The sequence below is a fragment of the Synechococcus sp. YX-04-1 genome (assembly GCF_030546365.1).
In the GTDB taxonomy this organism is placed as follows: Bacteria; Cyanobacteriota; Cyanobacteriia; order PCC-6307; family Cyanobiaceae; genus Parasynechococcus.
This window is the reverse complement of sequence record NZ_JAUONZ010000003.1, coordinates 1-105,981: the sequence shown is the minus strand read 5'-3', so window position 1 is coordinate 105,981 and position 105,981 is coordinate 1. Positions and strand designations below refer to the sequence as shown.

Sequence of the window (105,981 nt, the reverse complement as noted above, 5' to 3'; positions counted from 1 at the left end):
GTTGATCGGCATTCACACTGCGTCCGAGCGGGTGAACATGCTCACGCAGCCAAGCCAGCAAGGGCGTGACATCGCCACGCTCCACATGCTCTTCCGGAGACCCGATGGCCTCCGCCATCGCTTCGCTCAACTGCGCACTAATCAAGTGCCCCAACAGATACGAGGGGAAATAGCCAAACAGACCTTCACTCCAGTGCACATCCTGAAGGCATCCCTCGGCATCGTTCATCGGCCGCACCCCCAGAAGCTCCTGATAGCGCTGGTTCCATTCGCCAGGGAGATCCTTCACCGCCAAACCCTTCTCCAGCAGAGCAATCTCGAGATCCGTGCGGATCAGGATGTGCAAGCCATAGCTGAGTTCATCGGCCTCAACCCGGTTCAAACCAGGCGCCATCGGATTCATCGCCTGCCACATGTCCTGGGCGCCGCTGAAGGGAGCCCCGAGCTGTGCGAAACGCTTCCACCACTGCTCCGCGAAAGGACGGCTCCGGGCAACACGGTTCTCCCAGAACAGCGACTGACTTTCATGCACCGCCATCGAGGTTGCCTGTCCTAAGGGCCAGGCAAACCATTGGTGGCTCTGGTCCGGCAAACCCTGTTCGTAAAGGGAATGCCCCCATTCATGGGCAGTGGCAAGGAAACACGACAACGGCTGCCCTGGCACCACGCGCGTGGTGATGCGGTAATCCGCCGGCCCCAGCGTGATCGAGAAGGGGTGGGGCGAGCGCGCCATGCAGGTGATGGCGGGATTGCGGCCCCAAGCACCGAGCAGCTGATCACAAAGATCTTGCTGGCTGGACTCTTCGAGATCCCAGTCAGCTGATCGGGGGCGAGGCCGGGTGGATGCCTGAGCAACCAGCTGCGGCAACCGTTGCCGTAACGGAGCAAACAAGGCCTCGAGACGCTCCAGACGCAAATCCGGCTCGAAAGGTTGCGCCAGGGTCTCCCAACAGGAGCGAGGCTCATCCAGCTGTTTGGCCTGCTCCTGACGCAAGTCAATCAAGGTCTGAAGCGCCGGTGCGAAGAGGCTGAAATCAGAGGCCGATCGAGCCTGCTGCCAACGGTTGTAGCCATCGGCCTTGGCCTTGGCTAAGGCGGCGACGAGAGCTGAATCGAGGGACTGCTGCCGCTGCAGATCCTGTTCCAACAAATCCAGATTGCGGCCCTCCTCCGGGCATCGCTCACCGGAGGTCCAGTGCTGACGTGCTGCGGCCAGCAGATCCGCATAAGCCTCTGAGCTCTGACGGGCATGAAGCTGGGTCGCCAGCAGCGTGAGCTGTTCACCCCGCCAAAACGCCCCGGCAGAGGGCATGCGGGTGTTCTGATCCCAGTACAGGGTGCTTTGGATCGAACCAAGCAGCTGCGTCTCTTTCAGATGGGCTCCCAGCTGCCCCCAAGCCGTTGCGGCAGAAGCCATCTCACTCTGTTTTTGCCACCCTAACGAGTCTTGGAGTGGCATCGAACCACCGATGCAGGCCATGGTGAAGCGGTTGAGACGTCCTGCACCGATGCGCCGACTGATACTTTCGGTGGCCCTTGGGATCGCCCTCCCCATGGCGCTCTGGCCGCTCAAGCTCATCTACCGGCAGCCATCGCCCTATCAGTAGGACGGTTCATTTCAAATCGCAGCGTCCTTGGCAGAGGGTCTCAAGGTCGGCACGCCCGGTGAGCTGGAGCCGGCGGGCCGCCCAGATCCCGTAGACCCAATCGACCACACCGCCGATCAGGGGCCAACGGGTCGGTGCGTAGAGCCACCCCAGACCAATCAGGCGGTACGCCTCGCGAAAGACGGCCACATCCCGCAGAACCTCACCGGAGCCTGCAATGGCGTGAATGCGGCCCATGGCAGCGCGGTAGCTGATTCCGGCATGAGCCTCTGCGTCGTAATCAGTGGCATCAATGTCGACAAAAGCCAGCCGGCCCTGACGGTCACGCCGCTGCAGAAAGCGAACTTCCCGCACACACAACGGACAGCCCCCGTCGAAAAGCAGGGTCAGTTCGGGGGCAGAGGGACTGGCCATGGACTCAGGCGGTGCTGCAACACGCAAAGTAAGGAGAGAACGCTCGAGAGTGGTGGGAGTGCAGCAGATCCTGCATCAGATTTCGGTCCAAACCCCTGGGAAAGGATTCACCCGTCTGGACGGTCGGTTGAATGCCTGGATCCGCAGCACGGGCCTGGACCAAGCCGTTCTGCACCTCACCTGTCTGCACACCAGCGCAAGCCTCACGATCAACGAGAACGCTGATCCACGGGTGCTGCAAGACCTCGATGCATGGATGGCGGATGCCGTTCCAGAACACCGCCGCTATCTCCATGACGACGAAGGAGCGGATGACATGCCGGCCCATATCCGCACAGCACTCACCAGCCAGACCCTCAGCCTGAGCGTCAGTAGAGGACAGCTGCTGCTGGGCACCTGGCAAGCCGTTTACCTCTGGGAGCACCGCAGCGCTGCTCACACCAGAACAATCGCCTGCCACCTGTTCGGTGAACCATCGAGCTGCCCCACCCCGGAGAGCAACACGCAAACCAGCTCAGCAACGCCTCAAACTCTGTTGAGCCTGCGCAATGGAGAACGGATCAATCAAGCCATTCAGGCCCGCCACGACCCCAATGCCTGGGAAACCGACGACGGCATCGATACAGACACCGATCTGATGATTGATCGATTGCATGAACTGAGCGATTGACGACCGACGCCAGCCACGATGTGGTCGTGATTTAGGGCTCCCATGCCAGTTGAACGCCTCGACGCCGCCCAGAAGTCGGCACTCACCACAGCCTTGCCCAATTGGGTTGTGGACGGAGACAGGCTGCACCGCGATCTGCAGTTCAACAGCTTCGTGGAGGCCTTTGGATTCATGGCACAGGTGGCCTTGCTGGCCGAATCCAAAAATCATCATCCGAACTGGAGCAACGTCTACAACCGCGTCTCGATCGACCTAACCACCCATGATCTCGGCGGCCTCAGCAGCCTGGATGTGGAGTTGGCCAGCGCCATTGACGCCCTGCTGCCAGCATGAGTTGAGAGGGTCCTTGCGCATGACCACTGCACCAGCCACCGCCAACGTCCCCGTCACCATTCTCAGCGGCTTCCTCGGAGCGGGGAAAACCACTCTGCTGAATCACATCTTGAGCAATCAGCAGGGGGTGAAGACCGCGGTGCTGGTGAACGAGTTCGGTGAAATCGGCATCGACAACGATCTGGTCGTCACCACCGATGAAGACATGGTGGAGCTGAGCAATGGTTGCATCTGCTGCTCAATCAACGGCGAGCTGATGGAGGCGGTGGAACGGGTGATTGAACGCCCAGAGCCACTCGATTACATCGTCGTCGAAACCACAGGTCTGGCCGATCCCCTGCCGGTAGCCATGACCTTTCTTGGTAGTGAGCTGCGGGATCAAACCCGCCTGGATTCGATCATCACGTTGATCGATGCAGAAAACTTCGACAACGTCGTGCTGGACACGGAAGTTGGCCGGGCCCAGGTGATTTACGGCGACATCCTGTTGCTGAACAAGTGCGACCTCGTCTCCGAGGAGCGGCTTGAGGCCGTCGAACAGCAACTCAGAGACGTCAAGAACGATGCGCGGATCCTGCGGTCGGTGAAAGGAGACGTGCCCCTGGCCCTGCTGCTCAGCGTTGGCCTGTTCGAATCCGACAAGGTGAGTTCCCCCGCCGACGATCCGAGCCTGGATCACAGCGACTGCGACCACGACCATGGCCAATGCAGCCATGACCATGACCACGGTCATGACGACCATGGTCATAACAGCCATGGGCACGGACACCATCACCACGGCCACAGCCACGGTGAGCATCAGGACATCGAGGGATTCACCTCCATGTCCTTCCAAAGTGATGGCCCCTTCTCCCTGCGCAAGTTCCAGAACTTCCTGGACAATCAAATGCCCCAGGAGGTGTTCCGGGCTAAGGGAATCCTCTGGTTCAACGAAAGCGAACGCCGCCATGTGTTCCACCTAGCAGGCAAACGCTTTTCCATTGACGACACCGATTGGAACGGAGATCGCAAGAATCAATTGGTGCTGATCGGCCGCAACATCGACCACAACACGCTGCGGAAGCAACTCAAGGCCTGTGTGGCACCGGATGCAGGAAAAGGTTTCAGCTGATTCAGCAGAACCCAGGAATGCTGCTTATTGTGCGTGCCATGGGAGAAACCTCGATGGTCGAACCACTGCTGCTCGGAACAGTCTTTGTTCTCGCCAGCCTGCTGCTCTGGCTTCTGGCTGATTCCGACGACGACAACGGTGGAGGTGGCTTACGCCAACCGGCTCTTGTGCCCATCCCCGTGCGCCATCAGCAACGCTGAAGAAATCAACATCCACTTCTTCAATCCTCTGCTGCAGCGGGGGATTTTTTTATGCCAACGCGTGGCCAAGCGGAAGCAGCGTGACTCTGGCCCCTTCCCTGAACGTGAGGCGGCAACGGGTGTGGGGAGGATGCTCCTGATCGATCGGACAGTGGGCCCGCACCAGCACATCAGAGACACGGATTCGGTATTCCCATGCATCCCCCAGAAATTCACGTCCCAAGATGCTTGCCTCACCTTCGCCATCGGCGACGACATTGATGTCGTGCGGATCCACCAGCACACAACAGTCATCGGAGGCTCTGCCGTCAGCCTGGACCCATGGGGCGGATGCATCCAGTTCTCCCAGCAGACAGGACAACTGGCCTTGGCCATGGGCCTGAACCGGAATCAAATTGCGCTGGAGCACAAAGGATCCAACAAAAGGCGTCGCAGGTGATCTCACGATCTCGGGGGGCGATGCACATTGATGCAGCACTCCATCCCGCATCACTGCAACGCGATCGCAAATCGCCAGGGCTTCTCCGGGGTCATGGGTGACGATCACGCCGCTCGCACCACAGGCGTCGAGCACGGAGGCGAGCTCACTACGCAGGCGGAGCCTTACCTCCACATCAAGACTTGAAAAAGGCTCATCAAGCAGGACAACCCTTGGCGCTGGGGCCAAAGCGCGGGCCAACGCCAACCGTTGCCGCTGGCCACCGGAGAGCTGGTGTGGGTAGCGCTGCTCGAGCCCCTTCAGCCCCAGCAACTCAAACAACCAGGCCACGCGCTCATGGTTGGGGTTCCGCCGGGGCAAACCGAAACTGGCGTTCTGCCAAGCGTTCAGGTGAGGGAATAGGGCGTAGTCCTGGAACACCATGCCAACGCCCCTGCGTTCTGGTTCCATCCAGACCCCATCTCCAGCCACCATTCGCTGATCCAGCTGAACCGTGCCGCGTCGGGGGCGTTCGAAGCCAGCAATCAAGCGAAGCAGGGTGGTTTTGCCACAGCCGGAGGGTCCCAGCAAGCCCAACAACTCCCCTGACGCCACCTGAAGATCGACCCCTTTTAGGGTCCAGCCGTCAGACGCATCGCCGTAGCTATGCCAGACCCCGTTTAAAGCAACCGTTGGCTCCATCGGGAGCAGCTGTTCCACAGATCAGTTGAAGCTTGGGAAGCGACCGAGCTTATGAGTGTGACAAATGATCGAAGCCGGTGTGCGGTTTGCACGCCCTGAATCAGATCCCCATCGTTCATCGCCAGACTCATTCCATGGCAATGTCGCAATGCCATGTCGCGACAACGGTGTCCGGCCCATCGCTGAAGTGAAGTTGCTGCCCAACCGGATTGTTGTTCCAAGCCCAACCCGGCTGGCCCTCATCCTGATCGCCTCCATCACTGGCCTGATTGCCATCTGGCCTGTGCTGACGCTGGTCAAGGAAGCCCTGACGTCCTTACACAGCGGCTTCAGCGATCTTGGCCCCGATGGCATGCGACAGATCGTTGGCACAATCCAGCTGCTGCTCGGCACAGCAACGCTTGGCACCGTGCTCGGCACAGCCAATGGTTGGTTGCTGTGCAACTGCCGTTTTCCCGGTCGGCAATGGCTCCGCATTGCCCAGCTGATTCCTCTGGCAACGCCGGCCTATCTCCTCTCGGCCACCCTTGTCGATCTGGGAAGTCGCCACAGCTGGACCATTCACGGCATGGGATGGGGCATCGCTGTGATGGCCCTGACGACCTACCCCTACGTATTCCTCCTGAGCACCGAAAGTTTCTCCGTCAGCGGCCAGCGTCAGCTGGAGGCATGTCGCAGCCTGGGTGTCGGTCCCTGGTCAGCCTTCCGGCGTGTGGCCTTACCCATTGCATTACCCGCGATCGGAGCCGGTGTCGCACTCATGGGGATGGAAGTGGTCAATGAGCTGGGTGCCGTTCAGCTCCTCAGCATTCCGAGTCTCTCCGCAGGCATCTTGGAAACCTGGCAGTCCAACGGCGATCCCGCAGGCGCCATCAGCTTGGCCTTGATCACGCTGGTGATCGTGTTGACGTTGGTGGTGTGTGAACGCAGCCTGCGCAGGCGCAGTCGACGCTGGAGTGATGGCGTGGCCGGCGGGGACGCAACCGCTTGGCACCTGCAGGGATTCCGTGCTGGTGTGGCGCAACTGCTCTCCGTCATCCCTCCGATCGTGAGCCTGGGGACCCCGCTGCTGTGGGCCGCCAGCAACTTGGATCAGCTCCAAAACAGCTGGAACGACGATCTGATCAGCCTGAGCGGCCGCAGTCTTTTGCTGGCCCTTGTCGCTGCCGTTTTGGCGGTAACGGCAGCGCTCGTGCTGGCTATCGCCAAACGCTGGTCCAGCGCCCCATGGCTGAAAAGCCTCACCTTCCTGGCCGGAACGGGCTACGCCATCCCCGGCACCGTCCTGGCTCTGGCCTTGTTGCTCACTGGCGCCCCCTGGCAGGTCGCCCCCTTGCTCCTGCTGCTGTGGGGTTACAGCGATCGATTTCTGGCGGTGGCGAAAGGGGGCCTGGACGCAGCCCTGGAGCGAATCAGCCCGAGCCTCGATGAGGCAGCTACGGGGATGGGATCGCCATGGCAACGCGTGCTCCAACGCGTGCATCTGCCCCTCTTGCGCGGACCGATCACCGTCGGGCTGCTGCTGGTGTTTGTCGATACGGTGAAGGAGCTTCCCCTCACCTTCGCTCTGCGGCCTTTCGACTTCGACACGCTCTCGGTGCGCGTGTTCCAGTACGCCGGCGATGAACGACTGGCCGAAGCGATGTTGCCGGCCCTGATGATCCTCGTTCTGGGTTTGGTCGCCGCCATGGCCTTGGTCCCGACGCTGGATCAAGCCTCCAGACGAGAGAGCTCGTCACCCCCTCAGCGACCGCTCTGATGCATTGCGCTGGAGAACACCAGCACGGGTGTTGAGACGTAGAGGGAGTGTTGACCAGGACAGCGGCCGTTCTGTGGAAACGGCGTAGGTGGTCTCCAGAAGGGTGCCCCTTCCCCCATCGATCTCCAGCAAGGTGAAGGTCTGCTGTGCTGGCGCTCCACCGTCCAGCAGGCGCCGGGGGCCACTGCCCAAGGCGCCGAGCTGAATCAGATCGAGCTGACCACTTCGGCTGGAGAACCAGGCGTGGTGATGACCACTGATATAAGCCTGCACGCCGGCGGCGTCCATCAAGGCCTCAAGCGCACGTCCCCGCTCCAACACCTCACCGGGGCGATCCTTGCCCAGACCAACACCGGCCAGGGGGAGATGACCCACAACAAACCGAGCACAAGCCGCTTGTGCCTTGGGACTGGCCAACTGCTGTTGTGCCCAGGCCAACTGATCCTCAGGAACACGGGCTGAGCTGGCATCCCAGACCAACCAGAAGATCCCGTCCTGCAGCACCGTGTAGCGAAACGGGAACTGCGAGGCATCCACAAACGCCAATCCCATCCGTGAACGGATCGGGGTCCAGAACCGACGCACAGCGGCACGATCCGCGTGGAAGCCCGGTGAACCGTCATGGTTCCCGATCGCTGGCAGCAGTGGGATGTCCGCCGCCTGAAACCGCTGCAGAACGGACCGTTCAAAGCCCCGCCACATTGCATCCAGCTGCTGGCCACTGAGGCCTGGCATCTGAGCAGCGACCATGTCGCCAGCACACACCACCAGATCCGGCTTCAGGCCAATGAGCTGATTCAACCCCTGATCAACGGCAGGGATGTAGCTGGTGGCGCCATAGCTGCTGTTGAGGTCGCTGATCAGCCCAACGCGGTGAACAGCCCCCCTTGCGGCGTTCAAGGGCAGGGCCGCTGCAGTGAGACCGGTGCCAAGCACCAACTGCAGCATCTGACGACGATTTAGCAGCACAACAGCACGGGGGTCAGCGGGGACGTTTCAAACCTTGGACCACCATCCGATCAGCCACCAGTGCCCCGCTGGCAACAACATCGGCCAGGGTGGAGAGGAGTCGGTAGCTGAGAACCACTGCGAGCAACTGTGCCTCTGGCACGGCAGCACCCAAACGCAGCAGCAGGGTGGCCTCAAACACCCCCAGCCCCCCAGGTGCACCAGGCACCACCAGCCCAACGGCGTAGGCCAGTCCAAAGGCCGCGAGCCAGGTGAATGGCGCCGGACTTTGAATGCCGAAGGCCTGGACGCTGCACCAGAACCCGGCAAAGCGGCAGAGCACGAACAGCAGCTGAAGGCTGAGGGGCCGCCAGGGATAGCCGCCGCGGCCGCTTCCCTCACTTTCCAAGGGCCCACTGCCAGCTGACTGCAATTGCGCCGCCTTGGAACGTTCCAGTCGACGCAGAAGGGGCTCGCGCCAGCGGGGAATCATCAACAGTGCAGGCCAGGGTGCCAGCAGAGCAAGGCCCTGCTGCCATCCACCAGCAACCACAACCAGAACGGACGCCGCCACGATCAGGAGTGGATCCAGGATCACCCCGGCCAGGGCAGGGCCGCCGCCAATCGCCGGACGTAGCACCCGGACCCGCTCCACCAGGTGCCAAATCCCTCCCGGCAGGTACTTGAGCAGATTGCTGCGCACAAACAGCGGCACCACAGCGAGGCCCTGGGGAGGATGTTTCAACCAAACCAGCAGATCCCGCCAGGCCACACCATTGATCAGGATGCTGAGCCAGGTCAGTCCAAGCCCCAGCACCAGCCACCACCAACCGTTGGCCACCAAGCTCAGCTGGCGAAGTTGGCCCCCCTGCTGGGCCAGAGCCACAGCGATGAAGAGCAGGCTGGCCAGCGTGATCCAGAGCTTGGGTTGACGGAGAAACTTGCTCATCAAGCCCAATCTTCCGTGCTGACAAACGGTGCTGAAGCGACAGCAGCCCGCAGCTCATCAAGGGAACACCCAGTGCTGGCCTGAAGGGCCTCGAGGGCATCCGCTTCGGCTTTAACGGTGCAACGACCATCGGGGCGACGCACCTGTTTGGCGGCGACAGGCCCCCAGGGGGTTTCGAGCATGCCCTGCCGCCGCGGCAACACCCAGCGTCCCTGACACCGCTCTCGCAGGCCAATGCTGCTACCAGCACTGAGCCAGAGGCTGCGGATCTGATCGGCATCCTCATCCCGCACGAGTGCCGTCAACAACTGGCCACTGCGGCCCTTTTTCATCAGCAACGGCTGCACCGCCACATCGATCGCTCCCGCCTCACGCAAGCGATTGGTCAAGACCGCAACCTCTTCTGGGGTGGCGTCATCGATCCAGGCTTCCTGCACGACCAACGACTCCCAACGGGGACCTTCCACCGCATTCGCCGCTGGGCTGTGCAGCACCAAGCGCACCAGGTTGGGGCGGTCCAGTTGGCGATGACCGAGACCAACACCAACCTTCTCGGCCACCAAACGATCAGGAGCGACAAACTGATCCGCCAGAACCGAAACCAGGGCGAGGCCCGTTGGCGTCACCAACTCTCCCGTGGGCAGGTCTCCGCCCTGAAGCAAAGGAATGCGGTGACGTCGCGCCAGTTCGAGCACGGCAGGAACGGGCACCGGCAACAGGCCATGAGCGGTTGCCACCGTTCCGCTCCCCGCAGGCAACGGAGAACAGACGATCCTGGCTGGATTGAGATCGTCAATCGCCGCACAGACACCCACCACATCCACGAGAGCATCGATAGCTCCGACCTCATGGAAGTGAACGGCCTCCACCGGAGTTCCATGCACGGTGGCTTCGGCTTCCGCCAAACGGGTGAACACGGCCAGTACCCGTTGCTTCAGCGATGGCGCTAATGCAGCTGCATTGATCTGATCACGGATCCCCGACCAGTGGCGGTGGGGCGGCTGATCTTCAAGACCCTGCACATCAACGCGGACCCCCCGGAGACCTCCACTGCGCGCCTCCTGCTTGGTAATCCGATAGCTCCCTGCCAAACCGAGGGCCGCCAGCGGCGACTCCACCACGGCCTGGTCCACGCCCAAATCCAACAGTGCGGCCAGGAGCATGTCCCCTGCCAACCCGGTTGGGGCATCAATCCAAAGAGCACTCATCGCCCCAGACGCGGGGCTGTCTCCAACAGAACACCAGCCTGCTGGTCAAGCGCCTCACGCTGCTGACGCAACTGCTGCTCAATCTCCCGGCGGGCGCGACGCTGCTCCCGCTGGGCCGTGGCCACGTCATGGCCCGACAGTCCCCACAGCCGTCCCAACAAAGCACGGTCATCAGCACCACCACGGGCTTTGCCAAAGACCACGGTCTCAGCGGCGATGCCGGCCTGAAGCACCCGGCTCCAACGCCGTAGATCCTCAAGGGGCATGCGGACGCTGTCCGGCACAGCGAACTCAGTTGCGCCGCTGCTACGCAGTCCTGCACGCACACAGGCCAGGGTTCCCACCAGCACCTGCTGAACCGGAAGTTGCTCCTCTTCCGCGATCAGCACATGGCCCGCCTCATGCACCGCAATTCGACGCAAACGCTCCTGCCCACCGGGCAAAGCTTCGGCAAGGATGTGTCCGCCCATGCCTTCCCAGGTGGCGGCATCAACGCTGAGGGTGACCAGGGCACCGCCAACCGCCACCACGATCCAGGCAGCAGAGAGACCCAGGGCAGGGCCGAAAGCGCCGAGGGCGGTAATGCCTGCAACGGCAACGCCAGCCCGAAGTGCCCCCGTGGAGCCCTGCCCCGCCTCTGCCATCAGCTGCGAGCGCGGGAGGTGGCACGCCCACGACCTCCCTTGGATTTGCCGCCACGCGTCGGCATGGGAGCAATCACCTCATGATTTTCGAGGTGCAGTTCCTGTCCCTGGCGGCGCAGGTCAAGGCTGACGAAGTGACGCAGGTGTTCGAGGGGAAGCTCTCCCTTGATCTGGATTTTGAAGGGAAGCGGACGGTGGCCGTCGGCACGGGCCTGCTGCCTCACCTTCACCACCATTTCGCCAGTTTCAGGCTTGGTGAAGATCAACTCCCCTCGAATGGAGAAGAAATCGTCACCCTCCGGCAGGGTGTCGGAGGCATCGGCTTGGTCCGGAGCCAGGGTGCTGGGTTCCCATACCCCAGCGATCTGCAGATGCAGATGATCACTTTCACGGCTTCTGGGATAGACGACCCAGAGGTGGGGTTGATCCAGGGGGAGATGCCGCCGAATCAGGGTGAGCACACGACCGAGCACAACAGTTTCAAGAGGGACCCCATTGGCATCGGTCAAGGTGCCACGGGTGAGTTGCTCGGGATCGGTTGGGGCGTAAGTGCCGCGCACAAGCCCGATGGCCCGGTACTGCAACGGCTCTGTGACCGGGGGAATCGGATGGGCGCGCATTGATGCTGATCCGGGCGGAGTCAAAAGCCCTTGTAAAGACTGTAGCCAGCCCACTGCAATCTCCTCAGACTGAAGTGGCTAATTCGAGATCGGATGCCAAGCCCGCGCCGGATTCTGTTGCTGCTGGCATCCATCGTTGGGGCTGCAATGGTCGGTTGGATCGTCGCTGCCTCCATGGCCCCGGAAACGCGGGCGCGCGGGCATCGCCAGGCTGAAGATCAACAGGTTGAGCTGCTGATAAAGCAACTCCAGGATCAGCAAGATCTCAGTCAGGCAGAACGGGTCCTGCTGCTGGACCGCCTGGTGGCACTGGAGCGCCTGCAAGAGGCCGAAGTGGTGCTGCAACCCTGGCTATCTGGCCGCTCCACGCCGCGCGAAATCTCCCTGTTCAAAGCGGAACTGCAACGTCGCAATGGCCAGCCAGAGGCAGCCCGGCGCGACCTCCAACTCCTGCTGCGGCTGCATCCGAATGATCTGCAGGCTCTGCAACTGTTGGTGCTGCTGGATCAAGAGCAAGGACGCCATCGTCAAGCCACAGCGGAGCTCACCACCCGGTTCAAGGGCCTGGAGCCTGGCCAGCGTTTAGAGATCGGCTTGCTTCTGGCTGATCTGCTGAGACAAGGCGGATCCGATCAGGTCGCCATAAAGCTGTATGGCCAACTGGCCAAAGAGAACATGAATGATGCAAGGCCCCTTTTGGCCCTAGCGCTGTTGCGGCAAGAAAGGGGCGATGCAGAGGCTGTCCACACCCTGCTGAAGCAGGCCGGGGAACGGCGGGACGCAAACGGGGTGATCAATCCCCTGATCGATTTGGTGGCAGGAAAATTCGGATTAAGCGCAGCCCGTAACACCGCTTCTGAACAACCCAGCGCTACGGCGTTTCAGGAGGGTTCTGATAGGCCTTGAGGGCCGCGTCTATGGCATCGGAGGGTGGCGTGGCGTCATCCATGGCCGTCGCCCGCCGAATCTGATTCAACAGATCCATGGGGTTCGCGGAATCCAGAATTGAGCCACTGCTATCGGTGTCGCCGTAGATCTCGCGTTCCTCGCGGTTCTGAAAAGGCGCTTCAACCTGGGCATGCCCACCCACCGGGATGGCTGTCATCACCAGGGAAGACAGCGCCAGTTGCGCGACAGCCGCAAGACGGCGAGACATCAACGAATTTCAGAATTAGCTGATGCTAAGGGTCTTGGACGCCACTGGATCAACCGTGCAGATCGCCACCTGGAACGTGAACTCGGTTCGCACGCGATTGGATCAGGTGCTCAGCTGGCTGAAGAGCGAGCAACCGGATCTGCTCTGTCTGCAGGAAACCAAGGTGGATGACCCTCTGTTTCCCCTTGAAGCCTTCAAATCTGCTGGCTGGCACGTGCACATCCATGGCCAAAAGGCCTACAACGGCGTCGCCCTGATCAGCCGCGAGCCCTTGGAGGATGTGCGCTGCGGCTTCATTGGGGAGCTCCCGGATGACGCAGAAGCGGACGATCTCGGCGACCAGAAGCGCGTGATCAGCGCACTGCTGAATGGCGTTCGCGTGCTCAACCTTTATGTACCGAATGGATCGAGCCTGAAGTCGGAGAAATACCCCTACAAATTGGCCTGGCTCGGCTGCCTCAAGCGTTATCTCGATGCTCAACAGCAACGCGGCGAGCCGCTGTGCATGGTCGGCGACTTCAACATCGGCCTCGAAGCACGCGATCTTCCTGACCCCGACCGCCAGACCGGCGGAATCATGGCGAGCGATGCCGAACGCCAGGCCCTTCGTGACGCCCTAGGTGAACGGCTTCAGGACGTGTTCCGGGTGTTCGAACCGGACTCCGGTCACTGGAGCTGGTGGGACTACCGCAGCGGTGCCTGGGACCGGGACCGCGGCTGGCGCATCGACCACATCTACCTATGTGACGAGCTGCTGGGACTCGCGCGCAGCTGCATCATCCACAAAGGCATTCGCGGCAACCAACAACCCAGCGACCATGCCCCCGTCAGCGTTGACCTCGACTGGCCTCCAGCCGACGACGACGACGATGAACCGTTGTTCTGATTCAGTTCAGTAGAGCTCAACTCCGGCGGGCAGCGTCACCATCCGTTTGGCTGATTCCCCGCAGGTGCGCGGCGTAGGCAGCACCTTGCCCGGATTGGCCCGGTTGTCCGGATCGAAGGCGGACCGCAACAGCCCCATCGTTTCCAGGTCGTCGGGGGTGAACATCCAGTCGAGGTAGCAACGCTTGTCGGCGCCGACGCCATGCTCTCCGCTGATGCTGCCGCCAGCATCAAGACACACTCGCAGGATGGCGGCACCGAGCTCCTTGACGCTCCTCTCCACGTTGGGCTGGTCCAAGGAATACAGGATCAATGGATGAAGGTTGCCATCGCCGGCATGGAAAACATTGGCCACGGGCAGGCCGTGCTCCTGGCTGAGCCGTTCAATTGCCGCAAGCACCGACGGAAGGCTGCTGCGGGGAACAACACCGTCTTGCACGTAATAGGTCGGCGTGATTTTGCCCACTGCGGAAAACGCGGATTTACGGCCTTTCCAGAGGACCGCGCACTCCGTGGGGTCTTGGGCCCGCCGCAGCCCACGGGCCCCTGCCGCTCGACAAAGCGCTTCGGCACGTTCAGAAGAGGCCTGAACCTCAGCCTCCTGCCCATCGAGCTCAATCAGCAGAACGGCCGCAGCATCACGGGGGTACTCGTCGTACCCGAAGAAATCATTGACGGCGTTGATGGTGACGTTGTCCATGATTTCCATCCCCGCCGGCAAGAGGCCGCTCGCGGTCACCGATCGCACCGCTTCCCCTGCCGCTTCCATCGTGGCGAAATCCGCCAACAGCACGTTCACGCACTCCGGCGACCTAAGCAGGCGCAGGGTGATGGCCGTTGCAATGCCCAGCGTTCCTTCGCTGCCGATGAACGCACCACGTAGATCCAGTTCGCAGGATTCGGCCAGCCCATTGCCCAACTGCGTGATGGTTCCATCGGGCAGCACCACCTCAAGCCCCATCACGTGGTTGCTGGTCACGCCGTATTTGAGGCAGTGCACCCCTCCCGAATTTTCCGCCACATTGCCGCCGATGCTGCAAACCACCTGGCTGGACGGATCCGGGGCGTAATAAAACCCATCGCCTGCGACAGCGCGCGTCACCCAGCTGTTGATGACCCCGGGCTGCACCGTGACTCGCTGATTGGCCAGATCAAGGTCGAGCACCCGACGCATGCGACTGGTCACCACCAGAAGCGCCTGCTGATCCACCAACGCTCCCCCAGAGAGGCCAGTACCGCTGCCGCGAGCCACAAACGGCACACCGTGTCGATGGCAGCACTGCAACACCGCGGCGACCTGTTCGGTGGTCTCCGGCAGCACCGCCAAAGGCGGACAGTGGCGCTCAAGCGTCAGTCCGTCACAGTCGTAACTGAGCAGTTCCTGACGCTTCGCCACGATGGCCCGAGGGGGCAGACATCGGCGCAGATCCCTCTCCAGTACTGACCAGTCGTGGGCCACATCGATCTCGATCTGACTAAAGACTACGCATCAAAATGCGTGCGAAGTGGGCAATTAAGAAACACAGCAAACAGAACCGGACGTTCCTGAGTCAGGATGTTGCACGGTTTGCATCAGCCCTTTGGCGTCGGTTCCAGTGACAGCTCCCGCGTTGAACACCAGCCACTCCCAGGCCATCTTCGGCGCAGCACAGGCCCTGATGCCTGGAGGTGTCAGCTCCCCTGTGCGGGCGTTCAAGTCGGTTGGCGGTCAGCCGATCGTGTTCGATCGGGTGAAGGGTCCCTATGCCTGGGACGTGGATGGAAATAAATACATCGACTACATCGGCAGCTGGGGACCGGCCATCTGCGGCCACGCCCACCCAGAGGTGATCGCAGCATTGCAGGAGGCGATCGAAAAGGGCACCAGCTTCGGAGCACCTTGTGCCCTGGAGAACACGCTGGCCGAAATGGTGATCGATGCTGTGCCCAGCGTTGAAATGGTGCGCTTCGTCAACAGCGGCACCGAGGCCTGCATGGCTGTGTTGCGGCTGATCCGTGCCTACACCGGCCGGGACAAGGTGATCAAGTTCGAGGGCTGTTACCACGGCCATGCGGACATGTTCCTGGTGAAGGCTGGTTCTGGCGTAGCCACCCTTGGCCTGCCCGATTCCCCTGGGGTGCCCCGCAGCACCACCGCCAATACCCTTACCGCGCCTTACAACGATCTCGAGGCCGTCAAGGCTCTGTTTGCTGAGAACCCCGACGCCATCTCCGGCGTGATCCTCGAGCCCATTGTTGGCAACGCTGGCTTCATTCAGCCGGAACCCGGCTTCCTCGAAGGTCTGCGGGAACTCACCAAAGAGAACGGTGCCCTGCTCGTCTTCGACGAAGTGATGACCGGATTCCGGATCAGTTACGGCGGTGCCCAGGCGCATTTCGGTGTCACTCCAGACCTCACGACCATGGGCAAGGTGATCGGTGGCGGACTTCCCGTGGGCGCCTACGGCGGCCGCGCCGACATCATGGGAATGGTGGCTCCGGCAGGCCCCATGTATCAGGCGGGAACCCTCAGTGGAAACCCCCTGGCGATGACCGCCGGCATCAAGACCCTGGAACTGCTCAAGCAGCCCGGCACCTACGAGAAGCTGACGGCCACAACCCAGAAGCTCGTGGCCGGCATCAAGGACGCAGCCCAATCCGCTGGCATGCCGATCACAGCTGCCAGTGTCAGCGCCATGTTCGGCTTCTTCCTATGCGAGGGCCCGGTGCGCAACTTTGAAGAAGCCAAGAGCACGGATTCTGAACGTTTCGGCAAGCTGCATCGCTCCATGCTCGAGCGGGGCATCTACCTCGCACCGTCGGCCTTCGAAGCCGGTTTCACGTCCCTGGCGCACTCCGACGCCGACATCGAAGCGACGATCAACGCCTTCCGCGAAAGCTTCGCGGCCGTGGCCTGATCGTTCCGTGCTGGCCCCAGTACCTCCTCTGCCTCCACTGGTCTGCACGATCCAGACCGTGGAGAGCCGGTGGTCTGGCCAACCGATCCCAGGCATTCGACAGCTTGAGCAGCAGCAATTCCGGGTTGACCGGGGTGAAAACCCTGGAATTCAACCGAAGACAGTGATCGACAGCAGGCTCACCTCCCTGGTGGAACGCTTCAGCAGTTCCGGTGTTGAGCAGATGGAAGGGGATCGCATGACCTATCACTGGTCTTACGAAGCCTCATTAGGAGCACTGAAATTCAACGACTCCGGCGTCTCCAGCAGACCTGCCCAGGAGAGTCATGTTGCAGTGAGCGGAGATCTGGTCATTAATCCCCAAAAGGGATTCGAACTCAGCCAGCAATCCCGGCTGACCCAATCGGCTGGGACGCAAACCCTGAGCAGCCTTTTTGAAACGGCCCATGGCTCCTGCCGAGAACAACGCTGAGTCTTTACTGGTGCGCGCTCGACAAGCCGCCAAACGTGCCCATTGCCCTTACTCGAACTTCCACGTGGGGGCTGCCGTGCGATGTGATGACGGCAGTGTGATCGACGGCTGCAATGTGGAAAATGCCAGTTATGGGCTGAGCATCTGTGCCGAGCGGGTCGCCCTTTTTACGGCGATCAGCCAGGGCAAACAACCGATTGAACTGGCCGTGAGCTGCATCGATGCCAAAAGCGATGCAGCCCCAGGATCCCGCATGCCGTGCGGCGCCTGCCGTCAGGTGATGCAGGAACTGCTGCCAAGCAAGGCCGAGGTGAGCATTGATGGTGTGGGAACAAGGCAACTTGAGCAACTTCTTCCCGCGCCCTTTGAACTGAGACAACCAAAAATCAACTGATCATCACCATCACAACCCAGTAGCACTCATCCAAAAGCGAGCAGCATCAACAGACCACGATTCACCAGAGAATCAAGATCGTGCCCAACAGGCCAAGGCTTTCTGGGGATCATTGATTTCAGAAACGTCGCTGTAGACGTACTTCTGCCATTCCAGTTCGGGAAGACCGGCAAACAACATCAAGTTGAGCGGATACTGCTCGGAATCGGTGCACCTGCGGAAATCATCCCGAAACAAGAAGGTGGGTTTACCAAGGGCAATGGCAGCACCAAGTTCCACCATGACCCCTTCATCGGGTGGCGTTCCGTTCACGATGGCGAACAGGGCATCAGCATCACGCACATCCTGCAGGTCCCGCTGCGCGACGCGATAGGCCCATCCCGGTTCCGCCAGATTCACCTGACCATTGCGCGCAAAGGGCTCCCATACCTCCAACCCCAGGGCTTCCAATGCCCCGATGAACTCCGGCAACAGCAGCCGCTTCCACTGCGCCGAAAAGCCATAGGGAGACGCCAAATAAATCGTGCGCGCGGTGTTGTTCATCACAAGCCACGGGAGGCGCGATAGGCCTGCTCGTCCGCACGGGCCTGTTCAAGGTTTTCCCAAGGGAACACCAGCCATTCCGACGACTCGGCAATCACAGCTGCCGTCCACCAATCAGGACAACCCTTGCTGACCCAAACAGCGAAGGATGCCTGCGGCACCTGAACTTTCAACGACTGCAAGGTGCGTCCGGTTTCATAGACATCATCCACGATGAGGGCTGATTGCTCGGGTGCTGAGAGCAAGGGGCGATCGATCGCATGGCTGAGCGCGACGGCAAGGCACAGCCCTCCCCGGGGGACCCCATAAACGCCAGTCAACGCAGAATCGGCAAAGCGTGAAGCCAACTGCTGCACCGCCTGATCGAATTGGGCCCAGCTCAGTACCTGCATGGCCGGAGAATGACACATCCACGCTGTTATGCCCCTTGAGCCGAGACATCCCGCCCCAAGAACAAAATCGCAAATGGTTTCGCAGCCATCTGCTCAACCGGGAACTGGAATTACAAGAGCTCTATGACCTACCGCAGGGAGAGCTGGATCTAGTGATGGCAGAGACCGCTGAAATCCGTTCGGACCCTGAAAACCGATCCCGCAGTCATGGGCGCTGGTGCACCGCAGGCTATGTGCTGGAACTGGCGAAGATCATCGATGCTCGACGGGCCCGGGACCAGAGCGATTAGACGTCACCCCTCACCCATGCAGCTCAAGTCCAATGCATCAACAAGGAGTCACGAGTGTGTTCCAGACGTCCCAACCATGAGCGACGAAACTGAAAATCCTGCCGGAGCAATTTCAAGACCCTTTTTTGGTAACTCACCTTGCACGGATCTGCAGCAAGCAGCTGCTGCGTGGCTCTAATTTCCCGACGAATTGTGCGGTTCCGGTAAACCTTTTGAATCTTCACAACACTGTCATGCAGCTCTTGCTTAGCAGCTTCTGGATCACCCTCAACATTGTCCCGGAGATGATCCAACATGGAACGATCTAACGACATGCTGTAGGGGTCAGGCTGGTCAGGCATGGACTTGAGCACGTTCAAAAGGAAGGCCACACGAGCATGACGGCTGGGGAAATCAATCGAATTCGCATCAGCGTTCAGATTCACCTCCTTCCGTCCTGAACTCTGCGCCAAGGTTCGCTTCACAACACCACCCTCTTTCAGCAGGAGGTCATCGAGACCGCGAAGGTAATAATGCTGCACAGGGAATTGCTGACCTTCTGCAATCCCCAGGCAACGCCCCGACCCGGTCGTGGCAGAAGCATGAAGGCGAAGCCGATGAAGTGCAGATGTTTTGACGATCGACTTGATCTGAGGAAAAACAAAAAATCTCTTTTGCGGAGCTTCAAAAAACCCATCATTCATCGATGCCGTCAGCCTCCAAGGCATCAGAAGCGATTCCACCTTCTCCTGATCGAGGAAAGAGAATAGATCAGGATGCAAGTATTCATCAGCATCAATAACGGCGACATAATCCTCACGAATCAGATCCTGAACAGAACTAATTCTCTGACCATCCGACTCATGGAAAGCAATTCCATTTCGCGCAAAAATTTCGCGACACAGTGGCGCAGCCCCAGGGGCCACCACCGGGTAAAAAGAATCAACACCTAGGCGGCGATGGTGATCAATGAAAGACTGAAGGTAGGGAGCTTCGCCATCAAAAACACGAACCGCGATAGCGAAGCTGCTCACTAAAACCAAAAATTTTGATCAAATTACCACAAACACCAGCACAAAACATGTTGAGCCATGGGTTTGTGGCAGGAACTCACATTTTTGAGGACACCATCAAGACTACTTTTGGACTTGCATCACCTCAAAGCAAAACCTTGCAATCTCCTCATCAGCGATAGTTCTCAAACTGCAAAGGAACATCAAGCTCATCTTCCTTACTCTTGACGAGCTGAATCGCGACTTGTAAATCATCTTTGCTCTTGCCCGTGATCCGCACACTTTCACCCTGGATTGCCACCGTCACCTTTTTGAGCTCATCACGCACCATCTTGCTCAGCTTCTTAGCGATCTCCTGACTCAGGCCTTTACGCAGCTTCACCACCTGCTTCACCCGATTGCCTCCTGCTGTTTCAGGTGTTTGAAAATCGAAAATCTTGAGAGACAGGTTGCGTTTGGTCGCTTTTGTTCGCAGCACATCCTCCACAGCCTGAAGCGTCATATCACTGGCCGTGGTGATCACCAGCTCGGTTTCCTCCAGGTCAATCTCGGTACCTGAATCTTTGAGGTCATAACGGTTGCCAACATCGCGACGCACCTGATCCAGGGTGTTCACCAGCTCCTGACGATCAAAGTCGGAGACCACATCGAAGGAATAAGTGCTGGCCATGTCGCAAACCTGTCGATCCTCCAGCTTAGAAACCCGCCGATCTCCAGCAGGTTGCGGTCCACCTGTGCCCGTTAGGGTCCCCCAGGATTGATCGAATGCCATGTCTCCTGCGTTTGCCTGGGCCCTCTGCCTGATGGGAGCCGTCGTGATGGTGAGCATCGTGCTCACCGGTGCCGGACGGGCCAAAGCCGACTTCACCATGGCTGATCTTCAGGCACCTCGGGCAATGTTTGAACGGCTGCCCGCCTTCGGGCAGCGCGCCGTGTGGGCACAGGAGAACAGCTGGGAAGCACTGACCCTGGGGGCACCGGCAATGCTGTTGTGTCTGATCAGCGGAGTCAACAGCCCAACGGCCGTCACGGCAGCTTGGATCTGGCCAGGCATCCGTTTCGTTTATCTGTTCGCCTACGTCGGCAACGTCCCACCTCTGAGGGGACTCTGCTGGGCCACGGGGGTGACTGCCGTTGGCCTCTGCTACGTGGAGGGACTTCGGGCCGTGATCAGCGCTGCCGGCTGATCAGTCGAAGTAGAGAAGGCTCACCACCTTCCCCATATCCTCCGCAGTTCGTGCACTCGCCAGCAGCGTTTCACTGTCGTGAAATGCGAGACAGATCAACTGATCACAACGGTTGATGATCTCTTGATTGCACAAACTGCTGGCCATCGGCAGAGGCAGGTCGTCCTGCTCGGGCTTGTCCACAAGGTGCAACACCCGATCCAGGAGATCTCGGATTTCAGGCACCTGTCGATCGAGGCTCTGGGGCAAGAGCACGGTGAGTTTGGAGGGATCCACCTCAAGACACCCGCGAATCACCGCAGCATTCACTCCCTGAGATCCTGATGTGATCAGGGAATGGCCTTCCTGCACCAGTGAGCGGGCCACCAATTCGATCAGGTGAACCGCCACAACGGGCACATGACGGCTACCGAGAATGGCGATCCTTCGTTGGCTTTTGTCCTGCAGAAGAGCGAGTTCCTGCGCAAGGGTGTCAACCCGATCAAGAGCTGGCAGATCCAGTGACTGACCCAATGAAAACCCGCCGCCTGATTTCATCGGAAGTTAGCAACCATCAGGCGTGCTGAACCGTCAGATTCAATGCATTGAAGAGCTGATCGAGCTTGCAGTGCTCTTCCACAAGACGGAAGGCGTAGGTGGCCTTCACCGCTTCATGCAAGCGCACATGACCGAACGCCTGCTCAATCACGCCCACCGTGGCCAGGGTGTCGTGCTCCACCTTGAGCAAGGGCACGTCCAATTCTTCAGCGCGATTGATCAATTGAGGAAGAGGTTCCCCTGCCCCAGTAAGGATCAAACATTGGGTTGATGCCTCTAGAGCAGCCAACTGGATGTCCGTGCGATCAGCCCCCGTCACCACAGCCATGTTGCGTCGTTTTCGGAAGAACTCCATGGCGGAATTCACATTCATCGCCCCGATGCTCAGGGTTTCCACCAACAGTTCCTGCCGTTCCTGACAGCAAATCACCCGGGCATTCAGCCGCCGCACCAACTCACCAACCGTGACGCTGCGCAGCAACGGGGAACGGGGCATAACGCCGAACACCTGCAGGCCCAGACCCTGCAAGGCAGGAACCACCTGGCGCTCCAAGCTTTCGACCTCCTCTGGCGTGACAGCGTTGAGCACCACTCCAACCAGACGGTCACCCAGGGTCTGTTTGGCCGCCAGCAGCGCATCCACGCTGCGGCTGTCCTGCCAGAGGTGCACCAACACGACCTTGGCATCCAGACCTATCGCCAGCTGCGGAAGGCTGAGGCCGTACAGCAATCCCTCCTGGAGACTTCCCGCACATTCCAAGAGGGTGAGTCCTTCGTCAGCCTGAATGCGCTGACGAAGCTCCGCGAAACCTTGGCCTGCATCCAACTGGCCCTGGCCAAGGCGCTGGGCAGCTGTTGTCGGCGACAGCAGATGCATCGAAGGAATCAGACGTTCAGGCGGCAGATTCAGCGTTTCACCAACAAAGCGAACGTCGTCGTCGATGAGAGGTTGAGGCAACGGGCCCTGGTTCGGATCCCAATCCAGGCTTGTGGCCAAGGGCTTTCCGAACCTGATCTGCTGTCCGGCGCGAGCAAGCTGCTGGGCAATTCCAAGAACGAGGGCCGACTTCCCACTGAACGGCTCACACGATCCGATCAACAGTGTCGTTCCCATGGAGGTGATGCCTGACATCATTGAATCTAGGCCTGTTCAGGCGCATCTCCGCGCTCCATCAACAACCACTGCCAGAACCCATCGGGCAGATCCGGCTCCGATGGCTGCAGATGGGAACGATCCATCAGCCAGGCCACCAGCTGATGGGTGGTGACGGCGAAATCAACAGCCCCCTCGGGATGACCGGGAAAACGAAGTTGGCAGTCCAGCCTCTCCATCGGCGCAGCGACCCCATTCCAGCGGAGTTCAAATCGGTAACCATCAATTCCGGCAACTGGACGCCGCCCCTTCAGCTCCCCGCAGCTCAGGATCTGCAGGGCTGCGGAGAGATCCTGCTCGCGACTGACACCACCGCAGTAAGGAGCAAACAAAACCAGTTGGGCGGCATCTGACACAGCTGATGCTTGATTCTTGCTCCGCTCGTTTCAAGGATGCCCCAAGCTGGCCCCATGGCCCAGTCCCCCTTCCACGGAAAACGGATCGGCATCACAGGCGCTCGTGGAGCCCTTGGAGCAGCCCTAACCCGATGCTTCCGTGCCGCAGGCGCCCAGGTGATCGGTTTCACCCACGGTTCCACACCTCCAGAGCAAGCGGATGGTCCAGACCGTTGGGTGAGCTGGAGCTGCGGAGACGAAGCCAGCTTGGATGCCGATCTAGTGGAGATCGATGTTCTGGTCCTGAACCATGGGATCAATCCTCAAGGCGACCAAAGCCCCGAGGTGATCAATCAGGCGCTGGAGATCAACACCTTGAGCAGCTGGAGGCTGATGCAGCGATTTGAGGACATCAGCAGAGCATCGCCGCAGGGCAGTGCGAGGGAGGTCTGGATCAACACCTCGGAGGCTGAAATCCAGCCTGCCGTAAGTCCTGTGTATGAACTCACCAAGCGGATGCTTGGACAGCTCGTAAGCATCCGCGGTGCGGTACTCGATGCCTCAGGCCGCGAAGCCCTGATCCTTCGAAAGCTGGTGCTCGGACCCTTTCGTTCATCACTCAATCCGATTGGGGTGATGGGCGCCGATTTCGTCGCAACCCAAGTGCTGCGCCAGGCGAGCTGGGGCTTTCGCCTTGTGATCGTGACGCCAAACCCACTGACCTATGTGTTGATGCCCCTGACCGAGCTTGGACGGCGGGCCTATAGCCGGATCCTCAGTCGCCCCGATCCGTGAGGATTTCGCATCCATCACTGGTCACGAGCACGGTGTGCTCCCACTGAGCCGAGAGAGAGCCATCGCGGGTCACAACCGTCCATTGATCCCGCAGCGTGCGGCAGGCCTTGCTGCCAGCATTGAGGATGGGCTCAATCGCCAGGGTCATGCCAGGACGCAAGGTGACGTTGGGAAGCTCATCGGTGCGGAAATTGAACACGGAAGGTTCTTCGTGCAGGTTCCGACCGACACCGTGGCCGGTGTAATCCTCCACGACACTGAAACCGTTGGCCTTGACGTGATCTTCAACGGCTCCAGCGATGTCCAGCAGGGTGTTGCCTGCTTTGACCTGGCTTAGACCAGCCATCAAGGCTTCCTTGGCAACACGGCTCAAGGTCTGTGCTTCCTTAGGCGCATCTCCAACGCAGATCGTGATGCAGCTGTCGCCGTGATACCCCTCGAAGTAGGCGCCGGTATCCACCTTCAGCAGATCGCCCTGGCGGATCACACGCTTCGAACTAGGGATGCCGTGCACCACTTCGTTGTTGATGCTGGCGCAAATGCTCGCAGGAAAGCCGTGATATCCCTTGAAACTGGGAGTAGCTCCCATTTCTCGAATGCGTTTTTCGGCATAAGCGTCGATATCTCCCGTTGTCTGGCCGGGCTCCACCATTCCCATCACCTCCCTGAGCACAGTGGCGACGATATGGCTGGCCTGACGCATGATCTTCACTTCACGGGCTGATTTGATCTCAACACCGCGACGCTTCTGGATGCGCGGGCCTGTCGCCGTCACCTGCCCCTGCGCTGCCTGGGTGGATGCCAGAAGATCAGCAAAGAGATTCATGGCTCAACCCAATATCCGTCACGCTATCAAGAGCAACCGAATTGATGCCGGTCATGTCGCTGCTTGTGCGCTTGCGCGAACTGCATCGAAGCGTTGCACCTGTCGTTCTGGCGCCTTTGCTGGTGACGGTGTTCTCCGGTGTCAGTTACCGCCTGGCCCGGGACTGGTTCGGAGCCAGCCGGGAACAGGTTCACTGGTTAATGGTGGTGCACGAAGGGGAATGGCTCGGTTCCACACTGGAACCGGTCGTCGTTCTTCTCAATGCCATCGGCCTGCTGTGGATGCTGATCACAGGGATTGGACTCCTGATGGAGCAATGGCGTCGAAAGGTACACTCATAGTTTGGCGATTCAACGCGGAGCTGGGATGGCAGCCGATTCGAAGGACACAGCGGTGACCGACGACAACACCGAAACGGCTGTGGAAACAGCACCTGAGGCCACAGCAGCGAAGCCCAGCAAGGCTTCCAGTGCTCCTGCCAAAAAATTGAGCCCCGAAGCTCTGATTCGTTCCTTTGAGTCGTCTCAGCAGAAAGATGATCTTCCTGAGATCTACGTGGGCGACACCGTGCGCGTTGGTGTTCGCATCAGCGAGGGCAACAAGGAGCGTGTTCAGCCCTACGAGGGCGTGGTGATTTCCAAGCGCCATGGCGGTCTCAACCAGACCATCACCGTGCGCCGGATTTTCCAGGGCATCGGCGTTGAGCGGGTGTTCATGCTGCATAGTCCCCAGGTGGCTTCCATCAAGGTGGAACGGCGCGGTAAAGTGCGCAGGGCGAAGCTTTTTTATCTGCGGGAACGGGTGGGCAAGGCCACCCGCGTGAAGCAGCGCTTCGATCGCTGAGGTTTCGACCTCGTTCAATCAGTTGCCAACTTCAACGTTGGCTGAGGGGCACATCGCCTTGCGCCGTTAGTTCAGTTGGTAGAACGCAGGTCTCCAAAACCTGATGTCGGGGGTTCGAGTCCTCCACGGCGCGTCCGATGTTCCCCTCGTGCAGTTTCCCGGTTCTGAGCATGGAGTTGGATCTTCAACCTGGTGATGTTGTGAAGGTGTTGGAATCAGCCGCCCTCGGCTGGGTCCGTGCCCGAGTGATACGCGTCAAGTCCGGCGGCCGTGTGGTCGTTCAAAGTGATCAAGGACGTGAATTCACCGCCCGCGGCAATCAGGTTCGGCTCATCGAACCTGCAGGATTCCGTCCCTGACTCATTGAGCACTCGGTCATGAACCGATGCTTCCCTCAGTTCCCGGCGACATTGTCGTCGGGGATTTTTTATGACAGCACTCGGAAGACAAAACAAGGCTGATCCGGCGATCAGTTGTTGACGGAGGGCAGGGCAACAGTTGATACTGATCAGGTCGCGCAGGCGACACAGATCAGATTCTTCGGAGCGCGTCTCGCGAGTTCTGAATCAGATCTGGGACCGTAGTTCAACCGGTTAGAGCACCGCCCTGTCACGGCGGAAGTTGCGGGTTCGAATCCCGTCGGTCCCGTTCTCACCACCAAAACCCACGATGGTGCGCGTTCGATTGGCCCCCAGCCCAACGGGCACGCTTCATATTGGAACGGCGCGAACCGCTGTTTTCAATTGGCTGTATGCCAAGCACGAGCAAGGAGCGTTCGTGCTCCGCATTGAAGACACCGACAAGGAGCGCTCCAAGCCCGAGTACACCCAAAACATTCTCGAAGGCTTGCAGTGGCTGGGGATCAACTGGGACGAGGAACCCGTCATCCAGAGCGAACGGGTGACGCAGCATCGTGAAGCGATACAGACCCTGCTCGATCGGGGATTGGCCTACCGCTGCTACGCCAGCGAAACGGAACTCACGGCCATGCGCGATGCCCAGAAAGCGGCCAATCAAGCTCCGCGCTACGACAACCGCCACAGGACTCTGACGCCCGAGCAGGAGCAGGCATTTCAGGCAGAAGGCCGTGAAGCGGTGATCCGCTTTCGCATTGATGACGCTGCCGAAATTCGCTGGAATGATCTGGTGCGTGGGGCCATGAGCTGGCGAGGCTCTGACCTTGGCGGAGACATGGTGATTGCCCGTCGTGCTCCGGCCGATCAAATCGGCGATCCCTTATACAACCTTGTTGTGGTGGTCGATGACGCCGCGATGGAGATCACCCATGTGATCCGCGGTGAAGATCACATTGCCAACACCGCCAAGCAACTGCTCCTCTACGAAGCGCTTGGCCTGACCTTGCCCACCTTTGCCCACGCTCCTCTCATCCTCAATGCCGAGGGACGCAAGCTCTCCAAACGGGATGGGGTGACCTCCATCAACGACTTCCGCGCCATGGGCTACACCCCTGACGCCATCGCCAACTACATGACCTTGCTGGGGTGGTCCGTGCCGGAGGGCATGGAGGAACGATTCAGCTTGAGTGAGGCCGCAGCCGTCTTTGGTTTCGACCGCGTCAACAAAGCCGGTGCGCGTTTCGACTGGGACAAGCTCAACTGGCTGAATGCCCAGGTTCTGCATGGCTGGACCGCAGGAAAGCTCCTGGAAGAACTGACGCCTCTTTGGGCCGAGCGCGGTTGGACCACTCCCAGCGACACCAGCTGGTGCCTCGACCTCTGTGCCTTGCTGGGGCCATCCCTCACCTTGCTCAAAGATGGCGTCGACCAAGCGGAACCATTCTTTGATTGTCCTGACCTCCAGGAGGATGCTGTCGAGCAACTGGCCGTCGAGGGAGCTCAAACAGCCCTTGCCGACCTGATACAGCGGCTCGAAAACAACCCTTGGGATGGCAGTGACATCGATCAAGCCAAGGCTTGGCTGGGGGATGCCGCCAAAGCAGCCGGTGTGAAGAAAGGGGTTGTGATGAAATCCCTGCGCGCCGCTCTGCTTGGGCGTCTTCAAGGCCCCGATCTAATTACCACATGGTCACTGCTGGCCCGAATCGGTGAGGACCTGCCGCGTCTGCGCCGCTGCCTCGGCTGAGGCAGGTTCGTCATCGTCGGTCTTAACCAGGCCAAGAGCCCGAGCCAAGGGCTGGGCTGTGAGGCCCTGGAGGCCAACCGTCATCAGGATGGTCAGGAACACCAACCCCTGAAGGCGTCCAGCCCCAAGGATTCCGGCCTGCTCCAAACGGATAGCGAAAAGAGAGGCCACCGCAGCGGTAACGATGCCTCGAGGAGCTAGCCAACCCAGAAACAGCCGTTGCTCAAGCTTGAAGGGCAGCCCGATGGTGGCCAAACCCACGCCAATCGGACGCACCACGAGCATCAACGACAGCACGCAGAGGATTCCGCCCCAACCCAGCGGGCTGAGTTCAGCCCAGGACACGTCAGCGGCCAGCAGTGGAAACAGCATGGTGATCGCCAACTGCGCCAGTTCCTGAATCAAGCCATCCAATTCAGCGGTGTGAGGTCCTGGACGTCGACCGACGACGATGCCCGCCGCCACCGAAGCAGGCAGGGCGGATTCCGGCAGCAGCCACTCACTGACGCCATACATCAGAAACAGCAAACCCAGACTGAGCTGAAGTGGGAGCCCTTTCAACTGATCGGGGTTGAGCCGTCGCAGCAGCTCAGACAGCAGCCAGCCGACGCTTGCGCCAATCAGCACACCGCCGCCCAATCGATACAGCAGGCCGAGCATCACCTCACGCCAGCCGTGCAGGTTGCCAAGGGCAAGCTCCAACAGCAGCAGGGCTAAAACAGCGCCGATAGGCTCCAGCAGCAGCCCCTCAGCCTCCAGGACTTCACCCAGAGGAGGGGCGAGCCGAATCTGACGCACCAGAGGGGTGACCACCGTTGGCCCCGTGGCCAGCACGATGGCACTGAATACAGCGGCGAGCGACCAGCTGAGGCCGGCAAGCCAATGGGCTGCCAACAGACCGCCGCCCAGGGAGATCAACAAACGCAGGGCTGCAATCCGCTGCACCGTGGCCTTTATCGTGTCTCCAGGCAGACGCAGATTCAGTCCGCCGTCGAAAAGCACCAGGCTGACGAGAAGACCCACCACGGTTCCAAGCCCGGAGCCGAGGTCGAGGGGTTCCACCCAACCCAGACCAGAGCGACCGATCAGCAACCCAGACAAGAGCAGCAACACCACCCCAGGAAATTCCGACTTGGCCGCCAGAAAACGGGCCGCAGCACCCGAGGAAACCGTGACGCCCCAGAGGAGGCCCAGACGCTCAGGCGTCATCGACAGAGGAGAACTGAGGTTCCACGCGCACGCCGATCACGGCTTGGGGACGTACGACCAGATACTCGCCTTCCAGATCGCTGAGGGGAACGTTGACGAAACCGCCCTGGTTCTCGGCATTGACCACCCCTTGATACCACTCTTGAAAGGTCTCGAGTTTCGGAAAAAACACCCGTTCGGTTTGGCCTCCCACAAGGTGGAGATGGACGGCGTAGCGGCGGGGCGTACGGGACATCAGCGCAGAAAGACATCCATCACGGTCCCCACAGGATGACGGATCAGTTCCGGGTCTGCCCAGAGAAAAGGGCGAAGACAGGCGTTGCGCGGGGCGTACAGCGGATGACGCGGTTGCCCCGAGGCCGTCTGACCCAACATCAGAGGATGCGGCGAGTCGGGAACCGAGCGTCGGCGTTGTGGCAACAAACGCTGAATGTCTCCAAGAACCAGTTGAGCCCGGTCCCATCGCACCCCATTCGCCCCCCATCCACACCAGAGATCGACCCCAGATGTTTGGGACCAGTGGTTGAACCAGCAGTTCAATATCGCGTCATTCTGCTCACCGATGGGGTCCTTCACCCGCAGCAGCGCCGCCGGAGAGGGCGACATCCGGGCAAACAAATTCAGCACCAGCAACTCCCGATATCCCCATGTCCTGGCGAAGCCGATCAAACGGCGCAGGGTCGGATCATCACGCTGGCCATCGGCTCTTGAGGGATTCAGACCCAGGAAGAGGAGGCACCCTTCGCCCGTACCCAGGCAGCGCCGCAGCCACCAGCGGTAACAGCCATCGCTGCTGAGGGACGCTTCAGATCCCGAGCTGTCGGCGGCAACGCTCAAGGATGCGTTCACTGGCATGACCATCGCCGAAGGGGTTAACGGCGCGGGACATCTCTTGATAGGCCTTGGCATCCCCAAGCAGCCGCGAGGTCTCTTCCAGGATCACATCGGGATCGGTGCCCACCAGCCGGGCTGTCCCTGCATCAACGGCCTCGGGCCGCTCCGTGGTGCGCCGCAGAACCAGCACGGGTTTGCCGAGCGCAGGGGCCTCCTCCTGAAGGCCACCGGAATCGGTGAGCAAAAGGCAGCAGCCTTTCATCGCTGCGACGAGACGGTCGTAGTCCAAAGGTTCGGTCAGAACGACACGGGGATGGCTTCCAAGCAGGGCCTGCAGCGGTTCACGCACCGTCGGGTTGCGGTGCATGGGCAGCAGAAGCGCCGTGTCGGGGTAGCGCTCAAGCACCTTCAGCATTCCTGCAGCGATGTCATGCAGACGCTCACCCCAGTTTTCACGCCGATGGACCGTGGCGAGAATCACCCTCTGTTGGTCCCAATCGAGGCCATCAAACCGAACATCCGGCGCCGATTCCGCCATCAACAACAACGCATCGATCACGGTGTTGCCGGTCACGGAGATCTCCCCGACCACACCGGATGCCTTCAGGTTGGATTCCGCCTTAGCCGTCGGCGCGAAATGAAGGGTCGCGATCTGGGAGAGGAGCCGACGGTTGGCTTCTTCTGGGAAGGGATCCAAAAGATCGTCGGTGCGCAGACCGGCCTCCACATGACCAATCGGGATCTGCTCGTAAAACGCAGCCAAACCAGCGGCAAACGCCGTGGTGGTGTCGCCCTGCACCAGGACCAACTGCGGGGGGTAGGCCTGAAAGTCTTCCCGTAGCCCTTGCAGAGCAGCACAGGTGACATGCGTCAGGGTCTGACGAGGTGCCATCAGATTGAGATCCTGATCCGCCTGGAGATGGAACAGATCCATCACCTGGCCCACCATTTCACGGTGCTGACCGGTCAAGACGACACGGGTCTGCAATGCATCACAGGCTTGGAACGTCCGGATGACCGGAGCCAGCTTGATCGCCTCGGGACGCGTTCCCAGAACGATCGTGACGCGGGGCTGTTCAGCCATTCCATCCAGACGGACCGCCGGAGTTTACGGGCGTCAACCCGGAGAGAACAGTGAGAAATCCTTGCCAGTCCGAGCATCGAGACGATCCTGATGAAAGATCCCTCGCCATCAACGTGGCTCAGCCGGTTTCCCCCCCCAGCTTCCCGCCGCGCCCAACCTCGGTTCGTACCTCAGAACGATCTCTGGAGGTTCAAACCCCGGCGCGCAGATCAGCTGCAGATGGCTCTCCAAGCCTCGAGGAGATCGTTCGCATCGCCCATGAGGCCGGCCATTCCGACGTCCACCTGGGTGTTGGAGAAGTACCGCGCTACCGCGCACGGGGAGACATGCAAGGCACGGAATGGCCCTTGACCCAGGCCGATGTCTTTCAGGGATGGCTCCAGGAAATCCTGACGCCACAACAGATCGATGGCTTCAACCGCGACAAGGAATTCGACGGCTCCCATGCCTTCCCCTTCGTGCGCGTGCGCATCAACCTGATGGATTCACTGCGCGGCCCGGCCATGGTGCTGCGCCTGATTCCGCAGACGATCCTGAGCATGGAGCAGCTGCATCTCCCCAACGTGCTGCAGAGCCTCGCGGCCCGTCGGAAGGGACTGATCCTGGTGACCGGACCGACAGGGTCCGGCAAAAGCACAACCCTCGCGGCCATGATCGACTGGATCAACCGCAACGAGGCACGGCACATCCTCACGATCGAGGATCCCGTCGAGTTCGTGCACGAGAGCCGCAAGTCCCTCATCCGGCACCGGGAAGTGGGATTGCACACCCTCAAATTTCACAACGCCCTGAGGGCCGCCCTGCGGGAAGACCCTGATGTGATTTTGGTGGGCGAAATCCGGGATCAGGAAACCCTCTCCACGGCCCTCGAAGCTGCCCAGACCGGCCACCTGGTGTTCGGGACGCTGCACACCAATTCAGCGGTGAAAACCGTGGAACGGGTCCTCGGCATGTATTCACCTGAGGAACAGGAGAGTGTGCGCCGTTCGTTGTCCGAGTCGCTGCTGGGGGTGATCGCCCAGGGATTGATCAAGACGAAAGACGGAAAACGGGCGGCGTATCACGACATTCTGATCAACACCGATGCCTGCAAGGACTACATCCAGCGGGGGGCGCTCGATGAGGTGGAGGAAATCATGGAACGCAGCGGATTTGATGGGATGGTGACAACCAATCAATCGCTGCTGGCCCTGGTGGAGGCAGATCGCATTGACGCCACAGAGGCTGTAGCTGTCAGCCTCAAACCCAACGAGCTGGCTCAAGCCCTGCGGGGCCGAAGCTAATCAGCCACCGCTGAACACACGCACCAAAAGGACTACTGCGATCCCTGCGGACAGGCCGATCATCGCCAGACGGCCGTTCCAGATTTCGGCTTGCGGAGTAAACCCACGCTTCCAGGCGTTCAGCTCTTCTGCCTCCACGGGCTCCGGAGCATCTGATCTGGTTTCCGGTTGATCCACGACGCAGAGACCGAAGAGTGCGTTTAAGCCTAAAAGGCTTCTTTAAAAGGGTGGGTCTGATGTGTATAAAGCATTGGCTTGATCCAAGGGCCAGCGGGCCGCAACTCCCGATTCAAGAGAGGTGGAAGCCGTGTTCTGGCCCAGACGCATCAAGGCCGCAGCTCCGATCATTGCAGCGTTGTCGGTGCAGAAGGCCAGAGGAGCGATGGAGACTGCTATGCCCCGCTGTTTCCCCTGTTCGAGCATGCATTGGCGCAAACGACGGTTCGCAGCGACACCACCGACCATCACCAGTTGCTGAACACCATGGTCTTCAGCACAGCGGAGGCTGCGTTCCACCAGAACATCAGCCACTACCTGTTCGAAACTGGCGGCCAGATCGGCAAGAGGCAGCGGATCGCTGGTCTGCCGCAGTGTTTCCACGGTGCGGAGCATGGCTGTCTTCAGACCACTGAAGGAAAAGTCGTAGGGGTGAAACCCACCGCCCGGCAATGAAATTCGCCCCTTGGGCAGGCGGAAGCGCGTTGCCTCACCCGTTTCGGCAACAGCCTGGATGGCAGGGCCTCCGGGGTATCCCAGACCGAGCAGGCGCGCCACCTTGTCGAAAGCTTCTCCAGCGGCATCGTCATGGCTTCGGCCTAGACGCGTCATCGCCCCGTCGTCAGCCACCAGGATCAGCTCGGTGTGGCCCCCACTCACCAGCAGCACCAAATAAGGCGCTTGCGGTTGAGCATCTCCAAGCATCACCGAGGCCAGATGGCCTTCCAGATGATGGATGCCGAGGAAGGGGCGCTGATGCAGCGCGGCAAGGGTGCGGCCGGTCACCGAGGCCACCATCAGAGCCCCGGCCAGGCCTGGAGTGATCGTTGCCGCTATGGCATCCAGCTGCCCCAAAGCGACACCCGCCTTATTGACAACGGCCTCCACCAGCCCAGGCACGGCCTCGACGTGACGACGCGAGGCGATTTCAGGCACCACACCACCCCAACGGGCATGCTCCTCGACCTGGGACGCAATCCGCGACGCCAGAACGTCGATTCGTCCATCAGCGTGACGGAGTAGGACCGCAGCCGCAGACTCGTCACAACTTGTTTCGAGGGCAAGCACTGCATGCATCGGAGCGATGCGCCTCTCCTACTCTCCTGCTTGTGACATCTTGCCCTTTCGGGGCACCGTTCAGAGGAATCGTTCCGATGCGTCGTCTCTTCGCCGTCGTGCTTTCAGCACTCCTGGTGTTCGGCTTCGCCCCCGTCGCCAAGGCGGATGTGGCTGGCCTCACACCCTGCTCTGAAAGCGCCCGTTTCCAGCAGCGTGCCGCTGCCGCTACAACGCCTCAGGCCAAAGCCCGCTTCGAGATGTACAGCCAGGCCTCTTGTGGTGAGGATGGCCTTCCCCACCTGATCGTGGACGGCCGCTGGAGTCATGCCGGAGATTTTGTCTATCCCGGGATCATGTTCCTGTACATCACCGGTTGCATCGGCTGGGCCGGTCGTGAGTACCTGAAAGCAACCCGCGGCAAGAATGCTGCCCAGTACGAAATTTTCATCGATCGCAGCATTGCCTTCAAGAGCCTTCTGGCTGCCGCCACCTGGCCGCTCGCTGCATTCGGTGAATTCACCAGCGGCAAGCTGCTCGAAGACGACAGCAAGGTGACTGTTTCACCGCGCTGATTCATACGACTTCAACCATTGCTCCCTCAACAATGAACAAGTTTCTGACCGCAGCTCCAGTGGTTGCAGCCATCTGGTTCACCGCCACCGCCGGCATTCTGATCGAGTGGAACCGCTTCTTCCCCGATCTTCTCTTCCACCCGATGTGAACCACGGGTTGATCAATTTCAGATAAGGGAACCTTCGGGTTCCCTTTTTTTGTGCCTGCACCGCGTTGCCAAGATCAGCTCCGCGTTATCCCAGCCCCATCAGCATCTCCACCTGGTTCAACGCTGATTCGAGATCGTCGTTGATCACGACGGCATCGAATTCATCTTGAGCCTCGAGTTCCTCACGAGCGCGAGTCAAGCGGCGCTGAATGGCGTCCTCGGAATCGGTACCGCGCCCCCGGATCCGGCGCTCCAATTCCTCAAAGCTTGGGGGAGCCAGAAAAATCTGAAACCCATCCGGGAAACTGCGACGCACTTGGCGGGAACCTTCCAACTCAATCTCCAAAAGCACGGGGCGCCCCGCCGCCATTTGTTGCTCAGCAGGACCGCGGGGAGTGCCGTAGCAATTCCCTGCGAATTCCGCCCACTCCAGAAAACCTCCCTGCTCCACCAAGGCCTCAAACCCCGCACGGCTGTGAAAGAAGTAGTTGATGCCGTCCTGCTCCCCCTGGCGCGGAGAACGGGTGGTGGCAGACACCGACAGCCAAATCTGGGGATGGCGCTCCAGCAGCTGGTTCACCAGGGTTCCCTTGCCGACTCCACTGGGACCGGTGATCAAGGTGAGCTTTCCACTGGTGGACATCGCGGCGTCTGCGTGGGTCAGCAGAGTAGGAAGCCCCAACGCTCCGCCCGGTGCTCCAGGTGATCGCCTCCACCAGCCTGCAGCCAATGGATCTCACTACGCTTCGCGCGGTGCTCTGGAATCTGCGTCCAAAGCTGGTGCCAAGCCGTTTCGAAAAGGCACAACAACCGGACCCAGCAACGATTCAACTGGGATGCCGCAGCCTCAAGGGGATGGTGTGGCTGGAACTGAGTTGGCAAGCCGAAGCACCTCGACTGGTGGAGGTCAACCCTCCCCCGCGCAGCGGCAGCGGCAGCACCTTCGCGCAACAGTTGCAACACAGCCTCCGCCAGCTGGCTCTTGTGGAGCTTCACCAGAGCGGCTTTGAACGGGTGGTGGAATTCCGGTTTGCCCAACGCCCTGGGGAACCGATCCAGCGGGTGCTCGTGTTGGAGCTGATGGGACGGCACAGCAACCTCCTGCTCCTCGATGAGCAGCGCCGCATCATTGCTCTGGGGCGCCAGGTCCGGGACCATCAGTCCCGCGTGCGCCCTCTCTCCACCGGTGATTCCTACAGCCAACCCCCGATGCTTCAGGGGTTGGCACCGGATCGAACGGAGGGCTTTGAACGCTGGAAGGAGCGGCTCTCTCTCGTCCCGATCCCGCTGCGCAAGGCCTTTCAGCAGACCTATCAGGGGATCAGCCCAGCCCTCGCTGGACAGCTCGCCGGAGACCATGTGAACACCCCGGTGGACAGCCTGGATGCCAGCCAGTGGAGCCACCTCTTTGAGCGATGGTCTCTCTGGTTGGACCAACTCGAGAGCGAACAGTTCGCCCTCGTGGTGGAGAACGACGGTCGTTACCGGGTCTGGGGATCTCCCCGTAATGAAGTGCATCCACAACCCTCTCTGGCGCTCACGCTGGGATCCCTGCACCAGCAATGCCAAGAGCAACGGGCCCTGGCACGGGTCAACCATGACCTGCGTCAACGCCTGGAGCGTTGGCGCAGCAAAGAACAGGCCGCCCAGGAGGACCAACGTCAGCGCCTGAACGCCACCGACGGGCACGGGGCCCTTCAACGCCAGGCGGATGCTCTCCTTTGCATTGGCAACCCAAGCCGCGACCAGGTCGATGAAGCCCAGTCGCTCTATCGCCGGGCCAAAAAACTACGGAGATCGCGCCCGATCCTCGAGCAGCGGCTGAAGCACCATCAGCGACGTCTTGAGCTGATCAACGAGAGCGAAACCTTCATCGAGGATCAACTGAGCGCAACCTGGCAGGACTGCCCAGCACGCCTCTCCGCCCTCAATGATCTGCGGGAGGAACTCGATGAGCTGCTGCAGCCAAAAGAACGCCGTCGCAGCACAAGACAGCAGCGTCAAAGGGACCAGCCCAATCCGCTGGAACTGAACACTCCGGGAGGTCTCAAGGTTCAGGTGGGGCGGAACCACCGCCAGAACGACTGGATCTCGCTGCGCCAGGCCCGCAGTGGTGACCTCTGGTTTCACGCCCAGGAATGCCCAGGGAGTCATGTGGTGTTGAAGAGCTCCAATGGGCTGGCCGAGGAATCCGACCTGGCAATGGCAACAGACCTGGCGGCCTATTTCAGTCGCGCTCGGGGCAACACGCGGGTGGCAGTGGTGATGGTGCCCACCGATCAGCTGCAGCGAATTCCCGGTGCAGGACCGGGCACCGTGCGCCATGGACCAGCTGAAATCCGCTGGGGGGATCCCCAGGGCGCGGAAGAGCGGCTGCTTGCCCCTAGCCTGAACCCACACTCGGGCTGACCTGTTGCGCCGCCCGACCTGCGTCCGTGTCTGAGCGCCCCGAAGGTCCCCCAGCTCTGCAACCACCACCACCCATTCGCATTGGGCGGGCACCTGGCGATGCCGATTTACCCAATGAGGTGGAGATGCCTCTGGTGGATCACCTTGAGGAATTGCGCCAACGGGTTCTGCGCAGCTTGCTGGCCGTTGTCATTGCAGCGCTGACCTGTCTGCTGGGAGTCAAACCGCTGGTGCGCCTGCTGGAAGCGCCAGCCAGTGGCATTCATTTCCTTCAACTCGCGCCGGGCGAGTTTTTATTCGTCTCGCTGAAGGTTGCCGGCTACGCCGGACTCACCCTGGCCCTGCCCTATGTGCTGTTTCAGATCCTGGCCTTCGTGCTGCCGGGCCTGACGATCCGCGAACGACGCCTGATTGCCCCTGCCGTCGCCGGCTCCGCGGTCCTGTTCATGGTGGGCCTGGCCTTTGCCTGGTGGGCCCTAGTGCCAGCCGCCCTGCGTTTTCTGGTGAGCTACGGCGCCGATGTGGTGGAGCCGCTTTGGTCGATCGAGCGCTATCTGGATTTTGTTCTGCTGCTGATGCTGGCCACCGGGCTGGCGTTTCAGCTTCCTGTGCTGCAGCTGCTCCTCGGGGCTCTGGGGCTTGTGCGCTGGAGGCCGATGCTGGGAGCCTGGCGCTGGGTTGTGCTGGGTTCAGCCCTGGCTGGAGCCGTGCTGACGCCATCCACCGATCCGATCACAATGCTGCTGCTGGCTGGAGCCATCACGGCACTGTTTTTAATTGGCGTCGGCCTGGTGGCTCTGACCGAATCGTTCAGACCAGAAACTCCTTGATCAGCGTTTCCGCCTCCGGCCCCGTCGCTTCCAGCGGAAGACTCAACGCCTTGCCCAGACGCGGTTTGTCACGGGTGGAACCAAGCCATTGGCGCACCTGACCCGCCAAACCAAGACGATTCACAACATCCAGCACCTCACCGAGATGCTGCCGATAGGCCTCAAGGTCCATCGGAAACGACTGTTGCTCGAGATAGGCCCACATCACCTGGAGGTACAAACGACGGCGTCGCACCACCAGCTGAAGGTCGTAAGTCGCCCGCCAGCGCTGGCGTAGACAGGCAATCACCTCGTCGACGCTGAGCGGCGGCTCGGGCACGGCGTTGGCGATTTCAAGCACAGAAGCAGTAGCGGCAGGAGCAGGAAGACGCCTGTCGTTGCAAAGCTTGACAGGCACTTAAGCATCCATAATGGTCGCCAATCCGAGCTGGATGAACGTCCGCCATGACACAACTCTCCTCGAGCGATGTGCCCGGAATGGGTCGTCGGCAGTTCATGAATCTGCTGACGTTCGGCTCCGTCACTGGTGTGGCCCTGGGAGCCCTCTACCCGGTGGCGAATTACTTCATCCCCCCCAAGGCAGCCGGCAGCGGCGGTGGCACCAGTGCCAAGGATGAGCTGGGCAACCCGATCACAGCCAGCGGTTGGCTCTCCAGCCACCCCGAGGGCGATCGCAGCCTGGTGCAGGGCCTCAAGGGTGATCCCACCTATCTGATCGTTGAAGGCGAAGACGCCATTGGCAGCTACGGCATCAACGCCATCTGCACCCACCTCGGTTGCGTCGTTCCCTGGAACAGCGGTGCCAACAAGTTCATGTGCCCTTGCCATGGCAGTCAGTACGACGCCACCGGCAAGGTGGTCCGTGGACCTGCCCCTCTCTCCCTGGCCCTGGCCAACGTCAGCGTGGAGAACGACAACGTGTTCATGAGCCAGTGGACCGAGACCGACTTCAGAACTGGTGATAAGCCCTGGTGGGCCTGATCTTTCCCTTCCCTACGCCTGAATTCCCTCACCGTCCCATGCGTCGTCACCTCTCCCTCCTCCTTGGATCGCTAGTCATTGGACTGGCTCTGCTGATTGCCCCGGCTGCCAGCTGGGCCTACCCCTTCTGGGCTCAACAGAACTACGACAGCCCCCGGGAAGCCACAGGCAAGATTGTTTGTGCGAACTGCCACCTGGCCAAAAAGCTGACCCAGGCTGAAGTTCCCCAATCGGTGCTCCCCGACAGCGTCTTCACCGCCAGCGTCAAGGTTCCCTACGAGAAGGGTCTTCAGGAGATCGGAGCTGACGGCAGCGACGTGGGTATGCAGGTGGGCGCTGTCGTGATGCTTCCCGATGGCTTCACCCTGGCTCCTCAGGACCGCTGGACCGAGGAGATCAAGGAAGAGACGGAAGGCGTCTACTTCACCCAGTACAGCGACGACCAGCCGAACATCCTGCTGGTGGGACCGATTCCTGGTGACGAACACCAAGAGATCGTCTTCCCTGTTCTGTCCCCTGATCCCGCCAACGACAGCAACATCCACTTCGGCAAGTACCAGATCCACGTGGGTGGCAATCGCGGCCGTGGCCAGGTGTATCCCACCGGTGAGAAGAGCAACAACACCGTCTACACGGCTCCGGCCAGCGGAACCATTGCCTCCATCGAGCCCGGTGACAACGGCGCCAGCGTGGTCAGCATCAAAGCTGCTGACGGCAACAGCGTGACTGAGACCATTCCAGTTGGTCCTGAAGTGCTGGTCAGTGTTGGTGACAGCATCGAAGCCGGTGCTGCCCTGACCAACGACCCCAACGTGGGTGGCTTCGGCCAGGTGGACGCGGAAATTGTTCTGCAGAACCCCGTTCGTATCTATGGCTTGCTCGCCTTCTTCGCTGCCGTGGCTCTGGCTCAGATCATGTTGGTGTTGAAGAAGAGGCAGATCGAAAAAGTTCAGGCAGCTGAGGGCGTCTGATCGCTATGGCTGTTGAAGCCCTGTTTCCCCTGGCGACCTTCCAGTCGCCAGGGGAATTTTTGCCTCTTACCGAAAGCTGGTTCCTTCCCCTGCGTTGGTACGGGCTGCTGATTGCAACAGCCGTCTTGATTGGACTGAACCTCTCCAGCCGCCTGGCCAAGCTTCGACAGCTGGAGAACGGCCTGATCAGCGATCTGCTGCCCTTGCTGGTGCTGTTTGCCGTCATCGGAGCACGGATCTACTACGTGGCCTTCGAGTGGCACAACTACGCCTCAAACCCGCTCAAGGCCCTGGCCATCTGGGAAGGAGGGATCGCTATCCACGGTGCTTTGCTGGCGGGAACAATCACCCTGATCCTGTTCTGCCGCTGGCGTCGGCAACCCTTCTGGGATGTTCTGGACGTTCTGGTTCCTTCCGTGGCCTTGGGACAGGCCATCGGTCGCTGGGGGAATTTCTTCAATTCAGAGGCCTTTGGGGTTCCGACTGATCTGCCGTGGAAGCTGTTCATCCCGGCGCAGAGCCGGCCGGTGGTTTACAGCACGTCGGAGTTTTTCCACCCGACGTTTCTGTATGAATCCATTTGGAACCTGCTGCTCTTCGCAGTTCTGCTGCTGCTCTTTCGCCGCGGGCTGAAAGCTCCTGGGAAGCTCCCATCGGGCGTCATGAGTTGCGTGTATCTGGTGGGGTACAGCCTCGGCCGTGTCTGGATCGAAGGTCTGCGCATTGATCCTCTCTGCATCGGTTCGCTTCCACCGGCTTGCGAAGGGGGAATCCGCATCGCCCAATTGATGAGTTGCACCTTGGTCGCGCTGGGCATGATCGGGCTTTGGTGGCTATACGGACGAAAGCGACCCTTGCCTGATCCATCAGGCCAACGCAGTTGAGTCAAGTTGTCAGTTTCGTCGGCGCAGGCCCGGGTGCCCCAGACCTGCTCACCCTTCGCGCAGCTGAACGTCTTAAAAAGGCCGATGTGCTGATCTGGACGGATTCCCTGGTCTGTCCAGCCATCGCAGATCTGGCTCCGGCTGATTGCGAACGGATCCGCACCAGCACGACCACGCTCGAAGACCTGATCCCGTTGCTGATCGATCGACACCGCCAGGGCAAACGGGTGGTGCGACTCCACGACGGAGACACGGCGCTCTACAGCGCCATCAACGAACAGATCTGCGCCTTAAACGACGCCAAAATCCCCGTGGAAGTAATCCCCGGGATCAGCGCTTACCAAGCGGCAGCCGCCGGACTGGCCAGCGAACTCACCCTTCCAGGCGTGGTGCAGACCATTGTTCTCAGTCGCGCTGGAGGTCGCACCGGCGTGCCGGAACGGGAACAGCTGGATCGGCTGGCCGCCCTGCGCGCCAGCCTTTGCATCTATTTGAGTGCACGACACGTTGAAGAGGTGCAAACCACCCTTCTGGAGCACTATCCCGCCGACACGCCAGTAGCCATCGGACATCGGGTGAGCTGGCCCGATCAGATGCTCACAGTGGTTCCTCTCAAGGAGATGGCTGCGGTCAGTCGGGAACGGAATCTGATTCGAACAACGCTCTACGTAGTCAGTCCGGCCCTCGCCGGTGGTCCTCAACGCTCACGCCTTTACTCGCCTGACCACGACCACCTGTTCCGTCCGAAAGCCCAATAGGCAGTGGTTTAGGATCGACTTGTGCGGGCGATTAGCACAGTGGTAGCGCACTTCCTTCACACGGAAGGGGTCACTGGTTCGAATCCAGTATCGCCCATATTTTTTGGTGGCACTTAATCCTTCGGCGTTCATCAAGGGCTGACTGCACTGTGGAATGGGCCTAGGTTCAGCCCTGAGCTAGGTCGACTTACTCATTGATGAACGAGCGGAGTCTTGCGGACGACCAAGGCAAAGCCACGGGCCTTGTAGAGGCAGGGCGACAGTTGGCCGAGGCACGGGCTGCAGCGGGCCTGACCCAGAACCAGCTCGCCGGCCAGATGCACATGGGCGAGGAGCAACTCGCAGCACTGGAACGCGGCGATCAAGCCGAACTTCCTGAACCCGTGTTCATCAAGGCCATGGTGCGCCGGCTCAGCTCCCATCTGGGTTTGGATGCTGACGCCATGGTTCAGACCCTCGGTCCCCTCACCACCAACCAGCCCAAACGGGCGACTCCCGGGGCAACAACGCGGGGCATCACCCCTCAGAAACAAAGAACAGTTCATCCGCTTCCCCTTTTGGCCCTAGCCGGGCTTGCTGGGCTTGGCTTTTTTGTGTGGAACAACTCCTCCGAGTTGACGCGCTTCGCACAAGGGTTGAGGCCTACCAATCAAACCCTTGAACCAAGCGAGGCAGACCTCGAGGTGGCCGAGGTTGTAGAGGAGCTCGATGCTCTCATCGCTCCAGCTCCACCCACCGCAGAGCTGGGACTCACGATCAGCAGCAGCGAACCCAGCTGGATCGCCTTGCGGCGTGAGGGAATTGTGGAATTCGAAGGGCTCCTGAATGGTGAGCGCAGGATCGAAAATCCCGATCTGGTGGAGATCTACGCAGGCCGGCCTGATCTGGTCCAGCTGAGTTACCCCGACGCAGAGACACGAACCCTTGGCGCCGTGAACGACATCCGCTGGATCCCTCTCAACCCTGAACGCTGACGCGCAGATCCACCCCGACAGCCTCCTTCACCACCTCAGCGCAGCTTTCCAAGCTCCATTGCTCAAGGCTGACGTTCTGGTTGACCCGCTCAGGGACGATTTCCAGCTCAAGAGTTCCCTTCACCGCATGAATGCGGAGTGCTGAAATCACCGGTTCAGGCCTGCGATCCAGGGCCGCGGCCAAGCGCAGCAGCAGGGCCATCTGATGAACGCAACGACGGTTTTCTCGGGTGGCCACAAGCTGCCAAGACTCATGGCGTTTCTTCGGCAAGCTGCGGCGGTGATAGCGAGCAATCGCCGCCACCATCAGATGCTCCGCTTCGGAATAGCCCAGAAGCTCACCATGACGAATCAAGTACCAAGTGTGCTTGTGGTAAGCGCTGATGTTGATGTGCTGGCCAGAGGAATGGAGCATGGCGGCAGCCCAAAGCAGTTCGCGACCTTCGCCGCTGTCGTCATGCATCACTCCTCGCGTTGCGTCGTAGAGGCTTAGGGCATGGCTGGCGACCCGTTCAGCCCTGATCTGATTCACCGCAAAACGCTGAACCTGATGAATCACGGTGCGTTGCCTGATGCTGCTCTGAAAGCTGAAGCGGTCTTCCAGAAGCCCCTGGCGAAGCATCCAATCAACAATCAGACCTTCCCTGAGCGCACGCTCACTCAGCACCAAGTCCTCGACTCCCAGCATCTTCATGGTGGTTTGCAGGATCAGCGCGCCGGGAACAATGATTTCGGCCCGACGGTCATTGATCGGAGCCAACTCCCTCCGCTGAGCAGGGGTCATCGTGATCAGACGATCGACCACCTGGTCCAGGCGCTGCCGGGTGACGCGGTACCCATGCAATTTGCGGGGTGGACGCTCCTCTTCACTCGCAGCCAGTGAGCCAATCGCCATGGCCGTGCCGCTGGTGGCCACCAACACAGGAGTTTCACCGGGTTTGATCCTGCGACGCACTTTGTCGACCGCAGGTTCAAGCGACCCCTGAATGAAAGCCTGCAGAAACGATCGCCGTTGGGGGGGCATCGGATCATCCCGAACAAAGTCCCGCTGGAGGCGCACGGCCCCCACACGGGTGCTGGTGAGGGCGCGGGCATCACGACCATCGGCAAGGATCAGCTCCGTGGAGCCACCGCCGATGTCGAGCAGAAGATGAGGACGATCTCCAAACGGCATTCCTGAGAGGACACCCAGGTAGATCAGCCGGGCCTCCTCGGGGCCGCTGACCAAATCCACCTCCATCCCCAGATCGTCGAGAATGGTCTGGAGGAAATCGCGACCATTGGGCGCTTCACGAACGGCACTCGTCGCGGCCGTCACGATCTGCTCAACCCGATGACTGGCGGCAATATCTCTGAACTGGCGGAGAGTTTCCAGCCCCCGTTGCATCGCTGCCGATGTCAGCTCACCGGTCTCGGGATCACGCTCCCCAAGACGCGTGGTGGCCTTTTCGGCCTGGATGATCCGAAACGTGCGCAGCTTCGGATCAACGGCTGCCACCAGAAGATGAAAGGAATTGGTGCCGATGTCGATGGCGGCGATCCGGCGCAGATCAGGATTCGCTGCCTGAGGCACGCCGTTTTTCTGTTCCGTTGGCTGGGCTGGGGCCTTGGCATCCAGCATCAACGTCAGAGCGGCAATGGAATCCACTCTGCCACTGACAGCCGAGGCCATCAGGCCCTGACTAGGGTTCTTCAAATCCCGTTGATTGTGATCAGCAGCTCTGCACGTCTTCAGCCCTGGATCGAACTGCTCCGCTGGAACAAACCCACCGGCCGGCTGATTCTGCTGATCCCAGCAGGCTGGGCCCTCTGGCTGAATCCAACCGCTCCTCCAAGTGTTGTGCTGATCCTGCAGATCCTGCTGGGGGGCATGGCAGTAAGCGGTGCGGGCTGCATCGCCAATGACCTGTGGGACCAGCGGTTCGACGGCAAGGTGGAACGCACAAAACGTCGCCCTCTGGCCAGGGGTGCGCTGCAGCGAGGACCAGCCTTCGCTTTGCTGCTGACCTTGCTGGTCCTCAGCCTGGCTGTCGTGCTGAGTCTTCCGGCCGCCAGCCTCAGGCTCTGTCTCACGTTGGCCTGCACGGCCGTGCTGCCGATCCTCGGGTATCCATCAGCGAAGCGATGGTTCGCCTTCCCCCAAGTCATCCTGGCGCTGTGCTGGGGCTTCGCAGTGCTGATCCCCTGGGCCGCTGCGACGGCCTCCTTGAGCTGGAGTCCTGCCCTGGTGTGCAGTTGGCTGGCAACCGTGGTCTGGACCTTTGGTTTCGACACGGTCTATGCCATGGCCGATCGAGGTGACGATGCCAGCCTCGGCCTGCGCAGCAGCGCCTTGAGCCTCGGATCCCGCGTGGTGCCTGTGGTGCGGGGCTGCTACCTCGTGACAGCCATCACACTTGCCATTGCGGCCTGGACGGCTCAGATCGCAGCCCCCTTCTGGCCTCTCTGGTTGCTTGCCACAGTCTTCATGCAGTTCAGCTGCAACCCCTTAAACAAGCAAGATGCCTCCATGGGCACCTACGGGAAGCACTTTGCCCAACAGGTGCAGGCAGGGACGCTGCTCTGGCTCGGCCTGGTTCTGGCCAGGGGGTTGGGAGCCTAATGCGCATCACCCCGGCTCCACCGCTCCGGACTGGAGACCGTGTGGCCTGCGTGGCCGCCAGTTCAGCCCTTCAAGACGACATCAAGCTGCAACAGGGCATTGCTGTTTTGCAGAGCTGGGGGCTGGATGTTCAACCCCAGGCCTTGGCCACCCGACGTTGGGGCTACTTCGCAGGGCGCGATGACGCGCGCCACGCCGATCTGCATCCGGCCGAACCCGCAGCGCTGCTCGCCTGTGCCCGCGGTGGATGGGGGGCTGCTCGGCTGCTTGAGCAGCCCATCCGCTGGCAAAGCGGCTGGCTGCTGGGCTTTTCCGACGTGACAGCTCTGCTCTGGGCCCGCCAAGCAGCAGGTTTTTCAGGGGGGATCCATGGCCCCTTGCTCACCACGCTTGCGGAGGAGCCGCAATGGAGCCGAGACCGCTTGCGCAACCTGCTCTTCGGCAACGCCGTCCCCGACCTGCAAGGTCGTGGTGGCGGCGGCGGTGTGGGGAGAGGTCCCCTGCTCGCGGCCAATCTGACCGTGGCCACCCACCTGTTGGGAAGCCGGTTCGTCCCTCCCCTCAAAGGAGCCGTTCTGGTGCTGGAGGACGTGGGCGAAGCCCCCTACCGCATTGATCGGATGCTGACTCAGTGGAGGCTGAATGGCAGTTTGCAGGGCTTGGCGGGTCTGGCATTTGGCAATTTCGAGGAGTGCGCCGACGAAACCAGAGACGCCTCCGAAAGCTTCAACCTTGAGCAGGTTCTTGAGGAGCGCACGGCCGATCTCGGCATTCCCAGGGTGATGGACCTACCCGTTGGTCACCGATCCGGCAACGCAGCCCTGCCCATAGGAGCAATGGCACGCCTCGACGGGCAAAGCGGCCGGCTCAGCCTGCTGACCTGAGGGCAAGCACCGCCTCCGCCACGGTGAGGTCAAAAGGCGTGGTGACCTTGATGTTGGCGGGGCCGGCATCCAAGACCTGCACAGGCCAACCCAGACGCTCGTACAACGACGCATCGTCGGTGACCATCCAGCCCTGGGCAACCGCCTCAGCGTGGCCGCGACGCAGCTGATCAACGGCAAAGCCCTGAGGCGTCTGCGCCGCCCAAAGTTCCGATCGATCCGGTGTATCGCGAATCAAACCGTCGGATCCCACACGCTTGATCGTGTCGCTAACCGGCGTTGCAGCAATCAGCGCCGTGCCGTCCTCCACCACAGCTGCACAGCGATCAAACAACTCCGGTTCAGCAAGACAACGGGCGCCGTCATGAATCAAGACGTGGCGGGCCTGCTCCGGCAACCCCGCCAGACCACAAAGCACCGACTCCTGCCGCGTGCTGCCGCCCTGGATCCAGTGCACCGGCTTGCTGGGTGCGTCCAGCACCGCAAGGATGGCCTCTCGATCGACCTCCTGGCCGACGATCCCAATCCATTCAATCCGTTGAGACCGCAGGGCCGCCTCGAGGGTCCAGGCAATGACGGGACGTCCGGCCAATGGCAGCAGCAGCTTGTTGCGATCTGCACCCATGCGCCGACCGCTTCCCGCCGCAGCAATCAACAGATGCACAAGCGACTCCTGCCCCGGACAGGCGTAAACGACCTCCATACAATCAGCTCGCACCATGGATGGCGGCGCTTCATGCGAGTTCTTGCCCTGAGCCCGGGTTCGCTCGAAGACCAGATGGACCGTCTACCGGCTCTGGCCGACATCTGCCAGAAACTCAACGCCACACTGCAGGTGGCCTGTGACCCCCAGCAGGCAGCTCCATGGAAGCTTCTGCCGTGCCTGGAGAAGCTGTTGCCGTTCAGCTTCGAGGCCAACCCCACGCTTGCGGACTGGGCCAACCTGCTCGGCTGTGTGCGCGAACCCGATTTTCAAATCTGCATCAACTTCGCTGAAGGACAACAGGTGAACCTGATGCTGTCGATGAGCCATATCCCCAAACGGTTGGCAGTTGAGGGATTTGCCTGCACCGACCAGGTCAGCCTCGGCCCCGGCTGGACGGCGCAGCGTCTCAACCCTTTTCTCCAATCCCTAGGGCTTGAACTCGATGCGGATCAGTTCCGCCTGCCCGTGGCGGCAGAGGTTCTTGATGAAGCCCGTGAAGCACTACCCAGCGGTGACGGCCCCCTACTGCTGATGTCTCCATCCGGCCAGGGGGATGACTGGCCTGCAGCGGAGTGGCACAAGCTGCCTGAGACGATCAAAACCCGCCTACCGGCGCTGCGCAGCATGGTGCTGCCAGCGGAGCTCAGCCTTTCAAAGCGCGCGGCACTGGTGGCCAATGCCGATGTCGTGCTCAGCAGCTGCCCGGTGTCCCAGCGCCTAGCGGCCTATTGCGGCACCCCCCTGGTTGCCCTCGGAGCAGAGGCCGCAGACCTTCCCGAGCGTCAGGAGATCCGCTGCCTCGGTTGCCCGCAGGAGCTCGCCACGCTTCAGAGCAGTGATGTTCTGAAGGCCCTCGGTTTTTAAAGGACGTTCCCATGAGGCGGCGCCGAGCCAGGGGACAGCTGAAGTTGATCACAGCTCCATGGCGGGGGCCCATCAGCGCCCTCAGTGCCGTGATCTTCGCTGGTGCCATCGGTTATCGGATCACGGAGGGATGGAACTGGGGCGATTGCCTCTGGATGGTGCTGATCACCATCAGCACCATCGGCTTTGGAGAAGTCGCCCCCCTTTCACCTCCAGGCCGCCTGGTCACCGTCTTGATCGTGGTGGGTGGCTTGGTGGTTGTGCAACTGGCCATCCAACGCGTTCTTGGGCTGAAAGAGTCGGGATATTTCCGCAGACTGAGGGAATTCCGCTTTCTCCGCATGCTGGAAGGCTTGCACGACCACGTGATTCTTTGCGGCTACGGACGAATCGGACAGGAGATTGCCGCCCAACTGCAACGGGACGCGGTGCCACTCGTCGTGATCGAAACCGATCCAGAACGACGAGCCGTGGCAGACGAAAATGGCCTTTGGGTGCTTCAAGCCGATGCAACCCTCGATGAAACCTTGCTGGACGCAGGTCTCGAACGCTGCTGCAGCCTCGTGGCAGCCCTTCCCAGCGATGCATCCAATCTCTACGTAATCCTCAGCGCCAAAGACCTAAGACCGGAGTGCCGCTTGATTGCACGCGCCAACAGCGATGAAGCCGCCTCAAAGCTGCGGCTGGCCGGCGCGACGGTTGTGGTCAGTCCCTATGTGGCCGGTGGTCGGGTGATGGCCGCTTCGGCACTGCGACCTCTGGCCCTCAACTTCATGGAGCTGTTGGCGGGTTCCGACTATGAAATTGAGGAATTCCAGCTGAGTCACGACCCTTTGCACCTGATGGAGATCCGCGGGCGGAGCCTGGCGGAACTGGAGCTTGGCCGTCGCAGCGGGGCCATGGTGCTGGCGATCCGTGAGAACGGAAAGTTGATCGCTAATCCAGGCGGCGACACCCAGATGGCACCGGGGCAACTCCTGATCGTGCTGGGAAGCAAAACCCAACTCGCCACCTTTCAGTCGTTGCTTGGGGAGGCCGTCGACACGGTTGAGACCATGCCAGGTTGAGCTTGATGACGACGGCTCCGTACGATCCTTCGATCAACGGTGCCTAAATGTCTCCCAGCGCTTCTCTTGCCGGACAGACCGCCCTGGTGACGGGAGGAGGGCGCGGCATCGGCCGGGCCATCGCCCTGGCCCTTGGCGAAGCGGGTGCAGAAGTGGTTGTGAACTACTCCAATTCCGCCGCTGCAGCAGATGAAGTGGTCGCTGCCATCGCCGCGGCAGGGGGGAAGGCCTACGCCCTGCAAGCCAACGTGTCGGTCGAGACCGAGGTTGATGGCCTGATCAAGACGGTGCTGGAGCGCAGCGGCCGTCTTGATGTGTTGGTGAACAACGCAGGCATCACGCGGGACGGCCTGCTGATGCGAATGAAAACCGACGATTGGCAATCGGTGATCGACCTCAACCTCAGTGGAGTGTTCCTCTGCACGCGAGCGGTGGCACGCCCGATGCTGAAGCAGAAGAGTGGTCGGATCATCAACATCACCTCCGTTGTGGGACTGATGGGCAACGCAGGACAGGCCAACTACGCCGCCGCCAAAGCTGGCGTTATCGGTCTCACCCGCAGCACCGCCAAAGAGCTTGCCAGCCGTGGCATCACCGTGAACGCCGTGGCTCCAGGTTTCATCGCGACGGATATGACCAAAGGCCTCGATGCTGAGGCCATCCTCAAAGACATCCCCTTGGGAACCTTTGGCACCCAGGAGCAGGTGGCCGGTGCCGTGCGCTTCCTTGCAGCCGACCCGGCCGCGGCTTACATCACAGGTCAGGTGCTGCAGGTGGATGGCGGCATGGTGATGGCCTGACCCCAGGATTACGAATCAAGGGGTTGAGCCAGCTCATCCCGCAGGCGGCGGATGCGCTGGAGCAGGCGTAGCCGACGGCTGCGGGCGGTGGCGGTGAGAAAGATGCGCAGGGGCACGTAAACCAGGGCCATCGAACCGGCCAGCCCCGCCATCAGAACAAAGAAGAGCGCTCCAGATTCACCCATAACCGGACCCTAATCAGTTCATTTCAGAGCGGCATCCGAGCTGCTGCAACCATTCGGCTTTCCCCACCGCAAGGCCTCTCCACGAGCGCCGCATCGCTGTGGGACAGTGACCAACGGCGTGCCCGCGACTATGGCCAAACTCCTTTCTTTCTCTGACGAATCCCGCAGCGCCCTGGAGCGGGGTGTTGATGCACTCGCCGATGCGGTGCGCGTCACGATCGGCCCCAAGGGTCGCAACGTTGTGCTCGAAAAGAAATTCGGCGCACCCGACATCGTCAACGACGGCGACTCGATCGCCCGTGAAATCGAACTGGACGACCCGTTCGAGAACCTGGGCGCCAAGCTGATGCAGCAGGTCTCCGCGAAGACCAAGGACAAGGCCGGAGACGGCACCACGACAGCAACCGTTTTGGCTCAGGCCATGGTGCGTGAAGGTCTGCGCAACACCGCTGCTGGCGCGAGTCCTGTGGAACTCCGCCGAGGCATGGAGAAGGCCGCTGCACAGATTGTTGCGGGGCTGGGGGAGCGGAGCCAGGCCGTCGCCGGCGATGCCATTCGTCAGGTGGCCACAGTGAGCTCCGGGGGTGACGACGAAGTAGGACGGATGATCGCCGAGGCGATGGACAAGGTGAGCACCGATGGGGTGATCACAGTTGAGGAATCGAAGTCTCTGGCCACGGAACTTGAAATCACTGAAGGCATGGCCTTCGACCGGGGCTACAGCTCCCCCTACTTCGTCACAGATGCCGACCGTCAGGTATGTGAATTTGAAAACCCACTGATCCTGCTGACGGATCGCAAGATCAGCACGATCACAGATCTGGTCCCTGTGCTGGAAACCATTCAGAAGAGTGGTTCTCCCCTGCTGATCCTTTCTGAGGAAGTGGAAGGCGAAGCCCTGGCCACCCTGGTGATGAACAAGAGCCGTGGGGTTCTGCAGGTGGCCGCTGTTCGCGCACCCTCATTTGGCGAACGCCGCAAGGCCGCCCTTGCCGATATCGCCATCCTCACCGGCGGCACGCTGATCAGCGAAGACAAGGCGATGACCCTCGACAAAGTGACCCTCGAGGATCTCGGCAAAGCGCGCCGCGTCACCATCAGCAAGGAGAACACCACGATTGTCGCCACCGACGACCATCGCCAGGCGGTGAGCGAGCGCGTTGGTGCGATCCGACGTGAGCTGGAGGCCACCGAATCCGATTACGACCGCGAAAAACTTCAAGAGCGGATCGCCAAGCTGGCCGGCGGCGTGGCTGTGATCAAGGTCGGTGCACCGACGGAAACGGAACTGAAAAACCGCAAACTGCGGATCGAAGATGCCCTGAATGCCACCCGTGCAGCCATCGAGGAGGGCATCGTTGCCGGCGGCGGCAGCACCTTGCTGCAACTCTCCGACAGCCTGGATGCGTTGGCCGCATCCCTCAACGGCGACCAACGCACCGGCGTGGAGATCGTGCAGCGGGCACTGACGGCGCCGATTCATCAGATCGCCACCAATGCCGGTCAGAACGGTGACGTTGTGATTGCTGGCATGCGTAGCAGCGGCCAGGGATTCAATGCCCTCAGTGGTGCCTATGAAGACCTGATGGCTGCTGGCATCGTTGATGCCGCCAAGGTGGTGCGCTTGGCCGTGCAGGATTCGATTTCGATCGCTTCTCTCCTGATCACGACCGAAGTTGTGATCGCCGACAAGCCAGAACCCCCTGCACCGGCTCCCGCCGGAGACGGAGACCCCATGGGTGGCATGGGCGGAATGGGTGGTATGGGCATGCCCGGAATGGGTGGTATGGGCATGCCCGGAATGATGTGATCAGCTGATCATTCCCTGGCGATAGGCGATCACCTGGAGATCCACTCCGGTGATCGCCGTCCCCACCACAACTGTGTCTGCTCCGGCCTGCAATGCCAACCGTGCATCCACTGGAGAAGCAATTCCCCCCTCACAGATCAGACGAACCGAGGTGGGAAGTTCAGCGCGAAGTTGGGGGAGCAGATCAAATGCGGGGGGGCGCTGCTGCGCCGTGTCTTCCGTGTAGCCATAGAGCGTGGTCCCAACCCAGTCACAACCGAGATCGGCTGCGCGCAAGCCATTCTCCAGCGAATCCACATCGGCCATCAAGGGGGCCTTCAGCTCATCACGGGTGCGCTGAATCAACGCGGCCAGGTCCTGCCCCGCAGGACGCGGACGGGCTGTGGCATCGATCGCGATCACATCGGCCCCCGCAGACCACACAGCCTGAATTTCTTTCCAGCCCGGGGTGATGTACACCGAGCTGTCTGGGAACGTGCATTTCCAGAGGCCAATGATCAAGGCATCCGGACAGCGCCGACGCACAGCACCGATGTGTTCAGGGCTTTCCAAGCGCACACCCGCAGCCCCATTGCGCAGGGCGGCATCCGCCATGGCAGCAATCACATCGGGATCGCGCATCGGCGAACCCAGGGGTGCCTGCACCGAAACGATCAGCCCCTGATCCAGGGATTCAGGGTTCGAAATCATGGTGTTCAGGACGCCTTGGGGAAAGCGTCATCCTCCCGACGGGGGAGCCAACGCCGCAGCGACCGGGGTGTGCTGATCGGTGGGGCCGGAACAGGAGCAGCCGGGAAGCTGCGTTGAAGCAGCGTTTCTTCAGCGGCAATCTCTTCCTTTTCGACGAACGTTTCTTGTTCAGCGACCACCTCGTTCTCCGATACCTCGTCCTCCAGCAGCACGTCGTCTTCGACAGCAATCTCCTCAACTTCTTCAAGGACCATCTCGTCCTCAGCGACGGCCTCGTTCTGCAGAAATACGTCGGCTTCAGCAGCAATCTGCTCCTCAGCGACCGGCATCGGCGTGGGGCTGAACTCACGATTCACAGCAACAGTCTCCGGCAAGCTCAGGTCGAGCTCGGCTGCTCCGTCAAAGCCGTAGCGGTGAACCCACTGACTGATCAGACCCGCCAGCAAGGGCTCATTACCTGAGGTCCTGGCCTCCTGGATCTGAAGGGCCAGAGCGTTCTGTCGAGGTGACGGCTGCTGGAACGGAGAAGAAAGCACGGATTCAGGAAAGTTTGCGGTTGAGCAGAGGGCGAATCGCAAGAAACAGCCCGATGGTGAGGAGCAGAAGGATCAGCAGGCAGCTGGTGCCGGTGACATCTCCGTAGGGGGCCTCCAGCAGAACGGCCGAGAGGTCCAGAGGACCTTGGTAAGCCGCTCGAATGGGTTCTATCGCGAAGGTAAGGGGATTCAAGGCCGCAAGCCAGCCCAACCAGGTCGGCATGAACGACAACGGGGCCAAGGCCGTGCTGGCAAACAGCAACGGCAAATTGGCCACAAAAATCACGGCGATCAACTCGATGTGCCCTGGCAAAGCGAACGCCAGTCCGAGGCTGAGGGCCGTCACAGCAAAGACAAGGAGCAGCAGCGTCACCAGCACCAGGGCCAGGCCGCTGATGCCTGGCCATCCATAACCCAGCACGGCTGCCATGCCCATGATCACCAGACTCTGCAGCAGGCTCAGCGCCGTGATGTAGATCACCGACGCCAGCACGATGGAACTGCGGCTCCGAAGCGGTGCCACGAGCAAACGATTGAGGAAACCGAATTCGCGGTCGAACATGACCGGCAATCCGGCATTCAAAGCACCGCTGAAGGCCGTAAAGACAATCACTCCAGCACCAAGAAAACGGCCGTAGCTCATGCCTCCTGGCAACAGCCCCTCAGGGGCGTTGGCGAAGAGCGCACCGAACAGAATCAACCAGATCAGGGGCTGCAGAACCCCGGCAATCAAGGTTGAAGGGCGACGCATCAACTGAAGGAAGAGGCGCCGAGTGAGGGCCCACGTTTCCTGACTGAGCTCTGCGAGGGCTCCGGATTGCTGCTGCTGGAGAGCAACAGATGCTGTTGGGGAAGTCATCGTTGGCGCTCAACGCATGGATTGACGCTTTTCCTGTTTGACGTCGCGCTGGCCTGCGATGGCCAGTTCAGCGTCCATCAGGGTGCGTCCTGTTGCCTGAAGGTAGACATCATCCAGGCTGGGACGGCTTTGGGCCAGGGCAAACACAGGCAGACCTGCAGCCTCGAGGGTCTGACGCAGCTGATCAATCACGGCACCACCCTCAATCACCAGGTTCAGGGAAAATCCCTGGGATCGGTTCACCACCACCTGTCGCACCCCATCCAGGGGTTCAAGAAGGGCACGCACCTGGGTCGCCTCATCGGCATTGCTGAACTCTCGGACCCGCAGGGTGACGCGATCACCCCCAAGCCGTTGTTTGAGCTGGTCAGGGCTGCCTTCGGCAATCACACGACCGGCGTCGATGATCGCCATCTGATCCGCCAGAGCCTCCACTTCTTCGAGGTAGTGACTGCTCAGAAGAACAGTCGTGCCCCCCTCAACCAACTGACGCAGCAGTTGCCAGATGGCACTGCGACTCTCGATATCCAGTCCCACGGTGGGTTCATCGAGCACAAGCAACCGGGGTCGGTGCAGCAGACCAGCCGCCAAATCCAGCCGCCGGCGCATGCCACCGGAATAGGTACCGCAGCGGCGGTCAATCCAGTCGCCCATCGCGAGGCGATCAATCAAATCAGCGATGCGACTTTCGCGATCGTTCCGCCGCAAGTGATAGAGATCTCCTTGCAATTGCAAAAGTTCCCGGCCACTCAGAATTTTGTCGATGGCCACCTCCTGGGCCACATAGCCCATGAGCTGACGCACGTCTCGTGGTTGCGCCAGACCATCGACACCATCCACAACCACTGAGCCGCTGTCGGGGGCGAGCAGGGTGGCCAGGATGCGCATGGCCGTTGTTTTACCGGCACCGTTCGGGCCAAGCAGCCCGTAAAGGCACCCTTCAGGAACGGTGAGATCAAGCTCACGCAGAGCCGATACCGTGCCGTAGGCCTTGGAGATCTTCCGCAGTTCAATCAACGCCATCAGGCACCGTCAGGGACTTGCTCGGCCAATTCAGGGAATCTAGAGAGTGCTCATTGCACTCCCGTTGGCAGGGAGAGGAGCTGCATCACCTGTTGAGCAAAGCCTGAAGCCAGATCCGTCCGGCTGAGAATGAGCAGCAGGCAGAGACCAAACAGATACAGAATTGACCAACGGAACAGAGCCTTGGCATTGACAAGGCTGTCGGGATCCAAGGAAAGCCGATCAACGAGCTGCAGCAATCGACCGTTGTAAGGAAGCAGCATCACGCCATAGAAGACGCCGCCTGAAGGCAGAGCAAACACGCCCAAACCGCTAAGCAGGACGGTGATCCAGCCATAGGTCTTGATCGCCCGGGCCGTCACCACAGGTCCCTTCACCACGGGCAGCATCGGGATCCCGACAGCGCGATAGTCCTCACGCAACAGCAGGGCCAAGGCCCAGAAGTGGGCTGGCGTCCAGACCATCACCAGAGCGAACAGCCACCAGCCCCCGAGGCCCACATGGCCCGTGGCGGCGGCTGCTCCCACGAGGGGCGGAATGGCCCCGGCGACCCCACCGATGACGATGTTCTGGGACGTCCGCGGCTTGAGCAAAGCTGTGTAGAGCAGCACGTAACTGCACAGACCGAGCAGGGACAACCCGGCAGCGAGACAGTTCACACCGCTCACCAGAAGCATCGCCGCCGCCAGGGTGCAGGCGATGGCGCCGATGAATGCACTGGTGGGCGACAGCCGACCGGAGGGAAGTGCGCGACCGCTGGTGCGGGCCATCCGACCATCGAGATCCTGCTCCCACAAGCAGTTCAAAACCCCTGCAGCTGCGGAGGCAAGCGCCCCTCCCCCCAGGGTGCAGACGAGCCGCGGAGATGAGAGAGGCCAGCCCTCACTGAGAGCCATTCCACCCAGGGTGGTGGCCAGCAGCAGAGGAATAAGGCGGGGTTTGGCGACTTCCAGCCAGGCCGGAAGTTTCACCCGCTTGCGGGAGGGAACCACCTCCTCACGGGTCGGACGAACGGTTGCAGTGATTTCAGCCATGACAGGCCTCCAAGGAGGTGTCGTCGAGGACGACGGAACGGGACGGTGAGGGGAGGTCCGGAGAGCGGACCAGAAGCGCCGCCAACAGAGCGATCAGCAGGGCAGCCACCAGCTGATGCGCGACGGTCACTGCGGGTTGCGACAAACCAAGACGAAGGGTGAGAACGCCAAGGGCCACCTGAACCAGCACCAAGAGCACGGCCCCAGCCAGCCAGGGCCACTGCTGGCGAGCCCAACCACCCGCGAGAACTGCTGCCCCGGCGAAGGCGAGCACAAGAACGGCCACCGGCATCGCCGTCACGCGATGGGAGAGAACCAGCTGGCAGGCCTCTCCTCCAGCAAGGCAACGCTGCCCTGCCCAAGCGGTGGCCATACGACCACCAAGCAGGCACTGCACAAAGATCGACAAAAGGCCAAGCGATGCCCCGATGCGCCACCAGAGCGGAGCGACGACTGCAGCGGGGTGAAGCAAGCGTTGGGTCAGCCCACTAAGGAGCGCCACAAGGGTGAGAGCGAGTGCCAGATGAGCTGTCACCACACCGGAGGGGAGCAGCCGGGTCACCGTCAGCGCACCCAAAGCTCCCTGCATCGCCACCAGAACCATCAGGCCAGCGGCCAGCCAGGGCAGCCATCGCGGTAGTTGATGCCGCTGGAGCGTCGTCGCCACAGCCATCACCACCAGGGCGATGCCGATGACGAAAGCATCGAGGCGATGAAACCACTCCAGGAAAACCTGAACATTCATCTGGCGACCCGGCAAAAATGAGCCAAAGCACAGGGGCCAGTCCGGACAGGCCAAACCGGCCTCCATCACCCGAGTCGCTCCACCGATCACCACCAAAGCGATCACCGCAACCACTAGGTGAGCCGATAACAACCCGAGACGTCGACGCAATGTCGACATTGAGGAAAGCATCATCGAACAAGCTCCATCCGATGCATCCAAAAGGGATTGCTTGGACCGTAGCGATGCAGAAGATGACGTCATGCTGTGTGGACGTCTGCAACACAAATGAGGGAAAATCATCCCCTTTTCCTGACACAAATAAGGCCTTAACAATCACTTCATGGAGAACCGCAGCCAGGCCCATACGCTGTTGAAAACCAGGGATTGATCAGGTGCAGATCCCATCCGCCATCCTCACGTTGGTGATCGGGATGGTCCTTGCTCTGGGCGGCCTTTGGATCGGCCAGAACATCAACCTCCTCCCCATCGATGCGAGCGCCAACGCGCCGATTTACGACGAGCTTTTTAAGGTTCTATTCACGATTGGCAGCATTCTGTTTGTCGGAATCGTTGGCCTTCTCGTCTTCAGCTTGATTCGATTTAGGCGACGCAGCGGCCAGCTCGGCGACGGCCTGGCAATCGAGGGAAATCTGCCACTCGAAATTTTCTGGACAGCAGTTCCTGCTGTTGTGGTGCTGTTTGTTGGTCTTTACAGCTACGACATTTACGACCGCATGGGTGGCATGGTGCCTCTGGCCCATGACCACATGGGCGGAACGCACGAGGAGCAGATCTGGGGAGGAATCAGTTCAGGCTCAATTCAATCAGCAGCGGCAACAAATGTCTTGCCCGTTGAAGTAACAGCCATGCAATTCGCCTTCCTCTTTCATTACCCAGAGGGAGACATCACATCAGGTGAACTTCATGTTCCAGCCGACCGACCAATCACCCTGCGGATGGAAGCAAAAGATGTGATTCACGCCTTCTGGGTTCCTGAATTTCGCCTGAAGCAGGACATCATTCCAGGCCAACCAACCCAGCTGAGTTTCACGCCCACCCGCACCGGCCGTTATCCAATTGTTTGCGCCGAACTCTGTGGCCCCTACCACGGTGGAATGCGCTCCACCGTTGTGGTGGAAAGTCCGGAGGACTGGGACAGCTGGTACAGGGACAACGCCAAAGCCGCACCTGAAGACGAAACGCTCACCATCTCGAACGCCTGACATGACCATCAGCTTGCCCCCGGAAACATCCAGCCCTCCACAGCTTCAACCCAGCGGTTGGTTGCGGTATTTCAGCTTCAGCGTTGATCACAAGGTGATCGGGCTGCAATATCTCGTCTGCGGCTTTGTTTTTTATCTGATTGGCGGTGCCCTAGCCGGTGCCATTCGCACGGAACTCACCAGTCCCGTGTCCGACTTCATGGCACGAGATGTCTACAACCAGGTGCTGACCCTCCACGGCACGGTGATGATCTTTCTCTGGATCGTCCCCGTGGTGAACGGTGCTTTTGGGAACTATTTGATTCCCTTTTATGTGGGTGCTCGGGATATGGCCTTCCCACGCCTCAATGCTGTTGCGTTCTGGCTGATTCCTCCAGCAGGTTTGATGCTGATCACCAGCTATTTCCTCACGGGTGCTGCTCAATCGGGCTGGACGGCCTATCCACCCCTCAGTATCACCACGCCAGCAACTGGCCAAATCATCTGGATCCTGAGCGTGCTGCTCCTGGGCGGAAGTTCGATTTTTGGAGGCATCAACTTCATCGCCACCATTCTCAAGCTGCGACGCCCCGGCTTGAAATTAATGCAGCTTCCCATGTATTGCTGGGCGATGCTGGGCACCAGCATTCTTGTGGTTCTCTCAACGCCGGTTCTGGCGGGAACGTTGGTGTTGCTGAGTTTCGACATCGTTGCCCATACAGGCTTCTTCAATCCCACCCTGGGAGGCAATGTGGTGGTTTACCAGCATCTGTTCTGGTTTTATTCGCACCCAGCCGTTTACATCATGGTCTTGCCGGCCTTTGGCTTGGTGAGCGAAATCTTGCCGGTTCATGCGCGCAAGCCTCTATTCGGCTACGTGACGATGGTGTATTCGATCATGGCCATCGTTGTGTTGGGCCTGATTGTGTGGGCGCACCACATGTTCACCAGCGGCACACCTCCCTGGATGCGTCTGTTCTTCACCATTGCAACCGCATTCATCGCCGTTCCCACCGGAATCAAATTCTTCAACTGGTTGGCAACACTCTGGGGCGGACGCATCAGCCTCAACAGCGCCATGCTGTTTTCATGCGGCTTCATTGTGAACTTCGTGCTTGGAGGCATCACAGGGGTCGCCCTGGCACAGGTGCCATTCGACATTCATGTGCACGACACCTACTTCGTTGTCGCCCACTTCCACTACATCGTCTTCGGTGGATCGGTGTTCGTGATTTTCGCCTCGGTCTACCACTGGTATCCCAAGTTCACCGGCCGGATGCTCAACGAAGATCTCGGCCGCCTTCACTGTGCCCTCACCTTCATCGGCTTCAACCTGTGCTTCGGCCCTCAGCACTGGCTCGGCCTCAATGGAATGCCGCGACGCGTCGCTGAATACGACCCTCAATTCACCCTGATCAATCAGATCAGCTCCGTCGGAGCCCTGCTGATGGCCATCAGCACCCTGCCCTTCCTATGGAATGTGATCCACAGCGCCCTCAGCGGCCCAGTCGCAGGGGACAACCCCTGGAGAGCGCTCACGCCCGAATGGCTAACCAGTTCTCCGCCACCGGTCGAGAATTGGATTGGCGAGGCCCCTCTCGTGGAAGAGCCCTACGGCTACGGCGTCCCGCCTGACGAGCTGGACCTGAGCGCAGCCAGCGGTCGTGATCTCTGGAGCAGCGGCAAATGACTACCACAGCGCCCATTAAGGATCAGGACCACAGCCAGGGGGAGCATGCCGAGCATCCCGATCACCGCATGTTTGGCCTGGCCACGTTTCTTGTGGCGGACGCCATGACCTTCGCCGGCTTTTTTGCGGCCTACCTCACCTTTAAAGCGGTGAATCCCCTACCGGATGGAGCCATCTATGAACTTGAGCTGCCCCTGCCCATCCTGAACACCATTCTGCTCCTGGTGAGCAGTGCCACTTTCCACCGAGCCGGCCAGGCGATCCGACAGGACGACCACGGCCGCTGTCGACGCTGGCTGCTGATCACCGCAGGCCTCGGCCTGGCCTTTCTGGTAAGCCAGATGGTGGAGTACTTCACCCTTCCCTTTGGCCTCACCGACAACCTCTACGCCAGTACCTTCTTCGCCGCCACGGGATTTCATGGTCTCCATGTGACCCTCGGGGCCCTGATGACCCTGATCGTCTGGTGGCAGGCGAGGCAGCCGCAGGGCCGTGTGACTGCAGCAGACCACTTCCCCCTGGAAGCAGCTGAGTTGTACTGGCACTTTGTTGATGGGATCTGGGTGATTCTCTTCGTGATCCTTTATCTGCTCTGATCCCTTGCCTTGATTGGCGAGCATGGCCAGAATTCAGTTGAATTAAATCCTGAAATGCTGGTCGGCAAGGAACTGCTGGACAAGGCCAGATCGCTCAGCAATCGGCCTGAAGATGACATCGCTCGCGGCTGCGGCTACGTCGGCCCAAGCGGACGTCTGCTCAAAAAGAGTTTTTATCGAGCCCTGGTGGAGGCCAAAGCGGCGGCCCAGGGATGGCAATTGCCGAAAAGCAGCAGCAGTTCCTCAGGCGGCAGCCGTGGTCGCCAGGCCGAATTCCGAACCCGAGTGCATGGCAACGGCAACCTGCTGATCGGCCACGCCTACACCCGTCGGCTCGGCCTGGAACCCGGCCAGGAGTTCAAGATCGAGCTCCAGCGGGACTCCGGAATGATTGTTCTTCAGCAGATGGATCAAGACCAGCCGTGAGCAGCCAGCCAGTTGGCTGACAGATCCTCATCCTTGTTTCGGCCATCGGCGTTTCCTTTATCGGCAGCGGTGGCATGCAGCAGCCGCTCGGCATAACGGGCCAGTTGATCGGCCTCCAGGTTCACGGTGTCCCCAACAGCCAGGTGCCTCAGGGTCGTTGCCTCCCAGGTGTGGGGGATGACAGCGAGAGTGAATGTCGTTCCATCTGCTGAACATTCAGCCACCGTGAGGCTGATCCCATCCACCGCGATGCTGGCCTTCTCACAGACATAACGGCCGAATCGGGGTTCCGACCAGCGGATCGACAGGGCCCAGGAGTGAGGGAGAGTCTCCAAGTGGGTGACTTCACCGATGGCATCCACATGACCGCTCACCAGATGACCACCAAGGCGGTCGCTCAGCCGAAGCGCCGGCTCGAGGTTCACGGCTCCACCACGATCCGCCTTGCGTCCCAACGTGGTGCGGCGAAGGGTTTCTTCACTCACATCGGCGCGGAAGCCATCTCCCATAAGCTCTGCCGCCGTGAGGCAAACGCCATCCACAGCCACGCTGTCGCCAAGCGCCAATGGGGCAAAAGGAGCGCAGCCCCAAACCACCACCGCCCCTGCACGACGCTCGATCCTTCCCTCTGACTGCACTAGCCCCGTGAACATCGCTCGCAGCGGCTCTCTGGCCATAATCGGATAGAGCTGCGCCGCCGACATGGTCGAAATGAGCGTCGCCGGAATTGCCCTCGATGCCGCCAGCCGCACACCCATGGTGCTGCTGCGGGATCCAAGCGGTCGACGTCAAGTTCCGATCTGGATCGACCAAGCACAAGCCCACAACATCATGGCGGGGCTGCAGGGAGGTGCACCACCACGCCCCCTGAGCCATGACCTGATGGCAGCACTCTTGGTGGCTGGGGGCCTCGAGCTGGAGCGCGTAATTGTTCATGCGATCGAAGACAACACCTTTCATGCGGTCTTGAAGCTGCGACCAGACCTGGACGAAGCGGAGTTGGCCGAAGACGAAGTGCTGGAGCTGATTGAAGTGGATGCCCGACCCAGCGACGCCATTGCGCTGGCGATCCGAACCGGGAGCAGCATCTGGATGCTGGAGGAGGTGGTAGCGGAAGCCTCGATTCCTGTGGATGCGGAGGCCGATGCTGAAGATCAAAGTGCCTTCAGCCGTTTCGTCGACGACCTCAGCCCTGCCGCCTTGGTGCGCCATCTGCGCAACCAAGACAGCGAAGCACCCTCGGAGGAGTGAAAACCCGCGCCTTCGGCAGCGGCCGCCCCGTCAGCCTGTTCAGCCTGGGCACGATGCGTGCCCTGAACTCAGCGGCCCAGATGGCCGAAGTGCTTGACGCGGCAGCTGCAGCTGGAATCAATCACCTGGAAACCGCCCCGGCCTACGGACCTGCGGAACGTTTTCTGGGAGAGGCCCTTCGCCAGAACAGCCGGACAAGATCAGGCCACTGGGTGATCACCAGCAAACTGCTGCCGGGGCTGAGTTTCGAAGAGGGACAACGCCACCTTGATCAGATTCTGGAGCGGCTGGGCTGTCCACAGCTCGACAACCTCGCCATCCATGGCATCAACCGGGAGGAACATCTGGACTGGGCCCTGGTGGGCGATGGGTCCAGGCTTATGGATTGGGCCCTCAGCAGCGGCCGCGTCAGCCAGGTGGGCTTCAGCAGCCATGGCAGCAACCCGCTGATCGATCGGGCGCTGCGCAGCCAGCGCTTCAGTTTCTGCAGCCTGCACCTGCATTGGCTGGATCCCCAGCGCCTGCCCTTGGCCCGTTGGGCCCTTGAGCAAGGCCTCGGTGTGATGGCAATCTCCCCTGCAGACAAAGGCGGTCGCCTACAGGCCCCCAGCCCAACACTGGTGGAGGACTGCACCCCCTTTGCTCCCCTTCAGCTGGCCTACCGGTTCCTGCTGGCACAGGGCATCAGCACCCTGACCGTTGGTGCCGCAGCTGCAGGCGATCTTCAACTCGCCGCAACACTGGCTCAAGAGGATGGCCCCCTCAGCCAGGCAGAGCAACAGGCCCTGATCACGGCAGAAAGGCGGCAGCAGGAACGCCTCGGCCAGGATCATTGCAAGCAGTGTCAGGCCTGCATTCCCTGTCCGAACGAGGTCCCGATTCCCGAACTCTTACGGCTGCGCAATCTGGCCATAGGCCATGGGCTCACCGCATTCGCGCAGGAGCGCTACAACCTGATCGGCCGTGCCGGCCACTGGTGGGAAGAGAACGATGCTTCGGCCTGTGAACGCTGTGGGGAGTGCCTTCCACGTTGCCCGCATCACTTGCCCATCCCTGATCTGCTGGCAGACACCCACCAAAGCCTGGAGGCTTCACCGCGACGGCGGCTCTGGAGCTGAATCTCGCCAGAGCTCTTCCAAGGCACTCCGGTCGTGGGGCAACAGCGGTGGCAGCGACCAGCAGCGCGACCAGGTGTCTGCAGACGGAAAGAGCAGAGGCCGCAGACGCGCCGAAAGGGCGTTTTGATCCGCCATCGCCCCTGACGATGCAATCGGCGCCCGCCATCCCTGCTGCACCAATCGGCGACGCAGGGGATCCCCCCATCCCTGCTCGACCCAGCTCTGGGGCACCGGTTCACGACTGGCCTCCGGTCGGAGCAGAACAGTCCAGTGCAAGGGAGCACCGGAGGCAGGCAGTACCGCCCGAAGACGGGGATCCCTCCCCAGCAGAGCGATGCAACGGTTGAGCGGAAGAACCACCAGCTTGGCCTCACCCTTGAGCAGCCAGTTGGTGGCTTGCCGGTCGTCGTAGGTGAGCACCTGGCGACGCAGCGCACTCAAAGCTTGGCCTCCGCCCAGATTGTCCGCCAGGCTCATCACCAGGCGGGGGCTGGCGGGCAGCACCACACGTCCTGCCATGGAGGAATCCAGCAACAGGGACCACCCCTTCTGGGTCATGGCTGGGTCATCCCGCAGCAGCATCACCCAGGGGCTAACGGACAGCGGCAACACCCGATCCTGCAGGGCACCGAGGTCAGCCAGAAGAGCCTTGGCCTGACCATCCAACTGGCTGAAGAGCGGTTCAGAGGCGATGGGCTGGAGTTTGTCCGCTGGATGGGCATCAAGCCACCCATCAGCCATCACCAACAAATCGGCACGCGCCTGATCCGCCGGCGTCCAGTCCTGCTGGGCTGGGGCCAGCGTCAGGCGCCAGGGCTTGGGCAAGGCATCAGCCCACAGTTTCGGCAAAACCCCAGCCGGAGCCATCATTGTTGGTGCGGCTGTCGCAGGACGACAGCCCGCCAACAGCACGGTGCCGGTCGCCCCGATCATCTGGAGCACATGGCGCCGGCTCAAGGGACCCAACCGCTCACTCCAGACGTTCATGGGCTTGACGTTACGGGGCGGCTGAGCAGCTGCTCCAAGGCATGCTCACAATCCAGCACCAGGTCGTCACAGGACCAACCGCGCAGCTGTGCGAGCAGCAAGAGGGCTCCGGCCCCCACCCCTTCTTTCACATGGCCCCGTTCGTAGTCCCTTAAGGGTTGATGGGTACTGCTGTGAAAACGCACTCCACAGGCCAAGACGGACAGTGCGGCAGCCAGGTGGCTTGCGGTGGCATCCACCAACCCGCCAAAGGGTGACTGCCCCGCAGCGGCCGCACCCTCATCAGCAAGCCAGCCGGTGGTGCCGATCAGCACCTGGGCCGCCAGGTGTTCCCGCTGACGGGCGGGCAAAGCCTGCATCGCCAAGGCCAGAACAGCCAGCATCTGGCAACCGCCCCCCAGCAACAGCGGTTGTCCCGCCGAGACCGCACCCACCAACACCCCTGCGGTGAAGGCCTGAAAAGGGTCACCAACAGCAGCCAGGATCTGCTCGGACGAAGGATGTGCGCCAAGAGACGCCCGCTGCAGCCCTCGGGTAACGAGCTCTTGCTTGAGCTGCTGCGGCGGATGAAGAGCACTACCGCTGATCAGATGGGCAACCTCCACGCCGAGGGCCGTCAACACCGCTTGAGCGGTTGTGGTGCCTCCTGGAACACACTCCGCCACCACCAGGGGGCGTTGTAACCGCCGCCCCAGCAGCTCTCCCTGTCGCCACAAATGCTGCACCCGCAGCAATGGCATCGCCGCACCAGTGGATAGACAAGCCGAGGGGCCTTGATCCAGGGGCTCAATGTCCAGGTGGGGAAAATCGGGTTTCTGGACCAAGCCAAGAGCCGCCACCTGCGGCGTCAACTTCAAGCGTCGCGCCGCGACATAACTGAGCAGGGCGGGGGAGACCCCAGCGGGCAGTGGCGGTAGGGGCCAACGGCGCTGTCCAGCCGGACCACGGATCAGGAGCTCCGCATCAGCCAGGGCGGTGTAGCGCCGCGAAGCCACGGTGGAGCCAGCGGCAGAGATCCCCTCATGCTCCGCCGTTCGTGTTGCCGCCAGAACGAGCAACAGATCCAGCGGTTGATCGTTGGAGGTCCAGGGACGGAGTGCCGCTGCATCCAGAGCGCTTGCACCGAGACGTCCCAGCTGCTGACAGCCCTCAGGCAACACCGAGGTTTCAGAGGGGATCGAGGGCAATGAGTCCATGAAGCAGCCTCGGGGGCTCCGGAATCGGTGATTTCAGGCGGGGAAAGATCCAGTACGCCAGAGCATGAAGGGACAGGACGTAGATGACCTCCTGAACCACCACCAACAGCAGCGCCATCAACTGCACCTGGGTGAGATCTGGTGTGATCGGCAGATGCAGCGCCGCGATCAAGCGGTCGAGCAGAGCGGAGCCAGCCCGGGTGATCACCACCCAGAGGTTTTCTCCCACCAGCAACGAGAGCACGAGAACTCGGACCAAAAAACCTGCTGTTCCAAGAACGATGCCCCCCGACCAGCTCAGCCACCAGCTGACCCCCCGGCACCAGCTCCAACCCAGCCACAGCGACAAAAGCCCATAGGGAAACAGCAGCAGCGGCCCACGCAAAGGCCCCATCAAGGCCGTGAGCAGAAGCACGGAAAGCAACAGCCCCTCGGCACCAGAACGACTGCCGCGCCGTAATTGCAGCAGGATCAGGGGCAGGGGAAGGGCCAGACGGAACAGCGCACCACCCACCGGTAAGTAGTAGAGGGCTAACCAGATCAGCCCCGTCGCGGCCGCGAGATACGCCCCCTCAACAAGCCTCAGAGCCTGCTGGCGGCTCAACCGGGGAGTCGCCTCGGTCATGGTTCAACCCGCTCAATCCGTTCCACAGCGAAGCCAACACCCGCCTCGCGCAGGGCGCGGGTAACGGCTTCAGCAGGAGCGGCAGGGTCGGCTCCGGCCAAACGGATGGTGATCCGGTATGGCGCCTGGGGCAGACGTTGGGATGCCACCGTCCGCGGTTTTGGCTGCGGCACAAGCTCAGGGGCATTCTCTGCCTCAGGCCGGGAAACAGCCTCGGGCTCCGATGCGGAGGGAGGCTCAGCAGTGGAACTTGCAACCGTTGGACTGGTTTTCACAGCCGGGACGGGCGCAGTTAGCTGAACCGGTCTGTCTTCAGGCACCGCAAAGGATCGCTCCAACTGCTCGGCGACCGGTGTACCGGCACAGGCCTGCAGGAGCCCCACAGGCAGCAGCCAAAGCAGACGGGCCATCAATTGTCAGCCGGCTTGATCACCCGCACCGCACTGGCCCTTAGCCGACCGGTCTTGGTGGTGGCGGGGGGTTTCTTGGCGGCAGGTTTTTTGGCAGCTGGCTTCTTCGCCGCCGGTTTTTTCGCGGCAGTTTTACGACCGCCCTTTTTCGATGCTGCCTTGGCGGCAAGCAGTTCCACCGCCTCCTCAAGGGTCACATCGTCAGCGCCTTTACCTTCCGGCAGCGAGGCATTCACCTTGCCCTGTTTGACGTAAAGGCCGTAGGGGCCGTCATAGACCTGAATCGTTTCATCACTGCCCTCCGGCTTACCGATGTCCTTGAGGGCGGTGCGTCCACCCCGCCCCCGTTTGGGCATGGCCAGCAGCTCGAGGGCACGGCTCAGCCCCACCGCCAGAACATCGTCGTCCCCCTTGAGGGATCGGTAATCCTTCTCGCCTTTGCCTTTGTCCCAGACGACATAGGCGCCAAATCGGCCCAGCCCCGCCTGAATGCGCCCACCATCGGGATGTTCACCGAGAAGACGCGGCAAGCGGAGCAGTCCGAGGGCATCCTCCAAGGTGAGATCTTCAGGCTTCTGCCCCTTGGGCAGCGACGCGCGCTTGGGCTTGGGATTCTCATCACTCACCTGGCCCCGCTGCACGTACGGGCCGTACTGACCGAAGAGCAGGTAGACCAAATCACCCGTTTCGGGATCCTCACCGATGGCTTCAGGGCCGTCGGCCTTCTGTTTGAGGATCAGTTCGGCCTGCTCCTCATCCAGATCAGCCGGAGTGATCTCCCGGGGCAAGGTGGCCTTGATCAGCTCTTCCTCACCGTCGTCGCTAACACGTTTGGCCTCCAGGTAGGCGCCAAAACGGCCGATACGAACCACGGAAGACAAGCCCTCCAGATCGATGGTGCGGGATGCACCTGGGTCAATGTCCCCTTCCCGCTGCTGCACCTGGGTTTCCAGGCCCTCTTCTCCTTTGTAGAAACCCTCCAGGTAAGGCAACCACTGCACCTTGCCGTGAGAGATCTCATCGAGGGTGTTCTCCATCCGGGCGGTGAAGCTGGTGTCCACCAGTTCAGGGAAATGCTCCTCGAGCAGCGCCGTCACGGCAAAGGCGGTGAAGCTGGGGGTAAGAGCATTGCCGAGCAGCGTCGCGTAGCCGCGATCAACAATCGTTCCAATGATCGAGGCGTAGGTCGACGGCCGGCCGATGCCCTCTTTTTCCAGCATCTTCACGAGCGATGCCTCGCTGAACCGTGCCGGCGGCTGGGTCTGATGCCCGAGAGGTTCGACAGTCTTCGGCTCCGGTGAATCGCCAACGCTCAATGCCGGCAACAACACTTCCTGCCCCTCAATGGCAGCATCGGGATCATCGCTGCCCTCCACGTAGGCGCGGAAGAAACCGGGGAAGTCGATGCGCTTGCCGCTGGCCCGGAAACTGGCCTCGCCTGAGCTGAGATCAACCGACAGCATGGTGAGCCTGGCCTCGGCCATCTGGCTGGCCACGGTGCGCTTCCAGATCAGCTCATAGACCGCCAGATCTCGCCCATCAAGACCGGTCTCACCGGGGGTTCGGAAGCTTTCGCCCGACGGACGAATCGCTTCATGAGCCTCCTGGGCATTGCGGGCTTTGGTGCTGAACTGCCGCGGCCCCTTGCTCAAATACTCCTTGCCGTAGAGGCTCTCCACGCAGCTGCGTGATGCATTGATCGCCTGATCCGACAAGTGAACCGAGTCGGTCCGCATATAGGTGATGAAACCGCGTTCGTAGAGCCCCTGGGCACAGCGCATGGTTTCCCGGGCTGAGAGGCGCAACTTGCGATTCGCCTCCTGTTGGAGGGTGCTAGTGGTGAAGGGAGGCACCGGCTTGCGCACGGTGGGCTTTTCCTCCACCGCGTCCACCGTCCAGGCGTTGGATCGCACGGCTTCAGCCAACGCCTTGGCCTCGATCTCGCTGAGCAGCCGCACGGCACTGCCCGCTTTCAGCCCGCCGGTGCTCTCGTCGAAGTCGTTGCCTGTGGCGATCCGCTGGCCACCCACATGGGTGAGCTTGGCCTCAAAGGCGCTGCCCGACTGCTCAAGTTGGGCCTTGAGGTCCCAGTAACTGCCGCTGCGGAAGGCACGCCGGGCCCGTTCCCGCTGGACCAGGAGCCGAACCGCAACGGACTGCACCCGCCCTGCGGAGAGTCCCCAGGCCACCTTTTTCCAGAGGAGAGGGGACAGGGTGTATCCCACAAGGCGATCCAAAATGCGCCGGGTTTCCTGGGCATGGACCAGCTCCATGTCCAGGTCGCGGGTTTGGTCAAGGGCCTTGCCGATGGCTTCCTTGGTGATCTCGTGAAACACCATCCGCTTCACCGGCACCTTCGGCGCCAGCAACTGGAGCAAGTGCCAACTGATGCTCTCGCCTTCCCGGTCTTCGTCCGTCGCCAGCAGCAACTGATCAGCCCCCTTGAGGGCGTCCTTGAGTTCGCGAACCGTCTTCTTCTTGTCTTTCGGAACCACGTAAAGCGGCTCGAAATCCGAGTCGGTGTTCACACCGAGATTGGCCCATTTCTGCCCCTTGGCCGATGCCGGAATCTCGCTGGCGTTGTTGGGAAGGTCGCGGACATGCCCCATGGAGGCTTCAACTTTGAATCCCTTGGGCAGAAAGCCACGGATGGTCTTGGCCTTCGTGGGGCTTTCAACGATGACGAGGGTGTGCGCCACTAGCGGCAGGTGAACCGTTCCCCTTCTTTATCGCACCGAGCAGCGCTCTGCATGATCGTCGGCGCGTCAAGCGCCGCTACAGTCGCCGCAGCGCAACGGTTCCAGGCTGTCATGCCCGACATGGGTGCTTCCCTTCTCGCCACCCAGGCCATGGCTGCCCCTGGTGAGCTGCTGAATCTCTCTCTCAATGCTTCCGCAGTGCTGCCCGAAGCAGCAGTGCTGCTGGCGATGATCGCCACCCTCTTGGTGGACCTGGCGGGCGAAAAGGTCGCCACACGCTGGGTGCCCCCGATTTGCTACCTCGGCCTAGGGACCTCCCTGGTTCTGCTGGCCCTGCAGTGGAATGCACCCCTAGAGCCATCCTTCCTCGGGTCCTTTCTCGCCGACAACCTGGCGGTGGCCTTCAGGGCTGTGATTGCCCTGTCCACGCTTCTTTCGCTACTGATCAGCTGGCGTTATGCCGAGAAGAGCGGCACTCCTGTTGGCGAGTACGCCGCCATCCTTCTCGCCGCCACCCTCGGCGCCATGCTTCTTTGCGGGGCAACGGATCTGGTGAGTGTGTTCATTTCGCTGGAAACGCTCTCTGTCGCCAGCTATCTGCTGTCGGGCTACATGAAGCGGGATGCCCGCAGTTCGGAAGCAGCACTCAAATACCTGCTTGTGGGATCGGCAGCTGCTGCTGTTTTCCTCTACGGCTCCTCCCTTCTCTACGGCCTGAGCGGCAGCACCAGCCTCGACACCATCGGCCTGGCCCTGCAGACCAGCACCACACCTCTGGCCGCTTTGGCCCTGGTGTTCGTCTTGGCCACCGTTGCATTCAAGATCGCAGCCGTTCCCTTCCACCAGTGGACGCCTGACGTTTACGAAGGCTCACCAACCCCTGTGGTGGCGTTCCTCTCCGTGGGTTCCAAAGCAGCCGGTTTTGCACTAGCCCTTCGCATCCTGGTGGGCTGCTTCGGTGCCTTCGACGATCAATGGAAATTGCTATTCACCGTTCTGGCGGTGTTGAGCATGACCTTGGGCAACGTTGTTGCCCTCGCACAGACCTCGATGAAGCGAATGCTGGCCTACAGCTCGATTGGCCAGGCCGGCTTCGTGATGATCGGCATGGTCTGCGGTACAGAGGAGGGTTTTGCGGCCATGGTTTTGTATATGGCGGCCTACCTGTTTATGAACTTGGGGGCCTTCGCCTGCATCATCCTCTTCTCGATCCGCACAGGAAGTGATCGAATCTCCGATTACGCCGGGCTTTACCAGAAGGATCCCCTAATCACCCTCGGCCTCAGTCTTTGCCTGCTTTCCCTGGGTGGAATTCCTCCAATGCTGGGTTTCTTCGGAAAGATCTATCTGTTCTTTGCCGGTTGGGCCAACCACCAGTACCTGCTGGTGGTGGTTGGCTTGGTCACCTCTGTGATCTCGATCTACTACTACATCTCAGTCATCAAGATGATGGTGGTGAAGGAGCCCCAAGAGGCCTCCGATGTGGTCAAGGCCTATCCCGACGTGAACTGGTCGTTGATGGGGATGCAGCCGCTGCGGGTTGCCCTAATTGGATGTGTGGCCATCACCGCCGTTGGCGGAATCCTCTCCAATCCACTGTTCCAGTGGGCCAACACAGCGGTTGCAGGAACTCCATTGCTTCAGCAGGCCATCGCCCTCTCCAGCCTGAAGGGCCTTGGCTGAGCCTGCGCGACCGCCAGTTGCTGAGCTCCGGGGTATCAGCAAGATCTACGGATCCGGTGATCTCGAAGTCAAAGCCCTTGATCAACTGAATCTCACCGTCCAGGAGGGGGATTACCTGGCGGTAATGGGCGCCAGCGGCTCCGGCAAGAGCACGGCAATGAACATCCTTGGCTGCCTCGACCGGCCCACCAGTGGGACCTACCGGCTCAATGGCATGGCCGTTGAACAGTTGGAGGACGATGCGTTAGCCGACGTTCGCAACCGCTCGCTCGGGTTTGTCTTTCAGCAGTTCCATCTGCTCGGCCACGCCAGCGCCATGGAGAATGTGATGCTTCCGATGATTTATGCGGGGGTTCCCAGGGACGAACGGGTCGAGCGTGCCCAATCGGCACTGCGCCGTGTTGGCCTAGCGCAGCGTCTGGAGAACAAGCCCAATCAGCTCTCCGGAGGGCAGCAACAACGGGTGGCCATTGCCCGAGCCATCATCAATCGCCCCAGTCTGTTGCTGGCGGACGAACCCACAGGGGCCCTGGATTCCAGCACCACCGCCGAGGTACTGGAACTGTTTGATGAACTCCACCAGCAGGGCATCACCCTGGTGATGGTGACCCATGAGGACGATGTGGCGGCCCGAGCACAGCGCATTGCTCGGTTCCAGGATGGTCGGGCACTCACAGGATGCCCACAATGAGTGCAGTGCCCCTGCGCTAATGGTGAAGCCCCCCAAGGCTCTGCATGTTGCAGTTGTGGAGGATGACCCACGCATTCAGCAGCTGATCAGCGCTGAAATCACCGATGAGGGGCACGCCTGCATTTGCTTCGGTTCCGCAGAAGACTTTCTCGTCGAAGCAAGCTCCGAGCACTTTGACCTGCTGCTGCTGGATTTGATGCTGCCGGGCATGGACGGCTTGGCCTGCCTGAAACAGCTGCAGCTCAAGTCCCCTTCCGAGCCTGCTTTGAGGGTGGTGATCGTGACGGCTCTCAATGATGCCGACAGGAAACGCGAAGCTTTGGCTAACGGAGCGGAGGCCTACGTGCTCAAGCCGGATCTGTTCGAACAGCTGCCGCAACTGCTCCAGACGCGTTCGATGTTCTGAGTTTCAGACGCAAGCGCACGATCGTGGTGGTTTCTTGCGGTGAGGGCTGCTGATGGAGCTCAAGCGTTCCTCCACACCCCCTGACCAGTTCGCGCACCAAGGCGAGCCCCAAACCAGGGCCCTCCACCCTTTCCCCGTCGCGTTCGGGCTTGCCCCGGAAAAACGGTAGAGACCAGCGTTCCAGATCCTCCGAAGCCACAGGGGCATCAAGGCTCTGACTGGCGAACTCCAGGATGCAATGGTCGAGCCCGTCACTGCCAGCAAGGCTGAGCTGAATCGGCATGGATCGATTGGCGTGCTGGCAAGCGTTGTCCAGCAACTGATCCAACGCCAGCATCAAGGCCCGAGGGTCGGTTTGGACCATCAGTTCGTCCCCCCATTCCAGGCCCTTCAGCTGGAGACTCGGAGCCAGCTCCCGAGAGGCTTCATACCAGCGCTGAAGCAGCGGCCCCAAGAGGTGGTCGCCACAGCTGACCACATCAGGATCCAGCTCCAGGCGTGTAAGCAGCGAGAGATGACCGAGCAACTTCTGAATCCGCGCCATTTCCTCGCGGGCCATCGTGAGACGGGAGCTGACGGCCTCAGGGAGAGCGCTCAGCCGAGCCATCCGTTGCAGATTCCCGCTCACGATCGCCAGGGGCGTGCGCAATTCATGGGTGAGATCGGTCATGAAGCGCTGCTGCTGAACCAAGGCCCGTTCTTCGGGGCTGAGGTCGCGCAACGACACCAGCAGAAACGGCGCCTGAATCAATTCGACCGGCCGCCAACGCAGCAAGTGCACCTGCGATTCATCACCATTCGGGGACAGCACCTGGCAGCGGCTCTCTCCCGACGTCCGCGGCAGAGGCAGGTGGGGGTCCAACAACTGGAGTGCTGCCTTGGCATGGGCATCCAAGGGCCTGAGCTTCAGAACATCAGCCAGGGTTTGATTCACCAGCTGAATCGGCACGCCACCAACAAAGAGGTCGGCAGAGGCTTGATTTGCCCAGTGAATTCTTCGATGCACATCGACAATCACCATCGCTTCGCTGGCCGCGTCGAAAGCGACCTGAAGCATTCCAAGGGACTGCCGCAATTGCGCAATCAGCTCTCTATCCCTCGAGGATGACGACGATGAATCTGAGCTATTCATGCCGAACCACCCATCTCAGCTCGATTCCATCAACGGTCGCAGCGTTGCCGCGAACGACCAGCTTCCATTGCTGTGCTTCTCCGCCACAATGAAATGTTCACTTTCAATGGCATGCCCATCGGAGCAAAAAGTTGCCAGTTTCAACGGGTGATTCAGCACCTTGGAGACCTCCGTCAGTTGGAAACGGGCGAACCCAGCGTGATGGGAATCGCGAAAGCTTGGCGGCAAAATCAAACCAAGGGATTGACCAATCAGCGCGGCTTCAGACCAGCCGTAGACGGCCTTGAAACGATCATTGATTTCCTGCACGATCCCAGAGGAATCGGCACGAACAAAGGGGAGGTCTTCCTTCTCACGCAGTGCTCGGATTTGGTCTTCCGTCCAGGCGCCTGGGGTCGACATAGCGAAAAACAGCCGATTTCAATGTAGGGACAAAATCAGTGAAATTTCTTTCGATGCCTAGAGTGGAATGAGGTTTTAAGGCCGGATGTCCCCGGAATCCCAGCACCGTCTCCGTGTCCTTCTTGTTGACGACGAACACAAACTGACTGATCTGCTTCGTCTGGAGCTTGATGTCGAGGGATACGACGTTGATGTTGCCTCTGACGGAGCCAGCGGCCTGATCCGCAGCCGGGCTGAACCCACTCCAGACCTGATCATCCTGGATTGGAACCTGCCGGACTTCAGCGGCATCGACATCTGTCAACGCATCCGAGCCGGGGGAATCACCATCCCAATCCTGATGCTCACGGGGCACGACGAGATCACTGATCGGGTCAAAGCTCTCGATGCCGGCGTTGATGATTACCTGATCAAGCCATTTTCCATCGACGAATTAATGGCGCGCCTACGGGCCATGCACCGTCGCGCTGAAACATTCTCAGGGCCCGTGAGCGGCTCCGAGGTCAACGAAATTCTCAAGGTCGCCGACCTCAGCATGAACACGCGAACCCGGGATGTGACTCGGGGAGATCGTGCCCTCCGACTGTCGGTGAAGGAATACGACCTGCTGAATTTCCTGATGAGGGGCGCAGGCCGTGTGCTCGAACGTCAAGAGATCATGCACGGTGTATGGGGAGAAAATTTTTATGGGGACGACAATCTTCTGGACGTCTACATCCGCTACCTGCGTCAAAAAGTCGAATTGGACGATGCGCCAACCCTCATCCACACCGTGCGCGGTGTCGGATTCATCCTCAGGGAACAATCGAACTGAAGTCTCTGTTTCGCTCGGCTTCGCTTTGAGCTAGGGCTGATCGCGTTCAAGGCTGCGCAACACCTGGTCGAGCAGCAACGCAACAGGATCGTTGTTCTCACGCATCACGGAGGAAAGATCCAGATCTCCAGGATCAACGGCCTGCCAACCTGCCCGCGATGGTGTGCGCAACTCGAAATGCAGGTGCGGGCCTGTGCTGAGGCCCGTGCTGCCGACGCGGCCAATCACCTCTCCTTGGCGTACCGGCTGACCGGGTCGCACATAGATCTCCGAGAGATGGCCATACAACGTGCGGCGCAATGGCTCGGCATGTTCCAGTTCGATGGCGATGCCATACCCACCAGCAAGACCACTACTTAAGACCTGTCCCGAAAGAGCAGCCACCACCGGCGTGCCCTCCGGCGCTGCAAAGTCCCGACCGGCATGCATCAACCAGCTCCCCAGGATGGGATGCAAACGCCAACCAAACCCACTGCTTTTAAAGGCGTCTCCAGCCACAGGGAAGAGCAGTTGACTGTCGCCATTTCCAGGGCTGGGCAGCGGACGAGGCGTGACAGCGAAGACGGATTCCAGACGAAAGGTGCCGCCATCGCGGGCGAGAAGCGCTGACACGGGAACACGCAACGGTTGCCGGGAGGGGATCAGCCGAACCCGAGCCGAAGCCGGTGCCCCCGGCGGACGCCTGGCCACCCCGGACGCACAGTCCTTCCGGGACAGAGCACCAGTTCGACAGGCCTCTTCAAACCGGCTTCGTTCCATGGGAACCACCGAGCCACCACCCTGGAGCAGCTTGCGCTCCTTGGACGTGATCACCCGTTGTCGGACCAGCCCATCGAGAGACTGATCAAAACCCTGCGCAGCCGCAGCTGGAACCAACATCCAGATCAGCGCGAACCAAGCCAGCAACGGACGAGACGGCTGTGCAGGGAAATCCTATGGATGGGACACCAACTCAGGGCCAGCGGCGCCAGGTTTCGGTCCTTGAACCCTGACGCAAACGAAGCCCTCCATCGCCTTCAAGGCCAGCAATCCTCCAAATCTGACCGTCTTCAGGATGGACGAGCTGATCGGACCAGAGCCGGGCCTGAACGCCATCGAGGCACCAAGCCCCATCGCCTCCAACGGCGTGACAGTGATCGAAGGCAAGTAAAACCTCCGCCGTCCACCGGATCGGATCCGCAGCCTGCTGTCCTTCCAGCCTTCGCAGGGCAATGGCGTTACCAGGGACTGAATTCCGCACATTCAGGCCCAGGCCGATGCGCAGCAAACGCAGCTGGGAGCCCCGTTGCACCACCCCAGGCAGGAGGCCCGCCAATTTGCGGCCGTTCACGAGCAGGTCATTGGGCCATTTGATCTGAACCGAAAGGCCCCGCTGCTCAAGCCGTTGCGCCACAGACAGGGCCAGCGCCAAGCCAAGCAAGCCGGCCTGACCGGACCCATGGCTCCGCCAGGGCAATGCAGCACTGATCCAGACACCGCCTGGCGGAGAAACCCAGGCGCGCCCCCGCTGGCCGACTCCCCGGCGTTGGTGGGTAGCAATAACGGCGCGAGGCCCCAGCAACGAGGGCTGATCGCGCAACCAGGTCCCCAGCAGCTCCTCCGTGCTGCTGCACACAGGCACATGCCGGATGGTCCAGTGGCGTGCCGAGGCACCAGCGAGGCGGCGATACGTCGCCATCAACCGACCACCACCGTGGTGAGGGCATCGATGTTGCGGCATGCGTGGATCAGTCATCCATCGCATCCGCGAGTCGCGATGCAGCCTCCACCAACTCATTCACCGGCCGCACCAGCGCCATGCGCAGCCACTGGCGACCGCCGCCACCAAAACCGGACCCAGGGGTCAAGGCGACACCACTGCGCTGAAGCAGTTCCCTGGCGGCATCTTCATCACTCCAACCCCGACGATGGGCCGCATCAGGCAAGGGGAACCAGAGGTACATCGCCATCTCTGAACAGGGAACCGACCAACCGCGTGCCCTGAGGGTCTCGACCACACGATCCCGTCGTTCGCGATAGGTCGGATGCAGTTGCCGCGGCCAATCGGGGAAGCGTTGCAAGGCCTGGATCGCACCCTGCTGCAGGGCCAAGCTCTGGTTGAAATCGATGACGGCCTTGGCACGACGCAGGGCGGCAATCAGCGGTGCAGCACCAACAGCGAAACCAAGTCTGAATCCCCCAAGGCACCAGCCCTTCGAGAGGGAGAAGAATTCAATGCCGCACTCTCTCCAGTTCGGAGCCTGCAAAAGAGAGGGAGGTTCTCCATCCAGGGCGAGATCCACATAGGGATTGTCGTGAGCGATCACCACGTCGTGCCGAGCCGCGGTCGCCATGATGCGATTGAGATCCTCCTGATCCCCCACCCGGGCTGAAGGGTTGTGGGGATACCCCAAAACGAAAAGCTTCAGTTGATCCCAAAGCTGGGGGCTGATGGTCGTTAGATCCGGACGCCAGTCTTTTTCGGGGGAGAGGGCCAAGGCCTTGGTCCGGGCTCCCGCCAAGTGCAATCCACCGGTATGGGACGGATAACAGGGGTCCAGATGCAGGGCAGCGTCACCGGGATCAAGCACCGCAAGCGGCAGATGGGCTGTTCCTTCCTGGGATCCCACCAACAACTGGACCTCATGATCAGGATCCACCGAAACGTCGAAGCGATGGCGACACCAGTCCGCGACGGCGGCATGGAAAGGCCTCAGCCCGGCTTGCAGGCAATAGGAGCAGCTGTTGGACTCCACGACCGCAGAGGCCATGGTGTCCAACAAAGCCTTGGGCGGCCGAAGATCAGACGATCCGATGGAGAGATCCACCAGATCCGGACGTGCGGAAGAAGACGCCTCAACGCGATAAGCGTGCTTTGCAGCATCAACACGGGCAAAAACAGCGTTGCCCAGCGAGGCAAGCCGCTTAGAGGTTGGCATCCAAGAAGGCCTGCAGCTGCGGTTTGGCGATGGCACCTTCATGCCGCGCCAAAACTTCACCGTTGCGGAACAGAATCAACGTGGGGATGCCCTGCACCTGATAGGCGTCACGGGTCTGGGGATTCCCATCCACCTCAAGCTTGCCAACGCTGAGGCGATCGCCGTAGTCGCTCGCGACCCAATCCATCAATGGGGCGATCAGTCGGCAGGGGCCACACCAGGCGGCCCAGAAATCGACAAGGACAGTGCCGGAAGCCTTGAGGACTTCACGTTCAAAACCAGCGTCGGTGAAATCGGCAACAGCTCCAGCCAAGGCACTCAAATGACTGAACCGATCCTATGGAAAGCCGGACGCCTTTCCCGGGTTGATCAGAGCTTGTCGATGGATCGCTTCAAGTCTTCGAGTTCGGCATCCACCTCTTCCACCTGCACGGGCTTCACGGCTTCAGACGACTCGGACGCGGGCAGAGCAACGGCTTCCGGGCCTCCTTTCAGCTGAGCGCGCAACGCCTCGAGATCATCATCAACGCCGCCACCGCTTTCCAGAGCCGCGAACTGACTTTCCAGATCAGTTCCAGCCAGCTCAGCCGCAGCCTGACCGGTGGCCTCCAGGGCCTCCACCTTTTCCTCCATCCGCTCGAAGGCGGCCATGGCGGAATTGGTGCCGATGCTGCCGACGGCGCTTTGCAACTGCTGCTGAGCCTTGGCCGCCTGAGCCCGGGCCTTCAGCATGTCCTTCTTGGTCTTGGCCTCGGCGATCTTTCCTTCGAGGGCGACCAGACTCTTTTTGAGCGATTCCACCTGGCCGTCTTGGGCCTGCACCTGCGCGGTCAGTGACGTCGCCGTCTCCTGGAAGGTCTTGCGCCGGGTCAAAGCTTCCCGAGCCAGGGATTCCTCACCCTTTTTCAGTGCCAGCTCGGCACGCTCGTACCAAGTTTTGGATTGGGCTGCAGCCTGTTCAGCCTGACTGGTCAACCGCTTCTGACTCGCGATTGCCAGGGCAACGGCCTGACGCAATTTGACCAGATCCGCCTGCATGTCAGCGACGGATTGGTCGAGGATTTTGGAAGGGTCCTCCATGCTGCTGACGGCAGCGTTGGCGTTGGCGCGAACCAACCTGCTCAGCCGATCAAAGAAACCCATGACATGGCCCTAGACGCGCTGAGATTAGCGAGGTTTCTGCAATGGTTCTGCTTAGGATCGGGGTATGGCGGTTGCACCTGATTCCCAACGGCGTCGCCTACCGGGCCTGGAGCTGCTCCAATCAGCTGCACCAGCGCCGGCGGCACCGTTGAGAACCTGCCTGGGCGCGCTGCAGAGGGAGTGGCGCAAGGATGACCATCTGGCAGCTCTGTGGCAGGACTGGCCGAGAGTTGCAGGAGCACAACTGGCACCGCACTGCCGCCCCTTGTCGCTGCAACGCGGGGTGCTGACCGTGGGAGCCAGCCATCCTCAATGGCGCCAGGCTCTCCTCTACAACCGGCCCCAGCTCATCACCGCCCTGCATCAAGCCGGCCACGCGGTGCGTGATCTGCGTATCCAGCAACACCACCCCCTTCAATCCCCTGTGCTGGAAAGCGAAGCCAGCATCTGGGCCGAGCATCCGAGCCGCACCGATGTCCATGGCATGGGGACGTGCCCGGACTGCGGCCGACCAGCACCCAACGGAGAAATCAAGCTCTGGGGGCACTGCGGCTTTTGCCATAGACAAACCCTTACTTAGTTAGCCCCTAGATCCCGAAGGAAATGAGTTTATTCTTACCCAAATACAATGCGATCTTCCTGCACATCCCGAAATGCGCAGGTCAATCCATTGAAAAAGCCCTGGGATACAAACACCATCACCGTCATCACAAAGTTAATGACCTACCAGACGACCTAGAAAATTATTTCCGGTTCACCTTTGTAAGACATCCGGTGCGACGTTTCATATCCGCCTGCAACTACAACTTAAGAGTAGCCACCGCCACACGCAAACAGCTGAAGCGAACAAATTCAGAATCCCTAAGTTCATCCAAGAAATACCGCCTACACCTCATCACCAGCAATTCAAACTACGACTCAATTATTGACGATCTCACCAATGGAAAACTAAAGAAAATACCCTTCTTCAAGCACCAAAAACATTGGCTTAAAAAAGGGAAGCCTCAGTTCATCGGAAGAGTGGAAAACATTGACACAGACTTCGCCATTCTTTCAAAAATTCTATGCATCAAATCCAAGCTCAAGCGCACAAATAAATCACCAAACATAGCCAGCCTCGGGAACTTTTCAAAAAAGAACTTCCGAGAAGTTGTCGAGTACTACAAAGAAGATTTCATCGTAACCGGATATTCACCCAAGCACTCGGACTTCTGACTAGTAGCGCTCGGGACGTGGTTCCCGCCAGTCGGCATCGACGCCCTCGGCTATCAGAGTTTGTGCCCGTTGCTCAAGGCGACTGCGGTCCAAACGCCACACGTCGTAAATCCCGATCTGACCAAGCAGCTCAGGCTCAAGGTTGATCCAATGGTCACGTTCTGCCGTGCCGCGATCGATCAGAACCAGCGCGGTGCTGGATGCAGCCGGGCTCCCGAGGGGGTATCCACTCCAGCCGCGTCGCTGTTCATGGGCCAGGCGATCCGCAATGTTGACCAACGCCCCATCGGATTGACCTTCGTAGACGATCACTTGATCTGTGTAGAAGTGCAGCGAAGGCTTCATGGCGCCAACCATGACCATTGGCTCTCCACTGCGCTGTTGCGACAACATCAGTGAGGCCGCGTCGCGGACCGGTTGCTGACGCAGACGATCGGCGAGCTCGGCGATGGGGATCAGAGCTGTGAGATGAAATCCGAGCAGACAGCCCTGCATGGCCAGCAAGGCCTTAGCGGCAGCACGACGCTGAAGCAACAGACAGGCTCCAAGCGCGGCGGCAGCGCTGAACCAGACCGCAGCCCAGTTCAACAGACCGCTGGCCAGCAAATCCACCGACAGCGTCGGCATCTCCGGATCGTCGATCAAGGGAACCCAGAGCGATCCCAGCCAAAACCCAGCGGCCAGGACGGCAATCAGCGCTAGGCAAGTTCCCCACGCCATCCGTTGCCAGCGCGATGAGCCCAGCGTGGCCTGGGCCACCAACAGGGCCGCCGCGGGGGTGGCGGGCAACCAATAGCTGGGGAGCTTGGTGGCTGCGGTGGTGAACAGCAGCAGCACCGCCAACAGCCAGCAAGCTGCGAATTGATGCAACGAATGCTCCGGAGCGATCGGCGATCGGGGCACCCGCGCCAGCCCCAACAGCAGGTAGGGCGTGAAGGGCAGGGCAGCCACGAGCATCACCGGACCGAAAAACCACCAAGGCTGGAGGTGATCGTTCACCACGGAGGTGAAGCGTTGAAGGTTGTGGTAGCCGAAAAAGCTGTCCCAGAAGGGCTGTCCTTCCACCAGCAACTCCAGGGCGTACCAGGGAAGGCTGATCAGAGCGGTGAGCAGCAACCCTGGCAGCGGGCGCAGCCTCCGCCAGGGCTGAACGAGATCCCGTCGCAACGCTCCAAACATCAGCAGAGCGAGACCTGAGAGCACCACAGCAACAGGCCCCTTGGCCAGCACTGCAAATCCGAGGATCACCCAGGCCGGCCACCAGGCCACCTCTTGGGGGGCAGCAAAACGCCTCCACTGCAGCAAAAGGCTGAGACCCAGCAGGCCACACAGCAGGGCATCACTCACCGCGGTGCGGCTCCAGACGAGCACCAGGGGCGAGAAGGCAAACGCCAGCGATGCAATCAAGGCCGTCAAACGCGGACGCACATCGCCTGAAAACGGCCAGCGCAACAAGGTATCGGCGAGGCCAAGCATCAGCCCGACCGTGGCCAGGGCAGAAGGAAGCCGTGCCGCCCAACTGCCGAGAGGATCCCAAACCTCGCGTCCAGGCAAGGCGTAACCGAACCCCATGAGCCAGTACACCAGGGGCGGTTTGTCGTAACGGGGCAAGCCGTTCACCCGAGGCGTCAGCCAGTCGCCGGTGTCTGCCATGGCCCGCCCGGCTGCGGCAAACAACGGCGGAGTTTCATCCACCACGCCGGTGGATCCCAGCCGCCAGAACGTGATGACGAGTCCCAGGGCCAGCACAAGCGCCAGAACCTGGCGCCGCTGTCGTCCCGAAACATTGACCGACAAGGGACTCTCAGCGTCTGGGGTTGATGCTGACATCCGCCATCAGTCCTGTTCGGACCCAAGATTCAACACGCTGACTGAAGACCTCACAGGAAGCATGCTCCTCAGCCCAGCTGCGGCAGTGGGAGCGCTCAATGCTGCCGACGCGCCGCAAAGCCTCCGTAAGGGCGGCAACATCGTCGGGCGGCACCAACCAACCTGTGCGACCCGAACAGATCAGCTCTCCCGGTCCACCGCGGTCATAGGCAACGACCGGAACACCACAGGAAAGGGCCTCCACCACAACATTGCCGTAGGCCTCGTTCCATTTCGGTGTGTTGATCAGAGCGCGGCAGTGGCCCATCTCTTGCTGCAGCTCCTGGGTCGATCGAAATCCACGCCAGTCGATCGTGCCCTTGGGAACACTCGACTCCACTTGCCGCGCATAGGCATCGTCCTCACGCAACCCCCAAACCAGAAGCTGTTCACCCAAAGCAGCCGCAGCCGCAGCCGCATCCTCCAGACCCTTTTCCGGAGCGATGCGGCCCGCCCAACCCAGGGGGCCATCGGTCTGGCGCTGAAAGGTGTAGTTGCTGAGATCAAATCCGTTGCCCACAACATTGGCGGGGGAAGGCAGCCGGAAATCAGCGGCCTGGCGGTGGGTGTGAAAGGCAAGGCGACGTGAATCCCAGGCGGCGACGGCTTCGATCACATCGCGCATCACCGCAGCCACATCTCCCATGCTCACGAGGTGAAAGAGCCTGGCGCTGACCCGTTGCGTCAGCCATAGAGGCAGCCAGTCGTACCCGCCGTTGATGACAGCGTCGGCAGACTGCCCCGCATCGAGCGCAGCCTCCCAGAGAGCCGGCAGAAGACCGTTGCGGGGAATTTCGACCGGTGCATGCTCGGCAGCGTGCTGCCAGCTGGGCTGGTTCACACCCTCCACCTCCAGCAGCTCAACTCCGCTGCAGTCGGCGGGGAGGGTGGAGCCCTTTGCGGCCACAACCGTGAGCCTGTGGCCCCGCCGAACCAACCCCTGCACCAAGGATCGGAGGGTGAGCTCCACACCACCACCCTCGCCGCTGCCGAGAGCCCCGATGGGCGTGTTGACGATGACGAGGTGAAGCGGCGACTCCGTCATGACGAAGGATCCGTAAGCGGCAACGGCTCCCAGAACCGGCGCCGTTGACTGACGAAGATCACCGACACGAGCACCAGCACGACACCGATCCACTGGAGCAGATCAAGGCGCTCTCCCAGCAACCACCCACCGGTGGCCAACGCAAACACAGGGGTGAGAAATCCCAGGCTGCTGAAACTGGTGAGATCGCGCTGATTGGCGAACCAGAAAAACAATCCATAGGCCAAGGCGCTTCCGAGCAGGCTCGCGTACCCCATACGCGCCCAGTCCGTTGCCGTCCAGGCCAAACCAGCATCTGTGCGCTGGAGGGCATGAAGCCCGAACAGGGGAAGTCCCCCCAGAACCATGTGCCAGGCCGTGACGGTGACCGGATCGCTGTGGCGTGAGGCAAAGCGGATCAACACCGTCCCAGCAGCCATGGCAACGGCCGCCAGCAACATCCAGCCCTCACCGGGCTGAAACACCTCCTGCACGGCCGGTGGATCAGCCAGCAACCACCAATGTCCCAACAGCTCAGAGGGCAGGCCAATGCAGACGATTCCCGCCAAACCGATGGCCAGCCCCATCCAACCGATGGGATTGATCGACTCCCTGAAAAGAGCGCGTGCCATCAGGGCCACCAGCAGAGGTTGGCAATCAATCAGGACGGAACCGAGACCCGCCCCTGTGCCCTCCAACCCCCGCGCCAAAAGGCCTTGAAACAAAGTGGCATCCACCAGGGTGAACAGGAGGAACCAAAGCAGATCACGGGAATCGATCGCCAGGCCACGGCCGGTCCACTGGCCCCAGAGCAAAAGAGCCAAACCGGCGGGCACGAGGCGAAAGCCAGCAACCAGCCAGGGCCCTGCGCTGGCGAGCAACGGCGCCATGGCGGTCATCGCCGTTCCCCAGAGCGCAAAGGGCAACACCATGAGGAACCAGAGTCGCAATGACGGCATGGATGAGCGCTTGGGTGCTCTTTTTAAGATCTGGAGCGATGCAGATGCGCAACATGATCTGGCCCTGGCGGCGAAAATCACGACGACGGATGGCGCGCATCGTTGTTGATGGCCCCATCACCGGCGCCACGCGGAAGCGAGTGCTTAAAGCGCTGCGGGAGGTGAAGCAAAGGGAATTTCCAGCGCTACTGCTGCGAATTGACAGCCCCGGCGGCACGGTTGGAGACAGCCAGGAAATTCATGCAGCCCTGCTGCGACTCCGGGAACAGGGCTGTCGCGTGGTGGCCAGCTTCGGCAACATCTCCGCGTCCGGAGGCGTCTACATCGGCGTTGCCGCGGAGAAAATCGTCGCCAATCCCGGCACGATCACCGGTTCCATCGGGGTAATCCTGCGGGGCAACGACCTCTCGCAGGTGTTCGAAAAGATCGGGATTCGCTTCGACACCGTGAAGAGCGGTCCGTTCAAGGACATCCTTTCCCCGGATCGTCCGCTGAGCGATGCCGAACGGGCACTGCTTCAGGAGCTGATCGACAGCAGCTACAGCCAGTTCGTTGGGGTTGTGGCTCAGGGGCGAAACCTTGATCTGGAGACGGTGAAGCGCTTCGCCGATGGACGGGTGTTCAGCGGCGAACAGGCGCAGGCCCTGGGCTTGGTGGATGAACTCGGCGACGAAGAGCATGCCCGTCGCCTCGCGGCGCAGCTGGCCGATCTCGACGCGGACGACATTCGTCCCGTCACCTTGGGCAAGCAACGCCGCAAGCTCAGTGGCTTGCTGCCGGGATCCCAGCTCTTGCATCAACTTCAGCAGCGCCTCTCGATTGAATTGATGGGGAGCGGTCAGGTGCTTTGGCTGTACCGCCCATGACCAGCTCACCCCTTGTTCTGAGAGGCCTGCGCGGGGCCACCACCTGCACGGAGAACAGCACGGAGGCCATCCAAGCGGCGGTCACCGCTTTGATGGATGCCCTTGTTGATCGCAATGGTCTGACCCCAGACCAACTGGTGTCGGTGACCTTCTCGGTCACCGCCGATCTCGACGCCTGTTTCCCGGCAGCCGTTGCACGCCGGCGGCCCGGCTGGGACACGGTGGCCCTGCTGGACTGCCAGCAAATGGCGGTTCAAGGAGACCTCCCCCGCTGCATCCGTGTTCTGGCCCACGCCTGGATCCCGCAGGAGCAGCAACCGGTGCACCCTTACCAAGGCGACGCGCAGCGGCTCAGGCCAGACCGATCTGGTCACAACTGACAGATCAGTCTCCGACCCCTGAGATCACCGCCCCGTGGTTGGACTCAGGAGAATCCCACCATCAAGATGCTTCCTAATGGTCCGTTCCACCACCAGACGCTTGCTTGCTGGAGCCGGCACCGCTGCAGCTCTACTGATTGGCTCAGCATTCACCGGGGCTCCCGAGCAGATCGCCCACGCCCAAGGCACACCGGGGCTGATGGAATTCCGCTGGGACAGCGATCGTGACTACCGGAAGCTGTACTACTACCAGACCTCCAGCATCGAAAACGACCGCTCGGAGTGGTATCTCACCCTGCGCGAAAAGGACCGCAAGACAGCGATCCTCAAACTCACCGTCACTGTTCCGGACTACTTCGACTCCAAGCTCAAGCCCCACCGCATGCGCCTGTGCCGCACCAGCGTCGGCAGCATGATGAGCCGGAGCAAGTGCCTTGAAGCGATCCCGGCAGTCATCGAGGTCAACAAAGACCAAACAGAAATCGTGGTCTTCCCCGACACTCCGCTGCCTTCTGACGGGGACTACTCGCTTCACATCAAGCTGTTCAACCCCCAAGGGAAGCGCATGTATCAGTTCAACGCCCTGGTGCAGGCTCCCGGCGATGTGCCGATGTCCGGCTACCGCGGCAGCTGGCTGATCGATGTGGACTGACTGATAAAATCCCAGATTCAGATCGGCCGGTAGCCAGGAGACGTCCATGACCAAGCGCACCCTCGGGGGAACAAACCGCAAGAGGAAGCGCGTCTCGGGTTTCCGTGTACGGATGCGCTCACACACCGGCCGACGTGTGATCCGCACGCGTCGCAAGCGCGGCCGCGCCCGCCTCGCCGCTTGATGGTCTGGGATGAATCCAGCGGATTCATCCCAACCTCGGCATCTCCAAACAGGAGTGGTTGATGGTCCTTCCCGCCTCCATGCGATTGCGCGGGCATCGATGCTTCAACCGTTTGCACCGGTCCTCCAAGCGACACCACGGAACCTTGATGGTTCTGCGGGTCGCTTCAGGAGACTCCAACTTGCTTCGCCGAGAGTTGCGGGGCAACCAGGAAAGAACCTGCCGCTGCGCCCTGGTGATCAGCAACAAGGTGAGCAAACGTTCCGTCAAGCGGAACCGGCTCAGGCGGCTCCTACATGACCACCTGCGTCGACGTTTTGAACAGCGAAACGACTTGGCTGGTCGGTGGTTGTTGATCAGTCTTCGCCCAGAAGCAGCGGAAGCCGAACCCACACAGTTGCTCGAAGAATGCGACAGTCTTCTGAGAATCGCCGGACTGGATCCATGACCAGCATTCAGGAAGATGTCCACTACGACGGTGGACCAGCCCGCGGGGATCTGATCTTCAACATCCTGCTTGGTTTCACGCTGATCGGCCTTCCCTTCACCATCGGAGCCGTTGTTCGGGCCCTTTGGCTGCGCTTCCGCATCACCAGTCGCCGCATCTCGGTGACGGGGGGATGGATGGGCAAAGACAAAACCCAGGTGGTGTATTCCCAGATCAGCGAAGTGCGCACCGTGCCCCGGGGCTTCGGTGCCTGGGGAGACATGGTGTTGGTGCTCAAGGACGGCGCCAGGCTCGAACTGCGCTCGATGCCTCGATTCCGGGAAGTTGAGGCTTACATCCTCGAACGCATCAGCAGCCGTGCGGCCAAAGCCCAAGAGAAAACCACTGAAGGTTTCGCCGCCTGAGTGCAGCTGTTCATGCACACTGGCTTCACAACGTCCCGCCCCCCCGTTTCTTCAACGTGATCGGATACATCTCCGACAACCTGCTGATTCCAATCCTGGACTTCTTCTATGGGTTGGTTCCGAGCTATGGCCTGGCCATCGTCGCCCTCACCCTCGTGATCCGGATCGCGCTCTACCCCCTGAGCGCAGGATCAATTCGCAGCGCCCGGCGCATGCGCATTGCCCAACCGGTAATCCAGAAACGTCAGGCTGAGATCAAAAGCCGTTATGCCAACAATCCTCAGAAACAGCAGGAGGAGCTGGGCAATGTGATGAAGGAATTCGGCAGCCCCTTGGCGGGATGCCTGCCGCTGCTGGTGCAGATGCCGATCCTCTTCGCTCTGTTTGCGACCCTGAGGGGGTCACCGTTCGCCGACGTTCCCTACACCTTGAACATGAAGGTGTTGCCGGCTGACCAGATCGCCGCAGTTGAACCCAAACCGTTCAACAGCGCTAGCCATTCCATCTTCATCGGTGAAACCGACCATGTGCCGGTGATCGCCAGCCTGCCGCGGGGCACCAAGATCGGTGTCGGCGATAGCGCCACAGTGAACCTTCACACGAAGGACGGCCGCGCTTTCAGCGATGTGCTCACGGATGTTGAGAATCCTGGACGCTTTGCCCCAACCTGGGCGGTGACCAAGGGCGAAGACATCGTCAGAGTCAGTGAGGACGGCACGATCACAGCTCTCGCTGCCGGTGATGCCACTGTTGAAGCCAAGATTCAGGGCCTGGCAGCGCGCAGTGGCTTCCTGTTCATCAAAGCTCTAGGTCAGGTCGGCTTCTATGCCGACGGTGCCATCAACTGGGACATCGCCATTCTCGTTGCCGGCTTCGGCGTCACCCTGTTCATTTCACAACTGCTGTCGGGCATGGGCATGCCCGCCAACCCTCAGCAGTCCACGGCCAACAAAATCACTCCGGTAATGATCACGGGGATGTTTTTGTTCTTCCCCCTCCCCGCCGGCGTTTTGCTCTACATGCTGATCGCCAACATTTTCCAAGGTCTGCAGACTTTCATCCTCACCAAAGAGGCACTGCCCGACAACCTCCAGAAAATTCTGGACCAGCAAATGGCCCAGAAAACGGTGACGGTCTCCGCCAGCTCAGGTGGTTCACGGCTGCCATTTGAACCGAAGGGCAAGTGATTGAGGCACTGGAGCCTGTTCCCCTCCAGGAGCTCCGGGCCCTCGGCACCGCGAAACTTTGGGACGTTGAGGGTGAGCTCGATGAACTCCCCTCGCTCACACCGGTGCGAGGCCATGTCTCCGCAGAGCACCGCGGCAACGTCTTGGCGGTTCAGGGAAAGCTCAACACGATCGTGACGCTCTGCTGCGATCGCTGCCTGAATCAGTTCAATCAGAAGCTCAGCTGCACGCCCTCGGAACTGATCTGGCTGGGAGAAGAGCAACCGACGGCCGACGAGCTGGAGCTCTCCGGAGAGGTCGCTGAGATGGAAGGTCTGGTGGATGTTCTCGATCCACGTGGTCAATTTGACCCCCAGCAATGGGCATTCGAACAGCTCAATCTGCTGTTGCCCGTCGTCAACCACTGCGGTGACCACTGCCCAGGCCCACCAGGCCTCAATCAGCAGTCCGTGCCCCCAAACACCAAGCCAAAGGACGTGGATCCCCGCTGGCAGGCCCTTCGACAGATCCAGCAGCAGATCGACCAGCCATGAGCAGTGCCGCCTGGGGACACCAGATCGACCTTCTGGTGCGTGCGCGCACACCTTTGATCTGGGTGCGCAGCAATGAAGAAGCCCGGGTGGAAAGCCTGCTGGGAGAGGCCGCTCAACGGCTTGCACGCCAGCTGGTCTGCTGGAATTTCATCGATGGCATCAGCGGGCCGGTGAATGCCGATGGCCAGGGAAGCCGACAACCGATGGCCATGCTGCAGTGGCTGCAGCAACGGGATGCAGGCAGCCCAACCCTGCTGCTCGCCAAGGATTTTCATCGTTTCTGTGATGACCCCGGTGTGGCCCGGATGCTGCGCAATCTCGAGGCATCCCTGCGCAGCACCCCGCACACGCTGGTGCTGTGTTGCGGGCAATGGACACCACCAGGGGATCTGGAAGAGAGCCTCACCTTGCTGGATCTCCCCCTTCCCGACAACAACGACCTGCGCCGACTGATCAGCAGCATCAGCACCAGCAGCGGCAGCTCCCTTCCAGCTTCCGTCCTGGATGAGCTGGCTCAGGCCTGCAGCGGGCTCAGTGAGATGCGGGTTCGCCAGGTTGCGGCCCGTGCCCTGGCCCGCCGCGGCCAGTTGGGCTCAGAGGATCTGCAGGACGTTCTGGACGAAAAACGTCAGACGATTGCCCGCAGTGAGGTGCTGGAGTTCTGTCGCAGCGATGCGGGCACCGAAGCCATCGGAGGCCTCGACGGTCTCAAGACCTGGTTGAACCAACGACACCGGGCCTTCTCGGAAGATGCACGGCGTTTCGGACTGCCTCTGCCCCGTGGCGTTCTGCTCGTGGGTCCTCAAGGCACAGGGAAATCACTCACGGCCAAAGCCATCGCCTGCAGTTGGTCGATGCCCCTTTTGCGTCTGGATGTGGGGCGTCTGTTCGCGGGCTTGGTGGGGGCCAGCGAGGCACGCACCCGCGAGATGATCCAAAGGGCTGAAGCGATGGCGCCCTGCGTGCTCTGGATCGATGAGATCGACAAGGGCTTCGGGGGGGATGGCCGCAGTGACGGCGGCACCACCCAGCGGGTTCTGGCCAACGTGCTCACCTGGATGGCCGAGAAACAGTCCCCGGTGTTCGTCGTAGCCACCGCCAACGGTGTCGAGAAGCTGCCACCGGAGCTGCTGCGCAAGGGGCGTTTCGATGAGATCTTCATGCTCGATCTGCCCAGCAGCTCTGAGCGCAACAGCATTCTTGAGCTTCATCTGGAACAGCGACGCCCGGGGCTGAAGCTTCACCTGGACACCGTGGTGAGCCGCAGTGAGGGCTTCTCCGGTGCCGAGCTGGAGCAGACCGTGATCGAGGCGATGCACTTGGCCTTTGCCGATAACCGTGAGTTGACGGAGACGGATCTGATTGGAGCGGCATCCCAGCTCATCCCCCTCTCCCGCACCGCCAGCGAACAGCTCGAGCGGCTTAAGCAATGGGCTGCCGGAGGCCGCGCCCGCCCCGCTTCTGTTGCTGGAGGTAACGAACCCTGACGGGGCGTAACGAACACCAGCCTTGAGTGAGGCGCTGGCAGGCGCGCTCCCTACGGTCCGCACAACAGCAGGAGCAACGTGGAGAGCCGCAACGACATCGCCACTCAGCTCTGCGTGGCCTGCCTTGGTGCCGGTGTGATCACGACGATGGCCGTCGCCCAGGGACAAAGCCCCCTCACAGCTCTTGGCATCACCCTGTTTTCAGGCATCGCAGCTGTGATGGTGGGCCAGGTGCTCTGAAACGGACTGCCATAGGCTGCCCGCGCTGACGCCCCTGAAACCGTGCTCGATCAGCGCCTTGTGCGTGACAACCCCGAAACGATTGCCCAGCAGCTGGGGCGTCGAGGTAAGGCTGTTGATCTCACCAAACTGCAGCTGATTGCCCAGCAGCAGCGCGATCTAGAGCAACAACGCAGCAGCCTGCAGGCGGAAGGCAACCAGATCGGCAAAGAAGTCGGCCAACGCATCAAGTCGGGCGCTGATCCCAAAGGCGACGAGGTCGCCGAACTCCGCCAACAGGGCAATGCCATCAAGCAGAAGGTGGCGGTGCTGGAGGAGGAGGAAAAGCAGCTCTCGAGTGAGCTCAAGCAGCAGCTGCTGGGATTCCCCAACCTGCCGTCCGACGCCTGCCCTGATGGGCGCAGTGAAGACGACAACGTTGAAGTACGCCGCTGGGGAACCCCCCTGGTTGACGACAACCTGGACGAGCACTGGCAGATCGCGGAACGGCTGCAGCTGTTCGATACCGAACGCTCCGTCCGCATCGCGCAGAGCCGTTTCGTCACGCTGATGGGGCAGGGGGCACGACTGGAGCGTGGCCTGATCAATTTCATGCTCGACCTCCATGCGAGCAAGGGGTACATAGAAGTGCTGCCTCCGGTGCTGGTGAACAGCGCCAGCCTCACCGGATCAGGACAATTGCCCAAGTTCGCCGAGGAAAGCTTCCGTTGCGCGGAGGACGACCTCTGGCTGACACCAACCGCTGAGGTGCCGGTGACCTCCCTGCACCGGGATGAAATCATCGCGGCAGATCAACTGCCCCTGCGCTACGCCGCTTACAGCCCCTGCTTCCGCCGTGAGGCCGGCAGCTACGGCCGCGACACCCGTGGCCTGATTCGCCTGCACCAGTTCAACAAGGTGGAGCTGTACTGGTTTGTGCACCCCGATCACTCCGAAGAGGCGCACCAACAGATCACGGCCGATGCAGAAGCCGTGCTTCAGGCGCTGGAGCTGCCCTATCGGGTCTTGGACCTTTGCACCGCCGACCTCGGCTTCTCCGCCCGCCGGACCTACGACCTCGAGGTCTGGCTGCCGGGGGCGGGGGCCTACCGGGAAATCTCCAGTTGCAGCGTCTGTGGCGATTTTCAGGCGCGACGCTCCTCCATCCGCACCAAAGAAGGCAAGGCCACGAAATTGGTTCACACCCTGAATGGCAGTGGCCTGGCCGTTGGCAGAACCATGGCGGCCCTGTTGGAGAACGGCCAACAGCCCGACGGCAGCGTCCTGCTGCCCAAAGCTTTGGTGCCCTACGTCGGCCGCGAGCGACTCCAGCCAGAATGATCCGACTGGATTCCTGACGGAAATATGAACGTGTTAGCAGCCCTTCTGGTTCTCGCCCTGCTGATCGTGGTGCATGAGGCCGGCCATTTCCTCGCTGCCACGCTCCAGGGCATCCGCGTCAGCGGCTTTTCCATTGGTTTTGGCCCAGCCCTGATCAAGAGACAACGGCGTGGGGTGACCTACGCCCTGCGGCTGCTGCCCCTGGGTGGCTTCGTCGCCTTCCCCGACGACGACGACGAGAGCACGATCCCTGCTGATGATCCAGATCTGCTGCGCAATCGGCCGATCCCCCAGCAAGCCTTGGTGGTTGCTGCTGGGGTGTTGGCCAACCTGGCCTTAGCAATGGTGGTGCTCTTCGCTCAGGCAGCGTTTGTCGGCGTCCCCGCCGCGCCGGATCCGGGGGTCCTGGTGGTTCAGGTGCAACCGGGCGGTGCTGCCGCCCGCTCCGGGCTCCGTGCCGGTGACCAGATCCTCAGCATGAATGCCACCCCCCTTCCCGCAGGACAACGGGGCGTTGAGGCGATGGTGCGGGATGTGAAAGCAGCACCCGAGCAATCCATCCGTTTGGAGCGAAGGCGGGGAGACGAGACGTCCACCGTTGAACTGGTACCCGACGATCAACAGGGCACAGGGAAAATCGGCGCCCAACTGCAGGCCAACATCAGCGGGGAGATGCGACCCGTGCGGAACCCCGGTGAACTGGTGCTCACCACCGGCTCGCAATTCAGCCAAATGCTGCAGCAAACCGTGCGGGGCTACGCCGGCCTCCTGACCAACTTCCGAGCCACTGCGGGGCAGGTGAGTGGCCCCGTGAAGATCGTTGAGATGGGGGCTCAGCTCAGCCAGCAGGGGGGATCAGGATTGGTGCTCTTCTCAGCCCTGATCTCAATCAATCTGGCGGTGCTCAATTCGCTGCCGCTACCGCTGCTCGATGGCTGGCAAATGATGATGCTCGCAATTCAGTCCGTTCGGGGTCGTCCGGTGTCGGAGCGGATCCAAATGGCCTTCGTGCAATCTGGTTTTCTTCTTCTGGTGGGGCTCACGCTTGTGCTGATCGTGCGTGACACCAGTCAGCTGCCGGTGGTCCAGCAATTGATCGGTCGCTAGGAGGGCGAAGGCGCCCGTGTATCGTTGACGATTCGTTCACTCGCTGCCCTCAGCTGCATGGCCAAGAAGTCGATGATCGCTCGCGATGTGAAGCGCAAGAAAACGGTTGAGCGCTATGCGGCCAAGCGCGCAGCACTGATGGCAGCCTTCAACGCAGCCGAAGATCCAATGGATCGCCTCGAGATCCATCGCAAGATCCAGGCTCTGCCTCGCAACAGCGCACGCATCCGTGTGCGCAACCGCTGCTGGGCCACCGGCAAGCCCCGCGGCGTTTATCGCGATTTTGGTCTCTGCCGTAACCAACTGCGTGAGCGCGCCCACAAGGGAGAACTGCCCGGCGTGGTCAAGTCCAGCTGGTGATCAACCTGTAGCCATGGCGTCGTGAGGGGAGGCTTGGCCTCCCCTTTCTTGTGAAGAGCAACCATGAAATGTCAGACTTGGGATTGACAAAAGGACATAAGACGTCGTGCAAGGACAAACCCAGTCGATCTCCTTTGACGGACGCGAGATTCGACTGACCACCGGGCGCTTCGCCCCACAGGCGGGAGGATCCGTCTTGGTGGAGTGTGGCGACACCTCCGTGCTTGTGACAGCAACCCGTTCGGGCGGTCGAGAAGGCATTGATTTCCTGCCGCTGATCTGCGACTACGAGGAGCGGCTTTATGCAGCTGGCCGCATTCCCGGCAGCTACATGCGTCGTGAGAGCCGCCCACCCGAACGCGCCACGCTTACGGCACGACTGATTGACCGCCCCATGCGGCCGCTGTTCCCCAGCTGGCTGCGCGACGACCTCCAGGTGGTAGCAACCTGCCTGTCCCTCGATGAGCGGGTCCCCGCCGATGTTCTGGCGGTGACGGGCGCATCGGTAGCCACGCTGCTGGCGGGCATCCCCTTCAACGGCCCGATGGCAGCCGTGCGGGTGGGTCTGCTGGGGGATGACTTCGTCCTCAACCCGAGTTACCGGGAGATCGAGCGGGGTGATCTGGACCTGGTGGTCGCCGGTACCCCCGACGGCGTGGTGATGGTCGAGGCCGGCGCCAACCAGCTGCCCGAGCAGGACGTGATCGAGGCGATCGATTTCGGCTACGAAGCGATCTGCGAACTGATCAAGGCTCAGGAACAGCTGCTCAAGGATCTGGGCATCACCCAGGTCAAGCCAGAGAAGCCGGAAGAGGACAGCACTGTTCCTGCCTATCTCGAGAAGCAGTGCAGCAAAGCGATCAGTGCTGTGCTGAGCAAGTTTGATCAGAGCAAGGACGAGCGGGACACAGCCCTGGAAACAGTGAAGGGCGAAGTGTCCGAAACCATCGCAGGTCTCAAAGAAGACCATGCCGTCCGCAAGGCCCTGGCCAGCAGCCCGAAATTGCTCGGTAACAGCTTCAAGGCGCTGACCAAGAAGCTGATGCGTCAGCAGATTCTCAAGGACGGCAAGCGCGTGGATGGACGCGGCCTCGACGAGGTGCGCCAGATCAGTGCCATGGCTGGCGTGCTGCCGCGACGGGTGCATGGATCCGGTCTGTTCCAGCGCGGACTCACCCAGGTGCTCTCCACCGCAACGCTGGGCACCCCCAGCGATGCCCAGGAGATGGACGACCTCCATCCCAACACCGAGAAGCTGTACCTGCACCACTACAACTTCCCGCCTTACTCCGTCGGTGAAACCCGGCCGATGCGCTCCCCCGGTCGTCGTGAGATCGGCCATGGCGCCCTGGCCGAACGGGCCATTCTTCCCGTGCTTCCCGAGAAGGACACCTTCCCCTATGTGGTGCGTGTGGTGAGCGAAGTGCTCAGCTCCAATGGCTCCACCTCCATGGGTTCCGTCTGCGGCAGCACCCTGTCGCTGATGGATGCCGGTGTGCCGCTAAAGGCCCCCGTGAGTGGCGCTGCCATGGGTCTGATCAAGGAAGGCGATGAGGTGCGGATCCTCACCGACATCCAGGGAATCGAGGACTTCCTCGGCGACATGGACTTCAAGGTGGCCGGCAGCGAAAAGGGCATCACCGCCCTGCAGATGGACATGAAAATTACCGGCCTCTCGGTGAAGACGGTGGCTGAGGCCGTGAACCAGGCGCGCCCAGCGCGACTCCACATTCTCGAGAAGATGCTCGAGGCGATCGACACCCCTCGGGACAACCTGTCTCCCCATGCCCCACGTCTGCTCAGCTTCCGGATTGATCCTGAGCTGATCGGCACCGTTATCGGCCCCGGTGGACGCACGATCAAAGGGATCACCGAGCGCACCAACACCAAAATCGACATTGAGGACGGCGGCATCGTGACCATCGCCTCCCACGATGGTGCTGCGGCTGAAGAAGCCCAGAAAATCATCGAAGGCCTCACCCGCAAGGTCAACGAAGGCGAAGTGTTCTCCGGTTCGATCACCCGAATCATCCCGATCGGCGCCTTTGTGGAGATCCTTCCTGGCAAGGAAGGAATGATCCACATCTCGCAGCTCTCGGAAGCTCGCGTCGAGAAGGTCGAAGACGTTGTGAAGGTGGGCGACGAGGTGACCGTGCGGGTGCGCGAAATCGACAACCGCGGCCGCATAAACCTCACCCTGCGGGGCGTGCCCCAGGCCGGCGAGGCCTCCGAGGTGGAGCCTCAGCCCACCCCGGTTGCACCTCTGAGCTGATCAGGCCTCAGACCTGAAAGCCGGGATCGATCTCGGCCATGGCCCGCGTCGCACGCTCTCCGAGCTCGGCGTGGGCTTTTCCATGGCTGGCGATCAGACAGCCGGCCTGACGCACATCGCCGGTGTTGTAGGTGAGGTCGGCCTGATCGGCGTGGGTGAAGCGACCACCGGCCGCCAGCAGCACAGCCTCCGGAGCGGCCATGTCCCAATCCTTAGGAGCACTCTTGCCGGAAAGGGAGACGTAGAGGTCGGTTTCGCCTCTAAGAATCGTGGCCACCTTGAAGCCCACGCTGCCCACTGCTTTGGAACCACCGAGATTGAGGTCAGCAATCAGCTTGACCAGACGGTCGTCACGGTGGCTGCGGCTGGCCACCAGGATCAGATCTGAAACCTCGGTTCTGTCGCTGAAGCGAACCGGAGACCGCTGACCCTGACGGTCTTCACACCAGGCACCCTCACCAACGATGCCGATCCAAAGCTCATCGGCTTCCGGCAGAAGCACAACACCGATCACCGGCCGCTTGTCGCGAACAAGGGCCAGATGAACGGCGTATTCGCCTGTGCCCTGCAGAAAATCCTTGGTGCCATCAAGGGGATCGAGAATCCACAGCCACTCCGCCGGCAGCGGTTGGCCCTCTGTGAGCTGCTCCTTGGCAGTCTCCTCACTCAGCAACGTCCAGTCGGCCTTGGGGAACGCCGCGGAAAGCCCGTCCAGCAACCACGTGTTAACGGCCAGGTCAGCTGCAGAAACGGGGCCCTCTCCTCCTTCATCGACACTCAAGGCCTTGGGAAAACCATGCGGGGGCTGCTCGCCGCGGGCATAGGCCCGCAAGATATCGGCGGCTCCCCAACTCAGGCGACGCAGTTCCGTCAGCAGAGCCTCCTGGTTCACGCCAGCGGGGAGAACGGCAGAGCTGGGCATCATGATCAACAGAGGCGCTCGCCATTGTGATGCAGCGGGATGAACCAAGCGGCGGCAGCCTTTATCTGGTGGGCACTCCCATTGGTCACCTGGGGGACCTGTCGCCACGAGCGCGCGATTTGCTCCGCAGCGTGGATGTGATCGCCTGCGAAGACACCCGCCACAGCGGACAGCTGCTCAGCAGTCTTGGAGCAGGCGGCCGCAAGCTCTCTTTTCATCAGCACAACACCCGCACACGCTTACCCCAACTGCTGGATCTGCTGGCAGAGGGGCTAAGCATGGCGGTGATCAGTGATGCCGGGCTGCCGGGCATCAGCGACCCCGGTGAAGAGCTGGTGGCCGCCGCGCACCAAGCCGGGCATCCCGTGATCTGCATCCCTGGCCCCTGCGCCGCCACCACCGCTCTGGTGAGCAGCGGCTTACCCAGTGGACGCTTCTGTTTCGAAGGATTCCTGCCAACCAAAGGCAAGGAACGGCGGGCACGCCTGGACGACATCAGCCACGAACCCCGCACCACCGTGCTGTACGAAGCGCCACACCGCCTGATCACATTGCTCGAGGAACTTCAGCACCACTGCGGAGGAGACCGTCCCCTGCAGGTGGCACGGGAACTCACCAAACGCCACGAAGAACAGGTGGGGCCGACGGTGGACCATGCCTTGCTGCACTTTCAGCAGCACCCCCCCCAAGGGGAATGCACGGTTGTGCTTGGGGGAGCACCGCTGGTGGAAGCGGAAGAACCCAACGACGATGAGCTGCTCAGGCAGCTGCAGGTGTTGCAGGACGAAGGTGCAAGCGCCAGCGACGCTGCACGGCAATTGGCCCAAACCACAGGGCTGTCCAGACGACGGCTGTATGCCCTCTTGCACCAGGCCACGTCAAACTGAGCCTGTCGACGGTTGTGCCATGTTGATTCGCCTTCGTCTTCTGCTGATCAGCTTTGGCGGTGGCCTGCTGCTGATGCTGCTGCTCTGCCTCGGAGCTCAGAACCTTCAGGATCGCCACACGCTCCAGCTCGGTGGGCAGCGGTCGGTACCCCTCCCCACGGGTTTTCTCGTGGGCATTGCTCTGGTGATCGGCGTGATCAGTGGCGGAACCGCTGCGGCCGTGTTGCTTCCCGAGCAACGCGATCGCTTCGATTAAGAGCGATCAGCTCCGGTAATCAGGCATCCAACGCAATCAAGGTTCCATCCACCACCAAGCGAGTGATGCCACGGGCTAGCAGGAAACTGCTGGTGCGCTGAAAAACAGCCATGTCGGGAACCTTGATCACCCGTTGACTCCGCCCGCACTGGCGCTTGGCCGCACGGGGGCTGACAAACAAGCACAACCCCTGGCGTTCCTGTTCGGCATCGTCGAGGAGGCCCAACTCGGGGAACTCTTTGAGGGGGCGGGCATCCAGCTCGACCACCTTGTCGACCAGCATGTAAGCACTGTCGGGCAGCAGGTCGACACTGAACGGTTGGGCTTGATTCAGAGGGCGATCACTGAGGTCTCCCACGCCTAGAAGGGGAACAAGCTCCGTGAACGTTTCAGCGCCGGCGTTGTCATCGTCGTCAGCTAGCTCCTCATCAGGGTCCTCTCCGAAGTCATCCGCGTCATCGAGGGCCAGGCTGCTGTCGTCGTCCTTGAGGGAGTCAGCCTCAGGTTCTTCAGCCGGAGTGACGGCTACCGGTGGAGGGGTGACAGACCCTTTTTGCCGGCTGGCCTTCAGTGCGGCGTAGGCATCAGCGGGCAGCAGTGCTTTCACCGTGCGGCTGACGGTGTTGGGACTGCAGCCAAAGGCCTCAGCCAAAGCAGCTGTTGACTCGCCGGCCTTATATCGACCGACCAGATCCTGCTTCTCGCTGTCGCTGAGACGACGCGGGGCCATGGATGCCGATCAAGAGCCCATCACCTTAGGCGGCGCAAGGCATCTAAATCCAACCTGTCCTGAAGCGGCCTGCCAAAATGTTGTCGCTTGCTCCCTTAGCTCAGCTGGATAGAGCAACTGCCTTCTAAGCAGTCGGTCGATGGTTCGAATCCATCAGGGGGCGTTAAAAGTCATACCAACGGTTTTCAGCGATTTGCTGGGAGCCGTTTTTTCTTGAACACCAACGTTTGTGCGCAGAATTGTGCGCAGATTTGACCCAAGCTCAACTGCACGGGAGGTGGGGTTGCGGTTTCCGCGCACAGATTGCAAGGAGCGGTACCTGCACTGGGAGACGACTTATCGCCAGCAAAGCCAGTATTCAGAGAGGCATCGGCAAGCTGTCGCCACACTGGGATGACGAACAGCTTGAGGCTGTCGTAAAAATGTTCAAAGAGAATGGCCTGCTGTGAAATTTAGAAAATGGTTCCGCAGAATTTCAATATTAAAATATCCAGCAGTAATTGTTTTTGGCATATGGGGATCCGTTCCGGCTTTGCAGCCAGGAGTTTCTGGCCTCAAGTCACAAGGTGATTTTCTGTTTGGGGACGATACCGTCAGAAGAATCGAATTAAATAAAATAAACTTGAACTCACATAGCACACCGAACTGGTGTTTTCAGCATTCATATGGAGGACGGGAAAAGGATTTCCATTACGCCATATGTAGCTTCGGAAACACGACGCAAAAACAAATAAAAGAAATGGGTTGGAATGGAGTATGGAAAGGACCAGAAACAATTTATAAAGTTGGCGATGTCTTACAAGATCAAAGCTATTTATGGGATTCTGCTGATTTCAATCGGGATTGGAAATGGCTTGAATTTTTCTATGGATACAACCCTTCTTCAAAATTTGGTGCTGCGTTGCTCGGCTTGGCGTATGTGCATATGAAGGCTGCGTTCTTTGCCGTTATCGCGTTTATCTTATTTTTGGTATTCGACGCATTTGTCCTGACCTTTTTCTTCTTAAGATTTGCTTTGAATAAGCTAAAGCGTTGATATCTTCCTTTGGAGAATATGCTCATACCATGGCATACAGGCTTTCTAGAGATTAGTTTTTTGTTTCTTGCTTCGCGATCCATCCTCCCAGGAATAGCCAGATAGGAGATGTAAAGGCTATTAGCATCGCCATGAATGCAGAATACTCTGTAACACTGTCCGCAAACAACTCTTGGCTGATATCACTTGCCTGTTGATAACTAGCAGTAAACCTCTGGTCATCTGAAACTATAATGCCACACGACGAAGGTGAGACTTTGCATACATACTCGTGAAACTCCCTTTTCTCGACTTTATCTCCTATACCTGCATAACAAGACACACGCCTTTCCCCTCCATTGAATGAATCGGATACCCTGCAGTAATCTGCGTCGCTTGTAAGCCTGCTGTTCTTAGGTAGTGGTAGCTTGGCTTTCCCACTTGCTTCACGTACTGCATTTAATTTTGCTCTCTGCTTGACTTCTTGAGGCCCTATATGTCCTCCAAGGCTTGGAAAGTCAGACATTGGTCTTACTCGTCCATTTGTGCCGATCAGTGCTTTGTACTCATTCGGTGCGTCTTTACTGATATAAAATTGTGTTGGGGATATGTCCATGACTCCTACAAGCCCATAGCAGCTTGGGATTGAGGCGATTGCTGCAACCTGCATTAAACGACCAACTATCTGGTTAACCCTCGGCATCTAGTCAGATCATCTTCAGTCTCTTTAGCAATGGCAATCACTACTAGAGCGCCACAGAGACACATCGACTTTTTTAGGGGCTGAACCATGGCCAGAACCAGCAGAGCTGAACGCCACAGACGCCGTGAATCAGCGTTGGCTTTAGTCAGTCAGGGAAAGGGTTTCAGCGACGTTGTGACCGCGCAGATGTCTCAATGGGGGTGCTCACGTTCATCTGCCCAACGGGACTGTCGCTGGGCGCATGAACAGCTCCAGCTGAGCATTGATTCGCACGATGCTCAACACCTGATGGTCCATATGGCTACGAGCCTTCAACGCATCTCTCTGAAAGCCGAAGAGTCAGGTCAGTTCGCAGCTGCTGTCGGTGCCCAGAAGATGCTCTACGAGCTTCTGCTGCGCAGGAAGTTGGACCATGAAGCTGCCAAAGCCAGTCGTCCTGGCTGGGGCTATCGCCACGGCAACACCAGGACCTAATACCGACTTACACGAGCGGATCACAGCGACAGCGTCCTGCTTGTGGTGTGTACTGGCCCGGGGCTTGGACACCCCCGGGGTTTTCGTATATCCAATGAGCTGCCCTCCACCAAAATGGAAGAAGCCATCAGGGGGCGTCTAAACAAATCCAATCCGACGAAGAAGTATTGGAATCGATCCCATGGGATGCGGAGCCCCCCGGTTTAGCGAGGGGCATCGACCCAAACAGATCGTCAGCTGTAGGCCTTGGCGATCAGGGGGCCAGCCTGCTCATCTGTCAGCACTGGGGTGACCTCCCAATCGAGACACTCGGCCCACTCAGCAGCGTGCTCGTAACAGGCGTCGGCGTTGTCTGCCTCCACGAGGATCCAGCCTTCGACCGAGCCAGGTGCATGGAAGCGCTTCCAAGACTTGCACTCCGGAAAGGGCGCACCCGTTGCCAGAAACTTCTTGGCCGCAATCTCGTGGTAACCGGTCTTGAAAGACCAGTGCATCAAAAAGGTCATTGGAAGTGTTGAAGCTAACGAACACTCCCACAGATGAGCCATCCAGTCTGTGAGAGCGAACACGTAGGGATGAAACGCAGCAAGGCCTTCCCCTCCGTACTTCAGCAGTCAGCTTGCATCCAGCATCAAGCGCGATTACATGGGAGGTATGCAGCCAGAAGGCGGAATGTCGGAGCTTCTCAAGCGTCAGATTGACCGCCTCGAAACCGCCATAGACCTTTCGACGGACTGGCTTGAAATTCAGTATCTGATGGTTGAGCTCGATCAGCTCAAAGCTCTGTATGAGGACGCGGAATCAGAGGCTGCTTAAGCGGGTTTTGAGATAAGCCTCAGGAGCAAAAATCCATAGAGTTCAGCAACTCATCACGCCATCTTTTTCAGATTTATTGATCCAACCCTGCCAGCGTATGTGTTGACTGATGTTCTATGGCATGAATAACGAGCAGCAGGCGGAACTCGAACGCCTCGAGCGTGTGCTTGCGGTGGCCCAGAGGAACGGCAACGAGTTTTTCATTCAGAACATCGAACGGGAGATCGCTGCCGTACAAAGGGGTGAATGCTCCCCCCTCATCGAGGAATACCTCACGGAGGAAGAACGCACATCAAGGGGCGTCGAAAAGCAGGCCGGGGCCTGATGAGCTCGCTTGCCCGAGAACGGTTTTCAAAGGTTTGTCTTCAGCCAAAACTGAAGGCTCACTCAAACCAGCAAGAACGGACGCAACGACCATCGCCCCTGGATCCACGCGAGACCACGACCCTGCTTGAACCGACTGAAAGGCATGCCACCCCAACAATCGATCGTTCAGGCCCTCAAGGCAATGCGCCTTAATGCCGATGACTTTGTGCCCTGAAGGCACAAAACTATGGGCATCGAGATCGGAGGAGCCCATGACGGACGACACTCCACCCCAGCAGACCGAAGAAGCAGACTGACTTTCTGGCCCCTGCTCCAACAGTCTCAACCATGACCTGGGTTGGTCCTTTGGTGGGCACGCAATGGTCCGCCACGCCAATCGACGCTCCACTTGCACCGTCTCAGGTGCCCTCGGAGAAAACGACCCAACACCTCGAGCCCATGGCCCCAGGGCGCCTCGAGCCAGACGCTTCGACCCTTTCTTTCCTTAGCTGAAGTGATGGGTTGAACGATGCACAAACGAGCGAGTTAGGCCGTCTTTCCACCGGGAAGGGCGGCCTTCCTCTTTGGCTGCTGACCGATGAAACATCACAAGCCCGATCTCATCTCAGTCCCACGTTTCAACACTTAAAGGAAGAGCCATGCAGACACGCATCAAGCTTCTGCATCCTCAACATCAGCCCCAGAGCCAACACCCTCAGCCACAGGATCCTGCCCAGGCCGCCAACCACTTTCCCAGATTTCCCGCGTCTTGAGATTCAACTCGACGCGAGATAGTCCCCATAGCGTGAGACATTTCTGCAGATCGTCGCGAATATCTTCAGCGCCAGGAAAATCCGCATATCGAGAAAACAATGCGGCAATCGTTGTCAACTGCTGCGGGCCTGGCGCGCCCTCATGACCCAACACAGCATCGATCTGGTCGCGATCGATGGCGTAAAGCGGATGGGTTTGCTGCATGTCGTCGGTCATCAACCGATCATGCCTGAACAGGGCAACCAGAGCAGCAAATCAGTCGAGCTCCCAGCACTCAGACCCACGGCTGGTGAGCAGGCACACAACATGCTTTTCCTCACTGATCAGACGATACGTGTGCCCATCAGCATCACTTCGGGCACGGGCATGCCAGAAGGCGTTGTCTTTTGAAGCGTGCTCAGCACGATTGGACCAGCCCTCAACTGTTAACTCTTGAACTGCAAACATGCGCTTGGCTCGAACTGAGCAAAGGCTCGAGGAGCACGCGGGCTATGTGCAGGATCAACAGAAACTTGTTGGGATCGCTTGATCAGCTGTTGTAATCATCTTAAAGCCGAGATTTTGTCGACGCTTGAGCCAACTTCCTCAATGGAAAGACGCTCAGCCGCGGCATCATTCTGAAGACGAAAGAGAAAGCCATTCACCCAAGCTGTCTCCTTATTATTGGCCTCATGGCCACGGTCGACGAACCCGGGCTGCTGCTGGAACAGATGCAGAAGAATGGTCAGCACGTCCTGCGGCGAAAGATTTTCAGGGTCAATCGATGGCAGTTGATCCCTTACATCCAGATAAGACATGGATCCGGTTGTCGCAACATCAAAAGCCACTGTCGACTTGCACACTTAGTCGAACCATCCAAACAAAAAGCCCCACTGAAGTGGGGCTTCATCCCTTGAATGAAACAGGGTTCAGAGCCAATTGGCACGCATCGCCTCGTAGGTCACTCCTCGGTATTTCAACTGAGTTGGAGCAACCTTCTCTTTCGCCAACTTAACGGGAGAGAGATGCGCAGAGGTGTAGTCGCTGGATTCAGATCCGCGAGCCACGGCCTTTTTGGAGTTGTTGCGGAGCTGCACGCGCAGCTCACGCTCCTTCAGAAGCTGAAGAGCATTCATGGTGTTCCTCGTAGAAAGCTCAGGCCCCGTTCCATGCCCTGAGTCGAACTGCGCTTCGCCGTGTAGCGAAGTGAACGTTCGTAGCGGTTGCTACAAAATAAATATAGGCCATTCAAGCCCCGTTGCGCTGTTCATCCCGTTACAGCTCGGGGCAATCAAATCAAGTTCAACAGCAAAAGCTGCTCTAACACGAGCGAATTGTGGTCATCTTCGTTGGTCGTTCTCATTTCAAGGTTGAAAAACAGTGCTGATTGCTCCCGAACAAAAGGGCCTGCATGCCACGTTCCCGGATGCAGCTTGAAGGCTTCACCAGCTTGAAACTTGATCAGAGCGATGGAGGACACGGGGGGCGGACAGCCGGAATCCGTTGAAGGGGCCATGGCCAGCCACCAGGGCTGTGCATCTGCAGACCCCAAACACTGACTCACACGATGGTGCCGCGTCATCGACTTGAGCACGGGAGGCCGGCGGCGGATCCGCATCACGTAGAAACGTGGTTGACCATCTGTAGCGAAGTACAGATCTGCATCGGCTTGACCAAACAGAGCAGGATCGTTCTGCGGACGCAACAACGTGCCACAGCGCTCCAACCAGGGCGAGTCAGATGAGATCGGCGTTAGGCGTTGGGTTTCCTCGTGATCCATCCCGTCAGGATATGAAAACCAGGCCATGCACCAGTGCAAAAAATGGTGCCTTGGGCCACTGAAGCCTGTGTCGGGACTCCCTATCACCTGAAAAAGGTGAATCGATCATGCTGACCACATCGACACGATTGAAACTGCAAAACATCTGCAGCCGCCTGGCCCAGGGCGAGTTCGTGTCACTCCAGGAACGCGTCTACCTTCAAAAATTCGCCGAACGCGATCGCAGCGTGAGCACATGGGTGAGCAGAGCACAGCGTTTTCAACGGGAAGGCACACAACAAGGCCTCGACGGTTTGATGGCCGATCTCGACCTGGGGCGACGTCATCCAGACGACCCTGAGCACCCAGAAGATGATCTCGGCGATTGGTTCAGCAAAGCCTCGCCTTGGCTGCGTCGCGACTGACGCCCATTAGCTGGGATCGTCAAGGGGGCCGAAATGGTTGACGGCAACCTCCTGCAACGTCTTCAACGATTTCAGAACAGCCAGGCGTTGCTGAGCCTGAGCAAGCATCGGCTTGCCATGCGGAACGCATGATTCGATCAGGGATGCCGCCTCCGAGGCTTCAGCCTTCACCCAGCCGGTGCATCGATCGAGGCGAGTGGTGAGATCACCATCGCGCAACGCACCCGAGTAGTTCGGTCCCGCGAAAACCTCGAGAAGTGTCGCCAATGCGTCCCTTGCCTGCTCCCGGTTCACCGTCATAGGGCTTGTGGAATACAGGTCCACACTGGCAGGACGGGCACAAAAAAGCCGCCACAAGCGGGCGGCCGGGTGATGGGGATATCCACAGCTTACCTGAACGAACCAGTGATTGCAGGCCTTCTGAAGAAACGGCGACAACACGGACTGCCAAAGTTTTCCACCCTCCTGTGGATAAGCGGCCGCTAAGCGGTGTTTTGTGCAATTCAATCCACCAGATGTGGTGGATCAGCTGCACAAACTTGACGAGAAGCACTACACTTATTGGAAAGCCGGGTGATGGGGATTACTTGGCTTATTCCTCCGTTCAACGGAGGTTTTTTTATGCCTTGTTCCATCACAAGACAGAGCAGCCTGAAAAGCTCTCATACCCAAGGAGCTTGTCTGCGCAGCGGAGGCGAGCCGTAGGTGCACAACTTTGTTCGCTGATCCGACGCATTTCGGTGAACTTGAGACTGCTTCAGCTCGGACCCAGGCCAGTGAGATCAGACATCAACTCAGTCAGAAAAGGGTCAGATCCATGCAAACCCACGCCATAGGCTTCGTGCATCCATCACGGGATCCCGGCCAGATGCGTGCCCTCAACGGAGTGCTGCTTCTATCGATTTCTCTAAGCGTGCTCTCATCTGCTGCAAGAGCCCTGGAGCTGGGTCCTTGTGAACCCGCCAAAGCAGTGAAGATTATCGACACCAGTCTCAAAGAGGGGAAAACGCTTGAACAATCCCTGGAAATGATGATCAAAGCGAAGGTGTTCGACGGGTCTAAGGCGTGCATCACCTTCATCCGCGAGACCTCCATGACCATGCGAGATCCCTACCCAAGGGCCTTTAAGTCGCTCTGGTTGAACTAGACGTCAGTCGGATCCTGATGGTGTCGGTTTGGCCGAGAACAGGTCCCTGAGCCAACGACTCACGAGCAAACACGACATCATCAGCTCAGGATCTTGCCGAACCATGCAAACCCCACGACGGATCAACGATCCCGCCAACAGCCTCGCCGTTGTGGTTGCCGTCGTTCTCAGCGCGCTGTTGTTGTTGGGGCAGGCTCTGTTCATCGTTCCTGCCGGCAAGGTGGCCGTGGTCACAACCTTGGGAAAGGTGAGCGGGGGATCACGACTGCCCGGCCTCAATCTCAAGGTGCCGTTCATTCAATCGGTGTATCCGTTTGATGTGCGCACCCAGGTCAAACCGGAGGAATTTGCCACCCTCACCAAAGACCTCCAGGTGATCGAAGCCACAGCAACCGTGAAATATGCCGTTCGCCCCAACGAAGCGGGACGGATCTACCGGACGATCGCCGGCAACGACCGCGAGATTTACCCCCGCATCATTCAGCCGTCATTGCTGAAGGCACTGAAGTCGGTCTTCTCCCAGTACGAGCTTGTCACCATTGCCACCGAATGGAACGACATCTCCTCGCTGGTGGAGCGCACGGTCGCCGAAGAGCTAGACAAATTTGAATATGTGGAAGTGCGCGGTTTGGACCTCACAGGTCTGCAGATTGCCGAGGAATACCGCGCAGCCATTGAACAGAAACAGATCGCCGAGCAGCAACTGCTCCGCGCCCAGACCGAAGTGAAGATCGCTGAACAGGAAGCCTTGCGTTACGACACCCTTAACCGAAGCCTTGATGATCAGGTGCTCTACAAGCTGTTCCTCGATAAGTGGGATGGGCAAACGGAGGTTGTACCGGCCCTTCCGGGCAGCAACGGCAACACGCCTCCAGTAATTGTGGGGCGACGCAACTGAACGAACGACATCCGTGGTTGTTGATCAACAATCGCTTCTCGAAGATCAAGATCGTGTCGAGGAACTGCACCGCAGTTACGACGGCGAAGCACTGCTGAACGAATCCTTCATCGTTCTGACCATTGGTGCCAGCTTGATCGCCAGCTTGGGATTACTGGCCAACAACTCCGCCGTCGTCATTGGGGCCATGGTTGTAGCCCCCTGGATTCTGCCGCTGAGGGTGGCGGTGTTCGCGATTCTGATCGGGCAGGCCAGGCTTTTGTCCCGATCACTGATCACCCTTGCGGCCGGAGCTGGGATCACCTTGATCCTGTCGATGGGATTGGGCTGGATCGCACGCAGTCAAGGCGTGCTTGTGGTCGAGGCCTTGCCAGAACAGATCGCTGCCCGACTTGAACCCAACACGTTTGATCTGGGAATCGCCCTGGCGGCAGGTGCCATTGCGACCTACGCCAAGGTCAACCCCGGTGCCGTGAGTTCTATGGCTGGCACGGCGATTGCCGTGGCCTTGGTGCCGCCGGTGTGCGTGATGGGATTGATGCTCTCCGGCCCAGACATCAGCAGCGCCCAAGGGCCTGCACTGCTCTATGCCGCCAACTTGCTTGGAATTCTGATTGGTGGGATCACAGTGCTGGCGATTCGTGAGCCGTACTTCCGCGAGAAACTCAAGCGACGACGACGCTCACGCTTACCAGTGCTGGTGGCATTTGGTTTGGCCATGATTGTGGGTCAAAAGCTGAATGGAAGGTATGAGCAATACCGATTCAAGGTGAAGCGGGAGGTTGCCCAAAAACAGATTGAATCTGAGATCAGCTACTACCTGAAGAATGAGACGTTGACCTTTGGCGCCAACGACGCCGTGGAACTCGAAAAGATCGTTTTCGACTGGCCCAACTACTGGGAACAAAATCAAGCCCCAAGCTTCCGGGTGGTGGTGCGATCCGTCGATCCCAAGCTGCCGAGTTACAAGCAGGTTCAGAACATTCAAGACACCATCAACAGCAGACTTGCAGGGCAATTCCCTGGCCTTGAACTGCAGATGCAGGTGCAACGCATCAACGTGAGCGTGGTGGAAGGCAATGAAGTGGACCTCGAGGTTGACCTCGAGCAAATCTTCAACGAGGCAGAAACGGCCCTCGCACCACCTCAGTTGCTTGAAGATCAACCAAGCGATCAAGCAGGAGATTCCGCCGAAGCTGAAATCTGTTCAGAGCCAGATTGCTAAAACGTGTTTATTTGCGGGTCAGGATCACAAACAGGGCGTGAATCACAGCGGCTGGCCACATGCCGAACAACACCGGAAAACCAAGACCGCCCACAGCGAACAGATAGATCACCAGGTTGATCCAAAAAGGCTGGGTCAATCCCACCTGGGTGAAGACGCCAAGGGGTGGAACGAACAGAGCAATGATGATCCGGAAGATGTCGCCACAGGTCATGAAAACGATCACTGACGTGCTCTTGTCTTAGCAATCGCCGCCCAAGGCGCAGACGGTTCCTTTCATAGTGCCCGACACCTAAGGGTCTACAAGCCCAACAAAAAGCCCCCTCCTAGGAGGGGGCTTTCCGATTCAGTTGATCTGAATCGTTTTGGCTGTTCCAGAAGGAACA

The 105,981-nt window shown here is 60.3% G+C and carries 130 protein-coding genes and 4 tRNA genes (1 of these 134 only partly in view); 73 read left to right on the top strand and 61 right to left on the bottom strand.

Annotated elements, in window-relative coordinates; translation table 11 throughout:
- Positions 1-1,417, bottom strand: partial view of a carboxypeptidase M32 gene (locus tag Q3Y53_RS06690; RefSeq protein ID WP_303534367.1) — the 5' portion only. The gene continues 92 nt to the left of window position 1, outside the view; the window shows 1,417 of its 1,509 coding nt (coding positions 1-1,417); its start codon is at positions 1,415-1,417; the stop codon falls past the left edge of the window.
- Positions 1,418-1,613: 196 nt separating this feature from the next.
- A complete protein-coding gene (locus Q3Y53_RS06685) occupies positions 1,614-2,021 on the bottom strand; it encodes a thiol-disulfide oxidoreductase DCC family protein (protein WP_226425979.1) in 408 nt (135 codons plus the stop codon).
- A 52-nt stretch (positions 2,022-2,073) separates the two neighbouring features.
- Between Q3Y53_RS06685 and Q3Y53_RS06680 the strand changes: the two genes are divergently transcribed.
- From Q3Y53_RS06680 to Q3Y53_RS06665, 4 genes are read left to right on the top strand one after another with little or no spacing between them, the layout of a single operon-like run.
- Complete coding sequence (locus Q3Y53_RS06680; RefSeq protein WP_226425978.1) at positions 2,074-2,691, top strand: secondary thiamine-phosphate synthase enzyme YjbQ; 618 nt, start codon at positions 2,074-2,076, stop codon at positions 2,689-2,691.
- Between the two features lie 42 nt (positions 2,692-2,733).
- Positions 2,734-3,024 (top strand): 4a-hydroxytetrahydrobiopterin dehydratase, encoded by a 291-nt coding sequence (locus tag Q3Y53_RS06675; RefSeq protein WP_226425977.1) that lies wholly within the window; start codon positions 2,734-2,736, stop codon positions 3,022-3,024.
- A 19-nt stretch (positions 3,025-3,043) separates the two neighbouring features.
- Entirely contained in the window at positions 3,044-4,135 is a 1,092-nt protein-coding gene (locus Q3Y53_RS06670) for a GTP-binding protein (RefSeq protein ID WP_303534360.1), read from the top strand.
- A gap of 17 nt (positions 4,136-4,152) precedes the next feature.
- The gene (locus Q3Y53_RS06665; RefSeq protein WP_226425975.1) at positions 4,153-4,335 is read left to right on the top strand and encodes a hypothetical protein; all 183 of its coding nucleotides are present in this window, start codon (positions 4,153-4,155) and stop codon (positions 4,333-4,335) included.
- A gap of 49 nt (positions 4,336-4,384) precedes the next feature.
- Here Q3Y53_RS06665 and Q3Y53_RS06660 read toward each other — a convergent pair whose 3' ends face one another.
- Entirely contained in the window at positions 4,385-5,455 is a 1,071-nt protein-coding gene (locus Q3Y53_RS06660; RefSeq protein ID WP_303534798.1) for an ABC transporter ATP-binding protein, read from the bottom strand.
- 148 nt (positions 5,456-5,603) lie between these two features.
- On the opposite strand from Q3Y53_RS06660, the gene Q3Y53_RS06655 reads away from it, so the two are divergent.
- Positions 5,604-7,214: an iron ABC transporter permease gene (locus Q3Y53_RS06655; protein ID WP_303534355.1), complete on the top strand. Its 1,611-nt coding sequence runs from the start codon at positions 5,604-5,606 to the stop codon at positions 7,212-7,214.
- Here the strand turns inward: Q3Y53_RS06655 and Q3Y53_RS06650 are convergent.
- From Q3Y53_RS06650 to Q3Y53_RS06630, 5 genes are read right to left on the bottom strand one after another with little or no spacing between them, the layout of a single operon-like run.
- On the bottom strand, positions 7,191-8,183 hold the full coding sequence (locus Q3Y53_RS06650; RefSeq protein ID WP_303534352.1) for a metallophosphoesterase: 993 nt from the start codon (positions 8,181-8,183) through the stop codon (positions 7,191-7,193). The two genes, Q3Y53_RS06655 and Q3Y53_RS06650, sit on opposite strands and share 24 nt — an antisense overlap.
- Positions 8,184-8,196: 13 nt before the next feature.
- Complete coding sequence (locus Q3Y53_RS06645; RefSeq protein WP_303534351.1) at positions 8,197-9,111, bottom strand: lysylphosphatidylglycerol synthase domain-containing protein; 915 nt, start codon at positions 9,109-9,111, stop codon at positions 8,197-8,199.
- Positions 9,111-10,319, bottom strand: coding sequence for a nickel pincer cofactor biosynthesis protein LarC (gene larC / locus Q3Y53_RS06640; RefSeq protein ID WP_303534348.1), 1,209 nt, complete (start codon positions 10,317-10,319; stop codon positions 9,111-9,113). Before larC ends, Q3Y53_RS06645 begins: the two co-directional genes overlap by 1 nt.
- The gene (locus Q3Y53_RS06635) at positions 10,316-10,963 is read right to left on the bottom strand and encodes a hypothetical protein (protein ID WP_226425970.1); all 648 of its coding nucleotides are present in this window, start codon (positions 10,961-10,963) and stop codon (positions 10,316-10,318) included. Before Q3Y53_RS06635 ends, larC begins: the two co-directional genes overlap by 4 nt.
- On the bottom strand, positions 10,963-11,583 hold the full coding sequence (locus Q3Y53_RS06630) for a hypothetical protein (protein ID WP_226425969.1): 621 nt from the start codon (positions 11,581-11,583) through the stop codon (positions 10,963-10,965). The genes Q3Y53_RS06635 and Q3Y53_RS06630 overlap by 1 nt, the downstream gene beginning before the upstream one ends.
- Positions 11,584-11,676: 93 nt before the next feature.
- Between Q3Y53_RS06630 and Q3Y53_RS06625 the strand changes: the two genes are divergently transcribed.
- Positions 11,677-12,489: a hypothetical protein gene (locus Q3Y53_RS06625; RefSeq protein WP_303534344.1), complete on the top strand. Its 813-nt coding sequence runs from the start codon at positions 11,677-11,679 to the stop codon at positions 12,487-12,489.
- On the opposite strand, the gene Q3Y53_RS06620 is transcribed toward Q3Y53_RS06625, so the two are convergent.
- A complete protein-coding gene (locus tag Q3Y53_RS06620; RefSeq protein ID WP_226425967.1) occupies positions 12,455-12,739 on the bottom strand; it encodes a hypothetical protein in 285 nt (94 codons plus the stop codon). The genes Q3Y53_RS06625 and Q3Y53_RS06620 overlap by 35 nt on opposite strands.
- A gap of 22 nt (positions 12,740-12,761) precedes the next feature.
- On the opposite strand from Q3Y53_RS06620, the gene xth reads away from it, so the two are divergent.
- Entirely contained in the window at positions 12,762-13,625 is an 864-nt protein-coding gene (gene xth / locus Q3Y53_RS06615; protein ID WP_303534338.1) for an exodeoxyribonuclease III, read from the top strand.
- Between the two features lie 6 nt (positions 13,626-13,631).
- Here the strand turns inward: xth and Q3Y53_RS06610 are convergent, their stop codons facing one another.
- Positions 13,632-15,083: an FAD-linked oxidase C-terminal domain-containing protein gene (locus tag Q3Y53_RS06610; protein ID WP_303534335.1), complete on the bottom strand. Its 1,452-nt coding sequence runs from the start codon at positions 15,081-15,083 to the stop codon at positions 13,632-13,634.
- A gap of 136 nt (positions 15,084-15,219) precedes the next feature.
- On the opposite strand from Q3Y53_RS06610, the gene hemL reads away from it, so the two are divergent.
- Genes hemL through Q3Y53_RS06595 form a run of 3 tightly spaced genes read left to right on the top strand, consistent with a single transcriptional unit; the run spans position 15,220 to position 17,387 of the window.
- Positions 15,220-16,521 (top strand): glutamate-1-semialdehyde 2,1-aminomutase, encoded by a 1,302-nt coding sequence (gene hemL / locus Q3Y53_RS06605; RefSeq protein WP_303534331.1) that lies wholly within the window; start codon positions 15,220-15,222, stop codon positions 16,519-16,521.
- Between the two features lie 7 nt (positions 16,522-16,528).
- Positions 16,529-16,993 carry a hypothetical protein gene (locus tag Q3Y53_RS06600; protein WP_303534328.1) on the top strand — a complete coding sequence of 155 codons (465 nt, stop codon included), beginning with the start codon at positions 16,529-16,531 and terminating at the stop codon, positions 16,991-16,993.
- Complete coding sequence (locus tag Q3Y53_RS06595) at positions 16,968-17,387, top strand: cytidine deaminase (RefSeq protein WP_303534326.1); 420 nt, start codon at positions 16,968-16,970, stop codon at positions 17,385-17,387. Before Q3Y53_RS06600 ends, Q3Y53_RS06595 begins: the two co-directional genes overlap by 26 nt.
- A 72-nt stretch (positions 17,388-17,459) precedes the next feature.
- On the opposite strand, the gene Q3Y53_RS06590 is transcribed toward Q3Y53_RS06595, so the two are convergent.
- Positions 17,460-17,930 carry a nucleoside 2-deoxyribosyltransferase gene (locus tag Q3Y53_RS06590; protein WP_303534323.1) on the bottom strand — a complete coding sequence of 157 codons (471 nt, stop codon included), beginning with the start codon at positions 17,928-17,930 and terminating at the stop codon, positions 17,460-17,462.
- A complete protein-coding gene (locus Q3Y53_RS06585) occupies positions 17,930-18,340 on the bottom strand; it encodes a phosphoribosyltransferase (RefSeq protein WP_303534321.1) in 411 nt (136 codons plus the stop codon). The genes Q3Y53_RS06590 and Q3Y53_RS06585 overlap by 1 nt, the downstream gene beginning before the upstream one ends.
- A gap of 17 nt (positions 18,341-18,357) precedes the next feature.
- Here Q3Y53_RS06585 and Q3Y53_RS06580 point away from each other — a divergent pair, with 17 nt between their 5' ends.
- Positions 18,358-18,612 (top strand): hypothetical protein, encoded by a 255-nt coding sequence (locus Q3Y53_RS06580; RefSeq protein WP_303534318.1) that lies wholly within the window; start codon positions 18,358-18,360, stop codon positions 18,610-18,612.
- 23 nt (positions 18,613-18,635) lie between these two features.
- On the opposite strand, the gene Q3Y53_RS06575 is transcribed toward Q3Y53_RS06580, so the two are convergent.
- Complete coding sequence (locus tag Q3Y53_RS06575) at positions 18,636-19,625, bottom strand: glycosyltransferase family 2 protein (RefSeq protein ID WP_303534316.1); 990 nt, start codon at positions 19,623-19,625, stop codon at positions 18,636-18,638.
- Between the two features lie 151 nt (positions 19,626-19,776).
- On the bottom strand, positions 19,777-20,274 hold the full coding sequence (locus tag Q3Y53_RS06570; RefSeq protein ID WP_303534796.1) for a YajQ family cyclic di-GMP-binding protein: 498 nt from the start codon (positions 20,272-20,274) through the stop codon (positions 19,777-19,779).
- Positions 20,275-20,374: 100 nt separating this feature from the next.
- Here Q3Y53_RS06570 and Q3Y53_RS06565 point away from each other — a divergent pair, with 100 nt between their 5' ends.
- Positions 20,375-20,791: an MAPEG family protein gene (locus Q3Y53_RS06565; RefSeq protein ID WP_303534313.1), complete on the top strand. Its 417-nt coding sequence runs from the start codon at positions 20,375-20,377 to the stop codon at positions 20,789-20,791.
- Here Q3Y53_RS06565 and Q3Y53_RS06560 read toward each other — a convergent pair whose 3' ends face one another.
- From Q3Y53_RS06560 to ebsA, 3 genes are read right to left on the bottom strand one after another with little or no spacing between them, the layout of a single operon-like run.
- Positions 20,792-21,328 carry a DNA-protecting protein DprA gene (locus Q3Y53_RS06560; RefSeq protein WP_226425955.1) on the bottom strand — a complete coding sequence of 179 codons (537 nt, stop codon included), beginning with the start codon at positions 21,326-21,328 and terminating at the stop codon, positions 20,792-20,794.
- A 16-nt stretch (positions 21,329-21,344) separates the two neighbouring features.
- Positions 21,345-22,442 carry a phosphotransacetylase family protein gene (locus Q3Y53_RS06555; protein ID WP_303534309.1) on the bottom strand — a complete coding sequence of 366 codons (1,098 nt, stop codon included), beginning with the start codon at positions 22,440-22,442 and terminating at the stop codon, positions 21,345-21,347.
- Positions 22,443-22,468: 26 nt separating this feature from the next.
- A complete protein-coding gene (ebsA, locus tag Q3Y53_RS06550) occupies positions 22,469-22,837 on the bottom strand; it encodes a type IV pilus biogenesis protein EbsA (protein WP_303534306.1) in 369 nt (122 codons plus the stop codon).
- A 54-nt stretch (positions 22,838-22,891) separates the two neighbouring features.
- Here ebsA and Q3Y53_RS06545 point away from each other — a divergent pair, with 54 nt between their 5' ends.
- Positions 22,892-23,611 carry an SDR family oxidoreductase gene (locus Q3Y53_RS06545; RefSeq protein WP_303534304.1) on the top strand — a complete coding sequence of 240 codons (720 nt, stop codon included), beginning with the start codon at positions 22,892-22,894 and terminating at the stop codon, positions 23,609-23,611.
- Here Q3Y53_RS06545 and map read toward each other — a convergent pair.
- A complete protein-coding gene (gene map, locus Q3Y53_RS06540) occupies positions 23,592-24,437 on the bottom strand; it encodes a type I methionyl aminopeptidase (RefSeq protein WP_303534301.1) in 846 nt (281 codons plus the stop codon). The genes Q3Y53_RS06545 and map overlap by 20 nt on opposite strands.
- Positions 24,438-24,490: 53 nt before the next feature.
- Between map and Q3Y53_RS06535 the strand changes: the two genes are divergently transcribed.
- The 6 genes from Q3Y53_RS06535 (at position 24,491) to gltX (ending at position 27,383) form a co-directional block, all read left to right on the top strand.
- Positions 24,491-24,778, top strand: a complete 288-nt coding sequence (locus Q3Y53_RS06535; protein WP_226425950.1) for a PepSY domain-containing protein — start codon at positions 24,491-24,493, stop codon at positions 24,776-24,778.
- 25 nt (positions 24,779-24,803) lie between these two features.
- Complete coding sequence (gene rplS, locus Q3Y53_RS06530; RefSeq protein WP_226425949.1) at positions 24,804-25,280, top strand: 50S ribosomal protein L19; 477 nt, start codon at positions 24,804-24,806, stop codon at positions 25,278-25,280.
- A 60-nt stretch (positions 25,281-25,340) separates the two neighbouring features.
- Positions 25,341-25,413: transfer RNA gene (locus tag Q3Y53_RS06525), tRNA-Trp, on the top strand.
- A gap of 37 nt (positions 25,414-25,450) precedes the next feature.
- Complete coding sequence (locus Q3Y53_RS06520; RefSeq protein WP_006043540.1) at positions 25,451-25,639, top strand: hyperconserved protein Hcp; 189 nt, start codon at positions 25,451-25,453, stop codon at positions 25,637-25,639.
- Between the two features lie 215 nt (positions 25,640-25,854).
- A tRNA-Asp gene (locus Q3Y53_RS06515) sits at positions 25,855-25,928 on the top strand.
- A 21-nt stretch (positions 25,929-25,949) separates the two neighbouring features.
- Complete coding sequence (gltX, locus tag Q3Y53_RS06510; protein WP_226425948.1) at positions 25,950-27,383, top strand: glutamate--tRNA ligase; 1,434 nt, start codon at positions 25,950-25,952, stop codon at positions 27,381-27,383.
- Here gltX and Q3Y53_RS06505 read toward each other — a convergent pair.
- The 4 genes from Q3Y53_RS06505 to wecB are packed head-to-tail and all read right to left on the bottom strand — an operon-like array spanning position 27,327 to position 30,510.
- Positions 27,327-28,592, bottom strand: a complete 1,266-nt coding sequence (locus tag Q3Y53_RS06505; RefSeq protein ID WP_226425947.1) for a sodium:proton antiporter — start codon at positions 28,590-28,592, stop codon at positions 27,327-27,329. The two genes, gltX and Q3Y53_RS06505, sit on opposite strands and share 57 nt — an antisense overlap.
- Positions 28,582-28,827: a hypothetical protein gene (locus Q3Y53_RS06500; RefSeq protein WP_115010390.1), complete on the bottom strand. Its 246-nt coding sequence runs from the start codon at positions 28,825-28,827 to the stop codon at positions 28,582-28,584. The genes Q3Y53_RS06505 and Q3Y53_RS06500 overlap by 11 nt, the downstream gene beginning before the upstream one ends.
- On the bottom strand, positions 28,827-29,429 hold the full coding sequence (locus tag Q3Y53_RS06495) for a DUF1643 domain-containing protein (RefSeq protein ID WP_303534292.1): 603 nt from the start codon (positions 29,427-29,429) through the stop codon (positions 28,827-28,829). Before Q3Y53_RS06495 ends, Q3Y53_RS06500 begins: the two co-directional genes overlap by 1 nt.
- On the bottom strand, positions 29,398-30,510 hold the full coding sequence (wecB, locus tag Q3Y53_RS06490) for a non-hydrolyzing UDP-N-acetylglucosamine 2-epimerase (protein WP_303534289.1): 1,113 nt from the start codon (positions 30,508-30,510) through the stop codon (positions 29,398-29,400). Before wecB ends, Q3Y53_RS06495 begins: the two co-directional genes overlap by 32 nt.
- Before the next feature lie 113 nt (positions 30,511-30,623).
- On the opposite strand from wecB, the gene Q3Y53_RS06485 reads away from it, so the two are divergent.
- Complete coding sequence (locus Q3Y53_RS06485; RefSeq protein ID WP_303534286.1) at positions 30,624-31,793, top strand: type IV pilus twitching motility protein PilT; 1,170 nt, start codon at positions 30,624-30,626, stop codon at positions 31,791-31,793.
- Here Q3Y53_RS06485 and Q3Y53_RS06480 read toward each other — a convergent pair whose 3' ends face one another.
- Together Q3Y53_RS06480 and tsaD are read right to left on the bottom strand one after the other, a co-directional pair.
- Positions 31,794-31,970 (bottom strand): chlorophyll a/b-binding protein, encoded by a 177-nt coding sequence (locus tag Q3Y53_RS06480; RefSeq protein ID WP_226414054.1) that lies wholly within the window; start codon positions 31,968-31,970, stop codon positions 31,794-31,796.
- A gap of 42 nt (positions 31,971-32,012) precedes the next feature.
- Positions 32,013-33,086, bottom strand: coding sequence for a tRNA (adenosine(37)-N6)-threonylcarbamoyltransferase complex transferase subunit TsaD (tsaD, locus tag Q3Y53_RS06475; RefSeq protein ID WP_303534279.1), 1,074 nt, complete (start codon positions 33,084-33,086; stop codon positions 32,013-32,015).
- 77 nt (positions 33,087-33,163) lie between these two features.
- On the opposite strand from tsaD, the gene Q3Y53_RS06470 reads away from it, so the two are divergent.
- Entirely contained in the window at positions 33,164-33,640 is a 477-nt protein-coding gene (locus Q3Y53_RS06470; protein ID WP_226425942.1) for a Photosystem I reaction center subunit III, read from the top strand.
- A 32-nt stretch (positions 33,641-33,672) separates the two neighbouring features.
- Positions 33,673-33,789, top strand: a complete 117-nt coding sequence (gene psaJ / locus Q3Y53_RS06465; protein WP_006850741.1) for a photosystem I reaction center subunit IX — start codon at positions 33,673-33,675, stop codon at positions 33,787-33,789.
- Between the two features lie 85 nt (positions 33,790-33,874).
- Here the strand turns inward: psaJ and gmk are convergent, their stop codons facing one another.
- Positions 33,875-34,432 carry a guanylate kinase gene (gmk, locus tag Q3Y53_RS06460; protein WP_303534266.1) on the bottom strand — a complete coding sequence of 186 codons (558 nt, stop codon included), beginning with the start codon at positions 34,430-34,432 and terminating at the stop codon, positions 33,875-33,877.
- A gap of 86 nt (positions 34,433-34,518) precedes the next feature.
- Here gmk and Q3Y53_RS06455 point away from each other — a divergent pair, with 86 nt between their 5' ends.
- Together Q3Y53_RS06455 and tatC are read left to right on the top strand one after the other, a co-directional pair.
- Positions 34,519-36,198, top strand: a complete 1,680-nt coding sequence (locus Q3Y53_RS06455) for an NFACT family protein (RefSeq protein ID WP_303534794.1) — start codon at positions 34,519-34,521, stop codon at positions 36,196-36,198.
- A gap of 125 nt (positions 36,199-36,323) precedes the next feature.
- The gene (gene tatC, locus Q3Y53_RS06450; RefSeq protein WP_226426027.1) at positions 36,324-37,028 is read left to right on the top strand and encodes a twin-arginine translocase subunit TatC; all 705 of its coding nucleotides are present in this window, start codon (positions 36,324-36,326) and stop codon (positions 37,026-37,028) included.
- On the opposite strand, the gene Q3Y53_RS06445 is transcribed toward tatC, so the two are convergent.
- Positions 37,009-37,425: a DUF3067 family protein gene (locus Q3Y53_RS06445; protein WP_303534262.1), complete on the bottom strand. Its 417-nt coding sequence runs from the start codon at positions 37,423-37,425 to the stop codon at positions 37,009-37,011. The two genes, tatC and Q3Y53_RS06445, sit on opposite strands and share 20 nt — an antisense overlap.
- Before the next feature lie 47 nt (positions 37,426-37,472).
- Between Q3Y53_RS06445 and petC the strand changes: the two genes are divergently transcribed.
- The 6 genes from petC (at position 37,473) to Q3Y53_RS06415 (ending at position 41,596) form a co-directional block, all read left to right on the top strand.
- Positions 37,473-38,009 (top strand): cytochrome b6-f complex iron-sulfur subunit, encoded by a 537-nt coding sequence (petC, locus tag Q3Y53_RS06440; protein WP_226401539.1) that lies wholly within the window; start codon positions 37,473-37,475, stop codon positions 38,007-38,009.
- Positions 38,010-38,047: 38 nt separating this feature from the next.
- Entirely contained in the window at positions 38,048-38,980 is a 933-nt protein-coding gene (gene petA, locus Q3Y53_RS06435; protein ID WP_303534792.1) for a cytochrome f, read from the top strand.
- 5 nt (positions 38,981-38,985) lie between these two features.
- Entirely contained in the window at positions 38,986-39,864 is an 879-nt protein-coding gene (gene lgt, locus Q3Y53_RS06430) for a prolipoprotein diacylglyceryl transferase (protein WP_303534255.1), read from the top strand.
- Positions 39,861-40,622, top strand: coding sequence for a precorrin-4 C(11)-methyltransferase (gene cobM / locus Q3Y53_RS06425; protein ID WP_303534253.1), 762 nt, complete (start codon positions 39,861-39,863; stop codon positions 40,620-40,622). The genes lgt and cobM overlap by 4 nt, the downstream gene beginning before the upstream one ends.
- A 25-nt stretch (positions 40,623-40,647) precedes the next feature.
- Positions 40,648-40,719 (top strand) — tRNA-Val (locus tag Q3Y53_RS06420).
- A 100-nt stretch (positions 40,720-40,819) separates the two neighbouring features.
- A complete protein-coding gene (locus Q3Y53_RS06415; RefSeq protein ID WP_303534251.1) occupies positions 40,820-41,596 on the top strand; it encodes a RodZ family helix-turn-helix domain-containing protein in 777 nt (258 codons plus the stop codon).
- Here the strand turns inward: Q3Y53_RS06415 and Q3Y53_RS06410 are convergent.
- A complete protein-coding gene (locus tag Q3Y53_RS06410; RefSeq protein WP_303534248.1) occupies positions 41,580-43,268 on the bottom strand; it encodes a Ppx/GppA phosphatase family protein in 1,689 nt (562 codons plus the stop codon). The two genes, Q3Y53_RS06415 and Q3Y53_RS06410, sit on opposite strands and share 17 nt — an antisense overlap.
- Positions 43,269-43,304: 36 nt before the next feature.
- Here Q3Y53_RS06410 and Q3Y53_RS06405 point away from each other — a divergent pair, with 36 nt between their 5' ends.
- Both Q3Y53_RS06405 and Q3Y53_RS06400 read left to right on the top strand, forming a co-directional pair.
- A complete protein-coding gene (locus Q3Y53_RS06405; protein WP_303534245.1) occupies positions 43,305-44,198 on the top strand; it encodes a 4-hydroxybenzoate polyprenyltransferase in 894 nt (297 codons plus the stop codon).
- A complete protein-coding gene (locus tag Q3Y53_RS06400) occupies positions 44,198-45,082 on the top strand; it encodes an LD-carboxypeptidase (RefSeq protein ID WP_226425934.1) in 885 nt (294 codons plus the stop codon). The genes Q3Y53_RS06405 and Q3Y53_RS06400 overlap by 1 nt, the downstream gene beginning before the upstream one ends.
- Here Q3Y53_RS06400 and ispD read toward each other — a convergent pair.
- Positions 45,066-45,746 carry a 2-C-methyl-D-erythritol 4-phosphate cytidylyltransferase gene (gene ispD, locus Q3Y53_RS06395; protein ID WP_303534790.1) on the bottom strand — a complete coding sequence of 227 codons (681 nt, stop codon included), beginning with the start codon at positions 45,744-45,746 and terminating at the stop codon, positions 45,066-45,068. The genes Q3Y53_RS06400 and ispD overlap by 17 nt on opposite strands.
- A gap of 72 nt (positions 45,747-45,818) precedes the next feature.
- On the opposite strand from ispD, the gene Q3Y53_RS06390 reads away from it, so the two are divergent.
- The 3 genes from Q3Y53_RS06390 to fabG are packed head-to-tail and all read left to right on the top strand — an operon-like array spanning position 45,819 to position 48,519.
- Entirely contained in the window at positions 45,819-46,652 is an 834-nt protein-coding gene (locus Q3Y53_RS06390) for a glycosyltransferase family 9 protein (RefSeq protein WP_303534243.1), read from the top strand.
- Between the two features lie 11 nt (positions 46,653-46,663).
- Complete coding sequence (locus tag Q3Y53_RS06385; RefSeq protein ID WP_303534240.1) at positions 46,664-47,719, top strand: TrkA family potassium uptake protein; 1,056 nt, start codon at positions 46,664-46,666, stop codon at positions 47,717-47,719.
- Positions 47,720-47,766: 47 nt separating this feature from the next.
- Complete coding sequence (gene fabG, locus Q3Y53_RS06380; RefSeq protein ID WP_303534237.1) at positions 47,767-48,519, top strand: 3-oxoacyl-[acyl-carrier-protein] reductase; 753 nt, start codon at positions 47,767-47,769, stop codon at positions 48,517-48,519.
- An 8-nt stretch (positions 48,520-48,527) separates the two neighbouring features.
- Here the strand turns inward: fabG and Q3Y53_RS06375 are convergent, their stop codons facing one another.
- Positions 48,528-48,704, bottom strand: a complete 177-nt coding sequence (locus tag Q3Y53_RS06375; protein WP_006850012.1) for a hypothetical protein — start codon at positions 48,702-48,704, stop codon at positions 48,528-48,530.
- Positions 48,705-48,834: 130 nt separating this feature from the next.
- Between Q3Y53_RS06375 and groL the strand changes: the two genes are divergently transcribed.
- Complete coding sequence (groL, locus tag Q3Y53_RS06370; protein ID WP_303534230.1) at positions 48,835-50,514, top strand: chaperonin GroEL; 1,680 nt, start codon at positions 48,835-48,837, stop codon at positions 50,512-50,514.
- On the opposite strand, the gene Q3Y53_RS06365 is transcribed toward groL, so the two are convergent.
- From Q3Y53_RS06365 to Q3Y53_RS06340, 6 genes are read right to left on the bottom strand one after another with little or no spacing between them, the layout of a single operon-like run.
- Positions 50,515-51,204: an N-acetylmannosamine-6-phosphate 2-epimerase gene (locus tag Q3Y53_RS06365; protein WP_303534226.1), complete on the bottom strand. Its 690-nt coding sequence runs from the start codon at positions 51,202-51,204 to the stop codon at positions 50,515-50,517.
- 5 nt (positions 51,205-51,209) lie between these two features.
- Positions 51,210-51,740, bottom strand: a complete 531-nt coding sequence (locus Q3Y53_RS06360; protein WP_303534223.1) for a hypothetical protein — start codon at positions 51,738-51,740, stop codon at positions 51,210-51,212.
- 4 nt (positions 51,741-51,744) lie between these two features.
- A complete protein-coding gene (locus Q3Y53_RS06355; protein ID WP_303534220.1) occupies positions 51,745-52,599 on the bottom strand; it encodes an ABC transporter permease in 855 nt (284 codons plus the stop codon).
- A 9-nt stretch (positions 52,600-52,608) separates the two neighbouring features.
- The gene (locus Q3Y53_RS06350; protein ID WP_303534217.1) at positions 52,609-53,622 is read right to left on the bottom strand and encodes an ABC transporter ATP-binding protein; all 1,014 of its coding nucleotides are present in this window, start codon (positions 53,620-53,622) and stop codon (positions 52,609-52,611) included.
- Positions 53,623-53,672: 50 nt separating this feature from the next.
- Positions 53,673-54,656 (bottom strand): heme o synthase, encoded by a 984-nt coding sequence (locus Q3Y53_RS06345; protein WP_226414012.1) that lies wholly within the window; start codon positions 54,654-54,656, stop codon positions 53,673-53,675.
- Positions 54,649-55,572 (bottom strand): heme A synthase, encoded by a 924-nt coding sequence (locus tag Q3Y53_RS06340; RefSeq protein ID WP_303534788.1) that lies wholly within the window; start codon positions 55,570-55,572, stop codon positions 54,649-54,651. The genes Q3Y53_RS06345 and Q3Y53_RS06340 overlap by 8 nt, the downstream gene beginning before the upstream one ends.
- A 203-nt stretch (positions 55,573-55,775) precedes the next feature.
- On the opposite strand from Q3Y53_RS06340, the gene Q3Y53_RS06335 reads away from it, so the two are divergent.
- From Q3Y53_RS06335 to Q3Y53_RS06320, 4 genes are read left to right on the top strand one after another with little or no spacing between them, the layout of a single operon-like run.
- Positions 55,776-56,606, top strand: coding sequence for a cytochrome c oxidase subunit II (locus Q3Y53_RS06335; protein WP_303534211.1), 831 nt, complete (start codon positions 55,776-55,778; stop codon positions 56,604-56,606).
- A gap of 1 nt (position 56,607) precedes the next feature.
- Positions 56,608-58,275: a cytochrome c oxidase subunit I gene (gene ctaD / locus Q3Y53_RS06330; protein ID WP_303534209.1), complete on the top strand. Its 1,668-nt coding sequence runs from the start codon at positions 56,608-56,610 to the stop codon at positions 58,273-58,275.
- Complete coding sequence (locus Q3Y53_RS06325; RefSeq protein WP_226425922.1) at positions 58,272-58,871, top strand: cytochrome c oxidase subunit 3; 600 nt, start codon at positions 58,272-58,274, stop codon at positions 58,869-58,871. The genes ctaD and Q3Y53_RS06325 overlap by 4 nt, the downstream gene beginning before the upstream one ends.
- A gap of 54 nt (positions 58,872-58,925) precedes the next feature.
- Positions 58,926-59,297, top strand: coding sequence for an AbrB-like transcriptional regulator (locus Q3Y53_RS06320; RefSeq protein WP_011363609.1), 372 nt, complete (start codon positions 58,926-58,928; stop codon positions 59,295-59,297).
- Here Q3Y53_RS06320 and Q3Y53_RS06315 read toward each other — a convergent pair.
- Complete coding sequence (locus Q3Y53_RS06315) at positions 59,282-59,950, bottom strand: riboflavin synthase (RefSeq protein WP_226426024.1); 669 nt, start codon at positions 59,948-59,950, stop codon at positions 59,282-59,284. The two genes, Q3Y53_RS06320 and Q3Y53_RS06315, sit on opposite strands and share 16 nt — an antisense overlap.
- A gap of 49 nt (positions 59,951-59,999) precedes the next feature.
- Here Q3Y53_RS06315 and Q3Y53_RS06310 point away from each other — a divergent pair, with 49 nt between their 5' ends.
- Together Q3Y53_RS06310 and Q3Y53_RS06305 are read left to right on the top strand one after the other, a co-directional pair.
- Positions 60,000-60,548, top strand: a complete 549-nt coding sequence (locus Q3Y53_RS06310; RefSeq protein ID WP_226425921.1) for a bifunctional nuclease family protein — start codon at positions 60,000-60,002, stop codon at positions 60,546-60,548.
- On the top strand, positions 60,545-61,666 hold the full coding sequence (locus tag Q3Y53_RS06305) for an aldo/keto reductase (RefSeq protein ID WP_303534200.1): 1,122 nt from the start codon (positions 60,545-60,547) through the stop codon (positions 61,664-61,666). The genes Q3Y53_RS06310 and Q3Y53_RS06305 overlap by 4 nt, the downstream gene beginning before the upstream one ends.
- Here the strand turns inward: Q3Y53_RS06305 and Q3Y53_RS06300 are convergent.
- Genes Q3Y53_RS06300 through topA form a run of 5 tightly spaced genes read right to left on the bottom strand, consistent with a single transcriptional unit; the run spans position 61,640 to position 67,583 of the window.
- Entirely contained in the window at positions 61,640-62,632 is a 993-nt protein-coding gene (locus tag Q3Y53_RS06300; RefSeq protein ID WP_303534197.1) for an ABC transporter substrate-binding protein, read from the bottom strand. The two genes, Q3Y53_RS06305 and Q3Y53_RS06300, sit on opposite strands and share 27 nt — an antisense overlap.
- Positions 62,633-62,649: 17 nt before the next feature.
- On the bottom strand, positions 62,650-63,849 hold the full coding sequence (locus tag Q3Y53_RS06295; protein ID WP_303534194.1) for a nicotinate-nucleotide--dimethylbenzimidazole phosphoribosyltransferase: 1,200 nt from the start codon (positions 63,847-63,849) through the stop codon (positions 62,650-62,652).
- Positions 63,821-64,474, bottom strand: coding sequence for a DUF2232 domain-containing protein (locus Q3Y53_RS06290; protein WP_226425917.1), 654 nt, complete (start codon positions 64,472-64,474; stop codon positions 63,821-63,823). Before Q3Y53_RS06290 ends, Q3Y53_RS06295 begins: the two co-directional genes overlap by 29 nt.
- Positions 64,471-64,884 (bottom strand): hypothetical protein, encoded by a 414-nt coding sequence (locus tag Q3Y53_RS06285; RefSeq protein WP_303534190.1) that lies wholly within the window; start codon positions 64,882-64,884, stop codon positions 64,471-64,473. The genes Q3Y53_RS06290 and Q3Y53_RS06285 overlap by 4 nt, the downstream gene beginning before the upstream one ends.
- A complete protein-coding gene (gene topA / locus Q3Y53_RS06280) occupies positions 64,884-67,583 on the bottom strand; it encodes a type I DNA topoisomerase (protein ID WP_303534187.1) in 2,700 nt (899 codons plus the stop codon). The genes Q3Y53_RS06285 and topA overlap by 1 nt, the downstream gene beginning before the upstream one ends.
- 111 nt (positions 67,584-67,694) lie before the next feature.
- Here topA and Q3Y53_RS06275 point away from each other — a divergent pair, with 111 nt between their 5' ends.
- From Q3Y53_RS06275 to Q3Y53_RS06265, 3 genes are read left to right on the top strand one after another with little or no spacing between them, the layout of a single operon-like run.
- Positions 67,695-69,266 carry an NAD(P)H-quinone oxidoreductase subunit N gene (locus Q3Y53_RS06275; RefSeq protein ID WP_303534184.1) on the top strand — a complete coding sequence of 524 codons (1,572 nt, stop codon included), beginning with the start codon at positions 67,695-67,697 and terminating at the stop codon, positions 69,264-69,266.
- Positions 69,259-69,957, top strand: coding sequence for an ABC transporter ATP-binding protein (locus Q3Y53_RS06270; protein WP_303534180.1), 699 nt, complete (start codon positions 69,259-69,261; stop codon positions 69,955-69,957). The genes Q3Y53_RS06275 and Q3Y53_RS06270 overlap by 8 nt, the downstream gene beginning before the upstream one ends.
- Before the next feature lie 19 nt (positions 69,958-69,976).
- On the top strand, positions 69,977-70,363 hold the full coding sequence (locus Q3Y53_RS06265) for a response regulator (RefSeq protein ID WP_303534177.1): 387 nt from the start codon (positions 69,977-69,979) through the stop codon (positions 70,361-70,363).
- Here the strand turns inward: Q3Y53_RS06265 and Q3Y53_RS06260 are convergent.
- Together Q3Y53_RS06260 and Q3Y53_RS06255 are read right to left on the bottom strand one after the other, a co-directional pair.
- Positions 70,305-71,420, bottom strand: coding sequence for a PAS domain-containing sensor histidine kinase (locus tag Q3Y53_RS06260; RefSeq protein ID WP_303534175.1), 1,116 nt, complete (start codon positions 71,418-71,420; stop codon positions 70,305-70,307). The two genes, Q3Y53_RS06265 and Q3Y53_RS06260, sit on opposite strands and share 59 nt — an antisense overlap.
- A gap of 90 nt (positions 71,421-71,510) precedes the next feature.
- The gene (locus tag Q3Y53_RS06255) at positions 71,511-71,897 is read right to left on the bottom strand and encodes a PAS domain-containing protein (protein WP_303534173.1); all 387 of its coding nucleotides are present in this window, start codon (positions 71,895-71,897) and stop codon (positions 71,511-71,513) included.
- 85 nt (positions 71,898-71,982) lie between these two features.
- On the opposite strand from Q3Y53_RS06255, the gene Q3Y53_RS06250 reads away from it, so the two are divergent.
- Complete coding sequence (locus Q3Y53_RS06250; RefSeq protein WP_303534170.1) at positions 71,983-72,711, top strand: response regulator transcription factor; 729 nt, start codon at positions 71,983-71,985, stop codon at positions 72,709-72,711.
- Positions 72,712-72,741: 30 nt separating this feature from the next.
- Here Q3Y53_RS06250 and Q3Y53_RS06245 read toward each other — a convergent pair whose 3' ends face one another.
- The 5 genes from Q3Y53_RS06245 to Q3Y53_RS06225 all read right to left on the bottom strand — a co-directional run bounded on the left by Q3Y53_RS06245 (position 72,742) and on the right by Q3Y53_RS06225 (position 76,772).
- Positions 72,742-73,590 carry a M23 family metallopeptidase gene (locus Q3Y53_RS06245; protein ID WP_303534168.1) on the bottom strand — a complete coding sequence of 283 codons (849 nt, stop codon included), beginning with the start codon at positions 73,588-73,590 and terminating at the stop codon, positions 72,742-72,744.
- Between the two features lie 73 nt (positions 73,591-73,663).
- Positions 73,664-74,446: a biotin--[acetyl-CoA-carboxylase] ligase gene (locus Q3Y53_RS06240; RefSeq protein WP_303534164.1), complete on the bottom strand. Its 783-nt coding sequence runs from the start codon at positions 74,444-74,446 to the stop codon at positions 73,664-73,666.
- Positions 74,439-75,629: an aminotransferase class I/II-fold pyridoxal phosphate-dependent enzyme gene (locus Q3Y53_RS06235; protein ID WP_303534161.1), complete on the bottom strand. Its 1,191-nt coding sequence runs from the start codon at positions 75,627-75,629 to the stop codon at positions 74,439-74,441. Before Q3Y53_RS06235 ends, Q3Y53_RS06240 begins: the two co-directional genes overlap by 8 nt.
- Complete coding sequence (trxA, locus tag Q3Y53_RS06230; protein WP_303534159.1) at positions 75,616-75,942, bottom strand: thioredoxin; 327 nt, start codon at positions 75,940-75,942, stop codon at positions 75,616-75,618. The genes Q3Y53_RS06235 and trxA overlap by 14 nt, the downstream gene beginning before the upstream one ends.
- Positions 75,943-75,998: 56 nt before the next feature.
- A complete protein-coding gene (locus tag Q3Y53_RS06225; protein WP_303534156.1) occupies positions 75,999-76,772 on the bottom strand; it encodes a PspA/IM30 family protein in 774 nt (257 codons plus the stop codon).
- A gap of 64 nt (positions 76,773-76,836) precedes the next feature.
- Between Q3Y53_RS06225 and Q3Y53_RS06220 the strand changes: the two genes are divergently transcribed.
- Together Q3Y53_RS06220 and Q3Y53_RS06215 are read left to right on the top strand one after the other, a co-directional pair.
- On the top strand, positions 76,837-77,352 hold the full coding sequence (locus tag Q3Y53_RS06220) for a DUF721 domain-containing protein (protein WP_303534153.1): 516 nt from the start codon (positions 76,837-76,839) through the stop codon (positions 77,350-77,352).
- 23 nt (positions 77,353-77,375) lie between these two features.
- Positions 77,376-77,987, top strand: coding sequence for a sulfotransferase family 2 domain-containing protein (locus tag Q3Y53_RS06215; protein WP_303534149.1), 612 nt, complete (start codon positions 77,376-77,378; stop codon positions 77,985-77,987).
- On the opposite strand, the gene Q3Y53_RS06210 is transcribed toward Q3Y53_RS06215, so the two are convergent.
- From Q3Y53_RS06210 to Q3Y53_RS06200, 3 genes are read right to left on the bottom strand one after another with little or no spacing between them, the layout of a single operon-like run.
- Complete coding sequence (locus Q3Y53_RS06210; protein ID WP_303534146.1) at positions 77,988-79,817, bottom strand: glycosyltransferase family 39 protein; 1,830 nt, start codon at positions 79,815-79,817, stop codon at positions 77,988-77,990.
- On the bottom strand, positions 79,792-80,901 hold the full coding sequence (locus Q3Y53_RS06205; protein WP_303534785.1) for a glycosyltransferase: 1,110 nt from the start codon (positions 80,899-80,901) through the stop codon (positions 79,792-79,794). The genes Q3Y53_RS06210 and Q3Y53_RS06205 overlap by 26 nt, the downstream gene beginning before the upstream one ends.
- The gene (locus Q3Y53_RS06200) at positions 80,898-81,839 is read right to left on the bottom strand and encodes a DMT family transporter (RefSeq protein ID WP_226425900.1); all 942 of its coding nucleotides are present in this window, start codon (positions 81,837-81,839) and stop codon (positions 80,898-80,900) included. Before Q3Y53_RS06200 ends, Q3Y53_RS06205 begins: the two co-directional genes overlap by 4 nt.
- A gap of 53 nt (positions 81,840-81,892) precedes the next feature.
- On the opposite strand from Q3Y53_RS06200, the gene sppA reads away from it, so the two are divergent.
- The 14 genes from sppA (at position 81,893) to Q3Y53_RS06130 (ending at position 93,279) form a co-directional block, all read left to right on the top strand.
- A complete protein-coding gene (sppA, locus tag Q3Y53_RS06195; RefSeq protein ID WP_226426022.1) occupies positions 81,893-82,705 on the top strand; it encodes a signal peptide peptidase SppA in 813 nt (270 codons plus the stop codon).
- Positions 82,702-83,085, top strand: a complete 384-nt coding sequence (gene aroH / locus Q3Y53_RS06190; protein ID WP_226425899.1) for a chorismate mutase — start codon at positions 82,702-82,704, stop codon at positions 83,083-83,085. Before sppA ends, aroH begins: the two co-directional genes overlap by 4 nt.
- Before the next feature lie 76 nt (positions 83,086-83,161).
- Complete coding sequence (locus Q3Y53_RS06185; RefSeq protein WP_226425898.1) at positions 83,162-83,737, top strand: DUF2808 domain-containing protein; 576 nt, start codon at positions 83,162-83,164, stop codon at positions 83,735-83,737.
- Positions 83,738-83,783: 46 nt separating this feature from the next.
- Positions 83,784-83,921, top strand: a complete 138-nt coding sequence (rpmH, locus tag Q3Y53_RS06180) for a 50S ribosomal protein L34 (RefSeq protein ID WP_011363584.1) — start codon at positions 83,784-83,786, stop codon at positions 83,919-83,921.
- A gap of 61 nt (positions 83,922-83,982) precedes the next feature.
- Positions 83,983-84,369 carry a ribonuclease P protein component gene (gene rnpA, locus Q3Y53_RS06175; protein WP_303534134.1) on the top strand — a complete coding sequence of 129 codons (387 nt, stop codon included), beginning with the start codon at positions 83,983-83,985 and terminating at the stop codon, positions 84,367-84,369.
- A complete protein-coding gene (locus Q3Y53_RS06170; protein WP_114988225.1) occupies positions 84,366-84,773 on the top strand; it encodes a PH domain-containing protein in 408 nt (135 codons plus the stop codon). Before rnpA ends, Q3Y53_RS06170 begins: the two co-directional genes overlap by 4 nt.
- 56 nt (positions 84,774-84,829) lie before the next feature.
- Positions 84,830-85,960, top strand: coding sequence for a membrane protein insertase YidC (yidC, locus tag Q3Y53_RS06165; protein WP_303534125.1), 1,131 nt, complete (start codon positions 84,830-84,832; stop codon positions 85,958-85,960).
- Positions 85,957-86,493 (top strand): DUF177 domain-containing protein, encoded by a 537-nt coding sequence (locus Q3Y53_RS06160; protein ID WP_303534123.1) that lies wholly within the window; start codon positions 85,957-85,959, stop codon positions 86,491-86,493. Before yidC ends, Q3Y53_RS06160 begins: the two co-directional genes overlap by 4 nt.
- Positions 86,490-87,980: an AAA family ATPase gene (locus Q3Y53_RS06155; RefSeq protein ID WP_303534120.1), complete on the top strand. Its 1,491-nt coding sequence runs from the start codon at positions 86,490-86,492 to the stop codon at positions 87,978-87,980. The genes Q3Y53_RS06160 and Q3Y53_RS06155 overlap by 4 nt, the downstream gene beginning before the upstream one ends.
- Before the next feature lie 78 nt (positions 87,981-88,058).
- Complete coding sequence (locus Q3Y53_RS06150; protein WP_006852120.1) at positions 88,059-88,220, top strand: hypothetical protein; 162 nt, start codon at positions 88,059-88,061, stop codon at positions 88,218-88,220.
- A 42-nt stretch (positions 88,221-88,262) separates the two neighbouring features.
- Positions 88,263-89,540 carry a serine--tRNA ligase gene (gene serS, locus Q3Y53_RS06145; RefSeq protein ID WP_303534105.1) on the top strand — a complete coding sequence of 426 codons (1,278 nt, stop codon included), beginning with the start codon at positions 88,263-88,265 and terminating at the stop codon, positions 89,538-89,540.
- Positions 89,541-89,564: 24 nt separating this feature from the next.
- Positions 89,565-90,647, top strand: a complete 1,083-nt coding sequence (rseP, locus tag Q3Y53_RS06140) for an RIP metalloprotease RseP (RefSeq protein ID WP_226425891.1) — start codon at positions 89,565-89,567, stop codon at positions 90,645-90,647.
- Between the two features lie 57 nt (positions 90,648-90,704).
- Positions 90,705-91,007, top strand: a complete 303-nt coding sequence (gene rpsN / locus Q3Y53_RS06135; RefSeq protein WP_011363576.1) for a 30S ribosomal protein S14 — start codon at positions 90,705-90,707, stop codon at positions 91,005-91,007.
- A gap of 106 nt (positions 91,008-91,113) precedes the next feature.
- Positions 91,114-93,279, top strand: a complete 2,166-nt coding sequence (locus tag Q3Y53_RS06130) for a polyribonucleotide nucleotidyltransferase (protein ID WP_303534100.1) — start codon at positions 91,114-91,116, stop codon at positions 93,277-93,279.
- A 7-nt stretch (positions 93,280-93,286) separates the two neighbouring features.
- Here Q3Y53_RS06130 and Q3Y53_RS06125 read toward each other — a convergent pair whose 3' ends face one another.
- On the bottom strand, positions 93,287-94,204 hold the full coding sequence (locus tag Q3Y53_RS06125) for a 3'(2'),5'-bisphosphate nucleotidase CysQ (protein ID WP_303534098.1): 918 nt from the start codon (positions 94,202-94,204) through the stop codon (positions 93,287-93,289).
- Positions 94,205-94,230: 26 nt separating this feature from the next.
- On the opposite strand from Q3Y53_RS06125, the gene rsmI reads away from it, so the two are divergent.
- Positions 94,231-95,088, top strand: a complete 858-nt coding sequence (gene rsmI, locus Q3Y53_RS06120; protein ID WP_303534096.1) for a 16S rRNA (cytidine(1402)-2'-O)-methyltransferase — start codon at positions 94,231-94,233, stop codon at positions 95,086-95,088.
- 19 nt (positions 95,089-95,107) lie between these two features.
- Positions 95,108-95,344, top strand: coding sequence for a hypothetical protein (locus tag Q3Y53_RS06115; RefSeq protein WP_303534094.1), 237 nt, complete (start codon positions 95,108-95,110; stop codon positions 95,342-95,344).
- Between the two features lie 19 nt (positions 95,345-95,363).
- Here the strand turns inward: Q3Y53_RS06115 and Q3Y53_RS06110 are convergent, their stop codons facing one another.
- The gene (locus tag Q3Y53_RS06110; protein ID WP_303534092.1) at positions 95,364-96,074 is read right to left on the bottom strand and encodes a helix-turn-helix domain-containing protein; all 711 of its coding nucleotides are present in this window, start codon (positions 96,072-96,074) and stop codon (positions 95,364-95,366) included.
- Positions 96,075-96,163: 89 nt separating this feature from the next.
- Here Q3Y53_RS06110 and Q3Y53_RS06105 point away from each other — a divergent pair.
- Both Q3Y53_RS06105 and Q3Y53_RS06100 read left to right on the top strand, forming a co-directional pair.
- Positions 96,164-96,237: transfer RNA gene (locus tag Q3Y53_RS06105), tRNA-Arg, on the top strand.
- Between the two features lie 282 nt (positions 96,238-96,519).
- Complete coding sequence (locus Q3Y53_RS06100; protein ID WP_303534090.1) at positions 96,520-97,110, top strand: hypothetical protein; 591 nt, start codon at positions 96,520-96,522, stop codon at positions 97,108-97,110.
- A 52-nt stretch (positions 97,111-97,162) separates the two neighbouring features.
- Here the strand turns inward: Q3Y53_RS06100 and Q3Y53_RS06095 are convergent, their stop codons facing one another.
- Positions 97,163-97,792, bottom strand: a complete 630-nt coding sequence (locus Q3Y53_RS06095; RefSeq protein WP_303534087.1) for a hypothetical protein — start codon at positions 97,790-97,792, stop codon at positions 97,163-97,165.
- 297 nt (positions 97,793-98,089) lie between these two features.
- On the opposite strand from Q3Y53_RS06095, the gene Q3Y53_RS06090 reads away from it, so the two are divergent.
- Positions 98,090-98,266 (top strand): hypothetical protein, encoded by a 177-nt coding sequence (locus Q3Y53_RS06090; RefSeq protein ID WP_303534085.1) that lies wholly within the window; start codon positions 98,090-98,092, stop codon positions 98,264-98,266.
- A gap of 233 nt (positions 98,267-98,499) precedes the next feature.
- Here the strand turns inward: Q3Y53_RS06090 and Q3Y53_RS06085 are convergent, their stop codons facing one another.
- Positions 98,500-98,772 carry a DUF3303 domain-containing protein gene (locus Q3Y53_RS06085; RefSeq protein WP_226426021.1) on the bottom strand — a complete coding sequence of 91 codons (273 nt, stop codon included), beginning with the start codon at positions 98,770-98,772 and terminating at the stop codon, positions 98,500-98,502.
- 139 nt (positions 98,773-98,911) lie between these two features.
- Between Q3Y53_RS06085 and Q3Y53_RS06080 the strand changes: the two genes are divergently transcribed.
- Positions 98,912-99,082: a hypothetical protein gene (locus tag Q3Y53_RS06080; protein WP_303534082.1), complete on the top strand. Its 171-nt coding sequence runs from the start codon at positions 98,912-98,914 to the stop codon at positions 99,080-99,082.
- A gap of 121 nt (positions 99,083-99,203) precedes the next feature.
- Positions 99,204-99,407, top strand: a complete 204-nt coding sequence (locus tag Q3Y53_RS06075) for a hypothetical protein (RefSeq protein ID WP_226425884.1) — start codon at positions 99,204-99,206, stop codon at positions 99,405-99,407.
- 653 nt (positions 99,408-100,060) lie between these two features.
- On the opposite strand, the gene Q3Y53_RS06070 is transcribed toward Q3Y53_RS06075, so the two are convergent.
- The 4 genes from Q3Y53_RS06070 to Q3Y53_RS06055 form a co-directional block, all read right to left on the bottom strand.
- Positions 100,061-100,378 (bottom strand): DUF3288 family protein, encoded by a 318-nt coding sequence (locus tag Q3Y53_RS06070; protein WP_226425883.1) that lies wholly within the window; start codon positions 100,376-100,378, stop codon positions 100,061-100,063.
- Positions 100,379-100,704: 326 nt separating this feature from the next.
- The gene (locus Q3Y53_RS06065) at positions 100,705-100,959 is read right to left on the bottom strand and encodes a hypothetical protein (RefSeq protein WP_226425882.1); all 255 of its coding nucleotides are present in this window, start codon (positions 100,957-100,959) and stop codon (positions 100,705-100,707) included.
- A gap of 111 nt (positions 100,960-101,070) precedes the next feature.
- Complete coding sequence (locus Q3Y53_RS06060; RefSeq protein WP_226425881.1) at positions 101,071-101,277, bottom strand: hypothetical protein; 207 nt, start codon at positions 101,275-101,277, stop codon at positions 101,071-101,073.
- A gap of 155 nt (positions 101,278-101,432) precedes the next feature.
- Entirely contained in the window at positions 101,433-101,846 is a 414-nt protein-coding gene (locus tag Q3Y53_RS06055) for a hypothetical protein (RefSeq protein ID WP_303534077.1), read from the bottom strand.
- Positions 101,847-102,028: 182 nt separating this feature from the next.
- Here Q3Y53_RS06055 and Q3Y53_RS06050 point away from each other — a divergent pair, with 182 nt between their 5' ends.
- Complete coding sequence (locus Q3Y53_RS06050; RefSeq protein ID WP_226425879.1) at positions 102,029-102,325, top strand: hypothetical protein; 297 nt, start codon at positions 102,029-102,031, stop codon at positions 102,323-102,325.
- A 6-nt stretch (positions 102,326-102,331) separates the two neighbouring features.
- Here the strand turns inward: Q3Y53_RS06050 and Q3Y53_RS06045 are convergent, their stop codons facing one another.
- The gene (locus tag Q3Y53_RS06045) at positions 102,332-102,592 is read right to left on the bottom strand and encodes a hypothetical protein (protein WP_303534074.1); all 261 of its coding nucleotides are present in this window, start codon (positions 102,590-102,592) and stop codon (positions 102,332-102,334) included.
- Positions 102,593-103,142: 550 nt separating this feature from the next.
- Between Q3Y53_RS06045 and Q3Y53_RS06040 the strand changes: the two genes are divergently transcribed.
- The 3 genes from Q3Y53_RS06040 (at position 103,143) to Q3Y53_RS06030 (ending at position 105,595) form a co-directional block, all read left to right on the top strand.
- A complete protein-coding gene (locus Q3Y53_RS06040; RefSeq protein WP_303534071.1) occupies positions 103,143-103,472 on the top strand; it encodes a hypothetical protein in 330 nt (109 codons plus the stop codon).
- Positions 103,473-103,575: 103 nt separating this feature from the next.
- Positions 103,576-104,370, top strand: coding sequence for a prohibitin family protein (locus Q3Y53_RS06035; protein WP_226425876.1), 795 nt, complete (start codon positions 103,576-103,578; stop codon positions 104,368-104,370).
- A gap of 13 nt (positions 104,371-104,383) precedes the next feature.
- Entirely contained in the window at positions 104,384-105,595 is a 1,212-nt protein-coding gene (locus tag Q3Y53_RS06030) for a DUF389 domain-containing protein (RefSeq protein ID WP_303534066.1), read from the top strand.
- 7 nt (positions 105,596-105,602) lie between these two features.
- On the opposite strand, the gene Q3Y53_RS06025 is transcribed toward Q3Y53_RS06030, so the two are convergent.
- Entirely contained in the window at positions 105,603-105,809 is a 207-nt protein-coding gene (locus Q3Y53_RS06025) for a YqaE/Pmp3 family membrane protein (RefSeq protein ID WP_226425874.1), read from the bottom strand.
- Positions 105,810-105,981: the final 172 nt, after the last annotated feature.

What these genes read in the sequence shown, in the direction of transcription:
- Q3Y53_RS06685 (WP_226425979.1), bottom strand. Translation starts at nt 2,021, where the DNA reads ATGGCCAGTCCCTCTGCCCCCGAACTGACCCTGCTTTTCGACGGGGGC.
- Q3Y53_RS06675 (WP_226425977.1), top strand. Translation starts at nt 2,734, where the DNA reads ATGCCAGTTGAACGCCTCGACGCCGCCCAGAAGTCGGCACTCACCACA.
- Q3Y53_RS06670 (WP_303534360.1), top strand. Translation starts at nt 3,044, where the DNA reads ATGACCACTGCACCAGCCACCGCCAACGTCCCCGTCACCATTCTCAGC.
- Q3Y53_RS06665 (WP_226425975.1), top strand. Translation starts at nt 4,153, where the DNA reads ATGCTGCTTATTGTGCGTGCCATGGGAGAAACCTCGATGGTCGAACCA.
- Q3Y53_RS06660 (WP_303534798.1), bottom strand. Translation starts at nt 5,455, where the DNA reads ATGGAGCCAACGGTTGCTTTAAACGGGGTCTGGCATAGCTACGGCGAT.
- Q3Y53_RS06655 (WP_303534355.1), top strand. Translation starts at nt 5,604, where the DNA reads ATGCCATGTCGCGACAACGGTGTCCGGCCCATCGCTGAAGTGAAGTTG.
- Q3Y53_RS06645 (WP_303534351.1), bottom strand. Translation starts at nt 9,111, where the DNA reads ATGAGCAAGTTTCTCCGTCAACCCAAGCTCTGGATCACGCTGGCCAGC.
- larC (WP_303534348.1), bottom strand. Translation starts at nt 10,319, where the DNA reads ATGAGTGCTCTTTGGATTGATGCCCCAACCGGGTTGGCAGGGGACATG.
- Q3Y53_RS06635 (WP_226425970.1), bottom strand. Translation starts at nt 10,963, where the DNA reads ATGGCAGAGGCGGGGCAGGGCTCCACGGGGGCACTTCGGGCTGGCGTT.
- Q3Y53_RS06630 (WP_226425969.1), bottom strand. Translation starts at nt 11,583, where the DNA reads ATGCGCGCCCATCCGATTCCCCCGGTCACAGAGCCGTTGCAGTACCGG.
- Q3Y53_RS06625 (WP_303534344.1), top strand. Translation starts at nt 11,677, where the DNA reads ATGCCAAGCCCGCGCCGGATTCTGTTGCTGCTGGCATCCATCGTTGGG.
- Q3Y53_RS06620 (WP_226425967.1), bottom strand. Translation starts at nt 12,739, where the DNA reads ATGTCTCGCCGTCTTGCGGCTGTCGCGCAACTGGCGCTGTCTTCCCTG.
- xth (WP_303534338.1), top strand. Translation starts at nt 12,762, where the DNA reads ATGCTAAGGGTCTTGGACGCCACTGGATCAACCGTGCAGATCGCCACC.
- Q3Y53_RS06595 (WP_303534326.1), top strand. Translation starts at nt 16,968, where the DNA reads ATGGCTCCTGCCGAGAACAACGCTGAGTCTTTACTGGTGCGCGCTCGA.
- Q3Y53_RS06590 (WP_303534323.1), bottom strand. Translation starts at nt 17,930, where the DNA reads ATGAACAACACCGCGCGCACGATTTATTTGGCGTCTCCCTATGGCTTT.
- Q3Y53_RS06585 (WP_303534321.1), bottom strand. Translation starts at nt 18,340, where the DNA reads ATGTGTCATTCTCCGGCCATGCAGGTACTGAGCTGGGCCCAATTCGAT.
- Q3Y53_RS06570 (WP_303534796.1), bottom strand. Translation starts at nt 20,274, where the DNA reads ATGGCCAGCACTTATTCCTTCGATGTGGTCTCCGACTTTGATCGTCAG.
- Q3Y53_RS06565 (WP_303534313.1), top strand. Translation starts at nt 20,375, where the DNA reads ATGTCTCCTGCGTTTGCCTGGGCCCTCTGCCTGATGGGAGCCGTCGTG.
- Q3Y53_RS06560 (WP_226425955.1), bottom strand. Translation starts at nt 21,328, where the DNA reads ATGAAATCAGGCGGCGGGTTTTCATTGGGTCAGTCACTGGATCTGCCA.
- Q3Y53_RS06555 (WP_303534309.1), bottom strand. Translation starts at nt 22,442, where the DNA reads ATGGGAACGACACTGTTGATCGGATCGTGTGAGCCGTTCAGTGGGAAG.
- Q3Y53_RS06545 (WP_303534304.1), top strand. Translation starts at nt 22,892, where the DNA reads ATGGCCCAGTCCCCCTTCCACGGAAAACGGATCGGCATCACAGGCGCT.
- map (WP_303534301.1), bottom strand. Translation starts at nt 24,437, where the DNA reads ATGAATCTCTTTGCTGATCTTCTGGCATCCACCCAGGCAGCGCAGGGG.
- Q3Y53_RS06535 (WP_226425950.1), top strand. Translation starts at nt 24,491, where the DNA reads ATGTCGCTGCTTGTGCGCTTGCGCGAACTGCATCGAAGCGTTGCACCT.
- rplS (WP_226425949.1), top strand. Translation starts at nt 24,804, where the DNA reads ATGGCAGCCGATTCGAAGGACACAGCGGTGACCGACGACAACACCGAA.
- Q3Y53_RS06520 (WP_006043540.1), top strand. Translation starts at nt 25,451, where the DNA reads ATGGAGTTGGATCTTCAACCTGGTGATGTTGTGAAGGTGTTGGAATCA.
- gltX (WP_226425948.1), top strand. Translation starts at nt 25,950, where the DNA reads ATGGTGCGCGTTCGATTGGCCCCCAGCCCAACGGGCACGCTTCATATT.
- Q3Y53_RS06505 (WP_226425947.1), bottom strand. Translation starts at nt 28,592, where the DNA reads ATGACGCCTGAGCGTCTGGGCCTCCTCTGGGGCGTCACGGTTTCCTCG.
- Q3Y53_RS06500 (WP_115010390.1), bottom strand. Translation starts at nt 28,827, where the DNA reads ATGTCCCGTACGCCCCGCCGCTACGCCGTCCATCTCCACCTTGTGGGA.
- wecB (WP_303534289.1), bottom strand. Translation starts at nt 30,510, where the DNA reads ATGGCTGAACAGCCCCGCGTCACGATCGTTCTGGGAACGCGTCCCGAG.
- tsaD (WP_303534279.1), bottom strand. Translation starts at nt 33,086, where the DNA reads ATGCATGCAGTGCTTGCCCTCGAAACAAGTTGTGACGAGTCTGCGGCT.
- Q3Y53_RS06470 (WP_226425942.1), top strand. Translation starts at nt 33,164, where the DNA reads ATGCGTCGTCTCTTCGCCGTCGTGCTTTCAGCACTCCTGGTGTTCGGC.
- psaJ (WP_006850741.1), top strand. Translation starts at nt 33,673, where the DNA reads ATGAACAAGTTTCTGACCGCAGCTCCAGTGGTTGCAGCCATCTGGTTC.
- gmk (WP_303534266.1), bottom strand. Translation starts at nt 34,432, where the DNA reads ATGTCCACCAGTGGAAAGCTCACCTTGATCACCGGTCCCAGTGGAGTC.
- Q3Y53_RS06455 (WP_303534794.1), top strand. Translation starts at nt 34,519, where the DNA reads ATGGATCTCACTACGCTTCGCGCGGTGCTCTGGAATCTGCGTCCAAAG.
- tatC (WP_226426027.1), top strand. Translation starts at nt 36,324, where the DNA reads ATGCCTCTGGTGGATCACCTTGAGGAATTGCGCCAACGGGTTCTGCGC.
- petC (WP_226401539.1), top strand. Translation starts at nt 37,473, where the DNA reads ATGACACAACTCTCCTCGAGCGATGTGCCCGGAATGGGTCGTCGGCAG.
- petA (WP_303534792.1), top strand. Translation starts at nt 38,048, where the DNA reads ATGCGTCGTCACCTCTCCCTCCTCCTTGGATCGCTAGTCATTGGACTG.
- lgt (WP_303534255.1), top strand. Translation starts at nt 38,986, where the DNA reads ATGGCTGTTGAAGCCCTGTTTCCCCTGGCGACCTTCCAGTCGCCAGGG.
- Q3Y53_RS06415 (WP_303534251.1), top strand. Translation starts at nt 40,820, where the DNA reads ATGAACGAGCGGAGTCTTGCGGACGACCAAGGCAAAGCCACGGGCCTT.
- Q3Y53_RS06410 (WP_303534248.1), bottom strand. Translation starts at nt 43,268, where the DNA reads ATGGCCTCGGCTGTCAGTGGCAGAGTGGATTCCATTGCCGCTCTGACG.
- Q3Y53_RS06400 (WP_226425934.1), top strand. Translation starts at nt 44,198, where the DNA reads ATGCGCATCACCCCGGCTCCACCGCTCCGGACTGGAGACCGTGTGGCC.
- Q3Y53_RS06390 (WP_303534243.1), top strand. Translation starts at nt 45,819, where the DNA reads ATGCGAGTTCTTGCCCTGAGCCCGGGTTCGCTCGAAGACCAGATGGAC.
- Q3Y53_RS06385 (WP_303534240.1), top strand. Translation starts at nt 46,664, where the DNA reads ATGAGGCGGCGCCGAGCCAGGGGACAGCTGAAGTTGATCACAGCTCCA.
- fabG (WP_303534237.1), top strand. Translation starts at nt 47,767, where the DNA reads ATGTCTCCCAGCGCTTCTCTTGCCGGACAGACCGCCCTGGTGACGGGA.
- Q3Y53_RS06375 (WP_006850012.1), bottom strand. Translation starts at nt 48,704, where the DNA reads ATGGGTGAATCTGGAGCGCTCTTCTTTGTTCTGATGGCGGGGCTGGCC.
- groL (WP_303534230.1), top strand. Translation starts at nt 48,835, where the DNA reads ATGGCCAAACTCCTTTCTTTCTCTGACGAATCCCGCAGCGCCCTGGAG.
- Q3Y53_RS06365 (WP_303534226.1), bottom strand. Translation starts at nt 51,204, where the DNA reads ATGATTTCGAACCCTGAATCCCTGGATCAGGGGCTGATCGTTTCGGTG.
- Q3Y53_RS06355 (WP_303534220.1), bottom strand. Translation starts at nt 52,599, where the DNA reads ATGACTTCCCCAACAGCATCTGTTGCTCTCCAGCAGCAGCAATCCGGA.
- Q3Y53_RS06350 (WP_303534217.1), bottom strand. Translation starts at nt 53,622, where the DNA reads ATGGCGTTGATTGAACTGCGGAAGATCTCCAAGGCCTACGGCACGGTA.
- Q3Y53_RS06345 (WP_226414012.1), bottom strand. Translation starts at nt 54,656, where the DNA reads ATGGCTGAAATCACTGCAACCGTTCGTCCGACCCGTGAGGAGGTGGTT.
- Q3Y53_RS06340 (WP_303534788.1), bottom strand. Translation starts at nt 55,572, where the DNA reads ATGCTTTCCTCAATGTCGACATTGCGTCGACGTCTCGGGTTGTTATCG.
- ctaD (WP_303534209.1), top strand. Translation starts at nt 56,608, where the DNA reads ATGACCATCAGCTTGCCCCCGGAAACATCCAGCCCTCCACAGCTTCAA.
- Q3Y53_RS06325 (WP_226425922.1), top strand. Translation starts at nt 58,272, where the DNA reads ATGACTACCACAGCGCCCATTAAGGATCAGGACCACAGCCAGGGGGAG.
- Q3Y53_RS06320 (WP_011363609.1), top strand. Translation starts at nt 58,926, where the DNA reads ATGCTGGTCGGCAAGGAACTGCTGGACAAGGCCAGATCGCTCAGCAAT.
- Q3Y53_RS06315 (WP_226426024.1), bottom strand. Translation starts at nt 59,950, where the DNA reads ATGTTCACGGGGCTAGTGCAGTCAGAGGGAAGGATCGAGCGTCGTGCA.
- Q3Y53_RS06310 (WP_226425921.1), top strand. Translation starts at nt 60,000, where the DNA reads ATGGTCGAAATGAGCGTCGCCGGAATTGCCCTCGATGCCGCCAGCCGC.
- Q3Y53_RS06295 (WP_303534194.1), bottom strand. Translation starts at nt 63,849, where the DNA reads ATGGACTCATTGCCCTCGATCCCCTCTGAAACCTCGGTGTTGCCTGAG.
- Q3Y53_RS06290 (WP_226425917.1), bottom strand. Translation starts at nt 64,474, where the DNA reads ATGACCGAGGCGACTCCCCGGTTGAGCCGCCAGCAGGCTCTGAGGCTT.
- Q3Y53_RS06285 (WP_303534190.1), bottom strand. Translation starts at nt 64,884, where the DNA reads ATGGCCCGTCTGCTTTGGCTGCTGCCTGTGGGGCTCCTGCAGGCCTGT.
- Q3Y53_RS06275 (WP_303534184.1), top strand. Translation starts at nt 67,695, where the DNA reads ATGCCCGACATGGGTGCTTCCCTTCTCGCCACCCAGGCCATGGCTGCC.
- Q3Y53_RS06265 (WP_303534177.1), top strand. Translation starts at nt 69,977, where the DNA reads ATGGTGAAGCCCCCCAAGGCTCTGCATGTTGCAGTTGTGGAGGATGAC.
- Q3Y53_RS06260 (WP_303534175.1), bottom strand. Translation starts at nt 71,420, where the DNA reads ATGCTTCAGGTCGCTTTCGACGCGGCCAGCGAAGCGATGGTGATTGTC.
- Q3Y53_RS06255 (WP_303534173.1), bottom strand. Translation starts at nt 71,897, where the DNA reads ATGTCGACCCCAGGCGCCTGGACGGAAGACCAAATCCGAGCACTGCGT.
- Q3Y53_RS06250 (WP_303534170.1), top strand. Translation starts at nt 71,983, where the DNA reads ATGTCCCCGGAATCCCAGCACCGTCTCCGTGTCCTTCTTGTTGACGAC.
- Q3Y53_RS06245 (WP_303534168.1), bottom strand. Translation starts at nt 73,590, where the DNA reads ATGTTGGTTCCAGCTGCGGCTGCGCAGGGTTTTGATCAGTCTCTCGAT.
- Q3Y53_RS06240 (WP_303534164.1), bottom strand. Translation starts at nt 74,446, where the DNA reads ATGACTGATCCACGCATGCCGCAACATCGATGCCCTCACCACGGTGGT.
- Q3Y53_RS06235 (WP_303534161.1), bottom strand. Translation starts at nt 75,629, where the DNA reads ATGCCAACCTCTAAGCGGCTTGCCTCGCTGGGCAACGCTGTTTTTGCC.
- Q3Y53_RS06225 (WP_303534156.1), bottom strand. Translation starts at nt 76,772, where the DNA reads ATGGGTTTCTTTGATCGGCTGAGCAGGTTGGTTCGCGCCAACGCCAAC.
- Q3Y53_RS06220 (WP_303534153.1), top strand. Translation starts at nt 76,837, where the DNA reads ATGGCGGTTGCACCTGATTCCCAACGGCGTCGCCTACCGGGCCTGGAG.
- Q3Y53_RS06215 (WP_303534149.1), top strand. Translation starts at nt 77,376, where the DNA reads ATGAGTTTATTCTTACCCAAATACAATGCGATCTTCCTGCACATCCCG.
- Q3Y53_RS06210 (WP_303534146.1), bottom strand. Translation starts at nt 79,817, where the DNA reads ATGTCAGCATCAACCCCAGACGCTGAGAGTCCCTTGTCGGTCAATGTT.
- Q3Y53_RS06205 (WP_303534785.1), bottom strand. Translation starts at nt 80,901, where the DNA reads ATGACGGAGTCGCCGCTTCACCTCGTCATCGTCAACACGCCCATCGGG.
- Q3Y53_RS06200 (WP_226425900.1), bottom strand. Translation starts at nt 81,839, where the DNA reads ATGCCGTCATTGCGACTCTGGTTCCTCATGGTGTTGCCCTTTGCGCTC.
- sppA (WP_226426022.1), top strand. Translation starts at nt 81,893, where the DNA reads ATGATCTGGCCCTGGCGGCGAAAATCACGACGACGGATGGCGCGCATC.
- aroH (WP_226425899.1), top strand. Translation starts at nt 82,702, where the DNA reads ATGACCAGCTCACCCCTTGTTCTGAGAGGCCTGCGCGGGGCCACCACC.
- Q3Y53_RS06185 (WP_226425898.1), top strand. Translation starts at nt 83,162, where the DNA reads ATGGTCCGTTCCACCACCAGACGCTTGCTTGCTGGAGCCGGCACCGCT.
- rpmH (WP_011363584.1), top strand. Translation starts at nt 83,784, where the DNA reads ATGACCAAGCGCACCCTCGGGGGAACAAACCGCAAGAGGAAGCGCGTC.
- rnpA (WP_303534134.1), top strand. Translation starts at nt 83,983, where the DNA reads ATGGTCCTTCCCGCCTCCATGCGATTGCGCGGGCATCGATGCTTCAAC.
- Q3Y53_RS06170 (WP_114988225.1), top strand. Translation starts at nt 84,366, where the DNA reads ATGACCAGCATTCAGGAAGATGTCCACTACGACGGTGGACCAGCCCGC.
- Q3Y53_RS06155 (WP_303534120.1), top strand. Translation starts at nt 86,490, where the DNA reads ATGAGCAGTGCCGCCTGGGGACACCAGATCGACCTTCTGGTGCGTGCG.
- rseP (WP_226425891.1), top strand. Translation starts at nt 89,565, where the DNA reads ATGAACGTGTTAGCAGCCCTTCTGGTTCTCGCCCTGCTGATCGTGGTG.
- rpsN (WP_011363576.1), top strand. Translation starts at nt 90,705, where the DNA reads ATGGCCAAGAAGTCGATGATCGCTCGCGATGTGAAGCGCAAGAAAACG.
- Q3Y53_RS06125 (WP_303534098.1), bottom strand. Translation starts at nt 94,204, where the DNA reads ATGATGCCCAGCTCTGCCGTTCTCCCCGCTGGCGTGAACCAGGAGGCT.
- rsmI (WP_303534096.1), top strand. Translation starts at nt 94,231, where the DNA reads ATGCAGCGGGATGAACCAAGCGGCGGCAGCCTTTATCTGGTGGGCACT.
- Q3Y53_RS06115 (WP_303534094.1), top strand. Translation starts at nt 95,108, where the DNA reads ATGTTGATTCGCCTTCGTCTTCTGCTGATCAGCTTTGGCGGTGGCCTG.
- Q3Y53_RS06110 (WP_303534092.1), bottom strand. Translation starts at nt 96,074, where the DNA reads ATGGCCCCGCGTCGTCTCAGCGACAGCGAGAAGCAGGATCTGGTCGGT.
- Q3Y53_RS06095 (WP_303534087.1), bottom strand. Translation starts at nt 97,792, where the DNA reads ATGCCGAGGGTTAACCAGATAGTTGGTCGTTTAATGCAGGTTGCAGCA.
- Q3Y53_RS06090 (WP_303534085.1), top strand. Translation starts at nt 98,090, where the DNA reads ATGGCTACGAGCCTTCAACGCATCTCTCTGAAAGCCGAAGAGTCAGGT.
- Q3Y53_RS06085 (WP_226426021.1), bottom strand. Translation starts at nt 98,772, where the DNA reads ATGACCTTTTTGATGCACTGGTCTTTCAAGACCGGTTACCACGAGATT.
- Q3Y53_RS06080 (WP_303534082.1), top strand. Translation starts at nt 98,912, where the DNA reads ATGGGAGGTATGCAGCCAGAAGGCGGAATGTCGGAGCTTCTCAAGCGT.
- Q3Y53_RS06075 (WP_226425884.1), top strand. Translation starts at nt 99,204, where the DNA reads ATGAATAACGAGCAGCAGGCGGAACTCGAACGCCTCGAGCGTGTGCTT.
- Q3Y53_RS06070 (WP_226425883.1), bottom strand. Translation starts at nt 100,378, where the DNA reads ATGACCGACGACATGCAGCAAACCCATCCGCTTTACGCCATCGATCGC.
- Q3Y53_RS06065 (WP_226425882.1), bottom strand. Translation starts at nt 100,959, where the DNA reads ATGTCTTATCTGGATGTAAGGGATCAACTGCCATCGATTGACCCTGAA.
- Q3Y53_RS06060 (WP_226425881.1), bottom strand. Translation starts at nt 101,277, where the DNA reads ATGAATGCTCTTCAGCTTCTGAAGGAGCGTGAGCTGCGCGTGCAGCTC.
- Q3Y53_RS06050 (WP_226425879.1), top strand. Translation starts at nt 102,029, where the DNA reads ATGCTGACCACATCGACACGATTGAAACTGCAAAACATCTGCAGCCGC.
- Q3Y53_RS06040 (WP_303534071.1), top strand. Translation starts at nt 103,143, where the DNA reads ATGCAAACCCACGCCATAGGCTTCGTGCATCCATCACGGGATCCCGGC.
- Q3Y53_RS06035 (WP_226425876.1), top strand. Translation starts at nt 103,576, where the DNA reads ATGCAAACCCCACGACGGATCAACGATCCCGCCAACAGCCTCGCCGTT.
- Q3Y53_RS06025 (WP_226425874.1), bottom strand. Translation starts at nt 105,809, where the DNA reads ATGACCTGTGGCGACATCTTCCGGATCATCATTGCTCTGTTCGTTCCA.